This is a genomic window from Methylobacterium sp. UNCCL125, assembly GCF_900116795.1.
In the GTDB taxonomy this organism is placed as follows: Bacteria; Pseudomonadota; Alphaproteobacteria; order Rhizobiales; family Beijerinckiaceae; genus Methylobacterium; species Methylobacterium fujisawaense.
The window spans coordinates 1-112611 of record NZ_FPBW01000010.1; the positions used below are offsets into that span (position 1 = coordinate 1).

Consider the following 112611-nt stretch of genomic DNA (forward strand, 5'->3'; position numbering starts at 1 on the left):
CGCGCACCAGGGTGAGCACGTCGTTGGGCCGCAGGTAGATGTTCTCCTTGGGGTTCGACACCACCGTGGTCAGCGGCACGGTCGCGGTCACCGGGCCGCGCGAGAGCCGCACGAAGGTCTCGTTGACCGGCGCGCGGTTGCCGCCGGCGGCGGCGATGACGTCGAGGATGCGGTCGCCGTGGCCCGAGAGCGGCAGGCGGGCGCCGGCGGCGCCCTCGCCGGTGACGGTCACCGCCTGGCTGATCGGCCGGGTGACCGAGACCAGCACCTGCGGCTGGATGGCCTTGCCGGCGAGCTCGTTCTCGATGAGCGCCTGGACGTCCTGGGTGCGGCGGCCGGCGACCTTGATGCGGCCGGCATAGGGCACCGAGATAGCGCCGTCGCGCCCGACGGGCTGCTCGGGGATGAGGGCGGACTTGGAGCCCGCCGAGAAGCGGTCGGCCACCAGCGGCCCGGAGAACAGGCCGCCCGACCCGGCTTCCCAGATCGAGACCGAGACCATGTCGCCGACGCCGATCACCGGCTCCGAGGAGGGACGGTGGTCGCCGAAGGAGGCGAGCAGGCTGTCCAGCGGCCGGCCGCGCAGGGCTTCGACCACCGAGGGCGTGACGTCGATGATCTCGTAGCGGGCGATCAGGCCGCCGTCGGCGGTGGCCACCTCCGCCCCCGCCTGGATCGCGCCCGCCGTCGGACCCGCCGCAGGCAGGTAGGTGCAACCCCCTGCAGATCCCGCCGCCAGAGCGGCCATCAGGGCGGTGCGCGCCGTCTTACGCAGCATCACAGAGACTTCTCCTCGCCGACCCCGCGCCATCGCTGGCCCGGGCCGGGACATCCAGTTTGACCGCCAAACGCTGCGATCGCTTTAACGGCCGCGCCGAACCGGCGGCCGCCTCGCGGACGGTCGCGCTATCCGTGGGCAATGCGTCACCAGCGTGGCACAGCCACGCTTATGGCGCGCAAGCTTAACCTTATCATGTCCCGGCAGCCATGTCCGCCGGTGCGCTCGCGAGAATCCCCCGCAGCGCCCGCCCGAGCTCGTCAGCGGCGATGTCGATCTGAGCCGGAGCGCCCTGCGGTTGGCCGAAGCGGAACAGGGCGTAGTCGGTGGTCCGGCCTCCAAAGCCCGGCTTGCAACTCGGCAGCGACGGTGCGTGGTCACCAAACACGCAGAGCGTGATGGTCTGGTGGCGCTCGCGGGCGATGACGTCGAGGCCCGCCACGATGTCCTCCACCATCTGTCCGGTATTGGCGACGTGGTGGAGATACTGGGCCTGCGGGTCGTCGATGCCCGGCAGCCGCCCCGGCTTCCAGGGGCCGTGGTTCTCCATGGTCACGCAGAACAGGAACAGCGGCGTCTGCCGGGCCCGGACCTCCGCGAGGAGGCGGTCGCCGAGGGCGATGTCTCCGACATAGGGGCCGACTCGCGGCGTGTCCGTGAAGGCTTCGCCCATCACGAGGTCGGCGAAGCCGAAGGCCTCCATCACCCGTGCCCGGCGGAAGAAGTCCCTGTGGAACGGGTGCAGGAACAACGTGCCGTAGCCCCGTCCGCGGGCGAGCCTGGCGAGGCTCGTCGGCTCGTCCCCGCTCCGGGACGTGTAGGGGTCGTACCGGCCGAAGCCGAGGCTGTCGGAGGGCCGGCCGGTGAGCACCGCGTGCTCGCTGCGCATCGTGTAGGCACCGTGCGCCGGGACCCGAAGGCGCCCGTACTGGGCGGCCCGGGTGCGGAACAGGTCCATCACCGGCAGCTTCGTGCCGCCCAGCCGCTCCGGATCGACGAAGGATTCCAGCTGGATCACCACCACGACGTCGTCGCCCGGCCCGTGCGGCAGCGCCGGCGCCTCGGGCACGGGCTCACCGCCCGCCATCGCCCGGGCGGTGTAGCCCAGAAGGCTCGCCGGCAGGCCGACCCGGGTCACGTCCGACTCCAGGTCGGGCTGGGGGAACCACCGGGCGATCAGCCCTGCGAGCGGCGGGCGCGGCGCGGCCTTGACCAGCAGCCAGAGCGCGAGCGGCAGGCCGAGCAGGGCCAGGACGCGCGGCAGCGTGGCGGCGGGCAGCACGCTCGGCTCGGTCCGGTACCAGAACACGGTCACCGCCAGGGTGAGCAGGACCGGACCCGCGATGCGCGGATCCCACAGGGGCGGGATGTAGTAGAGCTGCGGATGCCGCGGCACCTGGGGCAGCAGGGCGAAATCGCTGAACAGCAGCGGCTCGCCGATCACCGAGCGCTTGGCGCGGCTGACGACGATGAGGATCGCCACCGTGATCACGCAGGTCAGCCCGGCGAGCCAGGGGCGCCAGGAGAATGCGAACCAGAACAGCAGGATCAGCAGGTAGCCGAGCAGCCGCAGGCCGAGATCCCGCGGCGCGAGGCTCGCCCGGCTGAGCGAGTCGCCCGCCAAAACCTCCAGGGCGAGGCAGACGGCGAGCGCGAGACCGGTGGCGATGAGGAACGTCGTCAAGACTCGGACACTCGGCGTGGGGCGGGCCTGCTCTCCACCGGAATCCGGTCCGGCGGGAAACAGCGCGCGGGAGCAAGGAGTTGCGAGCCGTTCCTGATCCGGAATGATCGGGACCGGCCCCGGGGCGGGCTGCTGAGGTCTGACTCTAGCAGCGCGCGCTATCGCTTTGGTGTCACATCAGAGTCTCGTGAAACCGGATTCCGCGCGACGGCCCCGGTCTAGCGCGGGCCGCCTCCGGCCTCGCGGCCGACGCCGCGCCGGAGGCGCAGGGCCCGGACCACGGGATTGAGGAGGCCGTAGCGCGCGCGCATCACCAAATGGGCCGTCCGGCCGAGGGAGAGGGCGTTGCGCGGCGCCGCCGCCCGGGCCGCGCTCAAGCGGTCGAGGAGCTGCTCCGGGCTGCACGGCTTCATCGCCACGGGGTCGAGGTAGCGCGAATAGAGGATCATGGCGCCCGCCACCAACTCGTCGAGGCTCAGCTGGCGTCCGCGATCGGCGCCCGGCGCGAGATCCTCCGACAGGCCCCAGCCCGAGTAGAACGGCCGGCCGTGCGTCGCCACGCTGAGTCCGCGGATCAGGGCCTCGAATCCGGCCAATGACGTCATGGTCTCGACGTGATGCACCCGGTCGAGGAGGTCGACGATGCTGATGCCCGCGACGATCCGGTCGGCCAGGGTCAGGGCCTCCGCTTCCGGGATGATGCCGGGACGGAACCCGGCCTCCACGTCGGGATGCGGCTTGTAGAGCAAGAACGCGTCCGGATTCCGCCGCCGCGCCGCCTCCAGCAAGGCCCGGTTCGAGCGGACCAGCGGCGAACCGTGACGCACCGAGGCGTCGTCTTCCACCTGCCCCGGCACCAGCACGATCCGCCGTCCGACGGGCCAGTCGAGGGCCGCGGCGTCGAGGCCGACATTGTACTTGCTGAGCCGGCGCGCCACGACCTCCTCGCGCAGGCGCCGCGCCCGGGCGACGAGGTCCGGGGTGAAGTCGGCCTCGGCCAGCAGGCGCTGCAGGCGGCTCTCCCGGCGCGGGTCGTAGTAGATGCCGAGGTCGTCCACCACCACGGAGGCGCCGGGCTGAAGGCTGGCGCCGAGGCCCACCGAGCGCAGGAACCCGTCCTCCACCCGGGCGAGGGGCAGGCCGGCCCGCGCGCAGGCCTCCTCGAGCTGGCCCGGGGCCCGCGTCGCCCAGGCGAGGAGGCGGCCGTCATGGCGCCGCCCCGCCGCGATCGCGGCCTCGGTGGTCATGGTGTGGATCGGCCGGCCGGCGGGCCCGGCGCCGAGGACGTCCAAGGCGGGCCGCTTCCAGCGGGACATCCCGACATAGACCACCCGCCGGTCGTTCTCGGCGAAGCGCGCGGCGAGCCATGCCACCCGCTCGGCGCAAGTCGCGCGGTCGATCGGCAGCCGGGTCCAGGGGTCGAAGTAGTGGACGCCCCCCTCCCCGCCGACCGGCGCCCCGTCGAGGCTGATCCGCAGGGATGCGAAGCCGGTCTCCGGCGAGTCGTACGGGCTCAGGAGCGGCCCGGGGGCGACCACGAGGCGGCGCCGGCCCGTCAGCGCCAGAATCCGCGCGGCCAAGCTTCCCGCGCCCCAGACCGCGCCGATCGCGCCCGGACGCGCCGCCCCGAAGGCGAGGCCCGTCGCGGCCTCGATTTCCGCCCGCAGGCGGCGGATCGTGCGGCCGGTCGCATAGAGCGACGAGGTCGGGTCAGGGGGCATGGTCGGTGCGTCCGGCTCCGGTCGGGTGAGGTGCTGGGCCCGCCTGTAGCGCATTTTCGTCGGCCTGGGATGTGGTGCAAGGCGGGGACAACCTGAGCGCGCGTCGCCGTCGCCACGTCCTGGAAAGGATTTGGACATATCGTCGCCGCGATTGCCCGCCTAATCCGAAGGCTGAGCCGCAGGCGTGCGACCGTTGCAGACGGGCCACGCAGGCGCGGAAATGCCATGCCGCGGCATGGCTTCGGATTGCGGGCCCGCCGGGCGCCGTGCCACCTCAAGAGTCTCTCGTCGGTTCGGTTCATCCGGCCCTGGGTCAAGGACAGAAGCGCCGCGGAATGCAACAGCCCGCCCTCGACGTCCCTCGCGACCGCCCCGCGACCTTCCTCTTCCTGCAGGGCATCGCGACGCCGTTCTTCTCCGACCTCGGAAAGGCGCTGCGCGCACGGGGACACACTGTCCGGCGCATCAATCTCTGCCCCGGCGACTGGCTGTTCTGGAGCGGCGACGCCGACAATTACCGGGGTCGCCGCGAGGCCTGGGGCGAGTATCTCGAGGCCTATCTCGACCGCGAAACCGTGACCGACATCGTTCTGTTCGGCGATTGCCGGCCGTTCCACAAGGCCGCCCGCATGATCGCCGAGTATCGCGGCCTGCGGGTGCATGTGTTCGAGGAAGGCTATATCCGGCCGAACTGGATCACCTGCGAACTCGGCGGCGTGAACGGCTTCTCGTCCCTCCCCCGGACGGCCGCCGAGATCCGGGCTCTGGCGCGGCGCCTGCCGCAGCCCGGCCGGGCGATGCCCTCGACCGGCGACATGGCCCGCCGCAGCGTCTGGGACGTCGGTTACAACCTCGCCAACGTCCTGTTCCCCTACCTCTTCCCGCATTTCCGCAGCCATCGGCCGACCCATATCGCCGCCGAGTATGCCGGCTGGGTCAAGAAGTTCGCCCGCCGCGCCCATACCCGCCGCGAGGCGGCGCGCTGCGACGAGATTTACCGCGCGGTCGGCTGCGACTACTTCCTGCTGCCGCTCCAGCTCGACAGCGACTACCAGATCCGGGTCCACTCGCCGTTCCTCGGCGTCGAGGGCTTCATGGACCGGGTGATCAAGTCTTTCGCGGACGGCTCCTCGGCGCCGACCCGGCTCCTGGTGAAGCTGCACCCGCTCGACAGCGGCCTGATCAACTGGCGCAAGTTCGCCCGCGCTTCGGCCCGCCGCCACGGCGTCAGCGATCGGCTGGACTTCATCGACGGCGGCGACCTCCCGGCCCTGATCAAGAGCGCCCGCGGCGTGGTCATCGTCAATTCGACGGTGGGGATGCTGTCCCTAGAGATGGGCTGTCCGACCCACGCGGTCGGCACCGCGATCTACAACATGGCCGGCCTGACCCATCAGGGCGATCTCGACAGCTTTTGGAAGAGCCCGACGCCGCCGGAAATGGACCTGATGGCGGATTTCCGCCGCGTCGTCCTGCACCGGACCCAGGTCAATGGCGGCTTCTTTTCCAAGGAAGCGATCGACCGGGCCGTGGCCGGCTCGGTTCCGCGGATGGAATCGGCCCTGCCCGATTCGATGCTGGCGGCGGCGCGGGCGGTCGTCGAGGCGGCCGAGCGGGACGGCGAACTCGCGCCGGTCTACTGACCGGCCGGCCGCCGACCCGTCGTCATTCGGCGGCCTTTGATGCGGCTTTCGCCGCCGGTGAGTCTTTCGCGACCTTGATCTTTCCATGCGCGGCGGCGTAACCCGCCCCATGCCCCGCATTCTGATCACCGGCGCGTCGAGCGGCATCGGCGCCGCGCTGGCGCGCCACTACGCGCAACCCGGCGTGAGCCTCGTCCTCGTCGGACGCAACGCCGAACGCCTGGAGGCGGTCGCCCGCGACTGCCGTGCCAGCGGCGCCACCGCCGAGACCGCCCGCCTCGACACCCGCGACCGGGCCGCCACGGTGGCGCTCGTGCGGCAGTCGGACACGGAGGCGCCCCTCGACCTCGTCATCGCCAATGCGGCGGTGAACGGCGGCAATCAAGAGGGGCAGGTGGAGGCCGAGGACGTCGCCTTCGAGACCGCGGACATCAACTACACCGGCTCGCTCAACGTGATGCTGCCCGCTTTGACGCGGATGCTGGAGCGCGGGCGCGGTCAGATCGTGCTGCTGTCGTCGCTGGCGGCCTACGCGCCGCTTCAGGACGCGCCGGCCTATAGCGGCGCCAAGGCGGCGCTCGTCGCCCACGGCCTCGCCCTGCGCCAGAAGGTCGCGCCCCGGGGCGTGAAGGTCAACGTCGTCACGCCCGGCTACGTGAAGACGCCGATGGGCGGCGAGTTGAAGGGCTGGCGCCCCCTCGAGATCAGTGCCGAGGCGGCCGCCGTGCGCATCGCCAAGGGCATCGCGGCCAACCGCGACGTGATCGCCTTCCCCTTCATCCTCACGGCGCTCGCCCGCACCGTGCTGCTCCTGCCGGAGAACGTCCGCAAGGCCGGCCTCTACGCCTTCCGATTCCAGCGCCGGAAGCGGCGCTGATGGCGCGGCCCCGGATCGCGCTGTTCGTCCTGGAGGCGCTGCCGAACGCCCGCGTGGTGCGCCGGCTGGTCGCCGATTACCGGGCCGACATCGCGTTCGTGGGCCTCTCCAATGCCGAGCGGCCCTCGAGCGGCGGCCTCACGGGCCAGATCCGGCGACACCTCGCGCGCTCGGGCACTGGGATCCTGCCGTATCTGGCGGTCAATTTCGGCCTGCCGGACCTGCTGCGCCCTCTGGCGCCCCTGACCCAGGCGGCGTCCGGAAGCGGCGACGCGCCGGAGGCGACACCGCTCAAGACCCTGTGCCGCCGCATGGACATCCCGACCGTGACGGTCGACGACGTCAACGGTCCCGAGGTCGCGCGGACCCTGCGGGACACGGCGCCGGACCTGATCCTCACCTACCATTTCGACCAGATCCTTAAGCCCGAGACGATCGGGCTGGCGCGGCTCGGCGGCATCAACGGACATCCCGGCCTGCTGCCGCGCCACCGCGGTCCGGTGCCGACGATCCACGCCCTCGCCGAGGGCCCCGGCAGCTTCGGCATGACCCTGCACCGGCTGGCGGCCGCGATCGATACCGGGGCGATCCTCGCCCAGGAAGCCGTGCCGCTGCCTGCCGGCACCACCGCCACCCGGGCCGCCGTGGCGCTGCATGCCCACGGGCGCGGAATGCTGGACGGGCTGCTCGACACGATCGACCGGACCGGTAGCCTGCCCGAGGGGCGGACCGAGCCGGTGCTGCCCTACTGCCCATTCCCGGACCGCGCGATGCTGGCCTCCCTGCGCCGCCGCGGGCTGCGTCTGACGGATGGGCAGGATCTCCGCGAGGCGCTGAGCCTCTCCGCCCGGGCGTCTTAACCGCGGGTTAAGGCTGTTCGGCAAGGTTTCGGTCAGATCCTCGCCGTCGACAGGGCCCGCGCATGCCGGATTCCAGCGCCCTCCACTCGGCCTCCAGCGCGCTGGCCGCCGGCCGGCAGGTGCAGAGCGGGCGGATCCGCGCGATCTCCGAGAACCTCGCCAACGCCGATTCGGTCCCGACCACCCCCGGCGGCGCCCCCTATGCGCGCAAGATCGCGGTGTTCGCCCCCGTGGTCGCCGACGCCCCCGGAGACCCGGTCGGCCGGATCGTCCGCGACACCACCGGCTTCCGTAGCCGCTACGACCCGACCAATCCCGGTGCCGACCTCCAGGGCTATGTCCGCCTGCCGAACGTGAACATCGCGGTGGAATCGGCCGACCTGCAGCGGGTGATCCGGAACTACGAGCTCAGCCTCAACGCCTCGTCGTCGATCAAAACGCTCACGCAGGCCACGATCAACCTGATCGGCTGAACCCGGCGTGCCGCCGGCCGTAGCCGGCGTAGATCGCGAGGCCGATCGCAAGCCAGATCGCGAGGCGGATCCAGGTGTCGGCCGGAAGGGCGGCCATCAGCGTCACGCAGGACAGGATCCCGAGCCCCGCCGTGAGCGTCACCGCCGGCACGCGGAACGGACGCGCCCGGTCCGGGGCGGTGCGGCGCAGGATCAGCACCGTGGCGCAGACGAGGCAGAAGGCCAGGAGCGTGCCGATGCTGACGATCTCGCCGAGCACGTCGATGGGCACGAGCCCCGCGACACCAGCGGTGAACACGCCGATGACGAGCTGGCTCGCCACGGGCACCCGCGTGACCGGATGGACCCGGCAGAAGATCTCCGGGAGGAGTCCGTCCCGGGCGATGGCGAAGAAGATCCGGCTCTGTCCGTAGAGGGCGGTCAGCGCCGAGGTCGTCAGGCCGATCAGGGCGCCGACCTTGATCACGGTCGAGAACCCCGACAGGCCGATCACGTCCACCGCCTTGGCCACCGGGTCGGCAACGTTCAGATCGCGATAGGGCACGAGGCCGGTGAGGACGGCCGCCATGGCCACGTACAGGATCGTGGTGATCAGGAGCGATCCGATCAGGCCGACCGGCGCGTCGCGCTGCGGCGCCCGGCACTCGCCCGCGGCCGTCGCCACGGTCTCGAAGCCCACGAAGGCGAAGAACACCACCGCGGCGCCGCGGAACACGCCGCTCCAGCCATAGGCGCCGAAGGCGCCGGTATTCTCGGGCACGAAGGGGTGCCAGAGTTCGGGCCGGAGATGGGCCGCGCCGACGCCCACGAAGGCCAGGATGATCGCGACCTTGCAGGCGACCAGCAGCCCGTTGACCAGGGAAGCTTGCTTCGTCGCGCGCATCAGGAGCGCGCTGAGCAGCAGCACGATGCCGACGGCCGGCAGGTTGACGAGCCCGCCATCGCCGGGCGCCCTGGCCAAAGCCGGCGGCAGATGCAGACCGAACTCCGCCGCGAGCGATTGCGCGTAGCCGGACCAGCCGACCGCCACGGTCGCCGCCGCCACGGCGAATTCGAGGACGAGGTCCCAGCCGATGATCCAGGCGGGGAGGCGGCCGAGGCTGGCGCGGGTATAGGTGTAGGTGGATCCCGCCTCCGGGATCATGGCGGCCAATTCGGCGTAGCACAGGCCGACCAAGCCGCAGGCGATGCCGCCGATCACGAAGGAGAGGCTGAGCGCGGGACCCGCATACTGCGCCGCCGCCGTTCCGGTCAGCACGAAGATGCCGGCGCCGATCGTGGCGCCGAGGCCGATGGCGACGAGGCCCGGAGCGGTGAGGCTCCGGGCGAGCTCACGCCCCTCCCCGGCATCCGCACGCTCATTCTTGGTCATCGCGGGATCCGCCATCGCGTCCCTTCTCCCTCGCCCGGATGGTCATCTGGCACAGTCCATGCCGGGATGCCGGCCTCCCCGGAGGCGTGACCAAATCCGGTCCGGTCCAAGTCCTGTCGTTGGCGGACCAGCCTATCGCGGCACCACGCCCGCGGACCCGTCGGGCGCTCCCGGATCGCGGGCGGCAGACGGGGCGGACGCTGCGGCGTCGATCATCCGGGTGTCGGTCCGGAATGCCCGGGCCACGAGGCCGCAGAAGCGGATGAAGGCGCGGCCCTGGGGGGTGATGACGTAGCCGTCGGCCGTCTGCGCGACGTTGCCCGAGGCCTGCTGCTCGGACAGGCGCCGCTCCATCTGCCGGAAGGCGCCGAGATAGACCGTCTCGAACACCGTCCGCGCCCGCTCCGGGGTGAAGCGCTCCTCGGGATGGGCTGCCATCTGGCCGAGCAGGAACACGCTGATCGAGCGGTCGACCGTCACCGGCAGGATCACGAAGGCGCTCAGGTTGAGGGCCAGCGACAGGACGCAGGCGCCGAGGGCGTCCCGGCGGCGCAGCCCCCAGGCCCGGCCGAGGCCGGCCAGCGCCGCCGTCGCCGCCAGGGTCAGCAGGAAGGCCACGCCCAGCAGGATCAGGCCGCGGTAGAACAGGATGGTCACGCCGGACCAGAGATCCGTCTGGAACAGCAGCACGAAGCAGCCGAGGCCGAGGGCGACGGCGCCGGCCTGAAGCAGCGCCTGGGCGCAGAGCCAGCGCACGACCTGTCCGGCGCGCCGGCCTGCGGGGGGGCTGGAGCCGGCGTCAGTCATGAAGATCCTCGACCCGCAGGATCCGGACGAGTGGATCGGCATAGACCGCTTGGTGCCGCCAGACCCAGGAATCCGGGCTGCTCCAGGGGGCATCCTGCGCGGTGACGACCAGGGCGCCGATCCCGGCCGTTTCGGCCCGGCTGCGCACCTCGCGACCGTCCAGGCGGTCGCGGAAGATCGGCGCGACATCGGCGAGCCGGGACGCCACGGCCTCGGGCGGGGCGCCGAACAGCCGCGCCTCTGCGTCGGCCACTCCCGTCGGCTGGAGCCCGTAGAGGCCGAAATCGAACACCCGCCGCGGCACGGGCGATTGCTGCAGCACCAGATCCCGGGGCAGGTGCAGGCCGGCCCAGGCATAGGCCGCACGCAGCGCCCGGTCGATGTCGGGACGGCCGGCCAAGCGGGCGAAGGCGGGCCGGTCGGAGGCGGAATAGGCGCGCATCCCGACGAAGCCGTAGAGGGTCGTCGCGTATCCGAGGATCAACAGCGTGGCGAGCAGGCCGGGGAACCGGAGTCGCCGCGCCTCGACCAGGCGGCTCAGGGCCACGACGGTCCAGACGAGGGCCGCGACCTGCGCCAGCAGGACCACGCGGGCGCCGAGGTCGTTGTTGAGGATCGCCGAGCGGAGGAAGCCGCCGAGGAGCAGGCTGGCCGCTGCGCAGAGGGTGAGCAACCGTCCCGCCTCCCGCGCATGCGCTTCACGGCGCGGGACGAGCCGCCAGAACAGCAGCGTCCCGGCGGCGAAGACGCCCAGCGCCACGTAGTAGTTCAGCGGCAGCAGGACGATCCGGAGCGCGCTCAGGGCGGGCTCGTCGACGAGTCCGTCGAGGGGCCCGAATCGCCGGATCGCGAGTCGGATCGGCGAGCCACCATCGGTCCGGTTGGCCAGGATGCTCAGCAGGCAGGGTGCGGCCAGCGCGGCGCTGAGCAGGCCGGCGACCGCCAGCCGGGCCGCGGCGCGCCCGCGGCGCTCCAGGCCCAGCAGCACCAGCCAGATCCCCGCGGCGGTCGCCGTGCCGAGACAGACCCAGACCGACAGGCCCGCGCAGGCCGCGAAGGCCAGGCCCGCGACACCGATCGCCACGGCTTCCGTATGCCGACTCGGCTGCGTGCGGTCGGCCACCTCGGCCAGCGCCAGGAGGCCGAGCCATCCGGCCAGGGCGCCGGCCACGTGGTGCGGCACCCAGACCAGGGAGGCGGGCCAGTTGAGGACCTGCTCGTTCACCCATTCCGGAACCGGTAGCCAGGTCCCGGACGCGGCCCGATCGGCGAGGACCAGCAGGATGTCGAGGCCGCCCGCCGGCAGCAACAACAGCACCGCGCGGCGGACGAGCCGGGGCGCGGCGTCTCCCAGGAGGCCGGTCGCGGCCAGGAGCCGGTCCAGCAGGCCGAGGAGCGCGAGACCGGTCCAGAAGGCCAGCCCCGCGAAGGCGGTGCGCCCGTCGACGAGGCGCCCTCCGACCCCGTCGACCAGCGCGGTCAGCGTATAGAACTCATAGTAGTAGCCCGCCCGATCGGGCCGGGCGAAGAAGGGATCCACGGGCGGAAGCCCATGCGCGACGATCGCCCGTGTGAGGGCCGCGTGCTTGACGAGGTCGATGACCGTCACGGGCTGATAGAGGGCGGTGCCGGTGTCGATGTCGATCAGCGCATAGGCCACGACGCCGAGCCAGAGTGCGGCGAGCGCCAGGACCGCCCGGTTGAGGGACGTCCGCAGGCTTCGCAGGGCCGGAAGCAGCGCGGCGAGTCCCAACACGCCATTCGCCAGTGCCGCAGCCGGGACGCCCGCTGCCTGGATCACCAGGCTGTCGAGGGCGGGCAGGAGCCCGATCCCGAGGAGCGCCCCGCACAGCAGGCGGTCGCCGGCCGCGAGCGCACGGAAGCCGAGGATGCCGGTCAGCCTGCCCAGGGCGTAGCCCGGCAGGAGGACGAGGGGGATGCCGAGCAGCGTCGCCACCACGACGCCGCACGCATCCGAGAGGGTGCCGTTCATCGCCGGGCCGCGTTTCGTGCTCCGGCTCGGCTACCATGCACGCGTTAACCGTTCCCTTGGAAAATCCGGGGCCCCTTGGTGCGGCGGCTTCGCGCCCTGTCCTTGCGCAGGATCGGGGCCGTTTCCACGAGCGTTCCGCCTGTCGGGGCCAGGGCCGCGGGGGCGTCGCGAGCCCGATGCCCGTTCCCGGACGGGTGCTGCGCCAGGGGGCCGCGGCTTGGCACGACCCGGCCCGGCCCGGCGGAGCCGGCACGCGGGTCGCCGCGAGAACCGTTCAGTCGCGACCGCTTCGCCCAGGGCTGGCATAATTGGCGATTTCGTGTATGGATCGCGCGGCCTCGACCCGGGTTACCGGGCGGGGCTTGAGCCGCTTGGCGCTGTGACCGTGCTGGACGACATCCCGGCACCGGCCGAACGCCGAGCCCGCGCGCGCCCGAACGGGGCGCCGCATCCGACCAGCACAACCCGAAAGGCATGCGATGTCGATCACGGCAGAGCGCAAGACCGCGCTCATCAAGGAACACCGCAAGGACGCCAAGGACACCGGGTCCCCCGAGGTCCAGGTGGCGATCCTCACCGAGCGGATCACCAACCTGACCGGCCACTTCAAGACCCACGGCAAGGACAACCATTCCCGCCGCGGCCTCCTGAAGCTGGTCTCGCAGCGCCGCTCGCTGCTCGACTACGTCAAGCGCAAGGACGAGGCCCGCTACCGCGCCCTCATCGAGCGTCTCGGCATCCGCCGCTAAGGCGCGTTTCGCGCGGTTCCGGGCCCGGCCCGGGGCCGCGTTTCACCATCGCGGGCTGCCGGAATGGGTCCGGCCTCCCGACAAACGGGCCGCTTCGAGGCGCCGGCATCGGGGCAGGATCGCACGACACTTCAGCGGGAAGTGTCGCGCCGTCTTGCCCCCGGGCGGCGCCGGGCCAGGCCCGTCGCAGGCAAGGAAGAGATCAAGAATGTTCGACGTTCAACGCGAAGAGCTGATGTGGGGCGACCGCAAGCTCGTCCTCGAGACCGGCAAGGTCGCCCGTCAGGCCGACGGCGCCGTGGTCGCCACCTACGGCGAGACCTCGGTGCTCGCCACCGTGGTCGCCACGAAGGAGCCCAAGCCCGGCATCGACTTCATGCCGCTCACCGTGAACTACCAGGAGCGGGCCTACGCGGCCGGCCGCATCCCCGGCGGCTACTTCAAGCGCGAGGGCCGTCCCTCCGAGAAGGAGACCCTGGTCTCCCGCCTGATCGACCGCCCGATCCGTCCGCTCTTCGTCGAGGGCTGGCGCAACGACACGCAGGTCGTCGTCACCGTCCTGACCCACGACCTCGAGAACGATCCCGACATCGTCGCCATGGTGGCGGCTTCCGCGGCCCTGACCCTGTCGGGCGTCCCGTTCATGGGCCCGATCGGCGGCGCCCGCGTCGGCTACATCAACGGCGGCTACCGGCTGAACCCGCTGGTCACCGAGACCAAGGAGGAATCCAGCCTCGATCTCGTCGTCGCCGGCACGCAGGACGCGGTGCTGATGGTCGAGTCGGAGGCTAAGGAGCTCTCCGAGGACGTGATGCTCGGCGCCGTGATGTTCGGCCACAAGCATTTCCAGCCGGTGATCGAGGCGATCATCCGCCTGGCCGAGAAGGCCGCCAAGGAGCCGCGCGACTTCAAAGCCCCCGAGAACGCCGACGTCGAGAAGGCGGTCCTGGAGATCTGCGAAACGGAGCTGCGCGCCGCCTACACCAAGACCGTCAAGCAGGAGCGCTACGCCGCCGTCGACGCCGTGAAGGCGAAGGTGATGGCCGCCCTCTGCCCCGAGGGTGCCGAGAAGTTCCCGGCCGAGAAGGTCAAGGCCGCCTTCAAGGAAGCCCAGTCGAAGGTCGTGCGCTGGAACGTGCTCGACACCGGCTCGCGCATAGACGGCCGTGACCTGAAGACGGTCCGCCCGATCGTCTCCGAAGTCGGCGTCCTGCCCCGCGCCCACGGCTCGTCGCTGTTCACCCGCGGCGAGACCCAGGCCCTCGTGGTCGCCACGCTCGGCACCGGTGAGGACGAGCAGTTCATCGACTCGCTGGAAGGCACCTACAAGGAGCGCTTCCTGCTTCACTACAACTTCCCTCCCTATTCCGTCGGCGAGACCGGCCGGATGGGCTCCCCCGGCCGTCGCGAGATCGGCCACGGCAAGCTGGCGTGGCGGGCGATCCGCCCGGTCCTGCCGCCGGCCCACGAGTTCCCCTACACGATCCGCGTCGTGTCGGAGATCACCGAGTCGAACGGCTCGTCCTCGATGGCCTCGGTCTGCGGCGGCTCGCTGTCGCTGATGGATGCGGGCGTGCCCCTGCGCCGTCCCGTGGCCGGCATCGCCATGGGCCTCATCCTCGAGGGTGAGCGCTTCGCGGTCCTGTCCGACATCCTCGGCGACGAGGATCATCTCGGCGACATGGACTTCAAGGTGGCCGGCACGGACGAGGGCGTGACCTCGCTCCAGATGGACATCAAGATCGCCGGCATCACCGAGGAGATCATGCGGGTCGCCCTCGATCAGGCGAAGGACGGGCGCGCCCACATCCTGGCCGAGATGGCCAAGGCGTTGACCGCTGCCCGTCCGGAGCTCGGCGAGTACGCGCCGCGCATCGAGACGATGCAGATCCCGACCGACAAGATCCGCGACGTGATCGGCACCGGCGGCAAGGTGATCCGCGAGATCGTCGAGAAGACCGGCGCCAAGATCAACATCGAGGATACCGGCATCGTCAAGATCGCCTCGGCCGACGGCAAGGCGATCAAGGCGGCCTACAACTGGATCCGCTCGATCGTGGCGGAGCCGGAGGTCGGCGTGATCTACGACGGCACGATCGTGAAGTGCATGGAGTTCGGTGCCTTCGTGAACTTCTTCGGCGCCAAGGACGGCCTCGTCCACATCTCGGAACTCGCCGCCCAGCGGGTCGCCAAGGTGCAGGACGTCGTCAAGGAGGGCGACAAGGTCAAGGTGAAGTTCCTCGGTCAGGACGACCGCGGCAAGATCCGCCTGTCCATGAAGGTCGTCGATCAGCAGACCGGCGAGGACATCACCGAGAAGGTGAAGGCCGAGCGCGATTCCAGCCGCGGCGAGCGGGACGGCGAGTCCCGCGAGCCCCGCGAGGGCGGCCGTCACCGCGGCGAGCGCCGCCGCGAGGCGGGCGAGTAAGCGCGCGCACGCACCCCGTGCGGGCTTCGGCCGGCGCGGGATGGTTCAGATGGGCGCGGTCCTACGGGGCCGCGCCCTTTTTCATGGCGCATCGCCCCGCCTCCGCCCGGAGCGGTGCCCCCTCCCTCATCGCGGGCGCGGCGACGCGCACCCGCACGGAGCCTGCCCGGTTCGACTGCATGGGGGCTGCGATGGGTGGCTTCGCGACGGTTCACGTCCCGGCTGCAGACGCACCGAAGCGGACGTCGCTGCCACGCCTGCGCATGGCCCGTCTTGGCGATCAGCGCCCGTCGCTCGTCATCTCGCGAGTGGGGCGACGGCCCAAGCCGTTCCGGGTTTCAGGACATCGCGCGTCTGCGCGATCCACGCGGACAAGGGCGCCAGCCGAAGGCCAAACGGCGGATACAGGCCCTGCGCCTTCGATGTGTAAGAGGCCTGATCGACGGCGACCGGTGATCCGCGAGGGCGATCACCCAGTCCGGAGGACACGCATGCGCGGCCTCCGCAAGGCGCCGCAGCACGGCCCGCGGAGTCTCCGGCCCGGCGGCGCGTCCACGGCGTCGTCGAGCACCCGCAGCCTCGCCTCGGCGGGTCACGGGCCGGCGCAGCGCTAGGGCGCCGCGCTGGAACACCGGGGGTGTAAGCGAGGACCAGGATCGCCACCGCGTCCGGCACCCTGCGCGACGGGTCCGGCGGCATCCGCGGCCGCCCCGTCCGACCGCGAAGGGAACGCAGCCGGCGCGCCCGCGTTCGACCGGCGACCTTCACAACAGGGATCCGTCCATGGCCAACGACATGATGCACGACATCTTCAGCGGGGAGCCGAACATCTCCACCACCGAGCGCGCTGTCTCGGTGGCTCTCGGGCTCGGGATCGCGGCCGTGGCCGCACAGCCGCGGCCCAACAAGCTTCTGAGCCTGCTGGCGCTCGTCGTCGGCGTCGGCCTGGCGGTGCGTGGCGCGACCGGCCACTGCGCCGTGAAGGCCGCCTCCGAGCATTTCTGAGCGCGCAGGCCGATCGGACGACAAAGAAAAAGGGGCGCCCCGCGGGGCGCCCCTCATCGTTTCCGGGTCGGCCGGAAGGATCAGTAGGTGGTGGTGCGGCGGCCGGCGATCATGCCGTAGATGAACAGAACCACCACGGCGCCCACGATGGCGCCGATGAAGCCCGCTCCCTGGTTCGGCCCGTACCAGCCCACGGCCTGGCCGAGGAACGTCGCCACGAAGGCGCCGACGATGCCGAGGATCGTCGTCAGGATGAAGCCCGCCGGCTCATTCGGTCCCGGCATGAGAAACTTGGCGATGACGCCCGCGAGGAAACCGATGATGATGGTCCAGAGGATACCCATGACAAACCCCAAAGCATGACTGTCGATGGCGGCAGAACGCTTCGAGACCCGCGACGGTTGCCCGCACCCTGCCCCGCGGTGACGATTTTCCGCGTGTTCCAGCGGTGCGTGCGTGTGTGGCCCTTTACGGCCGGGTGGGTGCGACGGCAGATACGCCGGTTCTCAAGGTTGTGGAGGCGGGTATGGACATTCAGCGGATCGAGCCGGGCAAGCGGATGTCGCAGGCCGTCGTCTTCGGCGACATGGTCTATCTCGCCGGTCAGGTCGCGTCCGACACGGTCGGCACCGGGGTGACGATCCAGACCCAGCAGATCCTGTCGGAGATCGACCGTCTCCTGGCCGCCGCCGGCAGCGACAAGGCACGCATCCTCGCGGCCACGATCTACCTCGCCGACATCGCGACCTTCGCGGAGATGAACGCCGCGTGGGATGCCTGGGTCTCCCCGGAGAACCCGCCGGCGCGCGCCACCGTCGAGGCCAAGCTCGCGGCGCCCGAGTACCTCGTGGAGATCGTGATCGTGGCCGCGAAGAGCCGATGAGCGGCCGCCGTCGCTCGGTGCTGGCGGCCGCCGCGGCCGCCCTGCTGGGAGGCGTCCTGGCGGCCCTGCCCCTCGCGCGGCCGGCCCCGGCCGCCGAGGAGCGGGTCGTCAACATCTACAATTGGTCGGATTACATCGACCCGAAGGTGCTCGAGGCCTTCACCCGCGAGACCGGCATCAAGGTCGTCTACGACACCTACGACAACAACGAGATCCTGGAGACCAAGCTGCTCGCCGGCCGGTCTGGCTACGACATCGTCGTGCCATCGGGGCCCTACCTGCAGCGGCTGATCCGGGCCGGCGCCTTCCTGCCGCTGGACAAGTCCAAGCTCAAGAACCTCGGCAATCTCTGGCCGGAGGTCACCAGCCGGCTGGCGGCCTACGACCCCGGCAACACCTATGCCGTCGACTACATGTGGGGCACGACCGGCATCGGCTACAACGTCGCCGCCGTCCGCGAGCGGCTGGGTCCCAATGCGCCGCTGAACTCTTGGAGCGTCGTCCTCAATCCCGCTTCGGCGAACAAGCTGAAGGAGTGCGGGATCATGATGCTCGACAGCCCCGAGGATCTGATCCCCAGCCTGCTCCCGGTCTTCGGCGCCAAGGCGGATTCGAAGCGCTGGGACGACCTGACCCTGGTGACCGACGCCCTCTACAAGGTGCGCGGCGCCGTGCGGAAGTTCCACTCGTCGGAATACATCCAGGCGCTGGCCAACGGCGATATCTGCCTGGCGGTGGGCTATTCCGGCGACATCATGCAGGCCAAGCGCCGGGCCGAGGAGGCCAAGAACGGGATCGACATCGCCTACGTGGTGCCGAAAGAGGGTGCGCTGATGTGGTTCGACACTTTCGCGATCCCGAAGGATGCCGCCCACCCGGCCGAGGCCCTGGCCTTCATCGACTACATGATGCGGCCCGATGTGGCGGCGGCCAACACCAACTTCGTCTCCTATGCCAGCGGCAACCTCGCGGCGAAGAAATTCGTGAAGCCCGAGATCCTGAACAATACCGGCATCTACCCGGACGAGGCGACGATGCAGCGCCTGTCGATCAACACCGCCTGGGACGACCGCACCCAGCGCTTCGTCACCCGGCTCTGGACTCGGGTCCGCACCGGGCGCTGACGGGCGAGAGCCCGGGGCAGGTTCGTGTGCCTCTCGGGCCCCCGCCGATGCGATGTCCCGCGGGGGCTTCGCGGCGGATCGGACGGATGGGGCGTGGCCGGCCCGGGCATGCCTTGGCCGTGCTGACGCGTCGGACCCTGTGGATGCCACGTCAGCGCGCCTCGTCCAGCGGGATGTCGTGATTGATCAGCCAGGTGCGGACGGCGGAGCGGGTCTGCCGCGCGGCATCGTTCAGCAGATGATCGGGCGTCGTGAAGAAATACGGCTGGAATGTCTTCTGCTGTGCATTCCGCAGCGTCGGGTCGAGGCCGGCCTGAAGCAGCCTCAGCACCCACGGGTTGGCCGCACCGACCTGCGCTGCCAGATGGAGCAGGGAATTGCCGGTGTCATCGACCCGGTTCGGATCCGCGCCGGCCTGCAGCAGCGACGCAATCTGTGCCTCCCGGCGATTCTGGACTGCACGGAACAGGGGCGTCCAGTGACGGCGCGCGCTCACGGGATCGACCGGCGCGCCGTGCCGCAGCAGGATCTCCAGATAGTGCGGATCCTCGACCATCGCGGCCATGTGCATGACGGTCTCTTGGTCGAGGCCCGGTTCGGACGGGTCGGCGCCGGCCTCGAGAAGCGCGGACAATGCGCGCGGCTGCCCGTTCCAGATCGCCCATTCGAGGAGGGTCATGTTCTGGTCGCCGCGGTCGGACAGGTTCATGCCCGGGGCCAGCGCGGCGATGCCGGCGAGATCGCCGCGGGCGACGGCGGCGGCGATGGGCGCAAGGTGCAGCCCTCGGAACGGGTCCCTGTGATGCCCCATCGGTATGGACATGACCGATCGCTCCCCGGCGCCCCGTGATTCGGCGCTGTGTGACGCGGTCCATGTGATCGGAAAGGACAGGGCCCCTGCAAGGCCTGCTGCCGGGGACAAGCGCAGGCGTTCGGCAGCCTCGCTTCTCCCGCCCGCATCGTCCGGGACAGTGCCGCGGGCTGCCGTCACAGGCCGCCCGCGGCGATGCTCAGGTAAGATGAAACGGGCGATCTAGTGCTTCAGATCGTCCGGAACCTTGCCGCCGTTCTCGGCGAGCTTCTGCATGACCTGCTTGTGCAGCCAGATGTTCATGCTGGCCGAATCGTCCTTGTCGCCGGTGTAGTGCAGCTCGTCGGCGAGCTGCTTGCGCGAGGCGAGACCGGAATCGAGGCCCAGCAGCTTCATCAGGTCGACGATCGAGTGGCGCCAGTCGAGCTTCTGCGGGTTCTTCTCGGCGAGGCCGGTGAGGACCGCCGCGACGTCCACGGGTTCGCCGCCGGCGGTGCCGGGGGCCGACGGGGTGGACGGGGCGCTCGTGCCGGTCGTGCCGCCGGAGGGGGCGGGGGCCGCGTCCGCGCTACCCCCGCCGAACGGATGGAGGATTTTGCTGACGATGCTGCCGAGAAGGCTCATGGATCCGCTCCGATGATCGAGGCCCGATCTCCGCACCGGGCGGCCATTCAACTGGCTGTGAGGCCGGGCGTTCCGAGACTCGGCGGGGGCCGGGCGATCAGATCGGCTTAAAGAGGGCGCCGACGAGCGCGGCCCGCTCCTGCGCGAGCGTGCCGTGCGGGCCCGGCTGGCCGGCGCGGCCGTACCAGTAGCGCGCATTGCCGTCATCGCCCTCGATCCTGTGGAGATGGGCGTGCACCCAGGCGGCATCGGGCCCGGCGGCGTCCTGAACGAGGCGGTGGGCCCGGTCCCAGGCGGCGGAGGCGGGTCCGGACGGATCGTGGGCGAGCCACCAGAGCGCGGCGAGCGGTGCGGGCCAGCCGGGCGGCGGCTCGGGCGCCGAGAGTGTCGCGGTGAAGGCGGCGGGCAGGCTCTCGGTCACGGCTCTCTCCCTCCCGCGCCGGTTCAGCGGCCGGCGGCGCGCTCCGGCTGCCAGCGGCCGCGGCGCTGGCGGGCGGACCACGCGTAGCGGGCATCGCCGTCGAGGCAGTCGAGATGGTCGGCGAGGCGGTTGCGTTCAAGCCAGGACAAGGCCGCCTCCAGCTCGGGCAGGGTCATGGTCGCACGCCCCTTGCCGAGGACGCGCTTGAGCACGGCGTTGTACCGGTGGGCGAGGTTGCCGCCGCGGGGCACCCGCAGGGACGTCTCGTCCTCGACCGCCTGGGCCGCCACCGCGGCGGCGAGCCGCTGGCGCAGGGTCCGCTCGGTGATCGACGGCGGTTCGGGCGCGGGTGTCGTGGGGACAGGCTCGGGCAGGCGGGGGCGCAGCAGGGCGTAGCGCAGCCCGATCGCGTTGCTCTCCAGGGGCGTGATCCCGGCCGGCTCGTCGTCGCGCCAGCGGGTCCGCTCGGGCACGATGGCGCTCGCCGGCCGCTCGCGGGGCGGCCGCACGCTGCTGCCCTGCTCGGTCTCCAGTTCCAGGCGGAACCGGGCGAAGAGCGGGTCGTCGGGGTGGAAGATCAGGGCCTGCTGCCCGTCGTAGGGGCCCGCATGCGGATCGACCCGGGTGGCCCGGGCGAGCATTTGCTCCAGCCAGGGCCGCGAGCGGATATGGGTCAGCGCTGCGACCACCGCGACCTCGGGGGCGTCGAGGCCCTCATACGCCATGGCCACCGTCACCAGCACGGCCGGTTCCGGCGTGAGCCGGAACGCGGCGAGCGCCGCGTGGGCGTCGCCCTGGCCGGAGGTCGCGAGCCGGACGTCGCGCTCGCCCTGCCCGGCCGGCATCCAGTCCCGCAGGGTGGCGAGGTAGGCCCGCGCGCTCGCCTGATCGGGCGCCACCACGAGGAGTTTGCCGAGCCCCCGGGCCGGCTCGCCGGGCGGGAGATCCCGCTCGGCCCGGCGCCGGGCACGCAGGCGCTTCGTGGCGAAGAAGGCCTCGCTCAGCAGGTCGCGGGCGAAGCCGGTCCGCAGGGCGGTGAACAGGGCCGGCCGGGTGGTGATCCGGACCGAGCCCGCACCCAGCCGGTGCGGGCCGACCCGCGGACTGTCGCCGGCGATCCGGCCGCCCTCCAGCCAGCTGGCCTCGCCGTCGATGGCGCCGAAGGTCACCGGCAGCACCGCCCGCTCCGCCAGCGCCTGCGCCCGCGAATAGCCGATCACCGCGAGGCCGGGCGCGTCGAGGTCGAGATCCGGCCCGCGGCCGGGCGCGGCGGGCTGATAGGGCAGGCCGAGGATGCGTCGCCCGTCCGCGCGCTCCAGCGTCCCGGACAGGTAGAGGCGAACGGTCGCTGCCTCCATGACGGGCAGCATCGCGCGGGACCACGCCCCCGCTTCCGCGTCCTCGGCGGCGTTCTCGTCGGCGCCGGGCCGTCCGGGCACCGGCAGGTGATGGACCTCATCGACGACCAGCAAGGTCCGGTGCGCCCGGGCTTCCGCGAGGTGGAGCGCCGGGGCGGCGGCGACCGCCTGATAGGTGGTGACGTAGCCGGCCAGACCCCGCGCCGGGTCGCGCTCGTTGTCCGCCGCCCGCACGCTGAGGGCGTGCCCGAACGCGGCGCGCCAGAGTGGGTCGGCGAAAGCCTCCTCCGCCTGCAATCGCAGGGAATCCCGCGGCACCACCCAGACCACGCGCTCGACGAGCCCGGCGGCGATCAGCCCGTGCGCGGCGATCACCGGCAGCAGCGACTTGCCGCCGCCCGGCGTCACCGCGGCCAGGATCTTCCGGACATGGGCCGCCTCGCCGCGCGCCATGGCCGCGACCAGGGCCATCAGCGTGCGCTGGTGGGACCGCAGAGACGGGGCGGGGCGGGTCAAGGACTGGCGAAGCAGGATGACATCCGCGCACCGTGGCCGATCCGGATTCCTTTGTGAATCCCTGGAGTCGCGGAACGTTCGCGTTTTCGTCCCCCTCTCCGAGGGGCGGACAGGGAGGCGCTCGCGCGGTGCGATCGATCGAAACCGCACCGCTCTCCACGGTTGCCGCACGCGCCAACGCGGATCAGCTCACCATAAGCGTTGACACCCGGCCGCCCCCTCACCATAAGGGCGCCGCGGGTGAGAAACCTGCCTTGGGGGAATGTCCCGAGCGGCAAAGGGGGCGGACTGTAAATCCGCTGCGTAAGCTTCGTAGGTTCGAGTCCTACTTCCCCCACCAAGTTCTTCCCGATCCCGTCAGCCCTGTTTCGCCAATGCGGCCTCGATGCGCGCGGCTGCGGCGGCGGAGAATCCCTTCCCTTCGAGCCCCTGTCCCGCGGCCGCCTGGCCGGTGAGCGTGCGGCGCTTGCCCTTCGGCAGATGCGCCTGCCGAAGGGCGTGGGCGTCCCGATGGCTGGCATGGGTGATCGCGATGGCCAGCGCGTCGGCGGCGTCCGCCACGCGGAACTCGGCCTTCGGCAGGAGGAAGCGCACCATCGCCTGGATCTGTACCTTCTCGGCGTGACCGGAGCCCGCCACGGTCTTCTTGATCAGGTTCGCGGCGTATTCGAACACGGGCAGGCCGGCGAGGGCCGGCACCACCAGCGCCATCGCCCGGGCGTGACCCAGCTTGAGCGTCGCCTGCGCGTCCTTGTTGACGAAGGTCTCCTCCACGGCGACCTCGTCGGGCCGCACGGTCTCGACGATGCGGCTGATCCCCTCGAACAGCTCGCGCAGGCGCAGGGCCAGCGGCAGGTCGCCGTCCGAGGTCACGACGCCGCAATCGCCGTAGGTGAGCTTCGTGCCCTGCGCGGTGATCAGGCCCCAGCCGGTGCGGCGCAGGCCGGGATCGATGCCGAGGATGCGGATGGGGGTTGTCATGGGGCTCCACGGCTCGGTGAACGGCCCGAGGCTGCCGTACGTATCGTGAACACCCGGTTTCACCAAGGCAGGGTCTTAAGCTCCCAGCAAGGATGATCCGGTCGAGTGGCACCATGAGCGCGCACGAAACCGAAGGCGATCGGCTGCTGTTTCCGGGCGATGCCCGCCTCCGCGCGGCCGTCCAGGCCTGGATCGAGGGGCTGGCCCGCGAGCGGCGAATGTCGCCCAACACCGTCGAGGCTTACGGGCGCGACCTCCGTCAGTTTCTCCACCACCTCGCGTCGCGGCAGAGCACGCCGACCATCCCGATGCTCGTCGGCTTGAAGGTGCGGGACATCCGCGCCTTCATGGCGGCGCGCCGGGCCGAGGAGGTCTCCGGGCGCTCGCTGATGCGCATGCTCGCGGGCCTGCGCTCCTTCGCACGCTTCCTCGAACGCGAGGGCTTCGGCACCGTCTCGGCCCTGGGCGGCGTGCGCTCGCCCAAGGTTCCGCGGCGGCTTCCGCGACCCCTGCCCGTCAGCGCCGCCGTGGCGTTGACCGACACGGCGATTCGCGCCGGCGAGGAACGCGCGCCCTGGGTTCTCGCCCGGGATGCCGCCGTGCTGGCGCTGCTCTACGGCGCAGGCCTGCGCATCTCCGAGGCCCTCGGACTGACTCGCCGCGACGCGCCCCTGCCCGGGGTCGACCAGGTCACCGTGCTCGGCAAGGGCGGCAAGCAGCGCATGGTGCCGATCCTGCCCGTGGTGGCGCAGGCCGTGGCCGACTACCTCGCCGCCTGCCCGCTGCCGCTGCCGCCGGAGGGGCCGCTCTTCGTCGGCGCGCGCGGGGGGGCCCTGTCGCCGCGGATCATCCAGTATACGGTGGCCCGCGCGCGGGGAGCCCTCGGCCTGCCCGACAGCGCCACGCCGCACGCCCTGCGGCACTCCTTCGCCACCCATCTGCTGGCCCGCCAGGGTGAATTGCGCGCGATCCAGGAACTCCTCGGCCACGCCTCCCTGTCCACCACTCAGCTCTACACCCAGGTCGATGCCGCCCGTCTCATGAGCGCCTACGCGGCGGCCCATCCCCGGGCGGGTCGCTGATCAAGAGTGCTGGAAGTTTCGACTTCGGGGCTGTTCAACATCATCTATAGACGCGTCATCCGATCGGCTCATTGCACAACCGCACTTTTTAAGAGCTTCGTCACGATCTTCAGCCACTATGAGCATGAACATTCGGATCGGCTTGGGCGGGCGTCATGGAGCTTGAGGACGGAGGGGCGCCGGCACGTGTCGTGATCGCGGATTGCGATCCGGGCCGGCGCCTCTCCCTGCGAGAGATCGTCCTGCGCTTCGATCCACGCGCCGTGATCGACGAGGCGACCTCCGGTCAGGCGCTCTGCGACATCCTGCTGCGTCACCGCCCGACTCTGGCCTTCGTCGGGCTTCAGCTTGACGACCTGAGCGGGCCCGAAGCCGTCGCCGTGGCGCGTCGCGCGGGTGCGGAGCCGCCCTGTCTGGTTCTGGTCGCCACCCGCGTCCTGCCGCACTGGCAGGAGATCGCCACCAGCCTCGGGGCTTACGAGGTTCTGAAGACCCCCCTCGATCCAGGCCATATCGAGCAGCTGCTCCACGCCGATGCCCGGCGCCGCGCCCCGACCCGGGCTCTGCTCGCCTGCTCGACGCCGGCGGGGCGCTCGGCCATCAGCCGTGTCGTGGCGCGCAGCGGCTTCGCCATCGACCTCGACGAGACGGATGACGGACGCCACGCCCTCAGGCAGCTGAAGTTTGCCGCCTACGACTTCGCCTTCATCGACGTGAAGCTCGTTGGCATCGACGGGCTCGAACTGGCCTGCCAGATCCAGCCCCTCAGCCTTCCGACCCGGATCACACTGTTGACGACGTCCGAGCTGGAGCCCGTCGCCCAGGCCGGCCGCTACTTCGGCGTCGATGCGGTCCTGCGAATGCCGTTCTACGCCCGCGACATCGACCTCGCCTTGCACAACGCCCTGGGCCTGCGCAGGCCCTACCTGCTCAACGCCCTGACGGCGCCGCCCGCACCGAGTGCCCTCCTGCGGATCGCCGACCTGCCGAACTCCCGGCGCAAGATCGCCTGATCCCGCCGCCGGCAGGCGGCCGCGATCTCCCAGTCTCATCCTGAGGTGCCCGCGAAGCGAGCCTCGAAGGGGGCTTCGGGGAGCGGGACGGTCTCCGGCGCCCTGCCTCATGGTCTGCGCTGCGCTTCGGCGGCTCAGGACAAGCGGCAGTTCGGAGAGCCGCCCCTTGTCCCAGCGCCCCTGCGGATGGACGCTCCTGCGTCCGCCCGCCACTCAGACGTGGATCGCGCGCTTGCTCACCGCCAGGGCGGCTTCCTTGACGGCCTCGGTCAGCGTCGGATGCGCGTGGCAGGTCCGGGCGATGTCCTCCGAGGAGGCACCGAACTCCATCGCCACCGCCGCCTCGGCGATCAGGTTGCCGGCATCCGCGCCGACGATGTGCACGCCCAGCACCCGGTCGGTCTGGGCGTCGGCCAGCACCTTCACGAAGCCGTCCGTGGTGCCGTTCGCCTTGGCCCGGCCGTTGGCCGTGAAGGGGAACTTGCCGGCATTGTAGGCGACGCCGTCCTTCTTCAACTCCTCCTCGGTCTTGCCCACCGAGGCGACCTCCGGGAACGTGTAGACCACGTTCGGGATCACGCCGTAGTTCACGTGGCCGGACTGGCCGGCCAGCATCTCGGCCACCGCGACGCCCTCGTCCTCGGCCTTGTGGGCCAGCATCGGGCCGGCAATCACGTCACCGATGGCGTAGATGCCGGTGACGTTGGTGGCGTAGTGCGAGTCCGTGAGGATCCGGCCCTTGTCGTCCCGCTGGACGCCCACCGTGTCGAGGCCCAGGCCCTCCGTGTAGGGGACCCGGCCGATGCAGACGAGGACCGCGTCCGCCTGGAGCGTTTCCGCCGCGCCGCCCGCGGCCGGCTCCACGGAGACGGTCGCGCCGCCCTTCTTGCCGACCTCGACGCCGGTCACCTTGGTGGACAGCTTGAAGGCGATGCCCTGCTTGGTCAGGATCCGCTGGAACTGCTTTCCGACCTCTCCGTCCATGCCGGGCAGCACCCGGTCGAGATACTCGACCACGGTGACCTCGGAGCCGAGCCGGCGCCAGACGGAGCCCAGCTCCAGACCGATCACGCCGGCGCCGATGACCAGGAGCTTCTTCGGCACCCGGTCGAGCTCCAGGGCGCCGGTCGAGGAAACCACCACCTTCTCGTCGATGGTGACGCCGGGCAGCCGCGCCACGTCCGAGCCGGTGGCGATGACGATGCTCTTGGTCTCGAGCATCTGGTTGCCGCCATCCTCGGACACGACCTCGACCCGGCCGGCTCCCGCGATCCGGCCGGTGCCGTGGAAGGTCTCGACCTTGTTTTTCTTGAGCAGGAACTCGACGCCCTTGGTGTTGCCCGCCACGCCCTCGGCCTTGAAGGCCATCATCTTCTTCAGGTCGAGCTTCGGCGTGCCGACATCGATGCCGAGATCGGCGAAATGCGTGTTGGCCTCCTCGAACGCCTCGGAGGCGTGCAGCAGGGCCTTCGACGGGATGCAGCCGACATTGAGGCAGGTGCCGCCATGGGTCGCGCGCTTCTCGACCACGGCGGTCCGCAGGCCGAGCTGCGCCGCGCGGATGGCGCACACGTAGCCGCCGGGACCGGTGCCGATGACGACGAGATCGTAGGACATGAGGCTTCGCTTCCGCTCGGTCGTGCCGCGTGTGAGACGGGCAGGGAATGTCAGGTCGGGCTGAGGCTCAGCGGCCGCCGCCGACGTCGAGGATGGCGCCCGTGGTGTAGGAGGCCTCCTCCGAGAGCAGCCACACGATCGGTGCGGCCACCTCCTCGGCGGTGCCGGCCCGCTTCATCGGGACGCCCGGGCCGAGGCGCTCCACCCGGTCCGGCTCGCCGCCGCTGGCATGGATCTCGGTGGCGATGATGCCGGGCGCCACCGCGTTGACCCGGATGCCTTCGGCGGCCACCTCCCGGGCGAGCCCGATCGTCAGCGCGTCGATGGCCCCCTTCGAGGCGGCGTAATCCACGAACTGACCGGGGCCGCCCAGCCGCGCCGCCACCGAGGACAGGTTGACGATGGCGCCCCCTGCCCCGCCGCGCTTGGTCGACATCCGCCGGACCGCCTCGCGGGCGCACAGGAAGCTGCCGACCACGTTGGTTGTCATCATCCGCTGGAGCCGGCCCTCGGTCATGTCGGCGACGTCGGACTTCACGTCGACGACGCCGGCATTGTTGACCAAAGCCGCGAGGCGCCCGAGCCCGTCGGCCGCCCTGAACAGCGCGATGACGTCGGCCTCGCTGCCGACATCGCCCTTCACGGCGAGCGCCTTGCCGCCCTTGGCGGTGATCGCGTCCACCACGGTCTTGGCTGCGGCGGCGTCCGACACGTAGCTCAGGCAGACCGCGTAGCCGCGCTCCGCGAGAAGCAGCGACACGGCTCGGCCGATGCCGCGGCTGCCGCCGGTGACGATCGCAACCCTGTTCTCAGCGCCCGACATGACGACCTCAGAGGTCCAGCACGAGCCGCGCCGGATCCTCCAGCGCCTCCTTCACCCGCACCAGGAAGGTCACGGCCTCCTTACCGTCGACGATGCGATGATCGTACGACAGCGCGAGGTACATCATCGGCCGGGCCTCGATCTTGCCGGCCCGGACCACCGGGCGCTCCTCGATGCGGTGCATGCCGAGGATGCCCGATTGCGGCGCGTTGAGGATCGGCGTCGACATCAGCGAGCCGTAGATGCCGCCGTTGGTGATCGTGAAGGTGCCGCCCTGCATCTCCTCGATGGAGAGCTTGCCGTCGCGGGCCTTCTTGCCGAAGCCCGCGATCTTCTTCTCGATGCCGGCGATCGACAGGTCGTCGGCGTCGCGCACCACCGGCACGACGAGCCCCTTATCGGTCCCGACCGCGATGCCGATGTGGTAGTAGTTCTTGTAGACGAGGTCCTGCCCGTCGATCTCGGCGTTGACCGCCGGCACGTCCTTGAGGGCGCCGATCACCGCCTTGGTGAAGAAGCCCATGAAGCCGAGCTTCGTGCCGTGCTTCTTCTCGAAGATATCCTTGTACTGGCTGCGCATCGCCATCACGGCCGACATGTCGACGTCGTTGAACGTCGTCAGCATCGCCGCCGTGTCCTGCGCGTCCTTGAGGCGGCGCGCGATGGTCTGGCGCAGCTTCGTCATCCGCACGCGTTCCTCGCGCGCGGCGTCGTCCGGCGCCGAGGGCGCGCGCGGCAGGGTCGGTCGGGCCTCCTTGGCGGGCGCGGCCGACGGACCCTTGGCGATGGCGCCGAGCATGTCGCCCTTGGTGACGCGGCCGTCCTTGCCGGAGCCACTGACCGCCGACGGGTCGACGCCGGATTCCCGGGCGAGCTTCGCCACCGCCGGGCCGTTGTCGCCCACCGGGCGCTGCTGGGCTGCCGCCGGAGCGGCGGCGTCGCCGTGGTTGCCGTAGCCGGCAGAGGATTCCTGGGCGGGCGCTTCGGCCTTCGCGGGGGCGGCGGCCTTCGGGGCCTCGCTCCGGCTCTCGGCTTTGATCTCGGCGGCCTCCTTCGGAGCCTCCTTGGGGGCGGCCTTCTTGCCGCTGCCGGCCGCGCCGGCCTCGACGATCGAGCCGAGCAGGGCGCCGGGCTCCACGGTCTCCCCATCCTTGACCAGGATCTCGCCGAGCTCGCCGGCCGCCGGGGCGTTGACCTCCAGGGTGACCTTGTCGGTCTCGAGCTCGACGATCGGCTCGTCGGCCGCGACCGTGTCGCCGGGCTTCTTGAACCAGCGGCCGATCGTGGCCTCGCTCACGGATTCGCCGAGGGTCGGGACGAGGATGTCGGTTGCCATGCTCTCTTCTGCCCCGCGGGGGGCCTCCTCTGGATGTCGGGCCGCGACGTCAGCGCCGCAGGATCAGGGATGGAACGGGCGAGACGGTGTACCGGAAGCCTGCCTGCGCCATCAGGACGGGATCTGCTTCGCCGAGCGCCTCGGCCTGGGCCGCGTCGTCGGCCTCGACCAGGGCCAGGCCCCAGGTGCCGCCGGACTCGAAGACGGGCCCGACCGCGATGGCGGCCCCTGCGGCCGCCTGCTCCATCCAGTAGCCGGAATGGGCCGAGAACAGCGCCTTCTCGGCCTCCGTCGCGTCGAACGGGAAGCTCGGGCGGGGCGGTTCCAGACGGAGCAGGAAATAGGCCATGGCCGGATGATCAGACCGCCAGGGCCTCGTTGAGGAAGGCCTGGAGCTGCGCTTGGTGCTTCGACATCTGGCCGACCGCCGTGGAGGCGGAGGCCGGACGGCCGACGTACCGGGCGCGCTTCACCGCGGAGCCGGCCTGGCCGAGCACCCACTCGAGGTAGGGCTCGACGAAGGACCAGGCACCCATGTTCTTGGGCTCCTCCTGGCACCAGATCACGTCGGCGTTGCGGAAGCGGGCCATCTCGTTGGCCAGGGCCTTGAGCGGGAACGGGTAGAGCTGCTCGACGCGCATCAGGTAGATGTCGTTGAGCCCGCGCTTCTCCCGCTCCTCCAGCAGGTCGTAATAGACCTTGCCGGAACACAGGACGACGCGGCGGATCTTGTCGTCGCGCACGAGCTTGTTCGGCGCGCCCTCCTCCTCGGCGTCGTCCCAGAGGACGCGGTGGAAGGTCGAGCCCTCGGCCAGCGCGTCGAGGCTGGAGACGGCACGCTTGTGGCGCAGCAGCGACTTCGGCGTCATCAGCACCAGCGGCTTGCGGAAGTCGCGTTTCAGCTGCCGGCGCAGGATGTGGAAGTAGTTCGCCGGCGTCGTGACGTTGGCGACCTGCATATTGTCCTCGGCGCAGGCCTGGAGGTAGCGCTCCAGCCGGGCGGAGGAGTGCTCCGGCCCCTGCCCCTCGTAGCCGTGCGGCAGCAGCAGCACGAGGCCGGACATGCGCAGCCACTTGCGCTCGCCGGACGCGATGAACTGGTCGATCACCACCTGGGCGCCGTTGGCGAAATCGCCGAACTGCGCCTCCCAGAGGACCAGGGCGTTCGGCTCGGCCAGGGAGTAGCCGTACTCGAAGCCGAGCACCGCCTCCTCGGAGAGCATCGAGTTGATGATCTCGATGGAGGCCTGGCCCTCGCGGATGGCGTTGAGCGGCGTGTAGCGCTGCTCGTTCTCCTGATCGATCACCACCGCGTGGCGCTGCGAGAAGGTGCCGCGCTCGACATCCTGGCCGGAGAGACGGACCCGGTTGCCGTCGAGCAGGGTCGCCCCGAAGGCCAGCGCCTCGGCGGTCGCCCAGTCGATGCCGACACCCGTCTCCACCGCCTTGGCGCGGTTGTCCATGAACCGCTGGATCGTGCGGTGCAGGTGGAAGCCGGGCGGCGCCTGGGTGATCTTGCGCCCGATCTCCTGCAGGGTCTCGGCCGGCACGGCGGTGCGACCCCGGCGCGGATCGTCCACGTCCTCGTGGACCGCCTTCACGCCGGACCAGCGGCCGTCGAGCCAGTCGGCCTTGTTGGCCTTGTAGGTGTTGGCGACGTCGAGCTCGGTGTCGAGCATCCCGCGGAACTCGGCCTTTCGGGCGTCGAGCGCCTCCTGGGTCACGGAGCTGTTCTCGACGAGCTTGCGGCCGTAATTCTCCAGCACCGAGGGATGCTTGCGGATCCGCTGGTACATCTTCGGCTGGGTGAAGGCCGGCTCATCGCCCTCGTTGTGGCCGAAGCGGCGGTAGCAGAGCATGTCGATCACGACCGGCTTGCCGAACTTCTGCCGGTACTCGACCGCCACCTTGGCCGCGAAGGTGACGGCTTCCGGATCGTCGCCGTTGCAGTGGAAGATCGGCGCCTCGACCATCTTGGCGACGTCGGACGGGTAGGGCGAGGAGCGCGAGAAGCGCGGATCGGTGGTGAAGCCGATCTGGTTGTTGATGATGAAGTGGATCGAGCCGCCGGTGCGGTGGCCCTTCAGGCCCGACAGGCCGAAGCATTCGGCCACCACGCCCTGGCCCGCGAAGGCGGCGTCGCCGTGAATCAGCAGCGGCAGCACCGTGCGGCGCTCGATGTTGGGTTTGGCCCACTGGTCCTGCTTGGCGCGGACCTTCCCGAGCACCACCGGATCGACGATCTCGAGGTGCGATGGGTTGGCGGTGAGCGACAGGTGGACGTTGTTGCCGTCGAAGGCGCGGTCCGAGGACGCGCCCAGATGGTACTTCACGTCGCCCGAGCCCTCGACCTCGGCCGGGGAAGCCGAGCCGCCCTTGAACTCGTGGAACACCGCCCGGAAGGGCTTCGCCATCACGTTGGTGAGCACGTTGAGCCGGCCGCGATGGGCCATGCCGAGCACGATCTCGCGGACGCCGAGCGCGCCGCCGCGCTTGATGATCTGCTCCAGCGCCGGGATCATCGACTCGCCGCCATCGAGGCCGAAGCGCTTCGTGCCGGTGTACTTAAGGTCCAGGAACTTCTCGAAGCCCTCGGCCTCGATCAGCTTGTTGAGGATCGCGCGGCGGCCCTCGGGCGTGAAGGAGATCTCCTTGTCCTTGCCCTCGATGCGCTCCTGGATCCACGCCTTCTCGGCGGGGTCGGAGATGTGCATGAACTCGACGCCGAGCGTCTGGCAGTAGGTCCGCTCCAGGATGTCGACGATCTCGCGGATCGTGCCGAACTGGAGGCCGAGCACGTTGTCGAGGAAGATCGGGCGGTCCCAGTCGGATTCCTCGGTGAAGCCGTAATGCTGCGGGTGCAGCTCCTCGTGGTCACCGCGGGGGGCAAGCCCGAGCGGGTCGAGCTTGGCGTGCAGGTGGCCGCGCATGCGGTAGGAGCGGATCAGCATGATCGCCCGCACCGAATCCTTCGTCGCCTGCTCCACAGACACGCCGGTGGTTGCGGTGACGCTATCCTGCGGCTTGCCGGGCTTCGCGTCCTTGGCGTCCTTGCCGTCCCGGGCGACGATGCGGTCGCCGACCGCCTTCTCCAGGGCACCCCAGTTGCCGTCGAGCGCCGAGACCAGCTCGCCGTTCAGCGGCACCGGCCAGTTGGGCTTCTCCCAGGAGGCGCCGGCGGCGTTCTTCTCGACCAGGGTCTCGTCTTCGCCGAGCCCCTTGAAGAAGGTCTGCCACTCCGGATCCACCGAGGACGGGTTGCGGGCGTAGGCCGCCTGCAATTCCTCGATGTAGGCGGCGTTCGCGCCGTAGAGGAACGAGGTTTCGAGGAGCGCTTCGTTCACGTCCTGGCGTGCCATGGTGCGTCCATCCTGTCGCGCGGGCAGGCTCCCCTGCCCTTCGGGCTCCCCGTCAGTGCGGCGGATCGCCCTCAAACCGAAACGGGGCGGGTGACCGCCCCGCTGAAATCGTCTGCACGCCCGATATGGGCGTTGCGGCCCTGCGATGGCCGCAACGCAGGCGCGCTTGCCCTCAGCCCTTCAGGACCTCGACGAGCGTCGAGCCCAGCCGGGCCGGCGACGGCGACACGCGGATGCCCGCGGCCTCCATGGCGGCGATCTTGTCCTCGGCGCCGCCCTTGCCGCCCGAGATGATCGCGCCGGCATGGCCCATGCGGCGGCCCGGAGGCGCCGTGCGGCCGGCGATGAAGCCGACCATCGGCTTCTTGCGCCCGCGCTTGGCCTCGTCCTTCAGGAACTGCGCAGCCTCCTCCTCGGCCGAGCCGCCGATCTCGCCGATCATCACGATCGACTCGGTCTTCGGATCGGCGAGGAACAGCTCCAGCACGTCGATGAACTCGGTGCCCTTCACCGGATCACCGCCGATGCCCACCGCGGTGGTCTGGCCGAGGCCGGCATTGGAGGTCTGGAACACCGCCTCGTAGGTCAGCGTGCCGGAGCGCGAGACGATACCGACCGAGCCTTGCCGGAAGATGTTGGCCGGCATGATGCCGATCTTCGATTCGCCCGCCGTGACGATGCCCGGGCAGTTCGGCCCGACCAGACGCGACTTCGAGCCGGTGAGCGCCCGCTTCACCTTGACCATGTCGAGCACCGGAATGCCCTCGGTGATGCAGACGATCAGCGGGATCTCGGCGGCGATCGCCTCGCAGATCGCGTCGGCGGCGCCGGGTGGGGGCACGTAGACCACCGAGGCATCGGCGCCCGTGGCCTCGCGGGCCTCGGCCACCGTGTCGAACACCGGCAGGCCGAGATGCGTCGAGCCGCCCTTACCGGGGCTCGTGCCGCCGACCATCTTGGTGCCGTAGGCGATGGCCTGTTCGGAGTGGAAGGTCCCGTTCTTGCCGGTGAAACCCTGGCAGATGACCTTGGTGTTGGCGTCGATCATCACCGACATGATCAGGCTCCCTTCACGGCGGCGACGATCTTCTGGGCGGCGTCGTCGAGGTCGTCCGCCGGGATCACGTTGAGACCGGAATTCCGGATGATCGCCTTGCCCTCCTCGACGTTCGTGCCCTCGAGGCGCACAACCAGCGGCACCTGCAGGCCCACCGCCTTCACGGCCGCGATGACGCCGTTGGCGATCACGTCGCACTTCATGATCCCGCCGAAGATGTTGACGAGGATCCCCTTCACGTTCGGATCGGCGGTGATGATCTTGAACGCCGCCGTGACCTTCTCCTCCGAGGCGCCGCCGCCGACATCGAGGAAGTTCGCCGGCTCCTCGCCGTAGAGCTTGATGATGTCGAGGGTCGCCATGGCGAGGCCGGCGCCGTTGACCATGCAGCCGATCGTGCCGTCGAGCGCGATGTAGGCGAGGTCGTACTTGGACGCCTCGATCTCCTTGGCGTCCTCCTCGGTCTCGTCGCGGAGCGCCACGATGTCCGGGTGCCGGTAGAGGGCGTTCGAATCGAAGGCCATCTTGGCGTCGAGGCACTTGAGATGCCCGTCCGCGGTGAGCACCAGCGGGTTGATCTCGAGGAGGCTCATGTCCTTGGCGACGAAGGCCGCGTAGAGCTTCTCGGTGAGCGCGCCGGCTTCCTTGGCCTGGGCGCCGGACAGCCCGAGCGCCTTGGCGACGGCGCGGCCGTGATGGGGCATGACGCCCGTGGCCGGATCGACCGCGATCGTGTGGATCTTCTCGGGCGTGTCGTGGGCCACCGCCTCGATGTCCATCCCGCCCTCGGTGGAGACCACGAAGGCGACGCCGCCCGTGGCGCGGTCCACCAGCATCGAGAGGTAGAATTCCTCGGCGATCTGCGCGCCTTCCTCGATGTAAAGGCGGTTGACCTGCTTGCCGGCCGGGCCGGTCTGGATCGTCACCAGCGTCTGGCCGAGCATCTCGCCCGCATACTGCTTCACCTCGTCGATCGACTTGGTGACGCGCACGCCGCCCTTGGCGCCCTCGGGTGCACCCTTGAAGGTGCCCTTGCCGCGGCCGCCCGCGTGGATCTGGCTCTTCACGACCCAGACCGGGCCGCCGAGCTCCTTGGCGGCGGCCTCAGCCTCCGACGGGTTGAAGATGGCCACGCCGCGGGAGACGGGCAGGCCGAACTCCTTCAGCACGGCCTTGGCCTGGTATTCGTGGATGTTCATCGGAGCCTCGTAGGGAGGAGCGAATAGGTGGCAACGAACAGCGCGGAGCGACTGGGATTCGAATCCCCGAACGCTTCGCGCGGCCCGGTATCCGCTTACCGGTCAGGCGAGGTTGCTGTCGACGCCCTTGCAGGCCTCGATCAGGCCCGCCACCGAGGCGACCGACTTGTCGAACATCGTCTTCTCGGCCGCGTCGAAGGTCACCTCGAGCACGCGCTCCACGCCGTTCGCGCCGATCACGATCGGCACGCCGATGAACATGCCGGAGACGCCGTACTGGCCGTCGAGATAGGCGGCGCAGGGCAGGACCCGCTTCTTGTCGCGCAGATAGCTCTCGGCCATGGCGATGGCGGAGGCGGCGGGCGCGTAGAAGGCCGAGCCGGTCTTAAGCAGGTTGACGATCTCGCCGCCGCCCTTGCGGGTGCGCTCGACCATGGCGTCGAGCTTCTCCTGGGTGGTCCAGCCGAGCTTGACGAGGTCGGTCAGCGGCACGCCCGCCACCGTCGAGTAGCGGGTCAGCGGCACCATGTCGTCGCCGTGGCCGCCGAGGACGAAGGCGGTGACGTCCTCCACCGAGACCTTGAACTCCTCGGCCAGGAAGTGGCGGAAGCGGGCCGAGTCGAGAACGCCGGCCATGCCGACGATCTTGTTGGTGGGCAGACCGGAGAACTTCTGGAGCGCCCAGACCATCGCGTCGAGCGGGTTGGTGATGCAGATCACGAAGGCGTCCGGCGCGTGGGTCTTAATGCCCTCGCCCACCGCCTGCATCACCTTGAGATTGATGCCGATCAGGTCGTCGCGGCTCATGCCGGGCTTGCGCGGCACGCCCGCGGTGACGATCACGACGTCGGCCCCCTTGATGGCGGCGTAGTCGCTCGCGCCCGCGTAGGTCGCGTCGAAGCCCTCCACCGGGGCGGCCTCGGCGATGTCGAGCGCCTTGCCCTGCGGCACGCCGTCGACGATGTCGAACAGCACCACGTCCCCGAGATCCTTGAGGCCAGCGAGAAGTGCCAGGGTGCCGCCGATCTGGCCGGCACCGATGAGCGCGATCTTGTTGCGAGCCATGTCGGATTTGTCTCCGCTGCGTTCGACTTCGGTGATGCGGTGCGCGAGGCCGGCCGTGCTCGGCCGCCAGGGTCCGAGACCGGATTCGTCACTCTGAAATCTGCGCGGCTGTGTGGCCGAAAAGCACCGTGGCTTCAACCCGATGCAGGGTGCGCGGCCGGCGCGTCCGAGGCGTCCGGCGGCCTCTCAACGAGGCGAGGGGTGTGCCGAAACGTCAACGTCGCGAAGGTTTTAGGTGCAGTGCACCCGGCTCCGCCGGCGCTCCGAAGTCTCGATGACAGATTTTGAAACCTGTCATTTCGGTCGGGGGCGGCGCTCGGATCGGCCCGCAGCGCGGAAACGACAAGGGCCCGGACAGGGAAGTCCGGGCCCGGCGAGCGGCGTTCGCGAAAGCGGTGGATCAGAGGATGCCGGAGCGGAGCACCCGCTGGATCGCGTGGATGACGGCTCCGAAACGGGCCTCGATCAGGTCGCGGGGCACTTCGGCATCGTGCTGGATCGCCAGGGGATGCGTGAAGCGGTAGCTCGCGTCGAAGATGTAGGCGATCGCCCGCTCCCGATCGCGAGCCGAGAAGATCCCGGACGTGATCCCCTCTTCGACCACCCGCTCCACGAGACTGCGCAGGCGGACGCGATGCCGCCGGGCGATCGGCCGGGCCGACACGGTGGCGTCGAGATGGACCGCGAACAGGTTCGGTTCGTCGAACAGGGCGTCCCGCTGGACCGTCGCGAGGGCTGTCAGCAGGCGCTCGATCTTGTCGTCGGCGGGATCGGGCGCGTCGGCGATGCCGGCGAGCCGGGCTTCGACCTCGCGCAGCCAGCGCCCCGCCACCGCGTCGAGGAGCGCGTCCTTCGACGGGAAGTAACGGTACACGTTGGCGTGCGTCATGCCGGCCTCGGCGGCAACGGCCACGACCGTCACGCGCTTGGGGCCGAGCCGCGACAGATGCTCGGTGGCGATGCCGAGCAGCCGGACGTCGGCCGCAACCGGCGCCCGCGGGCGCGCAGGACTGGCCGCGTCACCATTTTCGTGGAGTGCGTCGGCGACGGAAATCTTGGGCTTGGCGCTGAGCGCCTCCTCCTTGGACCCGTCGGACTCTGGCTTGAGGAAAGGCAGCGGCAGGCGGGAAGTGGACAGGTGGTAGGGCGAGACGGACCCCCATCATACCGGCTGAAGCGTCCCGGCGCTTCGCGTTGACGTTACGGCTTCCCCCCGGGAGCCCGGTTACCTGAGCGGATTAGGACCGCTTAAACATCCCTATGTGTCAGTTTGCCTTGAGAAGGCAACAAATTTTTCTCGTTATCACCTGCGTTAAAAGCGGTTCTTCCACGCTCGCAAGGCGACGAACACCGCCTCGGGATCGCTTTCCGGCGGTAGGTCGACGGACCGGGCCAGGGCCGGCTGTCCGCTGCGCAGGAACGGGTTGGTCGCCCGTTCCGCGCCCATGGTCGAGGGGATCAGGAAGCGGCCTTCCGCCTTGGCGCGCTCGGCCTCGGCGAAGCGCGCCTTCAGGTCCGGATTGTCCGGATCGGCAGCCAGGGCGAAGCGTGCGTTGGAGAGTACGTAGTCGTGGCCGCTGAACACCTGCGTCGCGTCGGGCAGATCGTCGAAGCGCCGCAGGGAGCGGTACAGGGTCTCGGGCGGGCTCTCCATCACCCGCCCGCAGCCGAGGGTGAACAGGGTGTCCCCGGCGCAGACGAGGCCGGCCTGGGCGAACCAATAGGTCACGTGGTCGGCGCAGTGGCCCGGCGTCTCCCAGACCTGGGCTTCCAGGCGGCCGATCGCGACGGTGTCGCCCTCTCGCACCGTCACGTCCACCTGAGGGACCGCGTCCCCGGCCTTGGCGGGGGCGACCACCCGGGCCCCGGTCGCCTGCTTCACCGCCGGGATGCCCTCGACATGGTCGCCGTGCCGGTGCGTGACGAGGATGTCGGTCAAGCGCCAGCCGGTCTCGTCGAGGGCCTTCAGGACCGGCCCGGCCTCCGGGACGTCGATCGCCGCGCAGGCGCCGGTCGCCGGATCGCGGATGAGCACGCCGATATTGTCGCTGCGGCAGAGGAAGGTGCGAATCTCGGTCTCGGCGGCCATCGGACGGGGTCTCCCAGGAACGCGAAGGGGCGCGAAATCTGTTGCCGTGAACAGGTGATGGTCCCGCCGGGTTCCTCGGACGCTTGCCGCGCGGCGCGCGGCTCACCATTGAGTACAACGACCGTTCCGATCGCGATCTTCTGTTCCCATGCGTCTCGACGTCAACGGCTTGCGGGCCTTCTACGCCAGCCCTCTGGGCCGCACGACGCATCGTGTGGTCGGCCGCGCGCTCCACGATTTCCTCGGCTCGGTCTCGGGGCTGCGCGTCCTCGGGATCGGCTACGCGACGCCCTATCTCGGGCCGGTCCACTATATCGCCGAGCGCACGCTCGCCTTCATGCCGGCCACGCAGGGCGTGGTGAACTGGCCGAGCACCGGGCGTTCCTGCGCGGCTTTGGCCGATCCCACCATGATGCCGCTGCCCGAGGCCGCCATCGACCGGGTCATCCTGGTCCACGCCCTCGAATCGGTGGAGAGCCCGACAGAGCTGCTGCAGGAGGTCTGGCGGACCCTCACCCCGGGCGGCCGCATGATCCTGGTGGTGCCCAACCGCCGGGGCGTCTGGGCGCGCCGGGAGGCGACGCCCTTCGGTCACGGCCAGCCCTACAGCCGCTCGCAGCTCGGACGGCTGATGCGGGATACGCTGTTCTCGCCGGTGAGCTGGGCCGAGACCCTGTACATGCCGCCGGCACGCTCGCGCCTGATGCTGCGCACCGGACCCGCCTGGGAGTGGCTCGGCACCAGCCTGTCCCTGCCCTTCGCGGGCCTGCACGTGGTCGACGCGACGAAGCAGCTGTACCGGCCCGTCGCCGTGCAGCAGGTGCGGCGCGCCCGCCGTCTCGCGCCGGCCCGTGTGCTGGTGCCGGCCCCCTCCCCGGGCTGATCCGGATGCGCGATCCCCATCCACGGCGGTCGATGGTCCAGGACAGCGTGCGATCCGGTTGGACCTGATGAGCCTCGACCTCACCACCCAGCAGTTCCTGCTCGCCCTGTCGGCCCTGTTCTCGATCGTGAACCCGATCGGGGGTGCGTTCATCTTCGCGCAGGTGACGAGCGCCTTCAGCCACGCCGAGCGCGTTCTGCTGTCGCGGCGGATCGGCGGTTACGCCGCCCTGGTGATGCTCGGCGCCCTCTGGGCGGGTACGCCGATCCTCAATTTCTTCGGCGTCACGCTGGGGGCGCTGCGCATCGCCGGCGGACTCGTGGTCATGTCGTCGGCCTGGACGCAGCTAAACCGGCCGGAGGCGCGGGAGGCGCGCAAGCAGGCCGAGGCCTCGGGCTCGGCGGGCCGCGGCGCGGTCTCGACAGAGCCGCAGGGCGATCCGGCACCGGGCCCCCTCTCCGACATCGCCTTCTTCCCCCTGACGCTGCCGTTCACCACGGGACCGGGGACGATCGCGGTTGCCATCACCCTGGGGGCGAACCGGCCGACGGCCTATGCGGAGCGGTTCAGCTTCTACATCGGCGTCACGCTGGCAGCCCTCGCGGTCGCCGCCACGGTCGCCGTGCTCTACGCCTCCGCCGACCGGGTGGTGGCGTTCATAGGCCCGGCCCGCGCCCGGGTGATGGGCCGCCTCTTCGCCTTCCTGCTGCTGTGCGTCGGCACGCAGATCCTGGTGAACGGCCTCCTGGACGTGTTCGCCCCCCTCGCTGCGGCCCGCTGACGTCCGCGCGCGCACCCGTCATTCGCGAAGTGCTGAGGGCCGCCCCGGATCGGATCGTTTCGACGGGCCTTTCCCGTCACATGCCGGATATGCGGAGGGGTCCTCTATCCGTCCGGACGAATCTGCCAAATTGACGATTAGGTCTGCCGTATATCGATAAATGTAAAATAATAACTCATATAATCGACGATTATTGCGTTGTAATAAAGTATAAATCTTTTTTAATGATCGCACGTTAGACGGAGATTTGAGAGGAAAACTGATAAGACATGGCTTGCGTCGTTTCCTGTGGCGCGCCAGATCTTTCCAGAACTCGGCTGCGGCGAAGCGAAAGCTTCCGGGTCCAACCGTCGAAGAAAGAGATCCAGGAACGGAGTGCCTACCGTGGCGACGGACGCCAATCCGAGACGCCTATCGCCGGGGGGACGCGAAGGGACGGCGCACGCGACCGCGCTCGGCCCAGGCCAGCGTCACCGGTGGGTCTCTCCGCCCCGTCGGCACCGGCATGATCGGATCCTTCCCTCACGAAGGCCCGAGAGCCCTTTGCGCGATCGCGCCGTCGGGAGCCCGCACCGCGTCCCCGGAGCGCCCGTGCGGGCTGGTCCCGTGACCCCCGAATGCCCGCAGGCCCGGTGCCGCGCGTGCCGAGGCCGTCCTGCATGAATCAGCAAGGAGACAGCGCATGACCGACACGTCCCAGAGTAAAGTTCCGGCCTGGTACAGCCCGGACGAGATCCAGGACATCCAGCGCGATCTTCTGGGCTCTGCCGCGAAGGTTCTCGTCCTCTGCCTCGGCGGCAAGGGCGGCGTCGGCAAGACCACCATCGCCCTTCAGGTGGCCGATCTCTGTGCGGAGGCGGGTCCGGTGCTGGCGATCGACACCGATCCGGCCAACCGGCATTTCCACACCGCGCTCATGCAGGAGACCAATCCCGGCAGCGACAATTTCGTGGCGCGCAGGTCCGGAATCACCGGCTTCCGGCAGCGCCTGCGTGCCGAAGACAGCACGGGGCGCGTCGACCCGACCCTGTGCCAAGACCTGATCGAACGGGTCATCGAGACCCCCGAACGCTTCATCGTGGTCGACTTCCCGGCCGGCGATACCGAGACGACGCGCCGCTGTGCCGAGATCATCGTGGAGAGCTGCCGGGAGGCGAATATCCGCCTCGCTGTGGTCGTCGCGGCCGGCGCGGTCGATCCCACCGCCCTGGAGGTCCTCAGGGAACTCCGGCCCATGCTGATCGAGTGCGATCGGGCGATCCTGGCCAAGAACACCGCCCAGGCGACGAATTTCGATTATCTCGAATCGTCCGATCTCGTGCGCTCCCTGCGCAAGCAGTCGAACTTCCGCGTCATCGAGGTGGAGCGGATCGGCGAGCGGCTGATCGAGGCCCTGCGGGTCCAGCACATGACCTGGCAGGCCCTGGCGAACAGCGCGCCGATGCGCCTTCGGGTCGAGGGCCGCCGCCTGCGGCGCAACTTCCACACGGCGTGGCGGGATGCCCTTCGGCCGTGACCAACCTCGAGCGGTTCTACCGGTCGGTCCATGGCCGCGATCTGCAGCCCTGGGAGCGCCAGCTCGCCGTGCGGATCGCGGCCGCCCTCAACACCACGACGGACGACGACTTCGTCGTCCACCTGCTGCTCGTGTACATGTCCACCAACGCCATCACCAACATGTACAACGAGCTGGTGGCGGCGCGGAATCGTCTGGCCGAAGACAACCAGGATCTGATCCGGGCGCTGACGGGCGACCTGCGCCGCAACAGATTGATGAGCTACGTGCTGCTCGGTGTGGCAGCCCTCGGCGTCCTCGTGAGCGCCGGGATCCTCGGCACCGTCCTCAGCCTGTCGCACGGGTCCGCGGCCAGCGCGACGCGGATCGCCGCCGCGCTGGAGGCCTGCGGGCAGCGCGGCGCCGCCGACACACCGCGCGGGTTCGGGATCGGCCGCTGATCCAGACGCATCCGGATTCCACTGCGGCGCCCGGTGCTGCGCCGGCAGCCAGGATTGCGTAAGCCTATTCGAGCCGGACAGACACGCTGTCGCTGGCGCCGGTCGCATCCAGGACCGAGATCCGGGCGAAGCCTGCGCCCCCCGGCACCCATTCTGCCCGCCGTCGCGGCGTCTGAATGACCGGCTGACCATCGACCAGCCAGGTGAGCGGTGGCACCCCGCCCAGGGCCTTCAAGGCGAGGCCCGGACCGCCATCCGCCGCGCCGTGGGCGTCCGCGCCGAGGCCGAGATCGATCCGCGCCCCGTCCGGCGGATACGCGATCCGCAGCGCCGGGCCCGCCGTCTCGGCCGCCTCGCGGCGCAGGTGCTGCAGCGGCGGCGGCAGGCGCCCCGTCCCCACGACCAGCGCATCCCGCGGCTGCGGGACCGGCTCGGGCTCGATCCCGAGGCGCGCGAAGGCGTCGAACAGGAGCGGCGCCGCGACCGTCCGGCCCACGAGCCCCGGCACCGCGGCGCCGTCCGGCCGACCGGCCCAGACGACGACCGTGACGTGACGGTCGAAGCCCGCCGCCCAGGCGTCGCGGTACCCGTAGGAGGTGCCGGTCTTGTAGGCGATGCGATTGGGCAGGGCGTTCTCCGGCGGTGGTGTCCCGCGCAGGATGTCGGCGACGTACCAGGCGGCCACGGGCTCCGCGACGCGGTGCCGGGCTTCGGCCGCGACCCCGTCGGCGCGGCGCAGCAGGTCTGGAACGGCGCCGCCGCGGGCGAGGCCGGCATAGAGACGGGCGAGATCGGTGAGCGTGATTCCGAGCCCGCCCAGTGCGACCGGCAACCCCGGCGCGGCCTCTCGGGGGAGCTGGATCCCGGCCCCGGCGGCGCGCAGCCGGGCGATGAAGCGGGCGGGCCCCACCGCGTCCATCAATTCGACCGCCGGCACGTTGAGCGAGAGCTGCAGGGCCCGGCGGGCCGTCACCGTGCCCTGGAAGGTCAGGTCGAAATTCTCCGGGGCGTAGCTTGCCGAGAAGCGGGCGGGCCGGTCTTCCAGCAGCGTCTCGGGATGTGCGAGGCCGTCCGCGAAGGCCATGGCGTAGACGAACGGCTTCAGCGCCGAGCCGGGGGAGCGCACCGCCAGGGTCATATCGATGGCGCCGCGCCGGGACGGGTCGAGGTAGCCGGCGCTGCCCACCTGGGCGAGCACCCGCCCGTCACGATTGTCGAGGACGAGGATCGCGGCCGAGAGGTCCGGCCCGGCGGCGGCTGCGCGCTCGGCCGCCAGCGCTTCCAGTCTCGCCTGCAGGCGGCCGTCGATGGCAAGGCGGATCGTTGCAGCCTCCGGGTCGGCCGCGACCGCCTCCTCGGCGGCATGCGCCGCGAGCATCGGGAACGGCCGGCGCGCCGTCGGCACCGGCTCGGCCCGGGCGGCCTCGGCCTCGGCCGCGGTGAGGATGCCGCGGGCCTGCGCGACGGCCAGGACCCGATCGCGGGCGGCGCGGGCGCGCTCCGCGAACCGGTCCGGTCGGCGGGTCTCGGGCGATTGCGGCAGGGCGACGAGGAGAGCCGCCTGCGCCGCGGTCAGCCGCACCGGCTCCCGCCCGAAATACGCGATGCTCGCCGCCCGGACGCCCTCCAGCGGACCGCCATAGGGGGCCAGCGCCAGATAGAGATCGAGGAGCCCGGACTTCCCGAGACGTCGCTCCAGCGCGACCGCGCGCACCATCTGGCGGAGCTTGGCCGCGAGGGAGCGCTCCCGCCGCGGCTCGACCAGGCGGGCCACCTGCATCGACAGGGTCGAGGCACCCGACACGATGTGGCCCCGGACAAGCCACTGGAGGGCGGCGCGCAACACCGCGGCCGGATCGATGCCGGGATGATCGGCGAACCGGCGATCTTCGAAAGCGAGCAGCATGGCCCGATAGCGTGGATCGACCGTCTCCGCGGTGACCGGCAGGCGCCAGCGCCCGTCCGCCGTCGCGAAAGGGCGCAGCAGCGTGCCGGCCCGGTCCAGCACCACCGTCGAGCGCGCCTCTGCGGGGCTGAGGTCGAGGGGGGGAAGCGCGTCGGCGAAACGCCAGAGCGCGCCGACGCCGGCCACAAGGAGGCTCAGACCGAGCGCGGCGGCTCCGAAAGCCAGCCGCGAACCGATGCGCCGCGCCCGCGGGGGCGCCGGCCTGCTCGGATCGGACCCGTCGTGCGGCACGCATCCCCCCGGTTCCGGCTCCGACGGCGCAGGATTTACCGTTCCGGCGCGGCCGACAAGTCCTCCGGCGATCCCGGGCGCCGACCGCGCGCGACCGTCCGGTCCGGGCGAGGCCCGACCCTACGCCGTGCCGACCACGCGCAGGTCCTCGAGGACGGGGCGATCCGGGCGGTTCATCCGGACCGGGAAGGGCACGACGTTGGAGGGCATCGGGGCCGCCACCGGCCCGGAGGGCGGCGGCGCCACCTTGCCGGGCTTCGTCCAGCGCCCGATCCGCTTGAAATAGGTCCGCCTCGCCAGCCAAGCGGGAATAGGCCTGCCCTTCTGCATGATCTGCCCCTCGTCGAACCGACCCGCGTCCCCCTCAGACACGCAACCCGTACGCGCCGAGCGTCTCGAATCGCGGCTGTATGCGCGATACCATCGGATCCCGGGGCACCCCGCATCCCCCGTTTGGGTGACGCGGGGCGTGAGGGCCTCCGGTCAGGCGGCCGCCGTCTCTTTCGCGCGCTCCAGGGCCAGCTTGGTGACGGCCACTTGGTCGATCTTGCCGGTGCCGAGCATCGGGATCGCCTCCAGCACCACGACCTCGGCCGGGATCGCCACGTCCGAGGCGCCACGGCTCTTGGCGAAGCTCTGATAGGCCGCCCGGGTCGCGCCCGTCTCCTGCGTGAACAGGACCAGCCGCTCGCCCTTGCGCGGGTCCGGCAGCGCCGCCACGGCGCTCGGACGATCGGGCCAGAGTTCGGCGGCCAACGCCTCGACGCCGGCGAGCGAGACCATCTCCCCCGCGACCTTGGCGAAGCGCTTCGCCCGGCCCTTGATCGTCACGAAGCCCATCGGGTCGATCGCCACGATGTCACCGGTGTCGTGCCAGCCCCCCGGAGGCGGCTCCAGGACGCCCGGCTTCTCGGCGCGCAGATAGCCCAGCATGATGTTGGGGCCGCGTAGCGACAGGCGGCCGCCCTCGTCGATCCCCGGCACCGGGTCCAGGCGGGTCTCGATACCGGGCAGGATCCGCCCGACCGTGCCGAAGCGGTTGAACATCGGCGTGTTGAGCGCCACGACCGGTCCGCATTCGGTGACGCCGTAGCCCTCCAGGATGCGCAGCCCGAACTTCTCCGCATAGGTCCTCCGGGTCGTCTCCTTCACGGCCTCGGCGCCGGCGACGACGTAGCGCAGCGAGCGCAGGTCGTAGGAATGGGCGGCCCGGGCATAGCCCGTGAGGAACGTGTCGGTCCCGAACAGAACGGTGCTGTTCGAGCCGTAGATCAGCTCCGGGACGATCCGGTAGTGCAGCGGCGACGGGTAGAGGTAGACCGGCACGCCCGAGACCAAGGGCAGGATCAGCCCGGCCGTCAGGCCGAAGGCGTGGAACACGGGCAGGACGTTGAACACCTTGTCCATCGGCCCGAAATCGATCCGGGCCGCCACCTGCGCCACGTTGGCGAGCATGCAGCGGTTGGCGAGCACCACACCCTTCGGCGTGCCCTCGCTGCCCGAGGTGAACAGCACCGCCCCCGGATCCTCGCCGCGGCGGGCCACGAGGGGGCGCCGGGGCGCGAGAAAGCCCCGGATCTTGTCCCCGGTGGTGATGCCGGCCCGCACGTCCTCCAGGTAGACGAGCTCCACCGAGTCGCGGATCGCCTCCACGAGCGGTCCGAGCCGCCCCTTCTCGATGAAGGCCCGGGAGGTGAGGATCCGGCTCACCTCGGCCGCCCGGCAGGCGGAGAGGACGTTGGCGGGGCCGGCCGAGAAATTGATCATCGCCGGGACCCGGCCCGCGGAAGCCAGCGCGAACAGCGTCACGGCGGCGCCGTTGGCGTTCGGCAGCATGACGCCGATCCGCCCGCCGAGGGGCGCGAGGGGCATCAGCTTGCGGCCGAGGATGTTGGCGCCCATCACGAGCCGGCCGTAACTGAGCTTTCCGCCGACCGGGTCCTCCAGGGCGTTGCGGCGCCAGCCGTGAAGCTCGCCCGCTTCGATCAAAGCCGCCATCAATCCGCGGTCGATGTCGGTGGTGCGGAAGACGAGGTCCGACATGATGCCGTAGAGGGCCGCACCGGCCGCCTGCCGCCGCGCCTTGCCCTTGAGGGCCGGGTCCACCGTCAGGCGCACCGGCGGCATCACCGTCACGACGACTTTGGGCCACCAGCGGCGGCTGACCTGCCGGCGGGAGAGGCGCGAGAAGGCGGTGCGCTCCAGCCCGTCGATCTTCACGGGCACCACCATCGCGTCGGACTTGTCGGCGATGAGCCCGGCGCCGTCATAGACCTTCATCAGGCTGCCGGTGACGGTGAGCCGACCCTCGGGGAAGATGATCAGGGTCTCGCCGCCCTTGACCGCATTGATCAGCGTCCGGGTGGCCAGCGGCCGGGTCGGGTCCAGGGGCATCGCCTTGGTGACGCGCAGGAACGGCCGCACCCACCAGCGCTGCGCGATTCCGCTGTCGATGGCGAAGACCGGCTCCTGCTCGAGGAGCGACAGGGCCAGCGGCGCGTCGAGAAACGAGACGTGGTTGAGCGCCACGATGGCGTTCGGCCCGGCCGCCGCGAGGTTGTCGAAGCCCCGGACTTCCAGGCGATAGAAGGCCCGGAACAGGATCGACAGGGCGTCGCGGAACGGGCTGGTCGGTAGGGTCGCGAACACGATCGCGCCGACGAGGACGTTCAGCACCGCCACCACGGCGAGAAGGCTCGCGATCGACAGGCCCGCGCCCTGCAGACCCGCGAGCGCCAGGGTGCCGGCCACCATGAAGGCCGCCGTCATGACGTTGACCGCGCCGATGATTCGCGCCCGCATCGCCTTCTCGGCCCAGGCCTGCACGGCCGCGAAGGACGGGACGATGTAGAGGCCGCCCGAGACCGCGAGTCCGAGGAAGTCGATCCCGGCGCGCAGGCCGTGGCCGGTCTGCAGGAACGCGAGGGGCCCGATCGGCTCCGCGGGGGGCGCCGGGAGATGGCCGACCGTCCAGGCGAGATCGAGGCCGAACAGCCCCATCAGAACCGCGCCCACCGGCGTCGGCAGCAGCACGATCCGGCCGCTGGCGAGCCACGAGGCGAGGCCGGAGCCCAATGCGATGCCGATGGAGAAGAGCGCCAGGAGCAGCGTGATCACCGTCTCGGTGCCGTTGAAGGCGCCGCGGACCAGGACGGGCAGCAGCGACAGCACCACCACGCCGACGAGCCAGAACCAGCTCACGGTGAGCGAGCCGCGCCACAGGCGCGTGTCGGCCCAGAGGTCGCGCAGCAGCGCGTAGGTGGAGCGGGCGACGTTCGGGTCGACGCGCAGGTCCGGTGCCCCCTCCCCGGTCGCCGGGATCATCCGGGCCGAGAGCCAGCACAGGACGGCGAAGCCCATCACCAGGGCGCCGAACACGATTCCGGACCCGCCCATCGCCGAGGCCGCGCCCGCCGCGATCGTCCCCAGCAGAATCGCCAGGAAGGTCGCCGCCTCCACCAGGGCGTTGCCGGCGGGCAGCTCCTCGCGCCGGAGATGGTCCGGAAGGATCCCGTACTTGATCGGGCCGAACAGGGCCGCGATCGTTCCGAACAGGCCGAGCGCGACGAACAGGATCGGCACGGAATGCAGCAGGAAGCCGAGCACGGCGGCGCCGGCCGCGAAGATCTCGGCGAACTTGAGCCGCCGGGCCATCAGGGCCTTGTCGTACCGGTCGGCCCATTGGCCGCCGAGCCCTGACAGGATGAAAAACGGCCCGATGAAGACGGCGCTCGCCAGGGTCACCAGGACGCCGGCATGGGCATCCGCCTGGCCGCCGATGCCGAACAGGATCAGGAAGGCCAGCGCGTTCTTGAGAAAATTGTCGTTGAACGCCGAGAAGAACTGGCACCAGAACAGCGGCGCGAACCGCCGCGCAGTCATCAGGGTACGGAACATGGCATTCTCTCGGTTCCGACCCTGACTGGCCTACGAGAGACGGTCAGGTCAAATCGGACCGATGCGAACGCACAGGGATCACGGCCGTCGCGGTGTCGGACCGTGTGAACCGGCACCGCCCGTGGCGGATCGGCCGGCAGGCCGCGTCAGGTCTTCGGGGCCAGGCGCTCCTTCCGCCCGACGTGCCGGGCGATGAGGGCGTGCAGCGAGGCGCCGAGGTCGTAGGACCAGTACATGTGGGCCGCGAGCGTCGTGATCACGAAGAGCGCGGCCCCGGCCGCACAGGCCGGCAGCAGCAGCAGGAACGTCAGCACCATCCCGACGGCGGTCCGCTCGGCCAGAGAGGCCTGCGGCCAGGGATCGATCGGCAGGGAGAAGCGTCGTCCGGTGCGCATGGCTGCGACCCTCGATGGTTCGGCATGACGCGGTACAGGCAGTCAACAGCTGTGGCCGTCGGACGTTGCGTCGCCGGAACGGAATTCGGCCGCCCCGTGACGATGCGGCCCGGTCCGACGACGCAACCGAGGGCGCCGATCCGTGTTGCCGGTTCGATCTGTCGACGGTGAGGTGGGTATGGCACGGGTTGCGGTCGTCACTGGGGGCACGGCCGGGATCGGGCTCGCCACGGCCCATGAATTCGCTGCGCGCGGCTGGTCGGTGGCGGTGATCGCACGGGATCCGGGTCGTCTCGCCGCGGTGGAGCGGGCGCTGGCCGCCTACGGCCAGCCGGTCCTGGCGATCGGGGCCGACGTGGCCGATTCGCAGGCCGTGGACGGGGCCGCGGAACGGGTGGAGCGCGAACTCGGCCCGATCCGCGCCTGGGTCAATAACGCCATGTCGACCGTGGTGAGCCCGGCTGATCGGATCACGCCGGACGAATACCGGCGGGTCACCGAGACCACCTATCTCAGCCAGGTCTACGGGACGCTCGCCGCCCTGCGCTTCATGAAGCGGCGCGATCGCGGCGCGATCATCCAGGTCTCGTCCGGTCTGGCGATCCGGGCGGCGCCGCTGCAGGCGCCCTATTGCGCGGCGAAGTTCGCGGTGTCGGGCTTCACCGACGCCCTGCGCTGCGAACTGCTGCACGACAGGGTCAATGTCAGCCTCAGCGTGATCTACCTGCCGGCGGTCAACACGCCCCAGTTCAACTGGGCGCGCAACCGCACCGGGCACCGCCAATTCGCGCCGGATCCGGTCTTCGACCCGCGGCTCTGCGCCGAGGCGATCCTGTACGCGGTCGAGCATCCGCGCCGGGAGGTCTGGGTCGGGCGCTCGTCGATGATGATGGCCGCAGCGCAGGCGCTGGCGCCGGCGCTCGCCGACCGCAAGGCTGCATCCATGTGGTCGGCGCAGCTCTCCGACGAGACCATTCCCGCCATGGCGGGCAACCTCTACGAGCCCGTGCCCGGTTCCGTCGGGATCGACGGCCGATTCTCCGACAGGACCAAGGCGAGCCGGACCGAGTTCGCCACGAGCCGCACCCGCGATCTCCTGGTCGCCGGCCTCGCCGGGCTGGCGCTGGTCGGGCTCGCCGGCACCGTCCATGCCGCCCGATCGGCGCGCCGGCTGCCTCAGAGGACCTGACGGCTGCGTCCGAGCGCGCCGCCTGTTACACGATCCGCCTCGAGGAAGGTCCACCACGATGCCCGGCTACCTGCCCTTCGCGGGCGCCCTGAAGCTGCCCGCCTATACCTGCGACAATTGCGGCTTCTGGCAGCGGCACTTCGAGACGCCGGCCGCCTGCCCGATGTGCCTCGACGCCCGCCACGTGGTGCCGCAGGATGGCTGGCGCTTCCGCACCGCCCGCGAGGCGCAGGAGGCGTTCCCCTGTCACTGGCAGGAGCTGGAGCCGGGCGTCTGGCGCTTCTGGAACGAGCCGGTCTCCGGCATCGGGCCCTCCGCCTACCTGATCCAGACCGAGCACGGGAATATGGGCTTCGAGGGCTGCCCGGTCTTCAGCGAGGCCGCCCTCGACCAGATCGCCCGGCTCGGCGGCATGGCGGCCCTCTCGGCCTCGCACCCGCATTCCTACGGGGCGCTGCCGCAGCTCCAGGACCGGTTCGACCCGGAGCTGTGCCTGCCGGCGGCCGACTTCACCTGGAGCGCCGCGCTCCAGGTGAGCTGGCCCTACGACGATTTCCTCGAGCCCCTGCCCGGCTTGGAACTGCACCGGACCGCCGGCCATTTCGATGGCCACGCGGTCCTGTACGACCGGTCGCGGAAGATCTGCTTCTGCGGCGATGCGCTGAAATTCGAACTCGACCCAGACGATTTTCGCCGCGCCACCACGATCTCGGCCCACAAGGCCTTCGTCCGCGGGGTACCGCTCACGCCGAGCGAACTGCGCCGCTACCGCGACGTGTTCGAGCGACTCGACTTCGTCCAGACCTGGACGCCGTTCGAGCCCGCACGCAATTGCGGGCGGCCCGAGGTCCTGGCCTTGCTCGACCAGCTGATGAGCGGCCGGTCTCACGCGGCTCCGGTGCCGCTCGACGGGCTCCGGCCTCAGGGCCGGTAGAGCGGATCGTTCTCCAGGCGGATCGGCTGGCCGTGGGGCGTGGCCTCCGCGGCCCGCAGGAAGGCCGCGGTCCGCGCCGCGACGGTCTCGGGTCCGGCCACGCCGCGCTCGGCCAGGAGCGCCTCCAGCGTCGCGAGCCACGCGCCGTAATCGGCCGCCTGCTCCGGCGCGCCCGCCGGGCGGATCTCCCGCCCGAGGCGCGCGGCCCATTCCGACCACGTGAACACTCCGGCTTCCCGCAGGGCGACCACCAGGGCGAAGACCTGCGCCTCCCAGGGCGCCGCGAAGGCGTTCGGCGACGGATCGGTCACGCGGGCTCCAGATAGGGTTCGAAGGCCGCCACCGTGACGATGCCGCCCGGATCGCCGCTCTCGCCCCACAACTCCTGCGCGGTGAAGGCCACCGTGTAGAGCCATGTCGGGTTCTCGCCCGCCCCGTAGGCGTTGGTGTCGGGGAAGACGAAGACACCGTCGACGCGCACGATCCGGCCGTGCCTGCCCCGGACGTAGCGCGGCAGCCGCGTATGGCCGGTTGGGTGATCATTGCGCGCCCGGATCGCGTCGCCCACCGCGAAACGGGCCGCGGCAGCGGCGGTGCGGCTGCTCGGGAAGCCGGCCCGGAAGCGCTCTTCCAGTCCCTCGCGGTGCAGGACGCGCGCGACAGGCTCGGCCGGGGCCGCGGACTTGCCGGCCTCGATCTCCGCCTGCGTCGCCAATCCGGTGGCGGTGACCTGCTTCTCCAGGGCCTTCAGCCAGATCTCGTAGTAGCTCGCCGCAAGGTACTCCGCGGGCGGCAAGGATTCCCGATTGGCGCGGCTGCCGTCGAGGTTCCACGCACCCGTGTAGCCCATGGCCATCGCCATCGCGAAGACGCGGCGCTCCCAAGGGGCGTGGAAGACCGGCTCGTCCGGCTCCGGCGTCACCGGCCCGAAGCCGTGGCAGCCGCCGAGATCCTGGGCGCCGTTCATACCGGCATCTCCACGGGCGAGGCCGGTATGCCCTTGGGCAGGCCCGTGCCGATCATGGAATCGCGGGTCACGAGGGCGGCCAGCGACTCCTCGGAAAAGCCCTCCGTCTCGGCAGGCCGCATGGGCAGGACCATGTAGCGGGTCTCGGCCGTCGAGTCCCAGACGGTGATGCGGGTGGTTTCCGGCAGCGTCACCCCGAACTCGGCGAGAACGCCGCGCGGGTCGATCACCGCCCGGGCCCGATAGGGCGGCGCCTTGTACCAGACCGGGGGCAGGCCGAGCACCGGCCACGGGTAGCAGGAGCACAGGGTGCAGACGACGAGGTTGTGCGTCTCCGGCGTGTTCTCGACCACCACCATGTGTTCGCCGCCGCGGCCGCCGATCCCCAGTTCGGCGATGGCCGGCGTGGCGTCGGCCAGGAGCCGCGCCCGGTATGCGGGATCGGTCCAGGCCCGTGCCACGACCCGGGCGCCCGCATGTGGGCCGACCTTGGTCTCGTAGAGTTCGACCAGGGCATCGAGGGCCGCCGGGTCGACATAGCCTTTCTCGGTGAGCAGGGATTCGAGGGCGCGCACCCGGGCCTCCACCGGCGACAAGGCGCTGCCATGGTGATGATCGTGCTGATGATCGTGGTGATCATGCTCATGATCGGCGTGATCGTGGCTCATCCCGCTCTCCTGGCTGCGCGCAGTGTGCATCCCCCGAGGGGGCGGCGCCAGTCCGGCTGCGCGGATCCGATCCGTCCGTCTTGCCGGGCGCTCTGCCTAAATTCCCTGTCACGTTCGGGAGCGTTTGGCATCGGTTCAGAATTTTACCGCTACCGACGTTAGAGCGATTCCAGTAAATCGGTGTTGGAGGCGGAAAGATTCATGACTGATGCTGCTGCGGACCTGCCCGACGCCGTCGTACGTGCCCGGGATGACAGCTACGCCGCAGCCATCGGCCAGCACCTCGTCCTGCCGATCCGCGAGTATTTCCGGGTCGTCGAGCAGGAGCCGCTGCCGGCGCAGCTCGCCGCCTTGGTTACCCGGTTCGAGGTAGCGATCAAGGCGCATGGCGACACGGTGCCCTTCGACTTCCGCGGCGACATCATCAAGGCCTTGCCGGCTCTGCGCACCTTCGCGCTGTCGCTCGTCGGCGATGTGAGCCGCGCCGACGATCTGGTGCAGGAGACCTTCGTGAAGGCCTGGGCGAACCAGCAGAAGTTCCGGCCGGGCACGAACTTCACCGCTTGGCTGTTCACCATCCTGCGCAACCAGTTCTACACGGACCTGCGCAAGACGCGGCGGGAGGTGGAGGATGTGGACGGGACGCATGCGGGTCAGATGAGCAGCCCCTCGGACCAAGAGGATGCCAGCACCCTCAAGGTCGTCTGGGAACGTCTCGGCGACCTGCCCTCGGCGCAGCGGCAGGCGCTGCTGCTGGTGGGAGCGGAGGGTCACACCTACGAGGAGGCCGCCCTGAAGCTCGGCTGTCAGGTCGGGACCGTCAAGAGCCGGGTGAGCCGGGCCCGGTCGTCGCTGCTCGATACCCTCGGCGTCGTGGTCTCGGGCCAGGCACCGGCTGTCTGAGCCGGCGGCTCGGCGGCATGCCGGTCCGGCTGATTGGTCTTCGGCGCTAAGGCGATCGTAAACCGTGGCCGCGTAGGCTCCTGGTGATCTCCGCGACGGGCCGCGCGCATGGACGCTTCGTCTCAAGACGGCGCAAGCGCCGCGCACCGGGGGCTGGCGCACCCGGTGGTCATCGCCTTCGGTCTTTGCCTCCTCGGACTCGCTTTCTCCTGGGCCATCTGGCGGCTCGGTCTCGTCACCGAGGATTCCGCCTGGATGAGCGCGTTCCTCTGTGCCGTCGTCTTTCTCAGCTTTCTGTCGGTCTGGTTCAGAGCGCTGATCTGGAACCTGAAGGCGTTCTGGGCGCTCGTCGTCTGGATCTGGACTCTCTTCGCCCGCTGATGCCCGGTGCAGGGCGGCGCGGCGGACGTGTTCCTTTCGCCGCGCCGTCCCGTGAGCCGGTGATGGAGCCGGCGGGACGCGACCGAACGCCCCTCACATCGGCGGCCGGCGCAGGTGCCAGTCGGTCGCCCGCTGATAGGCCTGTCCGATCCGCAGAGCCGTTGCCTCTTCGTATCCTCGGCAGACGATCTGCAGCGAGAGCGGCAGGCCGGAGCCGGTGAAGCCGTTCGGCAGAGCCAGGGCACAGAGGTCGAGCAGGTTGCCGAAGCGGGTGAAGCGCGACGGCAGGTGCGCCTCGTCGACGGCGGCGAGGGCCACGGCTGCGCTCTCGGTGGTCGGCGTCAGCAGGGCGTCGATCCCCTCGAGGGCGGCAGCGTATTGCTCTTTCATCGCGGCCCGCCGGTGAAGCGTGCCGAGGTACGCCTGGGCCGAGACCGTCGCGCCGGCCAGGATCCGCCCCCGCACGGCGTCGCCGAGTTGCGCGGACGGATCCTCCGCCAGGCTCCCATTGACGAAGTAGGCCTCCGCGTTGGTGATCTCGGTCAGCGCCATGCAGTCGCTGAACCGGAACGGCAGATCGACATCCACGATCTCCGCCCCCTGCCCGGCCAGGAGGTCCAGGGCCGCGTCGTAGGCGGCCAGCATGTCGGGGGCGACCCCGTCCCGTTCCGAGGCCGGCATCCGGCCGAGGCGCAGACCGCGGACGCCGCGGTTGAGCGTGGACCAGGGGGCCTCCGGCTGGATCCCGCGGGTGGTCGGATCGCGGGGATCGGGGCCGGAGATCGCCTCGTAGAGAAGCGCGGCATCCTCCACGGTGCGGGCCAGCGGTCCGGGCGTATCGAGGGTCATAGACAGCGGCACGATCCCCCAGGTCGAGACGCGCCCGACCGTCACCTTGAGCCCCGTCAGCCCGCAGAAGGCGGCTGGCAGGCGCACCGATCCGCCGGTGTCGGTGCCGATGCCCCAGGGGGCCATCCGGGCCGCCACCGAAACGCCGGTGCCGCTGCTCGAGCCGCCGGGGGTGCGCGGCGTCTCGGTGTCCCAGGGATTCCACGGTGTGCCGAGATGCTGGTTCGTGCCCCAGCCGCCATAGGCGAACTCCACCGTGTGGGTCTTGCCGAGCACGATCATGCCCTGGCCGATGAGGCGCTTGGCGATCGTCGCGGTGCGCTCCGCCCGCCGGGCCCGGTGGGCGGCCGAGCCGCCCATGGTGATCCGGCCCTCCAGGTCGATCAGGTCCTTGAGCACGACGGGGACGCCATGGAGCGGCCCCACGGCATGGCCCGACCGGATCGCCCGGTCGGCGCCCTCGGCGGCGAGTCGGGCATCGGCGGCGAAGACCTCCGTGAAGGCCTGGAGCTTGGGCTCCAGTCGGTCGATCCGCCCGAGAAGGGCATCGACGGCCTCGACCGGCGAGAGCGTCCGCCCCTGGATCGCCCGGGCGAGTTCGGCCGCGGAGGCGTGTACGGGATCGATGTCGGACATGGGTTCTACTGCACGCTGACGAGGGTGAGATCGACGAACCAGGATTGCGGCGAGACGAAACCGTGGATCTTCTTGGACATCCCGCGGGGATTGAGGTCGTGGACGACGAACAGCCAGGGCGGGTTGTCCACCAGGCGCTCGTGGGCGGTCTTGGTCTGCGCGTCGATCACCTTGGCGTCGGTGGTCTCGGCAAGCGCCTTCAGGGCCGCGTCGAACGGGTCATCCTTCCAGTTGGGGAAGTTGAAGCCGTTGGGCGGGAACCGGTCGCCCGCGAAGTAGCGGGCCATGACGGCGGGATCCGACGAGGGCGAGGAGACATTGAGCGCCATCGCCCCCTGAAGGTTCGGCGCGTCGGGGAGCGCCCGGGCGGCGTTCAGCAGAACCTGCCATTCGACGACGTTGAAGGTCAGATCGACGTTGCAGGCCTGCTTCAGGTTCTCCTGCAGGTACTCGTTCATCGGCATCGGCAGCATCTGGCCCGAGCCGGAGGAGGAGATCATCACCTTGAGGCTGAGCGGCTTCTTGTCGGTGAAGCCGGCCTCGGCCAGCAGCGCCTTCCCTTTGGCGGCGTCGAAGGTGTAGCGGTTCTTCGGGTTGCCGAAATTCGGGTCCTTGTCGTTCAGCCACCCCGTCGCCGGCTCGGCGGTCCCGTTGAGGAGTTCGACGATGCCCGCCCGGTCGATGCAGTAGTTCAGGCCCTGCCGGACGCGCACATCCTTCAGCGGGCTGTCCTTGGCGCCGATGTTGAAGAGGTAGGGCCAGACATGCGGGTAAGAGCCCGTGGTGATCGTGAAGCCCGCCTGTTTCAGCGACGGGATCGCGTCGGGCGCCGGTACCTCGATCCAGTCGACCTGGCCGGCCCGCAGGGCCGCGACCCGGGCATTCGCCTCCGGGATCGGCAGCAGCCGGACCTTGTCGACCTTGGCCATCCGGTCCGGGTCCCAGTAGCCGTCGAACTTGGCGAGATCGACCGCCTCCCGCGGGGCCACGCGGGTGATCCTGAACGGGCCCGTGCCGGCTGCCGGCAGCGCCGCGACCTTGCTCCAGTCGCGCCCCGCCTTCTCGAAGGAGGTGGGCGAGGTGAAGAGCACGTAGACCACCATGTAGGGGAAGTACGAGGCGACCTGCGTGGTGGTGATCTGCACGGTCGAATCGTCGATCTTCCTGTAGCTCCCGACGAGCGGCGCCCGCGCCCGTGTGATGCCGGCGCCCTGGGCCTCGAATTGCGGGCTGTCGTTCTTGAAGTAGCGGTCGAGATTCCAGATCACCGCGTCGGCGTTGAACGGCGTCCCGTCATGGAACTTCACGCCCTGGCGCAGGTGGAAGGTCCAGACCGCCTTGTCGTTCGGATCCTGCTCCCAGCGCTCGGCCAAAGCCGGGATGAGCCCGGCGAGCTTGGTGGTGCTCTTGAGATCCCACTGCACCAGCCCCTCGAAGATCGGGTAGCCGAGGAAGCGCATCCCCTCGAAGCCGTTGTTGGGCATGCCCGTCGTGGTAGGGATGTCGCTCGCCGTCATGGCGATGCGCAGGACGCTCTCGGCGCTGGCCGATCCCGTCAGGGCCACGGAACCCGCCAGGGCGGCGGCAATCAGGCGGCGAAATGTCATCCGGATCCCAATCGTCGTAGTTGCGGCGCGCCAAGCGCAATTCCCGCGCCACGCTCAAGTTTAGGTCCTGCGTTCGGCGAACAGAAGATGCCGGACTTCGCCTCTTGCGCGTGGCGTCAGCCGCGTCACGATAATAAAAAATGCGATTCGCCGGCCAACTCGGCGGCACCGCGAGGGAGATACCCGTGACCGACGAGACGCCGCGCGCCATCAACGGGGCCGAGAGCTTGGTCCGGACCCTTGTCGAGGGCGGGGTCGAGGTGTGCTTCACCAATCCCGGCACGTCCGAGATGCATTTCGTCGCCGCCCTCGATCGGGTCGAGGGGATGCGCTGCGTCCTGTTCCTGTTCGAGGGCGGGGCGACGGGTGCCGCCGACGGCTACGCCCGCATGGCCGACAAGCCGGCCTCGACCCTGCTCCATCTCGGGCCGGGCCTCGCCAACGGATTGGCCAACCTCCACAACGCCAAGAAGGCACGCACCCCCGTCGTCAACATCGTCGGCGAGCACGCGACCTACCATCGGGAATATAACGCCCCGCTCACCTCCGACATCGAGGGGCTGGCCCATCCGATGTCGTCCTGGGTGCGGACCGGGATGAGCGCGACCGAGATCGGCTCCGACGGCGCCGCCGCCATCGCGGCCGCCCGTACCGCCCCGGGTCAGGTCGCGACGCTGATCCTGCCGGCCAACACCGCCTGGGATCCCGGCACCGGACCCGCGCCCGTGCCGCCGATCCCCGAGCGTGCGCGGGCGAGCGACGACGCGATCGCGGCGGCCGTGGAGGCGCTCCGGAGCGGCGAGCCGGTGCTCCTGCATCTCGGCGACCGGGCAGTCCGGAACGAGGGCCGGGTGATCGCCGACCGGATCGCCCGCAAGACCGGCGCGCAGCTGATGGCCATGACGTCGAATGCCCGGATCGACCGCGGCGCCGGCACCGTGCCGATCGAGCGCCTGCCCTACCCGATCGACCAGGGCATCGCGGCCCTGAAGGACTTCCGCCACATCATCCTGATCGGCGCGACCCCGCCGGTGGGCTTCTTCGCCTACCCGGGCAAGCCGAGCCTGCTGGCGCCGGAGGGCAGCACCACGATCACGCTGGCGACGCCCGAGGAGGACCAGATCGACGCCCTCGAGCGGCTCGCCGAGGCCGTCGCGGCCCCGCCCGCCGAACCGGTCGCCGTCGGCCCGCGGCCGAAGCTCCCGACCTCAGGTCCGCTGGACCAGGACACGATCGGGCAGGTGCTCGGCGCGCTGATCCCCGAGGGCGCGGTGATCTGCGACGAGTCGATCACGACGGGGCGCAACTTCTTCGCCCTGACCCGGGATGCCGCGCCCCATACCTGGCTCCAGCTCAGCGGCGGGTCGATCGGCCTCGGCATCCCGATGGCGACCGGCGCCGCCGTGGCCTGCCCCGACCGCAAGGTCATCAACCTGCAGGCGGATGGCAGCGGTCTCTACACGGTGCAGGCGCTCTGGACCCAGGCCCGCGAGCGCCTCGACGTGGTGACGCTCGTCTGGTCGAACCGCTCCTACGCGATCCTGCGGGCGGAACTCGCCAATGTCGGCGCGCTCAATCCCGGCCCGAAGGCGCTCGGCATGCTGAGCCTCGACGATCCGGCGGTGGATTGGGTGAGCCTCGCCCGAGGATTCGGGGTCGCGGGGCGGCGGGTCGAGACCCTGCCCGACTTCATCGCGGCGTTCGAGCACGCGCTGGCCAATGCAGGTCCGCACCTCATCGAAGTGGCTCTGTGAGCGGCGCGACCTATCCCCTCCCCGGCCTCGACGCGCCGGTGGAGATCCGCCTCGACCGCTGGGGGCTGGCGCATATCCGCGCCGGCACGGCGCTCGACGCCTTCCGGGCGCAGGGGTTCAACGCGGCCCGGGACCGGCTCTGGCAGCTCGACCTCTGGCGCAAGCGCGGCCTCGGCCTGCTGGCGGCGGATTTCGGGCCCGGCTACCTCGCCCAGGATCGCGCGGCCCGGCTGTTCCTCTACCGCGGCGACATGGCGGCCGAGTGGGCGGCCTACGGGCCGCAGGACACGCGGGCCATCGTCACGGCGTTCGTGGCGGGGATCAACGCCTACGTGGCCCTGACCGAGGCGCGTCCCGAGCTGCGCCCGCCGGAATTCGCCGTGACGGACACGCGCCCGGCCCTGTGGCAGCCGGAGGACGTGGTGCGCATCCGCAGCCATGGGCTGATCCGCAACGTCCTGTCCGAGGTCGCCCGCGCACGGGTGCTCGCCCGTGCGGAGAGCCGGTCGGACGGGCTCGACGCGGACGACCTGCGCAAGCGGATCAGCCCGCCCCACGAACCCATCGTCCCGGACGGTTTCGACGCCGTCGACTGGCCGGACGATCTCCTCGACGACTTCCGACTGGCCACGGCGACGGTGGGGTTCAGCCCGGACCGGATGGCGGCGACCCGCGCGGAGGCCTGGGACTGGTCCAAGGTCGACGCGCACGGAGCCGTCACGCGCGGCCCCCGCAGCGTGCCGAAGGAGCCGGCCGAGGGCTCGAACAACTGGGCGGTGGCGCCGTCCCGCACCGCCACCGGACGGCCGATCCTGGCGAGCGATCCGCACCGGGTCTACCTGCAGCCCTCGCTGCGCTACGCCGTGCACCTGACCGCCCCGGGGCTCGACGTGATCGGGGCCGGCGAGCCGGCCCTGCCCGGCATCTCCATCGGCCATAACGGCCATGCCGCCTTCAGCCTCACCATCGCGCCGATGGACCAGGAGGATCTCTTCGTCTGCGAGACCGACCCGGCCGATCCCGATCGCTACCGCTCCGGCGACGGTTGGGCGCCGATCATGCGCATCACGGAGCGGATCCCGGTGCGCGGCGGACCGGACGAGACCGTCATCCTCGGCTTCACCCGGCACGGGCCGGTGCTTCGCGAGGACCAGGGCCGCGCCTTCGCGCTGCGGACCGTCTGGTCGGAGCCCGGCGCTGCCGCCTATCTCGGCAGCCTCGCCTATCTCGGCGCCACGACGCCCGAGGCCTTCGGCGAGGCCCTGCGCCATTGGTCGGCGCCCTCGGTGAACCAGCTCTACGCCGACACCGCGGGGCACATCGCGTGGTTCATGGCCGGCAAGGCGCCGGTCCGCCCCGGCCATGACGGATTGCTGCCGGTGCCGGGCGACGGCCGCTACGATTGGGCCGGCTTCCACGATCCCGGCGCCCTGCCCCGGAGCGTCGATCCGGCCTCGGGCTGGCTCGCCACCGCCAACGAGATGAACCTGCCGCCGGATTATCCCGCGGAGGATCGGAAGGTCGGGTTCGAATGGGCCGAGCCCTGGCGCGCCGGCCGTATCCGGGCGGTGCTCGGCGGGCCGGACCGGCACAGCCTCGCCGACTCGCAGGCGCTCCAGGGGGATGTCGTCTCCGAGCCGGCCCGGCGGCTGGCCGATCTGGTGCGGGCCCTGCCGGCGGCGGGCGATCCCGATGTCGCCGCGGCCCAGGCCGTGCTGGCGTCGTTCGACGGCGCGCTGCACCACGGCTCCGCGGGCGCGGCCCTGATCGAGGTGGTCTGGGTCCGGCACCTGCGCCCGGCCCTGCTCGCGGCGCTGGTGCCCGATGCCGGGACGCGGCGCCTGCTGCCGCCCGGCGATACGCAGAGCCTGATCGAGCGGCTGGAGACCGGTCTCGACCCGGCGGCGTGCGCGGCGCTGCTCACCGACGCCCTCGCCGCCGCCTACCGCACCTGCCGGGAGCGGATGGGCGCCGATCCGGCGGGTTGGTCCTGGGGCCGCCTGCACCACGCGCTGTTCGCGCATCCGCTGACCGCCCTGAGGCCCGATTCCCGCTGGGATATCGGTCCGCTGCCCGTGGGCGGAGCCGCGGCATCGGTCATGCACGCGGAGTACCGGACCGACACGTTCCGGCTCACCCACGGCGCCTCGTTCCGCATGGTCGTGGATGTGGGGGACTGGGACCGTTCGGTCTTCATCAACGTGCCGGGCCAGTCGGGGGACCCGGCAAGCCCGCACTACGCCGATCTGGCCCCGGTCTGGGGGCGCCAGGACTATGTGCCGATGCTCTACGGCCGCGCGGCCGTGGACGCGGCCACCGAGACGGTGATCACGCTGACCCCGAGCCCCGCCTGACCCGGCGGCCGGGACGGATTGGGACAGGACCTTGAAGATCTTCATCGCGGGTCTCGCCACAGAGACCAACACCTTCGCGCCCTTGCCCACCGGACAAGCGGCGTTTCACGCCGACTACGCCCGCCGCGACGGCAGCCGGAATTCGCCGAGCCTCAGCAATATCGGCCTCAAGGCCTGGCGCACGCTGGCCGAGGCGGACGGGCATACGGTGGTCGAGAGCCTCTCGACCTTCGCGCAGCCCGGCGGCATCACCCTGCGGGCCGTCTACGAGGCGCTGCGCGACACCCTGCTGGAGGACCTGAAGGCGGCGATGCCGGTCGACGCGGTGCTGCTGTTCATGCACGGCGCCATGGTGGCGGAGGGCTATGACGACTGCGAGGGCGACATCCTGGAGCGGGTCCGCGCCATCGTCGGGCCGGACGCCACGATCGGCGTCGAGCTCGACCTCCACTGCCATCTCACTGAGACGATGCGGACCAACGCCGACGTCATCGTGATCTACAAGGAATACCCGCACACCGACATCGTCGACCGCGCCCGCGACCTGTATCCGTTGGTCGTCAAGACGGTGTCGAAGGACATCCGGCCGGTGATGGCGTACGCCGACTGCCGGATCGTCAACATGTGGCGCACCAGCCGCGAGCCGGTCGCGGGCTTCGTGCGCCGGATGGAGTCCCTGGAGGGGCGCGACGGCATCCTGTCGGTCTCCTTCGGGCACGGCTTTCCCTGGGGCGACGTGGCGGATGTCGGTGCCAAGATGCTGGTCGTCGCCGACGGTGATGCCGGCAAGGCGCAGGCGCTGGCCGATGAGCTGGCCGGCGCGGTCTGGGCGATGCGGGAAGAGGCCGCGAGCCGCTGCGATACGATCGACGCGGCCATCGATTTCGCCCTCGCCTCCGCCGACCCGCGCCCGATGGTCCTCGCCGACTTCGCCGACAATGCCGGCGCGGGCGCGCCTTCGGACAACACCGCGATCCTCGCCCGCCTCGCAGAGCGGGGCGTCAAGGACGTGGCCCTCGGCCTGATCTGGGATCCCGGGGCGGTCGGCATCTGCCACGAGGCCGGGCTCGGGGCGTCTTTCACGCTGCGGATCGGCGGCAAGTGCGGCGTGACCTCCGGGAACCCGGTGGACCTGCGCGTCACGGTGCGCGGCCTGTCGGACAACCACAGCCAGACCGGCCTCAGCGGCGGCCACGCCCATCTCGGCCCCGCGGCCTGGGTCGAGGCGGACGGGATCCACGTGGTGCTGACCCACAAGCGCCAGCAGGCCTTCGCGCCCGACGCGTTCACGGGTCTCGGCCTCACCCTCGACGACAAGCGGATGGTCGTGGTGAAGTCGATGCAGCATTTCTACGCCGCCTTCGCGCCGATCGCGAGCGAGGTCCGCTACGTCGCGGCCCCCGGAGCCGTTCCGCCGGATTACGGCGCGATCCCCTACACCAAGCGGTCGGGCCTCTACTGGCCGCGGGTCGCCGATCCGTTCGCCGAGGAGAAAGCCCGATGATTCCGGATCTGCGCTTCGACGCTCAGGACATCCTCGCGACCCTGCAGCCCTGGGTCCTCTGCGAGAGTCCCACCCACGACGCGGCGGCGGTCAATCGGATGATGAGCGTCGCCGCCCGCGATCTCGCGCTCCTCGGGGCGACCGTCGAGACGATCCCGGGCCGCATGGGCCTGAGCGACTGCGTCCGCGCGCGGTTCCCGCACCGGGACCGCGACCGGCCCGGCATTCTGGTGCTCGGCCATCTCGACACGGTGCATCCGGTCGGCACCCTCGGAAGCCTGCCCTGGCGGATCGAGGGCGACCGCGCCTACGGCCCGGGCATCCTCGACATGAAGGGGGGCAACGTCATCGCCCTGGCGGCGATCCGCGCCCTGGCGGCGGCCGGGATCGAGACGCCGCTGCCGGTGACCGTCCTGTTCACCGGCGACGAGGAGGTCGGCAGCCCCTCGACCCGCGACCTGATCGAGGCTGAGGCGGCCCGCCACGCCGTCGTGCTGGTGCCCGAACCCGGGCAGCCCGACAACGGCGTGGTCACCGGTCGCTACGCCATCGCCCGCTTCGATCTCGAGGCCCTGGGCCGTCCGAGCCATGCCGGCGCCTCGCCCCACGAGGGGCGCTCGGCGATCCGCGCGATGGCGCGCAAGATCCTCGCGATCGATGGGCTCTCGGACGCCGACTGCACCGTCTCCACCGGGATCGTCTCGGGCGGGCAGTGGGTGAACTGCGTCCCGACCGTCTGCCGCGGGCAGGCGCTCAGCATGGCCAAGCGCCAGGCCGACCTCGACCGCGGCGTCGAGCGGATGCTGGCGCTGTCGGGGGAGGAGGACGGCGTCCGCTTCACAGTGACCCGGGGCGTGACCCGGCCGGTCTGGGAGCCGGATACGGGCTGCATGGCGCTCTACGAGCAGGCGCGTGCCCTGAGCGAGGCGCTCGGCCAGCCCCTGCCCCATCGCAGTGCCGGCGGCGGCTCGGACGGCAACTTCACCGGCGCCAACGGTATCCCGACCCTCGACGGGCTCGGGCCGCTGGGCCAAGGCTACCACACCCTGGAGGAGCACGTGCTGATCGAAACCCTGCCGCAGCGGGCGCGGCTGTTCGCGGCCCTGCTGGCAAATCTCGGAGCCGCAGACCGGGCCTGAGCCCGGCCGGCGTGATGTCAGACGCCGACCCGGCCGACGGTCGCGATCGCGACGGCACCCCGGCAGGCCCCCCGCCGTGCCGCCGCGGACGAAGCCCGCCAGGGCGAGGAGCGGACCTGACGGCGCGGCCGGCAGACCGGTCAGGGGGCTTCCCAGGCACCCGCCGGTGGCGCTCCGCGACCCGTCGCGACTCCTGCGGCCGATCGTCGGACCGGCGGGGCGGCCACTTTTCGGTTCCCGACAGGGGCGGCCCGGCGTCAGACCGGGTCGACCGGCATCTCCGGCACGCCTCCGGCCTCGATCGCCGCGCCGGCCGCGAGGCATAGGTCTTCCCGGTAGCGGGCGGCGACCAGTTGCACCCCGACAGGGGTCCGTCCGACGAGGCCGGTCGTCACGGTGAGCGCCGGGACCCCGATCGGTGCCAGTCCCACCTGCAGCAGGTTCGCCTCGAAGGCCCGGGCGACGCCGGCATCCCCCGTGCGGTCGAGCCCGTCGGGGAAGGGCAGCTCGCCCGAGACCGGGACCAGAAGCACAGGGTTCTCGGCAAGGAACAGCGACCATTCCCGTGCCAGCGTCGCGCGCCGGGTGAGCGCCCGGGCGATGGCGTCGGGCGCCATCGCCTCGGCCCGCGACCGGAAGCTCTCCAGGAGCCCGATGGCCGCCGGATCCCCTTCCCGCTCCGCCGCAGCCCGGACCGCCGCGTAGCCGTCACCGAGCCAGAGCTGGAGCTGGAGTTCGCTGGCTTCCCGGATCGGCGGGGTGTCGGCGATCTCCGTGACCGTCCATCCGGCCTCGGCCAGGCGGCGCGCGGCCTCCCGCAGGGCGGCTTCGACCTCCGGGGCGGTGGCGAGTCCCCCAGGCCGCACGCACAGGGCGACCTGGCGCGGCACGGACGGCCCTTCCAGCGGCGCCGGCACCCACCATGGATCGCGCGGATCCGGGGCCGCCATGACTTCGAGGCCGAGGCGAAGATCCGCGATGCTGCGGGCGAGCGGCCCCGAGACCGCCATGAGTTGGGGACCGATCCCGCGCTCGGGCGAGGACGGATTCCAGGCGGGGATCCGGCCCAGGCTCGGACGCAGCCCGTGTACGCCGCAGGCATAGGCTGGATAGCGCACCGATCCGGCAATGTCGGTGCCGTGGGCGATCGCGCCGATCCCGGCCGCCACAGCCGCGCCCGCGCCTCCGGACGAGCCGCCGGGCGTCAGAGCCGGATCGCGCGGATTCTTGGTGTCGCCGTGGAGCTGGTTGGTGGTGAACCAACGCAGCGAAAAGGCGGGCGTGTTGGTCCGACCGAGCAGCACCGCGCCGGCCCGGCGGAAATTGGCGACCACGGGATTGTCGTCCGTCGCCACGAGGTCGCGCTGGAGACGCAGCCCGTTCGTCGTCGCGAAGCCCCGCTGGTCGGCATTGATCTTGATGGTGACCGGGACACCCGCGAGCGGACCGGGCGCCTCACCCCGAGCCCGGGCGGCGTCCACCGTGTCGGCCTGCGCCAGCACATCCTCCGGGCGGTGCTCGACCACGGCGTTGATCCGCCCATTGACCGTCTCGAGCCGGTCGAGGGCGTCCCGCGCGACCTCCCGGGCCGAAACTTGGCCGGTGCGGATCAGGGCCGCGAGGTCGGTCGCCGTCAGACGCCAGAGCTGCATGGGGGTTCCTTTCGCGCGCCCGGACGGGCGGGGTCCATCCTACGATTCGCACCGCCCGAGCGGCTCCCGGCCGGCCCGCGCAGCATATTCAATATGCAAGCCGATGGCCGCTTTTTTCCGCTTCCGTGGATCGCCAACGCCGGCAAGGCTTTGCCGCAATGCAGCAGAAAAGACCTAAGCATTCCGACGTAGGCGGCTCTTGCTACCTTTGGAACGACTGATAACCTCCCCCCGTTCGCGCGTTCGACCGGCCAATTCAGCGAGAAGGAACGACTTTCTTAGACGAGGGCAGGCAACCTCCAGCAGAAGGCAGGCTTCCATGGCAGAGGTGATTCGCGTCAGGCCGACACACGACGGCACCTACACTGTGTATCGCGGGACACTCGCGTTGATCTGCGGTCTTACCCGCCTCCAGGCCGAGCGCTACGAAGCGAGCCTCAGCCGACAGCAGCGCACCGACTTGGCAGTCGTCGGCATCTGACCCGCATCCCGATCCCGGGCCGGCGCCCCCCTCACGGGCCGGCCGGCCCGGCTCGTCAGGCGAGGTTTGACGCGTCGAGGTCCGACCCGTCGAGGTCCAGGGCGCCGAGATCGCTGATGGCGCCTGACGCATCGAGGCCCCGTCGCCGGGCCGTGACCGAGACTCTCTGGTCCGACCGGTCGATCTCGAACAGCAGGTAGGAGGCCCGGCGCGACGCCATCGCCCCGTGTCCGTGCGGGCGCGCCGATGCGGAGGGGGCACCCACCACCGGGACGGCCCGGCCGTCCGGCCCCGGGATCCGGGCGGCGCTGGTGACGTGATTGTGACCGTGCAGGATCAGGTCCGCCCCGGCCCGTGCGATCATCGCGGTGAACGCTGCGGCATCCTTCAGCTCGCGGCCGGGCGAGGCGCCCCCGGGCTGCGGCGGATGGTGGATCATCACCACGCGGAACGGGCGCCCCGGCTCCGTGGCCAGGGCGCGGAGCAGGGCTTCGGCCGCGGCCAGCTGCGGCGCACCGAGGCGGCCCGTCGCCACGAAGGGTTTGGTCGGAATCGCGCTGGACAGGCCGACCAGCGCCAGGGGCCCACGCCGCCGCAGGTAGGGAAAGCGGCCCCACGAGCCGGAATCGTCGCCCGTGTAACGGCCGCAGGCGGCGAGCAGGCCTTCGAGGGAGCCGCGGACATAGGCATCGTGGTTGCCCGGCACGAAGCTGACCGCTTCGGGCGAGCCCAGTGCCTCCAGGAAGGTGCGGGCCGTCTCCCATTCGCTCGGCAGGCCGATGTTGCACAGGTCGCCCGTACAGGCGATGTGTCCGGCGCCCTGCGCCTTCAGATCGGTGACCAGCGCCTCCAGCACCGTCATGTCATGGCTGCGCGAGCGCCCGCGCCGCCAATTGGCGTAGCCGGTGGCGCGCTTGCCGATGAGCTGGTGGAGACGCACCCGGCCGAGGGGGCCGACATGCGGATCGCTGAGATGGGCGAGGCGGAAGGTCAACGCCGGTGGTCACCCTCGACACGGGGACGGAAGGCGCCCCGCATCGCGGGCGCGGCGCCTCGCGTCAAGCGCTTCCGATCAGCATCCCGACCACCAGCACCAGCGCCCCGCCGAGCATGACCTGCAGGGCCGCGCGCCAGAAGGGCGTCGCCATGAAGCGCGTGCGGATCGCCGCGATGACCGCGAGTTCCACCACCACGACCAGGACGGCGAGGCTCGTGGCGAGCACGAACGGGTTCGGCCAGCCGGGCGGGAGCGTGTCGGGAATCGCGTAGGGCAGCGTGTGGCCGAGGCCGCCCAGCGTGGTCATGGCCCCGCACACCAGACCGCGCAGCCAGGGGTCGCCGCGGCCCGTGACCTGGCCGTCGTCCGAGAGCGCCTCGGTGAAGCCCATGCTGATGCCGGCCCCGACCGACGCCGCGAGCCCCACCAGGAAGGTCGCGCCGTTATGCCCCGTGGCGAAAGCCGCCGCGAAGATCGGCGCGAGGGTCGAGACCGAGCCGTCGATCAGGCCCGCAAGGCCGGGCTGCACGTAGCGCAAGACGAAGGCGCGGCGCGCTTCCGCGTCCAATGCGACGGCACTTTCGAGGGCGGCGGCCATGCGAATCTCCTTGTTTGGATCAATTCCAATCTACAGTCTGGAATTGATCCAAACAAGGGTGCTTGCCGTGTTTTCGCCGCTCCGCGGGAGCATCCGCGACGCCGGCAGGCCGGTCGACACCGGTGGCTCAAACGTGTGGTTGTGGGCGGGGCCGATTGTCTCGTCTCGGGGGCGGGGGCTAGACCATGCCCGGTCGAATTCGATCCGGAACTGATCGGGCGGCCGTCCAGCCGCCCCACGCGTGACATGAACCTCGGCAAGCGTCTTATCCGCCATCCGTCCGTGCAGGGCCTCCTCGGCCGTTTCGCGGCCGGCTATCTGCGGCTAGTGCGACTCACCAACCGCTTCGAGATCCATGCGGGCGATGCGTCCCCGGGGGTCGCGGACGGCTGGATCGACGCGCGCAAGCCGCTGATCATCGGCATGTGGCACGGCCAGCACATCATGATGCCGCTCATGCGTCGCTCGGGCGACCGCGTGGCCACGATCATCTCGCGGAATCCCGATGGGAACATCAACACCATCGCGCTGGAACGCTTCGGCGTCCGTGTGATGCGGGCCTCCGGCGCCCGCGGCCGCAGCCGCGCCACCGATCTGCGCGCCAAGGGCGGAGCCGAAGGATTGCGGGCCATGCTGCGGGCCCTGAAGGGCGGCGAATCGGTAGCCTTCAGCGCCGACGTTCCCAAGGTCTCGCGCCGGTGCGATGCCGGGATCCTGACCCTGGCGCGCTTCTCCGGGCGGCCGATCGTCCCCGCCGCCGTGGTGACGAGCCGGCATCTGCGCTTCAACTCGTGGGACCGGGCCTGCCTGGGCCTGCCCTTCGGCCGCGGCGCGATCGTGCTGGGCGACCCGATCTATGTTCCGCGGGACAGCGACGGCGAGGCGTTCGAGACGCTGCGCCGCTTCGTCGAGGCCGAGATGAATCGGGTGCATGCCCGCGCCTACGCGCTCGTCGGGCGCGCCGACCGGGCGGCGCTCTACCGCGACCCGCTTCCCGAGCTCCGAGACGCGCCGGTGGGAGACCTCGCGTGAGGCGTCCCTCCGTCACCCTGCCGCTGCAGGCCTACCGGGCCGGCCTGCGCATCGGCGAGCCGGCGCTGACCGGCCTGCTTGCGTGGCGTGCGCAGCGCGGCAAGGAGGATCCGCGTCGGCTTCCGGAGCGGCGCGGTCTGCCGGGGCGGGCCCGGCCGGTCGGGCCGCTGGCCTGGATGCACGGCGCGAGCGTCGGCGAAGCCCTGTCGCTGATCGGGCTCGTCGAGGGCATGATCGCCCGCGGCTTCTCGGTGCTCGTGACCACGGGCACACGCGCGGCGGCCGAACTCGTCGGCGTGCGGCTGCCGCCCGGCGCGGTGCATCAGTACATGCCGCTCGACGCGCCCCGCTGGATTGGACGGTTCCTGGAGCATTGGCAGCCGGACCTCGCGGTCATTGCCGAATCGGAGATCTGGCCGAACACGATCCTGGCGCTGGATGAGCGCGAGATCCCGCTGATCCTGGTCAACGGCCGCATGTCGGAGCGCTCGTTCCGAGGCTGGGAGCGCTGCCCGCGCACCGCCAAGGCTCTGCTGACGCGGATCGCGATCTGCCTCGCGCAGACCCAGGAGGACGGCGAGCGCTTCGCCAAGCTCGGGGCGCCGCGGGTGAGCATCGCGGGGAATCTGAAGTTCGACGCGTCGGTGCCCCCGGCCGACGCGCAGCAGCTTGCCTATCTCGGGGCCATGATGGCCGGCCGGCCGGTTTGGGTCGCCGCGAGCACGCATGCCGGCGAGGAGACCATGGTCGCCTATGCGCACGCGATGCTGAAGGTGCAGTTCCCCCAGCTCCTGACCATCATCGCCCCGCGGCATCCGGCCCGGGGGGGCGAGGTGGTGGCGTGCGCCGACGCCGTCGGCCTGCGCAGCGCCCGGCGCTCCACCGGCGGGCGGCCTCACCCGTCCATCGAGGTCTACGTCGCGGATACGATCGGTGAGCTGGGCCTGTTCTACCGCCTGAGTCCCCTGGTGTTTCTCGGCGGTTCCCTGGTGCCGCGGGGCGGACAGAACCCGATCGAGCCGCTGCGCCTCGGCTCTGCGGTGCTGCACGGGCCCCACATCGAGAATTTCAGCGTGGTCTATCAGGCCCTCGATCGGGCCGGGGGCGCCCTGCCCGTGCGCGACGGCGTCGAACTGGCGGCAATCGCCGCGGAGCTCCTCGGCGATCGGAGCCGGCTCGCCGACATGGCCCGTGAGGGGCAGCGTGCCCTGGAGCCCTTCGAGGGGGCGGTGGCGCGCACGCTCGCCGTGCTCGATCCCTTCGTGGCGCAGATGAAGCTCCAGCGCCTCGACCGGGGTAGCCGCGCGCGACCGCTCGTGCGGGCCTGATGCGGCCCCCGGCCTTCTGGGCGGCGGGGCCGGATCACCCGGCCGCGCGCGGCCTCGCCCCGTTCGCGGCGCTCTACGGGGCATTGGTGGCCCGGCGCATGGATCGTCCCGGCGCCCCGGCCGGCTGCCCGGTCCTGTGCCTGGGCAATTTCACCCTCGGCGGTGCCGGCAAGACGCCGGCCGCCCTCGCGGTCGCGGCCCTCCTCGCCGAGCTCGGCCGCAGGCCGGCCTTCCTGTCCCGCGGCTACGGGGGCCGGAACGCGGGCCCGGTACGGGTCGATCCCGACCGCCACGCCGCCGCGGAGGTCGGCGACGAGCCGCTGCTCCTCGCCCGCAGGGCGCCCGCGATCGTCTCTCGGGACCGGCCGGCGGGCGCCGCCCTCTGCCGGCAGCTTGGCGCCGACGTCATCGTCATGGATGACGGCCTGCAGAATCCGAGCCTCGTCAAGGATCTCAGTTTCGCGGTGGTCGACGGCCCCGCCGGCCTCGGCAACGGATTGCCGTTCCCGGCGGGGCCGCTGCGCGCGCCCCTCGCCCGGCAATGGCCGCATGTCGGCGGGCTGATCGTGATCGGTGACGGCGCCGGGGGCGACGCGGTCGCCCGGACGGCCGAGCGGCGCGGCCTGCCCGTCCACCGGGCGCGACTCGTGCGGGAGACGGATGATCTGGCGGGCCGGCGCTGCCTCGCCTTCGCGGGCATCGGCCGCCCTGAAAAGTTCTTCGCGACCCTGGCGACGGCGGGCGCGGTGATCGCCGGGACGCGTCCGTTCCCGGATCATCATCCCTACCGGCCGGGAGAACTGGCTGCCCTGGCCGAGTCGGCCCGGCGCCTCGGTGCAGACCTCGTCACCACCGAGAAGGACGCCGTGCGCCTGCCGCCGGCCTTCTCGGCAGACGTGCGCGTCCTGCGCGTCCGCCTCGTGCTCGACGACGTGGACGCCCTGCGCCGGCAGATCCGCGACGCGCTCCGCGCGCCGTGACCCTCAGGGACGGCCGGTTTCCTTGAGCCGCTGCAGAATCGCCTCGGGGGAGGCGTAGGCCTCCTGGCGGGCGGCGCTCCAGTAGCGCAGCCCGTCGAGCGGGATCGGCTCGCCGGTCACCGCGCAGCGCACGAAGCTGCCGGGCTTGACCACCCGCATGGTGCCGTCGCCGTACTCGACGACCGCTTCGCCGTTGTTCGCGCGCTCGTAACGACCCAGCACGTCCGCCTCCTGCTCGATGGCGCCTTCTACACGATCTGCACGCCCCGCGATGCCCGCGAGGTTCAGGTCAGCATCGACGGGGTTTCATCGCGCGCCAGCAGGGCCCGCGCCATCGCCGCATCGACATGCATGCGTTCGACCAGCGCGTCGGCGCTGGCGAACCGCTCCTCGCCGCGAATGTGTCCGACGAACTCCACGGCGATGTCCTGCCCGTAGAGATCGTCGGAGAAATCGAAGAGATAGGTCTCCAGCAGCGGCGCGCCGTCATCGAAGGTCGGACGGCGCCCATAGCTCGCCACGCCGTCGCGGAAGTCCCCCGACGTCAGGCGGACCCGCACCGCGTAGATGCCGTGTGCCAGCCCGCAATCGGGCAGCATCATGTTGGCGGTGGGAAAGCCGAGCTGCCGCCCGCGCTTGTCGCCGTGGCGCACCGCGCCGAGGACGAACCAGCGATAGCCGAGAAGCGCGTTGGCGCGGACGATGTCGCCGGCCGCGAGGGCGGCGCGGATCGCGCTCGACGAGACCGGCTCGGTCTCGCCGCCGAGGGCGACCGGCGCCACGATCCGGCAGCGCATCCCGGCTTCACGGCAGAGTTCGGCGAGGATCGCGGGGGTACCCTCGCGGCCGCGGCCGAAATGGAAATCGTGCCCGACGACAACGCCGGACAGGCCGAGCGCCCCCTTCAGGAAGTCGAGCACGAAGGCACGGGCGCCCGTGGCAGCCAGAGCCCCGTCGAAGCGGCGCACGATCAGGCCGTCGAGGCCCAGATGCGCGAACACGATCTCCTTGGCGGCGAGGCCGGTCAGCCGGAACATCGGCGCGTCGGGCGTGAAATAGGCCCGCGGGTGCGGCTCGAAGGTCAGGATCACGGCCGGTCGGCCCGCCGCACGGGCCTCGGCGCGCACGCCCTCGACGAGCACCCGATGACCGAGATGGACGCCGTCGAAATTGCCGATCGCCGCCACGGCCCCGGCCAGGGCGGGTGGGACGGGCGCATCGGCGCGGCAGATCGTGAAGGGCCGCGCGGCCGTGTCGTCGCCTGGGGCCATCGGTTCGGGGTCGAATGCTCGGAAGGGTCGGATGGGATCGCCTGACATGTCCGCGAGGGGCCCGACGCGGCCGGACCCTGCCCAAAGGCGCCCGGAGGGTCAAGCGAGGCATTCCGAGGGCGCCGGGCTGCCCTCGGGGCGCGCGGCCTCGCCCCGGCCGTCCCGATTAACCGCTTCGCAATGCGCGTGCCCTATTTTCAATGCTGTGCAGCGCAGCTAAAACGCAGCGTTAGCGAAGCGTTAATCTATCCGGGAGCCGCCGCGGCTTCCCGCCGGGCAATACGGAGCAGTTGTTCGATGGCTCTCGACCTGAGCATGCCGATCCTCGTTGTCGACGATTACCAGACGATGGTCCGCATTATTCGCAATCTACTGAAGCAGCTCGGCTTCGAAGAGGTTGATGACGCGTCCGATGGGACCGAGGCGCTGGCGCGACTGAAGGGCCGCAAGTACGGGCTCGTCATCTCCGATTGGAACATGGAGCCGATGACGGGCTACGAGCTGCTGCGGCACGTGCGCGCCGACGAAAATCTTCGGACGACGCCGTTCATCATGGTGACGGCCGAATCGAAGACCGAGAACGTGATCGCGGCCAAGAAGGCCGGCGTGAACAATTACATCGTCAAGCCCTTCAACGCGGCCACGCTGAAGTCGAAGATCGAGGCGGTCTGCGGAAGCTGACCGGCTCCCCTTCTTCGTCCCCTCGCCGTCCGGGCGGTTCGCTCCTGCGCCGCCGGGCGCCGAGACGTGGCGTGGCCGGTCAGGACGGCCACAGATCCGAGGAGAAGAGCATGTCGTCAGCCGCCTCACGGCAGGCCGATCTGCGGTTTCGTGAACCGCAGACCGTGATCGCCGAGCTGATCGAGATCGCGGATTACATCGCCCATCTCCGTGAGGAGATCGGGGCGCTGCGCGCGAACGAGATGAGCCGTGACCGCATCCCCATGGCGCACGAGGAACTCGGCAGCGTTGTCGCGGCGACGGCAGGCGCCACCAACACGATCATGGAGGCCGCCGAGGCGATGCTCGGCCTGCCCGACGGACCGGGTTACCGCGAGGCCGTCGAGGAGCGCATCAACACGATCTTCGAAGCCTGCGCGTTCCAGGACATCACCGGCCAGCGGATCGCCAAGGTGGTCGAATCGCTGCGCCTGTTCGAGCAGCGCCTGGCGCGGTTCGTGGGGGCCGTGAAGGCCCGCGACGCGTCCTCCATGGATCCCGCCGAGCGCGCGCGGCGGGCCCGGGCGGAGGATCTCTTGCTGAACGGTCCGCAGGCTGTGGACGCCACGCCTTCCCAGGACGACATCGACGCGCTGTTCGCCTGAGGCGAACCCTGCCGGCGAGGCGTCGACCGCCGACCCGATAGTCGACTCGGCGGCGGCCTGCCGGTTAGATCGCCTCCCGAACCCGCTGCCGCCCGGCGGCGCCGGATGGAGGCCTCGGCAGGAATGACGGCGCGGTTCTGGTCTGAATTGACCACCGAAGACTTGGCGCGTCGCGATATGAAGCGGGCGATCGCGGTGCTGCCGGTGGCCGCCATCGAGCAACACGGCCCGCACCTGCCGCTCGCCACCGACACCCTCATCGCCGAGGGCTACCTCGCCCGGGTGCGCGACCACGCGCCGCCCGATCTCGACGTGCTGCTGCTGCCAGTCCAGCCGGTGGGGAAGTCGGACGAGCACGATTCCTTCCCGGGTACGCTCTCCCTGGACACCGGGACGGCGCTCGCCGCCTGGACGGGAATCGGCGCGGCCGTCCACCGCGCCGGCTGCCGAAAGCTGGTGCTCGTCACGAGTCACGGCGGCAACAGCGGGCTCATCGATCTCGTGGCGGGCGAGTTGCGCGCTCGGTTCCGCATGGTGGCGGTCACGACGTCCTGGGCGCGACTCGGCTATCCCGAGGGCCTGTTCCCCGCCGACGAGATCGCCCACGGCATCCATGCCGGCGGGATCGAGACGGCGCTGATGCTGGCCCTGCGGCCTGACCTCGTCCGGGCCGACCGGATCGCCGACTTCCCGCCGCGGACGCGGGTGATGGTCCGCGACTTCACTCACCTGCGTGCCGGCCGCCCCGCCGCCTTCGCGTGGAAGGCCGGCGACCTCCATCCTTCGGGCGCCATGGGCGATGCGCGTCTCGGAACCGCCGAGGCGGGCCGTGCGGCGCTGGATTACGGTGCCCGGGCCTTCCTCGCCCTCCTGCGCGACGTCGACGCCTTCGAACTCGACCCGGACGTGTAACCGCCGCCGCGGCAGCGCCGAAGGAGCCGGTACGCCGGGTCCGAACCGCCGGCGTGCGGGAGTTCCGGCCATGCGCCCTGCCCTCTTGATCGCCGCCGTCCTGTCGTGTGCCGTCCTCCCTTCGGCCGAGGCGGCGGCGCGCCCCGTCGTCGTCGAATTGTTCACCTCGCAGAGCTGCTCCTCCTGCCCGCCCGCGGAGGCGCTGATCGGCCGCCTCGCCCATGAGCCGGCGGGTGCGCAGGGTGACGTCCTGCCGCTCGCGTTCCACGTCACCTATTGGAACCACCTGAACTGGCGCGACCCCTACGCCCTGCCGGCCGCCACCGCCCGCCAGGAATCCTACGCGACCCGCCTCGGCGGACCCGCCTACACGCCGCAGGCCGTGATCGACGGGCAGACCGGGCTGGTCGGCTCCGACGAGGTCGGGCTGCGCGCTGCCATCGCCCGCGCCCGGGAGGCCGGCCCCGGCATCCCGGCGACCCTGGCCCGCGACGGCGGGCGCGTCGTCGCGCAGATCGGGCCCGCGCCCGACGCCGGAGGGGCCTCCGGCCGCGTCCTGCTGATCGGGTACGATCCGAGCCACACCACGCGGGTGCTGCGCGGCGAGAATGCCGGGCGGACCCTCGAGCAGGCCAACGTCGTCCGCTCGCTGCAGGATCTCGGGCGCTGGTCCGGTGCCGCCGCGACCTTCACGGCGACCCGCCCCGAGGGCGAGACGGCGGCCCTGCTGCTTCAGGCCGATGACGGGCGCATCCTCGGCGCGGCGCGACTCGCCGTGGCCCCCGCCGGGACGGGACGGGAGGCCGTACGATGATGCTCGCCGTTTCGGGCGGGATGCCCGCGCGCGCTTGGGCGCTGGCGTCGGGATCCCACCGCGGGGTAGACACGACGCGGGCCGGGGGGCGGAACGACGGCGGAGCCCGGATGGCGCTCGAAGAGGAACTGGCGACCCTGATGGCGGCGGCGCAGGGCGGCGACGCGGCCGCCTACCGCTCGCTGCTGAAGGCGTGTCTGCCCGTGGTCTCGGCGATCGCCCGGGCACAGGGCGTGCGCGGCGAGGCGGTGGACGATGTCGTGCAGGACGCGCTGATGACCGTCCACCGGGCCCGGGCGAGCTACGATCCGGCCCGTCCCTTCCTGCCCTGGTTGCGCGCCATCACCCAGCGGCGGGCGATCGACCGGCTGCGCCGCGCCGGGCGGCGCCCGCGGGAGGTCAACGACCCCCTGGCCTACGAGGCCGAGGTCGATCCGGGCCCGATCCCCGGCCATGGGCTGGAGGCGCGGGATCGGGCGGCCGCCCTGGCCAGGGCGGTGGCGGCCCTGCCCGACGGCCAGCGGCAGGCCGTGGAGCACCTGGGCCTGCGCGAGCTGTCGCTCGACGAGACCGCGGCCCTCACCGGTCGCAGCAAGGGAGCCCTCAAGGTGAACCTGCACCGGGCGCTGAAGGCGCTCCGGGCCAGTCTGACGCAGGAGCGGGAGTGATGCCCGGAGAGGGGAGCAACCGGGCCGGCGGGGACCTGTCCCGTTACGACCGACTCGTCGAGGAACTCGCAGGGGGCCTCGAACCCGTGCGGCCGCTGCCGACCCCGGAGGCCCGCGCGGCGCTCTGGCTCGGCGTGACGCTGGTGGTCGGCGTCGTCCTCGCGGCCTGGATCGGAACCGGCGGCTTCATGCTGCGCATGCATGTGCCGGATCTGGCCCTCGCGGCGGTCGGCGCCGTGCTGACGGCGATCACGGCCGCCTTCGCGGCCTTCGCCACGAGCGTGCCGGGACGGTCCAGCCGCTGGGCGCTTTTGCCGCTTCCGCCCCTGGCCCTCTGGGTCGGCGCGAGCGGGCTGGGCTGCCTGCGCGACTGGATCGCGCCGGGGGCCGACGTGCCCGGCGAGCACACGATCGCGGGCTGCTTCAGCTTCCTGATCTGCGTCTCGGTGCCCTTGTCGGTGCTGATCGTCGTGATGCTGCGGCGCGCCTGCCCGCTGCGGCCGAACCTCACCGCCGCCCTCGGGGGGCTGGCGGTGGCGGCGGCGGCGGCGGCGCTGCTCATGCCCGTCCACCCCCACGACGCCACCGCCACGGATCTCCTGTTCCACGCGGCGGCGGTGACCATCGTCATCGCGGCGAACGGCCTGGCGGGCGGCCGGCTGCTCGGCCGGCACTCCGGGACCGGCTAGGGCGTACCGGTCGAGGCGCCGGGCCGCGACCACGCGGCGTGAGCCGGTCTGCGGGCCCCGGCGTCCGGCGCGCTCGCCTCAGGCGGCGCTGGGATCGAGGCCCGGCCAGTCCACGATCCGATCCGGCAGCTCGTCCTCGGAGAATTCCTCCTCGTTGCCGGCGAGCCGGCCGCGGACCGAGATGCCCGCCTCGTGCACGCTCGCGGCCCGGCCGGAGATCAGGGGATGCCACGGGTAGAGCGGCTGCCCGTCGCGCACGAGCCGGTACGCGCAGGTCGGCGGCAGCCAGGCGATCGACCGCACCGCTTCCGGCGTCAGGCGCACGCAGTCGGGCACCCGCTTCTGGCGCCGCGCGTAGTCGCGGCACCGGCAGGTGAGGCCGTCGAGCAACGTGCAGCCGATATCGGTGTGATGGACCTCGCCGGTATCCTCGTCCTCGAGCTTCATCAGGCAGCACCGGCCGCAGCCGTCGCACAGGCTCTCCCACTCGGACGGGGTCATGGCTTCGAGCGTCTTGGTCCGCCAGAACGGCTCGACCGCCCCGCGGCGCGGCGCCTCGGGCTTGGGCATCGGGAAAGTCTCTCGGATGGGAAGCCGCCTCTCTGCCCGAGCCCGGGCACCGCTGCAAGCGTGGCCGCCGACGACCTCCATGCGACCGGATCGCACCGTCGTGCGTTACGCCCAAGCTCGTCCGCGGCGATTCGCGAGACTGCGCAGAGCCTCGCCGACGGTTCCGGATCCTGCTATGGACCTCGGATGCCGTGCGGTGGCGCAGGCGCAGGGTTCGTGTCCGCGGCGCGGGCCCTCGACCATCCGCCGCCAGGATCCGCCGCAGAGGCGCTCGACAAGCCGGGTTCGACATCGTGCGCCTGCCGACGCTCACCGAGATCAAGGTCCGCCTCGAACGCGCCGCGCTCGCCTTCGACGCCTGGGTCAATGCCAGCCTGTACGATGGCGGCCAGTCCACGGGCGAAGCCTACGAGCGCTTCCAGCGCGTCATGAGCCGGTTCGCCGTGCGCGGCTGGAAGCGCGTCGCCCTCGACCTGACGAGCGAGGGCGTCACCATCGGGACCGGGGGCGCTGTCCTGATGCTCGCCCTGGCTCAGCCCGCCTTCCAGCTGACGAGCGAGAACTGGCTCAAGCAGCAGGACCTCGCCGTTACCTTCCTCGACCGCTACGGCACCGAGGTCGGCCGCCGCGGCATCAAGCATGACGATTCGCTCAAGCTCGATGACTTTCCCGACATCATGATCAAGGCGCTGGTCTCCACGGAGGACCGGCGCTTCTACGAGCATTGGGGCATCGACCCGATCGGCACCCTCCGGGCGCTGGTCAACAACTCGCGCGGCGGCGGCGGCACGCAGGGCGGCTCCTCGATCACCCAGCAGCTCGCCAAGAACCTGTTCCTGACGAACGAGCGCTCCCTGGAGCGCAAGATCAACGAGGCGTTCCTGGCCCTGTGGCTGGAGAGCCACCTCACCAAGAACGAGATCCTGAAGCTCTACCTCGATCGCGCCTATATGGGCGGCGGCACCTTCGGCGCCGTGGCGGCGGCGGACTATTATTTCGGAAAGCCGCTCAAGGACATCAGCCTCGCCGAGGCCGCCATGCTGGCGGGCCTGTTCAAGGCGCCCACCAAGTACGCCCCGCACGTCAACCTGCCGGCGGCGCGCGCCCGGGCGGCGGACGTGCTGCACAATATGGTGGAGGCGGGGTTCGTCACCGAGGGCCAGATCCAGACGGCGCTCCGCAACCCGGCGACCCCGGTGACCCGCACCCGCGACATCACCGCCGACTATTACCTCGATTGGGCCTTCGGCGAGATCAAGGCCATGGCCGACGCGGGCAAGCTGCGCAGCGATCGTGTGCTGACCGTGAAGACGCCCCTCGACCTTGCCATCCAGAAGCGGGCCGACGAGGTCGTGGCCGACATCCTGCGCAAGTCCGGCGACGCCTACGACGTCGACGAGGCCGCGATGGTGATCCTCGACCCGGACGGGGCGCTGCGCGCCATGGTGGGGGGCGCCGATTACGGCGAGAGCCAGTTCAACCGCGCCACCGACGCCCTGCGCCAGCCCGGCTCGTCGTTCAAGCCCTACGTCTATTCGGCCGCGCTCGCCTCCGGCCTGTTCAAGCCCGACACGACGGTGGTCGACAGTCCCGTCTGCATCGGCAACTGGTGCCCGCAGAATTACGGCCGCTCCTATGCCGGCCGGGTGCCGATGTGGCTCGCGGTGGCGAAGTCGATCAACACGATCCCGATCAAGATCTCGATTTCCCTCGGCAAGGCCATGGGCATCAGTCACGAGGCCCGGGCCGCCAAGGCGGGCCGCGCAAAGATCACCGAACTTGCCCACAAGATGGGCATCACCTCGAACCTGATCGACACGGTGTCGATGCCGATCGGCTCGGACGAGGTGACGGTGATCGACCAGGCGGCGGGCTATGCGGTCTTCGCCAACGGCGGCTTCCGCGCCAAGCCCTACGCGGCCATCGAGGTGAAGAACTCGTCCGGCGAGGTGATCTACCGCCACGCCGACGAGGCGCCCGAGCGGGTGCTCTCGCCGCAGGTCGTGGCCGACATGAACTTCATGCTGAACAAGGTGGTCGAGGAGGGCACTGGCAAGCGGGCGCAGCTCGAGGGCGTGAAGGTGGCCGGCAAGTCGGGCACCACGAACGCCTACCGGGACGCGTGGTTCGTCGGCTACACGGGCAATTACGTCGGCGCCGTCTGGTTCGGGAACGACGATCACACCTCCACCAACAAGCTGACCGGCGGCTCGCTTCCGGCCCAGACCTGGCACGACATCATGGAGCCGGCCCATCAGGGCATCGAGATCAAGGGTCTGCCCGGCCTGAAGGACAGCCCGCGCGCCGCCCAGCAGCAGGCTTCCGGGGGCCCGACCGCCCCGATCGACCCCAATGCCAGCGCCTACGGCAAGCTCTCGCGCCGCTCCTTCGAGGTGATCAGCGGCCTGAACGGCCTGTTCCGCACGGTCGAGCGCGCCCCCGCAGAACCGGCTCCGGACGCACCCTCCGGAACCGGAGAGCCGCGCAAGACCGGCAGGAAGCCCGGCGACCGGGCCGCGGTGCCGCCGTCCGGCCAGCTGCGCGAACTTGCCGAGGGCAGCCGCCCGGTCGGCGGTTTCACCGAGGTTCGGTGAGCGCATGAAGCTCACGATTCCCGACGCGTTCGGCCGCGTCTCCATGTCCGCCGGCGCCCCGCGCAGCCGCGCGGTCCGGTTCGTCCGACGGCTGTGGCGCAAGACTTCGATCGCCGGCCTTGCCGTCTACGCCCTGGCGCTGGGCGCCCTCCTGGGCCTCGCCAGCGCCGACTGGGCGACGAGCGGCGGCTATCCGTTCGGGGGCGTTCAGGTCGGTGCCTGGACCGCTTGGCCGCGGGCCGGCGCGGCGAATGCGGATCCTTACACCCGCGCCGTCAATGCCCGCCGGGGAGAGATCCCTCTGGCGGTCGGTGAGGGCCTGCTCCTGACGGCGGCGGTCGACGATGCCGGGCAGGCGCTCGACGCCACCTGCACCTACCGGATCGGCGGCGCGACGCCGCCCGCCCGCGCCTGGACGATCACGGTGGCCGGCCGCGGCCCGCGCGATCCCGGCCGTGCGCCCCTGCGCGAGGGCTTCACCTCCACCGAAGTGCTGCGCGCGCCCGACGGGTGGTTCTCGATCGTGCTCGCGCCGGATGTGCAGCCCGGGAACTGGCTCCCGAGCCCGCGGGCGACCGGTCCGGTCCGGCTGGCGCTGCGCCTCTACGATACGCCGGTGGCCGCCAGCGTCGGGTCCCTCGACCGGAGTTCCGTGCCGGCCGTCACTCGCCTCGGATGCGCCTCGTGAGCCTGCGCTTCGTCTACGCCACGCTGATCGGCCTCGTGCTCGCCGGGATCGTCCACATCGCGGCGGTCCTGGCGATCCCTGCCCTCTCGGAAGCCGACGCCGTCTCGCGCGCCCGCACCAGCGAGAACCTGGACCATCCGCAGTCGATCTACACGGTCGCCACCGGTGACGACCCCTCCCCGCCCGAGGCATGGCTGCCGATCCCGGATCCGGCGGTGGCGGTGGGCGTCTGCGCCTACAACCTCGCGGACGGGCCCATGCGCGTCTCCGCCCGCACCGGTCCCCTGTCCCTGTCGCTCGCCGCGCATGCCCGCCGCGGGGCCTTCTACGCGGTGACCGACCAGGCCGCGGTCCGTGGCGCCCTCGACCTCGTCATCCTGACCCGCGCTCAGTACGACGAGGCGCTTGCGGACGACGACGAGAACGATCCGAGCCGCGACGTGCGCATCGTCGCGCCCGACACGCGCGGCTTCGTGGTGGTGCGGGTGATCGCCGGTCTCCCGAGTCAGCGTCCCGCCGCGAATGCCGCGGTCCAGGCCGTCTCCTGCACCACCGACACGTCGACGGACGATGCGCCGACGGGCAAGGACGCGCCCGGCAAGGACGCGCCCGGCAAGGATGGGCCCGGCAAGGGGACGGGGCGCTAGCGGGGCCGTCGAACGGGCTGGCTGCGTCGATCGACGTGCGGCGGGCCTCAGCCACCTTCGTCCGTTCGGGGATCCGCGGATCGTCCGCGTCTCCAGCACTGGGCGATCGGCCGGATGGACCTGCCCCTCTCCCTGACCCACGATCCGGACACGCGCGGGCCTGCAGGTCGGCCACGCGGCCGATGTCGCGGCGGCACGGGCGCTGTCGTCGTCAGGATGGGGCGCGACCGCAGTCTCGGTCGTTCAATACTTGACCACCAGCGGCTCCGCCTGCGCGACCGGCACCGGGGGCGGCAGCGGAGCCGGTCCGAGGCCGCAGCGGGCCGCGGCATCCGGCGGGAGGAGCGGGTCGAGCAAGTTGCGGCGGGCGGCCAGCATCATGATGGACCGCTCGGCCGAGACCGATTCCGGTGCCGGCGCCGCGGCGAACAGGTGTTCCAGGGCGAAGCGGTAGCGCGCGAGCCGTAGGCCGGCCTCGAAGCGCACCCAGGCGATCAGGCAGCGATTCTCGGCGACCCGCTGGGCGGCCTCCAGCACGTCGGCGTTGTCGAGGGTCTTGGCGAAGGGCAGGCTGCGCAGACGCGCGGCATCGGCGTCGATGACGCGGGCGGCCAGCGCCACGAAGATCGGGATCAGCCGGGCATCGGCCGTGGCGTCGTCGCCGAGCTTCCGGTAGCGGGAGACCGGGGAGCGGGACGGCTCCGCCGTGAGGGCCTCGTAATAGGAACCGACTTCCTCGTAGCGCCAGGTCGGCGGGAGCACGTGGGCGCTGGCGAGGCCGAGCACCGCGTCCTGAAAGGCGGTGAAGCTGCTGGCGGGCTGGACGAATCGCCATGCGCGGTCGCGCAGGGCCTGCTCGTCGTCGGTGAGGCCGGATTCGAGCAGCAGGCGCCCGCGGTCTCGGGTGCTGAAGCTGCCTGTCGTATCGATGAGCCCGTTCCAGACCCCCGTACGCGGTCGGCCGAAATCGCCGCTCTGGGTGCAGGCTGCGAGCACGGCCAGTGCAGCGCCGACGGGGCCGAGGCGCATCGCTCGGCGGGCGCGGCCGAACGGCCGGCGATCCGGGGCTGACATGGGAGAACCGTCTGTGGCGGCGTGCGGCCGATGTGACATGGACCGCGACGTCCTCAGGACGCGAGGCGCTCGTAGCGCACGCCGAGGAACAGGAGGATCTCGCCGCGCCGCTCGCCGGAGCGCGGAATGCGGGAACTCCGACGCGCCTCTGCGCCCGGAAAGGGAATCAGGTCCGCGGACGCGGCCGGCGCAACTCTGCGGGACAGATCGGCGGCCGACTTCGACGAGCGGATTTCGCCGGTCTCCTGCGGCTTGAAAAGGGTCATGGTCTCCGGCTCCTGTCGGCGGTCCGAGCATCTGGCCCGGGCCCTTCGGAGGGCGTCGGCAAGGGCTACCGAAACAATCCAGCACGACGTGGTTAACGGAGTCTTTCCAGGCATCGGCGCCCGAAGAGCGCTCTGATGGGAGTTGGCGCGCGACTTGCGTGGCCTTCCGTGCCCATGGCGGGCGTTTCCTCCCTTCGACTTGAGGCCCCGTCCGATCCCGGACGGGGCCTTCTTATGTGGAGCGTCGTGTCTTGTCGGACGCCGCCGCCGTGCGACCCGCGAGCCACACCGCGGCGAAGCGTGGTCGCGACGTTCCTGCGCGGAACCCCTCGGGACCTCCAACGCTTGCCTACCGCCCGGCCCGACCGATATGCCGGACGCGGGCGATTGCGGGACCGCCGCGTCGGTTCTCCGCCCGAGCGAGATTGAGGACACCGCTGAATGCGACTGGTTCCGGAACGATCCCTGCGCGCCGCCCGCCGCCGCGGGTTGGCTACTGCGGCGCTGGCGCTGTTCGCGCTGACGGCTGGCCCCGCCTATGCCCAGCGCGAGGACCAAGGCCTGCAGCTTGGCTGCGCGAACGACTATTTCCGCCTCTGCGCGGGCGTCGACCCGAACAGCCAGGACGCGGATCGCTGCATGATGCGCAACCGCAAGCGCCTGTCTCCCGAATGCCGGTCGGCGATCGGCGACTACGACAAGCGCACGGGCAGCAAGTCTCTGTCCGACGATTGAGATTGCCGCATCCGGTTGTGATGTCCGCCGTTGGCGAGGGGCGTTTGGTATGAGCCTGACCGTCGCGGTTCAGATGGACCCGATCCAGAATATCCGGATCGCGGGTGACACGACCTTTGCCCTGCTGCTGGAGGCCCAGCGGCGGGGGCATACGCTCGTCTACTACACGCCGGACCGGCTCTCGATGCAGGGCCGGCGCGTCACCGCGCGGGTCGAACGCCTGAGCGTGCAGGACGTCGAAGGCGCGCATTACACTCTGGCGCCACCGGAGCGGCTCGACCTGGCCGAGGCGGACGTGGTGCTGATGCGCCAGGATCCGCCCTTCGACATGGCCTACATCACGGCCACCCACATGCTCGAGCGGATCCATCCGGAGACCCTCGTGGTCAACGATCCCTTCGAGGTGCGCAACGCGCCCGAGAAGCTGTTCGTCCTCGATTTTCCCGAGTTGATGCCGCCGACCCTGATCAGCCGCGACAAGGCGGAGATCGAGGCCTTCCGGCTGGAGCACGGGACGGTAGCGATGAAGCCGCTGCACGGGCATGGCGGCGCGGCCGTGTTCAAGGTCACCGAGAAGGATCCGAATTTCGGCTCGATGTTCGACCTGTTCGCCACGACCTTCCGGGAGGCCTGGGTGGTGCAGCGTTACCTCGACCGGGTCACGGAGGGTGACAAGCGCATCATCCTGGTCGACGGCGTCCCCATGGGCGCGGTCAACCGCGTCCCGGCGGCGAACGACATCCGCTCCAACATGGTCCGCGGCGGGGCCGCCTCCGCCTCGGAGCTGACCGACCGCGAGCGCGAGATCTGCGCCACGATCGGGCCCGAGCTGGCGCGGCGGGGCCTGATCCTGGTGGGGATCGACGTGATCGACGGGCACCTCACCGAGATCAACGTCACCTCGCCCACTGGCATCCGGGCGATCCAGCGGCTCGGGGGCCCCGACCTGTCCGTCGCCGTCTGGGATGCGATCGAGGCCCGGATCGCGGCACGCAAGGGCGTGTGACGGCGCGCGGCCTCAGGTCTCCGCGCGCGGCGTCGCGCTGAGTTCGGCCCAGTCGAACTCCTCCTCCAGCAGGAAATAGGCGTCGTCGCCGATCCGGCCCTGGCGGCGCAGGGCGAGCACCGTGTCGCGGGCGGCCTCGACGGCTTGGCGCCGGGCGGCGTCCGCCGGCAGGCTCTCCGGCGCCAGGCCCTCGTCGTGCGCCTCCGCCTCCGCGAGGGCTGCGCGGAACTCGGCGCGCAGCGCGTCGGTCGCCGGCGCGTCCTCCGCATCCGCGAGGCTGTCGAGGGCGGCCTTGTAGGCCGCCGCCCGGGCCCGGCCCGTCTCACGCCCCACGGGGTCGTCGTCCTCGAGCCGCAGATGGGCGAGCAGCGGCCGCAGGGTCAGGCCCTGAACGATCAGGGTTCCGAGTACCGTGACGAAGGCGGCGACGACCACGAGATCCCGGTGCGGGAACTGTGCAGGCAGCGCCAGGGCGGCGGCCACGGTGACGATCCCGCGCATGCCCGCCCAGGACAGGGCGATGCCCGGCCCCAGCCGCGCCGGAACTCCGGCTTGGCGGAGGCCGAATTCGCGGATCCCGGTGGTCGGCAGGACCCAGGCGAGGCGGGTCACCACCACGGTGGCGAAGGTCGCGCCCGCGAGGATCAGGGCCTGCCACGCATCCGCGCCGCTCAGCCGCTCCCGGATCGGGTCGATCTGGATGCCGATCAGCACGAAGGCCAGGACGTTGAGCACGAACACCGCCGTGTCCCAGACGGCGTAGGAGATCACCCGGGCCCGGGGCGCGGTGACGCCGGGGGCCCGGCGGGCGACCGTCACCGCGAAGGTCACGATGGTCAGGACCCCCGACAGCTCGAGCCGCTCCGCGGCAAGCCAGATCCCGAAGGCGGCGACGAACTGCATCACGATCGCGCTCGCCGGGTCGGTCACGCGCCGGGTCACGGCCACGAACAGCAGGCCGAGGCAGGGGCCGACGACGAGGCTCGCGACGACGCCCAGGAGGAACGCCGGCGCCACCTCCGCCGGGTGGAAGGTGCCAGCCATCGCGGCCGTCACGCCGAGCCGGTAGATCAGCAGCGAGGCCGCGTCGTTGAGCAGGCTCTCGCCGCGCAGGATCGTGGCGAGCCGGTGCGGCATCGGCGCGTGCTTGAGCACCGCCAGTGCCGCCACGGCGTCGGGCGGCGCGACCACGGCACCGAGCACGATGCAGGCGGAGAGCGGCATGTCCGGGACCACGAGCCGCGCCACGACCGCGACGGCGAGCGTGGTCACCGCCACCGCCCCGACCGCGAGCCCGGCCACCGCGCGCCAGTCCTCCTTCAGATCCCGCACGGAGGCGTCGAAGCCGGCATCGAGCAGGACCGGAGCCAGGAACAGCGCGAGCGCCAGTTCGGGATCGAGCCGCAGGTTCGGGACGCCGGGGACGAAGGCGAGGCCGACACCGCCCAGCGCCAGGAAGGCCGGATATGGCGCCCCGAGCCGACGTGCGACACCGGCCAGTAGGACGGCGCCGAACAGGACGCCGACGACCCACTCGAAGACTAACATGCTGCTGAAAGAGGCGGAGCCCCGGGACCGTTCCGGGGCCCACGGTCGCAGGCCGGCTCAGTACTGCACGGTGGCGCGTACCCCAAGCACCGCCGCGTTGCGCAGCCGGCGGCCGTCCGGACCGGCGATGCCGGCGCCCGGCCGGATGACGTATTGCGCGTCGGGCTGAACCGTGAAGCCCGGCACGACCACGGCCTGATAGGTCGCCTCGATCACCGCCTCGGCGCGGCGGCGGGGCATCGGCATGCCCGAGTAGAGGATCGTGTCCCGGTCGGCCCGCTGGGCCTCGTCGCTGATGCGCGCGTAGGCGACGCTGAGGCCGATCGTGTCGTCGTCGCGCCCGTCGAACAGGCCCTTATAGGCCAGCCCGGTATCCAGGTAGGCGTCGATCAGGCTGGAGCGGGTGGGCGACCACGCGGCGCGCACGAAGAAGCCGAGGCCCTCGTCGTCCTTGCCGGATTCCCGGTAAAGGGTCTGGTCGTAGATCGCGTAGAGGCCGGCATTGCCGCGCACCGGCCGGCCGATCCCGGTGGCGTTCGGGTCGGCGAGCGGCACGCCGGTGATGTCGAAGCGCAGGCTGTCGAACCGGCCGAAATGCTGCCAGCCGCCCAGGGTGATGTCGCCGGGCAGGCCCCGGGAACCGGGCGCGATGTTGTACGCGTAGGTGGCCTCGGCGATGATCAGGGCCGGATCGCGCAGGCGGAAATTGGTGCCCGTCCGGTCGAGGCGCTGTGCCTCCGGATCGTCACCCGGACGATTCGCACCGGCCGGATCACCGTCGTAGAGCCCGACCTGCAGGGAGAAGCCGTTGCCCGGCACGTATTTGGCCCGGATCGCCGGGGCTGCGAGCGGGTAGGCCGGCCCGCCGCTCGGCAGGTCGAGCCCGGTGATGACCGGCCAGCCGAAGGTCGAGTTCACGAACAGCGTCGCGGTCTGGCTGACGAAGAACTCGGTGTCGGCAGCCTGCTGCCCGATCCGGATCCCGAGCTGGCCGTCCATCAGGCTCTGGTCGAACCAGAGCACGTAGAGCCGCGTGGACGGCAGCGCCTCGATGACGCTCGTGGTCAGCAGGTTGCCGACATAGTAGCGCGACAGGCCGGTGCCGTGGATGAAGTAGGCGTTGGCATGGACCGTGGCGCCTTGCCAGCCCGCCAGCCGGTCGAGGTCGAGGTTGAGGCGCAGGTTGAGGCGATCCTCGACGATCGCACCCTGTCGAAGGCCGCCGACCGGATTGCCGAGCACGTCGGCGATGTAGGTCAGGCTGTACGCGATGCCCCGTTCCTTCAGGACCGGGCGGATCCCGAGCGGGTCGCCGAGCGGGCCGAGAGAGGGCTCCACCGAGCGGACATAGCCGCCCGAGGCCTGGCTGGTGGTCTCCGGCTGCGAGACCGAGATGCGCGGATCGGCGCCCGCGCCCTCGTACACGGTCCGCGTCTGGGCCGCAGCGGGAAGGGTCGACAGGCCGAGGGCCAGCCAGGAAATGAGTTTGCAGGACATCGGCCGCTTCTGGGCGACAGCACACGCGCAGCATAGCATGGCCCGCCGCCCGTATGCGCTTGGTCTTTGCAGGAGGCGTCGCCTCGCCTAACCCTGCGGCCGGTACACCACAGGACCGTCGATGCCCGAGACCCCCGTCTTCACGTCCGCCGCCGTCGCCGCACCCCACAGCCTCGCCGCCCAGGCCGGCCAGACCGTCCTCGCCCAGGGGGGCAACGCCATCGAGGCGATGGTGGCGATGGCCGCCTCTATCGCGGTGGTCTATCCGCACATGAACGGCATCGGCGGCGACGGGTTCTGGCTGGTGCGCGAGCGGGGCGGCCGGGTGCGGGGCATCGAGGCCTGTGGCCCGGCCGGGCGTCTCGCCACGATCCCCCGCTACCGCGAGAAGGGCTACGACGCGATCCCCGCGCGGGGACCCGACGCCATGGTCACGGTGGCGGGCGCGGTGGGCGGCTGGCGCCTCGCCCTGGAGCTGGCGCGGGCGCTCGGCGGCCGCCTGCCCCTGGAGACGCTCTTCGCCGACGCGATCGGTCAGGCCCGAGCCGGCGTCGCGGTCTCGCCCTCGGAGGCACGCTACGTGCCCCAGGAACTCGACACGCTCCACGACGCGCCAAACTTTGCGGCAACCTTCTTGAAGGACGGCAAGCCCTATCCCGCCGGAGAGACCCGCGCGCTGCCCCGCCTCGCCGATACCCTGGAGCAGCTCGCTCATGCGGGGCTCGGCGACTTCTATCGCGGCGATATCGGCCGGGAGATCGCCGCCGACCTGGAGCGCCTCGGTGCGCCGGTCACCCGGGCGGATCTGGAGGCCTTCGCGGCGGTGGAGCGGGCGCCCCTGTCGATCCGGCGCCGCGACGCGACGCTCTACAACTTCCCGCCGCCGACCCAGGGGCTCGCCGCCCTGCTGATCTTCGGGATCTTCGACCGGCTGAACGTCTCCGAGCCCGAACGCACGGCCCATTATCACGGGCTGATCGAGGCGACGAAGCGGGCCTTCGCGATCCGCGACCGGGTGGTCACCGATTTCGCCCGCCTGCGGCACGACCCCGCCGCCTTCCTGACCCCGGAACGGCTGGCCCGCGAGGCCGCGCTGATCGACATGGGTCGCGCAGCCCGGGTGCCCCTGCCCGATCCGGGTCACGGCGACACGGTCTGGATGGGCGCGATCGACAAGGACGGGCTTGCCGTCTCCTACATCCAGTCGGTCTACTGGGAGTACGGCTCCGGCACGGTGCTGCCCGCCACCGGCATCTGCTGGCAGAACCGGGGCATGTCGTTCTCCCTCGACCCGAAGGCCGTGAATCCCCTGGAGCCGGGGCGGCGCCCCTTCCACACGCTGATCCCGGCGCTCGCCGCCTTCGACGACGGCCGTGTGATGAGCTACGGCAGCATGGGCGGCGACGGGCAGCCGCAATTCCAGGCCCAGATCTTCACCCGCTACGCCGATTACGGGATGTCGGTGGCCGATGCCGTCGACGCGCCGCGCCTGCTCTACGGGCGCACCTGGGGGGCGCCCTCGCTCAGCGTGAAGGTGGAGGACCGGTTCGATCCGGCCTGCATCGCGGCCCTCGGCCGACTCGGCCACGAGATCGAGGAACTGGGCGGACCCTACATCGACTCGCTCGGGCACGCGGGCATGCTGGTCCGCCATCCCCGGAACGGTCGGATCGAGGCGACCCACGACCCGCGCTCGGACGGCGGCGCCCTGGGACTCTGAGAGAACGCGCCGCCCGCCCGGCGGCGCGGGATGCCGGCTCAGCCCGCCTGAACGAGCCAGCAGGCGGCGCGCAGGCGCACGGCGCCCTCCGCCGCGTGCCGCGCGAGGGCCGCCGCCACGGCCGCTTCGGCGCGCGCCCGGAGATCCGGTGCGGCCTCGCGGACGAGGTGGGAGCTGGGGCCGAGGTTCAGGGAGACGTGGGTGGCCGCCGCGGTCGCCGCCGCGTCGGTCTCGCCCTGACCGACGACGATGTCCCGGTCGAGCGCGTCGCAGGTCACGCCGGCGAACCCGGCGGCGCGCAGGAGCGCGACCAGCGGGTCGGGGTCGGCGAAGCGGAAGGGTCCCGGCGTGTCGGGCTGCGGCGAAGGCGGGGGCTCCGGCAGGAGCGGCAGAACCGCCTCGCGCGGCACGCTCACCCAGTGATTCTCGGGCAAGGTCCGCCAGCACAGGAAGGTCAGCCGGCCGCCCGGCTTGAGCATCCGGCGAATGTTGGCGAAAGCGCCGGCGGAATCCGGGAAGAACATCACGCCGAAGCGCGACAGGATCCCGTCGAAAGGACCGAGATCGGCCGTCCCGACATCCGCCTCCACGAACCGGATCGGGGCGGTGCGTGCAACCTCCGCGGCGGCGCGGTCCCGCGCCACGGCGAGCAGCGGCGCCGAGATGTCGGCCCCCGTGACGCCGCCGCCGGGCCCGACCCTGCGGGCGGCCTCCAGGGTCGTGGCCCCCGCGCCGCAGCCGATATCGAGCACCGTGTCGCCGGGAGCGAGGGGCGTGCGGGCGAACAGCGCCTCCGTCAGCGGGAGGAACATCGCGTCGAGGACGACCTGATTGCGCGCCCAGCGCGTGCCGACCTCGCCGTTCCAGTATTCGGTCTGGGTGATGCCGCCCGCCATGCTCCCTCCGTCAGACCGTGGTCGTGGCCACGGACAGCTCGGGCTTGTGGTTCAGGGTCTGGAACACCACGCAGTAGCGCTCGGTCAGCTTCAGGAGCTGCGCCAGCTTGTCCTCCGGCGCGTCGGTATCGAGTTCGAAGAACAGGCGGATGCTGCGGAAGCCCACCGGCGCCTCCTTGTCGACCCCGAGGGTGCCGCGGAAATCGAGGTCGCCCTCGGCGCTGACCGTGCCGGCGCGCAGCGGGATCTCCAGGGCTGTGGCCACCGCCTTGAGCGTCACCCCCGCGCAGGCGACCAGCGCCTCCAGCAGCATGTCGCCCGAGCACAGCTCCGCCCCCGAACCGCCCGTCGCCGGATGGAGCCCGGCCTCCGCGATGGCGCGGCCCGTCTCGACCTTGCAGGCGATCTTGGTGTCGTCCAGCGTGCCCCTGGCCTTCAGGGTGATGACCGCCGCGTCCGGTGCGGTGCGGTACTTGTCCTTGATCGGAGCCTGGAGGGCTCGCAGCGTGGTGGCGTCCATGGCGTCGTCCTCTCGATTCCGGATCTGACCCGCTTCTCGGCGGCGGGCCGGCCGGAGCGTTCCGGCTCCGTCAGGCGCCCGGTATAGGTGTGCGCTACGCGAACGGGAAGCGGTTCTCAGGCGCGCCCGGTGAGGACGGCCACCGCTTCCGCGAGGGCGTCGACCTGGGCCTCGTCGTGGGCGGCCGAGAAGGCCACCCGCAGCCGCGCGGTCCCGGCCGGCACGGTCGGCGGGCGGATCGCCACCACCAGGAATCCCGAGGCCTCTAGCGCGGCCGAGATGTCGAGCGCCGCCTGCGCCTCGCCGACCAGGACCGGCACGACGGCGCTCTCGGCCTCTGGCAGGCCCAGACGGGCGGTGAAGCGCCGGGCGAGGGTCAGCGGTCGGGCACGCCGGTCGGGCTCCGCCTCCAGGATCGTCAGCGCCTCCAGGGCGGCGGCGGCCGAGGCCGGAGGCAGGCCGGTGGTGTAGACGAAGCTGCGGGCGCGGCTCGTCATCAGGTCGATGACCGGGCGCGAGGCGCAGAGATAGCCGCCATACGAGCCGAGCGCCTTCGACAGGGTGCCCATTTCCAGCGGCGCCCGCGGCCCGTCCTCGACCACGCCGACGCCGTGGGCGTCGTCCACCAGCGTCCAGGCGTCGAAGGTCTCCGCGATGCCCAGGATGTCGCCGAGCGGCGCCCGGTCGCCATCCATGCTGAAGACCCGCTCGGTGAGCACCAGGGCGCGCCCGTAATGGGGGCGGTGCTCCGCGAGCTGGGCCGCGAGGTCGCCGGGATCGTTGTGGCGGAACGTCAGGACCCGCGCGCCCGACAGCCGCGCGCCGGCCCACATGCAGGCATGGGACAGCGCGTCCAGCAGGACGAGGTCGCCCCGCCCGGCCAGCGCCGGGGTAATGCCGAGATTGGCGAGGTAGCCGCTGCCGAAGACCAGGGCGGCCTCCGTGCCCTTGTGGCGCGCGAGGCCGTCCTCCAGCGCGCCGAGATACGGATGGTCGCCGGTCACGAGCCGCGACCCGCCCGACCCCGCGCCGTGGCTCGCGACGGCCGCCTGAGCCGCCGCGATCACCCGCGGGTGATGCGAGAGGCCGAGGTAATCGTTGCAGGAAAAGGAGACGAGCGTCCGGCCCCGTCGTGCCGCCGCGGCGCCGGAGCCGCGCTCCGTCGGCACCAGCGTGCGGCGCAGGCGACCGGCCTCGAGGGCTTCGAGTTTCCCGGTGGCGAAGGCGTCGAGGCTGTCCATGGGGATGGGGATGGGCGATGCCGCGGCGGCAAAGTCAAGCGGCGGGTGCCGGACTCTTGACCCCCGTCCGAGGGGCTTCCATGCCGGACGCATGACCCTCGAAACGCCCGCAGGCCATCTCTGGCGGCCCTACACGCAGATGCGCCTCGCCCCGCCGCCGCTGGAGGCGGTCGCGACGCATGGCACCCGCATCCGCCTCGCCGACGGCCGCGAACTCGTGGACGGCATCGCCTCCTGGTGGACCGCGGTGCACGGCTACAATCACCCGCACATAGCGGGCGCTGTCGCCGACCAGCTCGCGCGCATGCCCCACGTGATGTTCGGCGGCCTCACCCATGCGCCGGCGGAGACGCTGGCGCGCCGGCTCGCCGCCCTGCTGCCGGGCGATCTCGACCACGTCTTCCTGAGCGATTCGGGCTCGGTCGCCGTGGAGGTCGCGCTCAAGATGGCGGCGCAGATGTGGATCAACCGCGGGGTGGGCGGCCGGACGAAGGTCCTGGCGTTCCGGGGCGGCTATCACGGCGACACGATGGGGGCGATGTCGGTTTGCGACCCCGAGGAGGGCATGCATCGCCGCTTCGGTGCCTACCTGCCGAGCCAGATCTTCTGCGACCTGCCGCGAAGCGCGGCCGAGACCGCGGCGCTCGACGCGGCCCTCGCGTCTCATCGCGACACCCTGGCGGCGGTGATTGTCGAGCCGCTGGTCCAGGGTGCGGGCGGGATGCGGACGCACCCGCCTGAGGTGCTCGCGGCGATCGCCGGGCTGGCGCGCCGGCACGGACTGCCGCTCATCGCCGACGAGATCTTCACCGGCTTCGGGCGCACCGGCAGCCTGTTCGCCTGCGAGCAGGCGGGAATCGTGCCCGACATCGTCTGCCTGTCGAAGGCCCTTACGGGCGGAACGATGGCGCTCGCCGCCACGGTCGCCCGCACGGAGGTGTTCGCGGCGTTCTGGTCCGAAGACCCCGCGGCCGCGCTGATGCACGGCCCGACCTTCATGGCCAATCCCCTGGCCTGCGCAGCGGCCAATGCCAGCCTCGATCTGTTTGAGGCGGAGCCACGGCTGATCCAGGCCCGCGCCATCGCGGCCCGTCTTGCCGAGGGGCTGGAACCCCTGCGGCGGGTGCGGGGCGTGGCGGATGTCCGGGTACTCGGTGCCATCGGAGCGGTGCAGTTCGCCCGTGCGCCCGACTTGGCCGTCCTCAAGGCGCGATTGCTCGCCCGCGGCGTCTGGGTCCGGCCGTTCGGCGACATCGTCTATCTCACCCCCGCCCTCACGATCGATGCAGCGGATCTCGACCGGCTGATCGAGGCGGTCGCCGCCGTGGTGACCGAGCTGGCGCCCGGATCGGCATGACGACCGGGCGTTCCACATTCCCGTGATCCGTCTCCGCGGGCGCCTGCAACCCGTGACCGTTTCTGCCGTTGGGCCTACGGCTGGAGATGCGTGCGGCGGCCCGCGCGGCCGGACGCTGCCAAAGGGAGTACACAGTGGCGAGCGAGCAGACGGGTTCGAGCGGCGATCGGCCGGTAATCCTCCTCGTCGAGGACGAGGCGCTGACGATCATGGACCTCGGGGACGTGCTGGAGGAAGGCGGCTACGACACCGTTCAGTGCGCCTCGGCCGAGCGCGCGCTGAGCATCCTGCAGGCGCGCCCGGACATCTGCGGCCTGGTCACGGACGTGCAGCTGTCGGGAAAGACCGACGGGTTCGATCTGGCGAGTTCCGTGGCCGAGGCGCGGCCGCAACTGCCGATCCTGATCGTCTCCGGGCGCGCGGCCCCGGATCCGGCCCGCATGCCCGAGCATGCCGAGTTCATCGCCCGGCCCTGCACCGGCGAGGATATCCTGGACCGTCTTCAGCGCCTCATGCACTGCTGATCCGACCTTCACGTCGGCCCCGTCATCGCACCGTCACCGGCCAGCGCCACACGGACCGGAGCGGCCGCGTGACGGGGGTGGACGGTGCAGTTTCAGGATCGTCCGGCGGCCGCCGGCATTAATTCGGGCGCTCCGGTGGGCGACAAGCAGAAGCGCGATCATCAGGACGAAGCTGCGGCCGTGCTCGGCCACACGTCCAAGAAGATGCGGCCGCCCGGCGTCCGCAGCGTCGGTTGGGCGCTGGTGCAGGCGGCGCGCCTGCACCGCGCCCGCACCGGCGACCGGCTGGCCAAGCTGGGGCTTTTCGCCGGCCAGGAGCAGGTGGTGCAGGCGTTGGCTGCGGCCGGCACCATGACCATGGGTGATCTCGCGGCGCTGCTGCGGGTGCGGCCGCCCACCGCGTCCAAGACCGTGACGCGGCTCGCGGCCCTCGGCATCGTCGAGCGCCGGGCCGAGTCGGGCGATGGCCGCGTGGTCCGGGTTCAGCTCACGGAAGCCGGCATGGCCAAGGCCGAGGCGATCGAGCGGATCCAGGAAGAGGTCGAGGCCGAGTTGCTCGACCACCTCGACAAGACCGACCGCCGACGCCTGCGCAAGCTCCTGCGCAAGGCCGCCCGCGGCCTCGCCGAGGCAGCCGGTGCCTCCGGTCAGGTGGCGGAGGCCGATGCCGAGATCGAGGCCGAGGACGAGACGGAGGGCCTGCCGGCCTGACCGGCGGGGCTCAGGCCGCGGCCCGGCGCCAGGCCGGGAACGGATCCGGCAGTTCGCGGTAGGGCGCGGGATCGAAAGGTGCGCGATCCGGTCCGGTGTCCACGAGGCAGGCATCGAGCGCGGCGATGAGCGCGGCGCGGTCCATCCCGGATCCGATGAAGACCAGTTCCTGGCGCCGGTCGCCCCAGACCTCGCTCCAGACCGTATGCAGGCGCTCCCGGAACTCGGGCGCCTCCGGCCAGCGCCGCCGCGGCACCGCCGACCACCAGAACCCCATCGCGGAGACCCTGGCCACGGCCCCCGCCAGGGAGAACTCGCCGACCCAATCCGGCCGCGTCGCCAGCCAGAAATGGCCCTTCGCCCGGATCAGGCCCGGCCAGGTGGCGTTGACGAAGGCGTTGAAGCGCTCGGGGTCGAAGGGGCGCCGGGCCCGGTAGACGAAGGAGGCGATGCCGTATTCCTCGGTCTCCGGTACGTGCGTGTGGGCGCCGTAGAGTTCCTTGAACCAGAGCGGGTGCTGCTGCGCCTTCTCCTCGTCGAACAGGCCGGTGTCGAGGATTTCCGCGAGCGGCGCACGTCCGTGATCGGTCTCGAGGATGCGGGCGTCGGCGTTCAGGCCGCGCACCACCGAGCGGACCAGCGCGAGATGCTCGGGTGAGACGTCATGCGCCTTGTTGATCACCACCACGTCGGCGAACTCGATCTGCTCCACGAGCAGGTCCACGAGCGTGCGCGTATCCTCGGCGCCCGCGGTCTCCCCGCGCTCACGCAGGAACGCGGCCGAGCCGTAATCCTTCAGCAGGTTCACCGCGTCGACCACGGTCACCATCGTGTCGAGCCGGGCCAGATCCGACAGGGAGCGGCCCGCCTCGTCCCGGAACGAGAAGGTCGACGCGATCGGGAGCGGTTCGGCGATGCCGGTGCCCTCGATCAGCAGGTAATCGAACCGCCCGGTCTCCGACAGGCGGCGGACCTCGGCGAGCAGATCGTCGCGCAGGGTGCAGCAGATGCAGCCGTTGGTCATCTCGACGAGGGTCTCGTCCGTCCGGGACAGGTCGGCTCCGCCCGCGCGGACGAGGTCGGCATCGATGTTGACCTCGCTCATGTCGTTCACGATCACCGCCACCCGGCGGCCGTCGCGGTTGTTCAGAACATGATTGAGCAGCGTCGTTTTGCCGGCTCCTAGAAAGCCGGACAGAACGGTGACGGGCAGGCGGCGATCGGGCTGTGTCATGCCGCAATCAAAATGTTATAACATTTCAAAGTCAAGGCAGTGAAACGCGCCGCAGCGGCGGGACCCGGCGAAGCTGTTGCAACGATGTAACGTTTCTCAAGCGTGTCGGGGTGGCGCGGGATTACACCTTGCACCTGACCCGATGTCCGCGACACTGAAACAGTATAACACTATGTGAGTCTCCATGTCCCGCCTGCGTCGCCTCCGCTTCCTTGCCGGCACAATGCTGTCCTCGACCGTCTGCACCGGCATGTTGGCTCCGTCGGTTGCCCGGGCCCAGCAGGCCGTCACCCTCGACGAGATCAGCGTCACCAGTCCGAGCCCGATCCAGGCCCCGCGCACCGCGCCGATCGCCGACGCGGCGGTCCCGATCGGCGTTCTGCCGGTGGCGACCAACACCTTCTCCCCCGTCACCGTGGTCACCCAGGAGCAGATCGCGCGCGATCAGCCCCGGACCTTGGGCGACGCCCTGTTCGACAGGCCTGGCATCTCCGGCACGTCCTACGCCCCGGGCGCGGCCTCACGGCCGATCATCCGCGGTCTCGACAACGCCCGGGTGCGCATCCAGGAGAATGGCATCGTCAACGGCGGCGTGTCCGACCTCGGCGAGGACCATGCCGTGCCGGTGAATCCGCTGGTGGCCGACCGGATCGAGGTGATCCGCGGCCCCGCGACCTTGCGCTACGGCTCCGGCGCCATCGGCGGCGTGGTCTCGGCGGACAACAACCGGGTGCCGACCTTCATTCCGGCGAACGGGGTGCAGGGGCAGGTGACCACCGGCTTCTCCAGCGTGGACAACGGCCGGCTCGGGGCCGCCACGGTGGATGCCGGCGGCGATGGCATCGCGGTCCACGCCGACGGCTTCAAGACGGCCAACGACAGCTACGCGATCCCCGGCGGGATCCAGCGCAACTCCTACAACGAGTCGCAGGGCGGCGCGGTCGGCATCTCGGCGATCGGCGACCGCGGCTTCGTCGGCATCTCCTTCAGCCACTACGACGCCATCTATGCGATCCCCGGCGGCGTGGCGGAGCAGGACCGGACCCGGCTGACCCCGAACCAGGATCGGGTGCTGTCGCGGGGCGAGTACCGGCCCCTCGACGGCCCCTTCGAGGTGATCCGCTACTGGGCGGGCTACTCGGTCTATCGCCACAACGAGGTCGGCATCGGCGAGGACGGGATCGAGGGCGTCCAGGCGATCTTCAAGAACCGGGAGGCCGAAGGGCGCCTGGAACTCCAGCACGTCCCGGTCTTCACGGATCTCGGCAAGCTCACCGGCGCGCTCGGCTTCCAGTCGGACCGGCGTGTGATCAACACGCAGCTCGAATCGTTCCTGCCCAAGACCGAGTCCCGTGCCAACGCGGTCTACCTGTTCGAGGAGCTGGAGCTGCGTCCGGGCACGCGTCTGCAGGCGGCCGGGCGCTACGAGGTCGATCGGCTGTCGAGTACGGCCGCGCAGTTCCCCAGCGATTACGTGCCGGTCGACGGGCAGGAGCCGTTCCAGTACGCCCGGACCCGCCGCTTCGCGCCGAAGAGCGCCAGCATCGGCGCCCTGCAGGATCTGCCCTACGGCTTCGTGGCGAGCCTCACCGGCTCCTATGTCGAGCGCGGACCCACCGGCTACGAGCTGTTCTCGCAGGGGCCCCACGATGCCACCGCGACCTTCGAGATCGGCAACCCGAATCTCAAGAAGGAGCGCGCCCGGACCGTCGAGGCCAGCATCCGGCGGGCCGAGGGACCCTTCCGCCTCGACGCCACCGGCTACTTCACGCGCTATACCGGCTTCATCTACCGCAACTACACGGGGCTGACCTGCGACGACGACTTCGCCTCCTGCGGTGTCGGCACCGACAACCGGCAGATCGTCTATCAGCAGCAGAACGCGACCTTCTACGGCGCCGAGATCATCGGCCAGTACGACCTCCTGCCGGTGGGCAACGGCTTCGCCGGCATCGAGGGGCAGTTCGATTTCGTTCGCGCCCAGTTCGACAACGGCACCAACGTGCCGCGCATCCCACCCTACCGGCTCGGCGGCGGCGTCTACCTGCGGGCCGACGGATGGTTCGCGCGGGTGAACCTCATCCACGCCTTCAGCCACGACGCCACGGCGGTCTACGAGACGCCCACGCCCGGCTACGACGACCTGCGGGCCGAGCTGAGCTACACCAAGGCGGTCGATCCCGCGGTCTACGGGGCGAGCGCGATCACCCTCGGCGTCCAGGGCCGCAACCTCCTGAACGACGACATCCGCAACTCGACCTCGTTCAAGAAGGACGAGATCCTGCTGCCGGGGCGGAACGTGCGGCTGTTCCTGACGGCGCGGTTCTGAACGCTCCGGCCGCCACGGCGCCGTCCTTGCGCGAGCGGCGAAGCCATCCATGGCTGCGCCGGACGTCGCGCTGTCGGCGGGCACCGGGTCACTGCGCTTTCGGCGTGACGACCAAGCGGGCGTGATCGGCGGCGTCGGGCACCGGGAGCCTCGGCCGGCCCCCTAGGCCGACAGAACGCGGCGCAGGCGGCGCCAGCCCGCGACCAGACCGGTGACCGCGATCCCCGCCGCCAGGAGGTTCAGGACCCATTGGGCGGCATCGTGGAGCGAGCGGTTGCCGCTGAGCCCCGGCAGATCGAGGCGGTGCGCGGCGTCGAACAGCCAGCGGTTGATGCGGCCGGAGCGATCCAGGCGCTGGAGGATGGTCCCGTCCCGGGGATCGACGTGGAGCCACGTGGCGTCCGGATCAGCGAAGCGCAGGCGCAGCACCGGAAGCGGCCGTGGGTCGATCCCGTGCGGATACCAGTACAGGTCGTAGGCGGTCAGGGGCTCTGCCGCCCGTAATCCGACGGGCAGGGCCGGACCGGCGGCCCGTGCGATCGCGGCGGCATCGAGGAGCGTGCCGTCATCCGCCCTGCGGGTCCGGGCTCCCGCCGGTGTGTCGGCGACGATCCACCAAGACCCGCCGATGGCGGCGAAGCGCAGCGCGCGGGTTCCGGCCTCTGCGAAGCCCCGCAGGGCTCCGGCGTCGAGGCCGAGGGCGGCGGGCTGTCCGGCATAGGCGGCGCGGATCTCGGCGGGCAAAGCGTTCGACGAGAACCAGCGGTTCGGGTTCATCGAAATCCAGCCGCTGAGGATGAAGGTGCTGAGTCCGATTCCGCCCGCGAGGCCGAACAGGTGGTGCCAGCGGGCGAGACCGCGATAGGGCGTGACGGCCCCGCCCGCGTAGCGGCGGCGGAGGCGCAGGCGCCAGATCCCGATCGCGAGGCCGCTCAGCGCCCCGAGGGCGGCGAAGCCGGACAGCCACAGCAGGACCGTCCGCCACAGATCGGCCCGGGCGCGCAGCGGCGTCAGGTAGATCCAGTGCGCCACGGCGCCGGCCCAGTTCCAGCCACGCTCGAAGCGGGTCGTGTCGAGGGCGACCTCGCCGGTGACCTGAGACACGTAGAGCTCGGTCCCGGCCGCATCGTCGAGGACGACCTTCAGGAACGGCCGGAGCGGATCGTACCGGGCCGTGACGGTCCACTGGTCCCGCTCGACCGGATCGACATGTGCGCCCGGAATCCCCTCGGCCGCGAGACGCAACGCATCCTCGGGCGTCAGCGGGCCGAGCCGCTCCCCGGTCCGCGCCGAGACCGTGGCCCGGCGCCCGTCGCGGTCGGCGATCCGGTAGACCGGTTCCGCACCGCGCATCTCCAGGGCGAAGGCCGCCGGCACGCCGGCAAGACCGCCGGCCCGCAGCGCGTCGTCGGGCGCCACCGCGACGCGCTCCCAGGCGATCGGTGCGAGTCGGTCCAGGCGCTCGGCCCCGGTGAGCGCCGGGAACGGCACGTAGAGCATCACCAGTCCGGAGCCGATCCACAGGGCGAAGAACAGCCCCGCGGCGATCCCGGCCCAGCGGTGGAACAGCAGCAGCCAGCGCCGTCCCGCCTTGCCGAGCCGCCGCGGCAGGCTCACCACGTCACCGTGTAGGCGACCTCGACCGAGCGCGGCCGCCCGAGCAGCCAGTTGGTCCCGACCCCGTTCACGGCATTGCCGCTGATCGCGTAGACCTTGTCGAAGAGGTTGTAGACCCGCACGGACAGGCGCGACTCCGCCGTGACCTGATGGTCGAGGACCACGTTGACGAGGTTGTAGGCCGGACGCCGCGCCGTATTGCCGAAGTCGCTGTAGACCTGCCCGACGTTCTGAAGCCCGACCCGCGCGGTCCAGTCGCGGTAGACGTCCCAGGTCAGCCAGAGGTTGGCCACGCGCTCGGGCACGTCGATGGGCTGATTGCCGGCGTACGAGACCGTGGCGCCGTTCACCGTCTGGTCGAACCGGTCGTACTGCGCGTGCAGCAGCGCGAGGTTGCCGTCCAGCCGCCAGCCCGGAGCGAAGCGCCAGCCCAAGGCCAGCTCGAATCCCTGCGAGGACTGGCTCCCCACCTGCGTGGACAGCGTCGGCTGGCCGGGAATTGCCGAGATCAGGTTGTCCTTGACGATCCGGTAGCCCGCGATGGTCCATTCCACGGCACCGTCGAAGGCAAGACCCTTGGCGCCGATCTCGACTTGATCGCCTGTGGCGAGCTTGAAGCCCGCCAGCGACTGGTTCAGCGTGATCAGGCTGTTCACCGGGTCGGTGGCGAAGCTGTACTGGGCGTAGAGCGCGCTGTCCGGCGTCGGGTTGTAGACGAGGCCGAACCGGTAGCCCAGCGCCCGGTAGGTCTTCTCGAACCGCGATCCCGTCTGCAGGTCCTCCCGATTCAGCGTCGGCACGTCGAGGCGCACGCCGGTGAGGAACGAGAGCTTGTCCGACAGGATCAGACGGTCCTCCGCGAAGACCGAGGCTTGGCTCGTCTGCGTGGCGTAGGCCGGACGGGCTCGCCCGTTCTGCGGGAAGAGGCCCGGATCGTAGCCGACGAGCGGCACGCTGGTGGTCTGGTCGAAGTAGAAGTTGTTGGTGTGCCGGAAGTCGATGTGGTTCACGTCGAACCCGGCCACGAACTGGTTGGGCAAGCCGAACAGGCTGCCCCGGAACGTCGCGTCGAGCCGATCCCCGACCTGCTCCTGGCTGTGGTAGATTTCCAGATAATCGCCCCGGTCCACCAGCCCGGTGCCGCAGTTGTAGGAATATTGCTCGACGTCGAGCCAGTGGCGCCGGCTGGTGAGCCGGTAGGCGGTGTTGCGGATCGTGATGTCGGCCGAGGGCGACCATTCGGTCTTGAGCTGGGTCCAATTGTCGGCCCAGGTGATCTTCGCGTCCCGGACGTTGTAGTTGTTGAACCGGATGAGGTCCGGGATCCGTCCCTCGACGAGCGGCGTGCCCCAGTAGCGGGCGGGCTCCTGGTAGCCGAGATCGTGGCTCAGGGTGAACGCCAGATCGGCGCTCGGTCGGAACAGCAGGGCGGCCGAGACCGCGAGGTTGCGGAAATCGCCCTCCGGCCGGATCCAGCCGTCGGCGCGATTGCCGCTGACGTTGAGGCGATACGCGAAGGTGTCGCCGAACTCCGCTTGACCGATTCCACCGCCCGAATCGAACGCAAGGCGCGCAACGCCATCCGTGCCGACAACGGCGCGGGCGGCGTTGATCGGCACGAAGACCGGCTTCTTCGGCACCACGTTGATCACGCCGCCGATGGCGCCGTCGCCGTAGAGCACCGAAGACGGGCCGCGGAGCACCTCGATGCGCTCGACGTTCCACGTGTCGAACGGGAAGGTCACCGTGTTGGCGCCGACGTAGAAGCGCGTGCCGTCGTAGAGCTGCTGGATCGAGTTCGGGCCGGCGAAGCCCCGCGACGTGAAGGCGCCGTTGCCGTTGCCGGGTGCCGCGATGGTGGTGATGCCGGTGGCGTCCTGGGTCACGGCTTCGGCGATCGTATCCTGGCCGCGCAGCCGCGCGGTCTCACCCGACACGATGTCGAGGCTGGCCGGCGTCTCCAGCGGCGTCAGACCGAGGCGGCTCGCGGTCCGGTCCGGGGTGCGCAGATTGAGGCCGTTCGGCGCAGCGCGGTTCGGGTCTCCGCCCGCGCCGGCCACGGAGAGTTCATCCAGGGTGACGGCCTCCTGGGCGGCGGTCGGACTGGCGAGGAGCGCGAGGAGAACGCCACAGAGGGGAGCCGGCCCGCCGGAGCGGGCGCGATGGATCGAGCGAAGCATGGGGGAAGCGGTCCGTGCACGGCGCGCGCCGGCCCCTTCGTCCTATAAGCATTGTAATAACATTACAATGCCTCGACCATCTGGAAACCTGAGCCTGAACGGGTGCGCGGAGGCCTCCCGGAACAGGGATCGCAGGTCGCGAAACGGTGGAGACGGACATGGGAACGGCGTCGCGGGCGCGCTTGCTGTGGCACGTCACCGCGAACGAGGCCTCGGCGGCCGCCTCCCCTCGGGATTGACGGCGCCTCGACACCCGCCAGGACACCCCGCCCGGCGCGTTTCGCGTGTGACCACGGCTGACGGCAGGTCTCCTGGCTCGCGGGTCGCCGCCCTCGCACCGTCTTCCCGGGGTGACCCAGTGACGTGGTGGTGAAGGGCTCGCCGCTTACAGTTGCGGGGGCAGCCGCGGCTTCGGGGCGGACCCCTCATCGCGTTCCCTTTTGATCCCCGAGGGGAACCGTCGAGGAACAGCTTGGCCGTCGTGTGTCCGGGCGTCAACCGCACGTCCGGGAGTTGTCGTGGATCGATGCGGCGGTCCGCCGGTTCGTTGCGGCGCCGTCGGGAACGATCTAGCCGGTTCGGCATGACGGTCTGGCGTCCCCCTGCGGAGATCCGCGTGAAGGCCTTGGGGCTCCCCCGGCGCGGCGATAGCCTGCTGGTGGCGGAGATCCATGCGGATGACGGGCGGCTGACAGGTGTCCGGCCCCTCGGTGGCAGCGTCGCGTTCGGTGAGAGGGCCGAGGACGCGCTGATCCGGGAGTTCGAAGAGGAGCTCGGCGTCACCGTCACGGTGCTCGGCGGCCCGCGCGTCGTGGAGAACATCTTCCTGCACGAGGGGCAGGTCGGGCACGAGGTGCTGTTCCTGTTCCCGGTCGCCCTGCCGCCCGGCCGGTTCGACGGACAGGAGCGCTTCGTCTTTCACGAGGATTGCGGCACCGCCTGCGTGGCGCGGTGGTGCGATCTCGACGGGCTCGACGTCCCGGGCGGGCCGGAACTCTTCCCGACCGGCCTGAAGGCCTGGCTCCGCGCGGCGTGGGACGCGGAGCCCTGACGGGCGCGATCGCGCTGCCGCCTTTGCCGCTGCGCGCGGGCGATGCTACAGCCGTGCAATCCCATCGGTCCGGACGTCCGCGACGCCGCGGCCCATGCGCCCGGACGCTCCGTCCGAAGCGGAGACGGGTGCCGGCGGAAGCATGACGACACGACCTCCCAAAAGCGGCGGGCCGAAGGGGCGCAAGCCTCAGGCCGGCAAGTTCGATGCGGGCAAGTTCAAGCCCGGCAAGTTCCAGGCCGATGGCCGTGCCCGTACGGGCCCGCGCACCAGCGCCCGCGACGCTGCAGAGCGCGCGGCCCGCAATCGCGGCGACGATGCGGGTGCGCGCGATCCCTGGGGTGCGCAGGGCGCCGCAGCCGCAGCCGCAGCCCCGGCCCGGCCCGCGAAGCCGCGGCGCGACGCCGCCGCGCCGCGCGGTCCGCTGGCGGCGAAGCCCGGCAGCCGGCCCGTTTCCAAGCGCTCGGAGGCCCCTGCGCCTGCCCCGGCCCCTGCCCCCGCGCCGACACCCGGTCCGACCCGCCGCGAGCAGCGCGCGGCCGCCTCCGCGACCCTCGCCTCCGGGGTGCAGACCCTGATGGTCGAGCCGGACGAGGCCGGCATGCGGATCGACCGCTTCCTCACCGCGCGTTTCCCGCTCCTGCCCTTCACCCGCGTGCAGACCATCGTCCGTAAGGGCGAACTGCGCGTCGACGGCAAGCGCGCCAAGCCGAACGACCGGCTGGAGCCGGGCATGAGCGTGCGCGTGCCGCCGCTGCGCCTCGACCAGCCCTCCGAGCGCCCGCGCAACGCCGCCCGCGAGCAGGACGATGCCGAATTCATCCGGTCGCTCATCCTCTACGAGGATGCCGACATGATGATCCTCAACAAGCCCTTCGGCCTCGCGGTCCAGGGTGGTTCGGGGACGGTCCGGCACGTGGACGGCCTGCTCGCCGCCCTCACCGGCCCGGATGGCCAGAAGCCGCGCCTCGTCCACCGGCTCGACAAGGATACGGCCGGCTGCCTGATCGTCGCCAAGACCCGGCTCGCCGCCGCGACGCTCGCCAAGAGCTTCCGCTCCCGGGCCGCGCGGAAGATCTACTGGGCGCTGACCGCGGGCGTGCCGCGGGTCCGGCAGGGGCGTGTCTCGACCTACCTGGCCAAGGAGGAGCCCACCGACGCCGACGCGCGGATGCGCGTCGCCAAGCACGGCGACGAGGGGGCGAGCCACGCGCTGACCTACTACGCGATGGTCGATCAGGCCGCCCAGAAGCTGTCCTGGCTGTCGTTCAAGCCGGTGACCGGACGGACGCACCAGCTGCGCGCCCACGCGGCCCATATCGGCCACCCGATCGTCGGCGACCCGAAATACTTCTCCGTGGAGAATTGGGAGCTGCCGGGGGGCATCCAGAACCGTCTGCACCTGCTCGCCCGCCGGATCGTCATCCCGCATCCGCGCACCGGCAAGCCCGTGGACGTGAGCGCGCCGCTACCGCCCCACATGGCGCAGAGCTGGAACCTGCTGGGCTTCGACGCCACCCGCTACGACCCGATCGTCGAGGCCCCGGAAGCCTGAGCGGGCAGCCAGGGCACGGCCGGGTTCGTCAGGGCGTCCGGGACTTCCGGCCGCCGCCCTGCCACGCGACCCTCGATCGCCGTCGGGGCCGCGCCTGGTCGAGTCCGCGCCGGACCTCCTGGGCTGCCGCCACGACCTGGGTCGGGCAGGAGAACCGCTTCGCCGTGCCCGTCGCGCATCGGCCGAATGCGCGTCCCGAGGGCGGCATCTTCACCTCGGCCCGGATGCACGACGAGAGGAGCGCCCGTCCTGTCGAGGCTCCTGCAAGCTTCGCTGGCGGAGAGGGATGATGGCTCCGGCGGTCCGTCGCGCCTGCGCCGCCGTGCCGGCACGCAGGGTGCAACGAAGACGGGCGCCTGCGCTCGGTTCAAACGATCGCCCAGGTGCCACTGCGGCGACGCGACGCGCCGGATGGCGGGATCCCCGCTCAGAGGACCGCGCCGTGAGGCGGTCTCGGTCTCCGGTGAGAGGTCGGTTTCGCGCATCAAAGCGGGCAGCCGCAGGAGCCCCATCGCCGGATCCCCCTTCCATCCCCAAATCATTGTCGCGGGAGATGTGCGCTGCGGTATCCCCGGTGAAAGTGGACCGTCATCGGGGCGGGCCGTGCCGCGCATGCCTTGGCAATCGGCCGTGCCGCCTCATATGCTGCCCGCGCCCCGCCGATCCGCTGCGGGGCCAGTTTCCGGCGGTTCGAGACCCTGACATATGAAGCTCGCGATGCTGGCCTGCCTCGCCGCCCTGTGCCTCACCGGGCCGATCGCGCACGCCGCACCGGGCGAGGCAGCCAAGGCGGCGCCGACCGCGAACGGCGCCCATCCGGCCGAGGCGGCGTCGCCGCATCCGCCCGCCGCTCCCGCCGCGAATGCGGCGCCCACGCAGGCCGCGCAGCGCCCGGCCGCGAGTTCCCGCGCGGAGCGCCGCCGGCGTTCCTATGCGGCCTGCAATCGCGCCTCGCACCAGCGCGGCCTGCGCGGCGGCAAGCGCCGGCGTTTCCTGATCCGCTGCCGGCTCGGCTACGAGCGGACCCGGGTTCCCGGCGGTCAGCCCGCCGCGGCCGCGCCGGCACAGCCGGGCCGGAAGCCGTGACCGAGTCCGACATCCGCCCATCCGCGCCGTCGCGGCGGCCTTTGGCGCGTCGTCGGCGATGAGGCTCGTCGTCTTCGACGTCGACGGCACCCTCGTGGACAGCCAGCACCTGATCGTGGCGGCCCAGGAGGTGGCCTTCGCGGAGAATGGCCTGCCGGCCCCGGGGCGGCGCGAGGCGTTGTCCGTGGTGGGCCTGTCACTGCCGCAGGCCTTCCGGCGTCTGGTTGGCGAGGACGGCCCCGTTGCGGAACTCTCGGAGAGCTACAAGCAGGCCTACAACCGCCTGCGGCTCGATCCGGCCCATGAGGAACCCCTGTTCCCCGGGATGGCCGACCTGCTGACCCGGCTCCATGACCGTGGGGACGTGCTGATCGGCCTCGCGACGGGGAAGTCGCGGCGCGGCGTCGACCGGCTGATCGCGCATCACGGCTGGGCGGAGTGGTTCGCCACGACCCAGAGCGCCGACGACGCGCCGTCCAAGCCGGACCCGACCATGCTGCGGCAGGCGATCAGCGAGGCCGGTTGCGCGCCGGAGGCGACCGTGATGGTGGGCGACACGACCTTCGACATCGCCATGGGCGTGGCGGCCGGTGCCACGGCCATCGGGGTCGCCTGGGGGTATCATCCGCCGGACGCGCTCTACGGGGCCGGGGCCGTGACGGTCGTCCCGACGGCCGCTGCGCTGGAGGTGCTGCTTCTCGAGGGCCTCGCGACGGGCGGCTGATGGCGAAAGGCTCGCGCGCCGGGCCGGAAACGCCTATCTCGCGTCCATGAGCGATCAGACGACAGACTGGCTCGGCGAACCGGGCGACGGCGCGCGGCCCGACCCGATCCGTGCGGCCCGGGGCCATTCCAAGCCCGCCCTGCCCCGGCGGTTCTACACGGAGGCCGGCTTCTCCGAGGAGGGCGAGGGATTCCGGCTGACCCTGGACGGACGTCCGGCCAACACGCCGGCCCGCAACCCGCTGCGGCTCCCGAGCCGCGCCCTGGCCGAGCGGGTCGCGGCGGAATGGGCGGCCCAGGACACTGCGATCGACCCGGCACAGATGCCGCTGACGCGGCTCGCCAACACGGCGATCGACGGCGTCACGCCCCGCTTGGCTGCGGTGGCGGCCGATCTCTGCGCCTATGCCGGCACCGATCTCGTGGCCTACCGCGCTGGTGACCCGGAGCGCCTCGTGGCGGCGCAGGCGGCGGCCTGGGACCCGATCCTCGCCTGGGCGCGGGACGAGTTCGGTGCGCGGGTGATCCTGAGCGAGGGCGTCATGCATGTCGAGCAGCCCGCCGACACGATCCAGGCCCTCTCCACGGCGGTGAATGCGGTGACGGATCCGTTCCGGTTGGCCGGACTGCACACCCTGACCACCCTGACCGGCTCCCTTCTGATCGCGCTGGCGGTGCTGCGTGGCCGCCTGGCCCCGGCGGAAGCCTGGGACGCCGCTCACGTCGACGAGACCTACCAGGCTGCCGTCTGGGGGCGCGACGCGGAGGCGGAAGCACGCCTCGCGGCGCGCCGGATCGAGTTCGAGGCGGCGGCCGCGTTCGTCGGCGTCGAAGGCTGAGCCGAGACCGGAAATCCGGTCGGTCGCGCAGATGCAATTGGGCAACAATCCGCCATTCGCGGCGCCCGGTCGGCTTCAGCGGCTGACAAGCCGCGAACACTGTTTTACGGTCGGCGCACATTGTGTTCGAGACGACAATGCGTTCCAATCAGCCTGTCCGATGCAGATTTGAAGGCGAACTGGCTACGCTGATTGCCTCGAAGCAATCGTCCCGGGATCTGCCCGCGCGATACGCGCTCTTCGACGCTCTTTCGGACCTCGAACGCAGGGCAAAGAGCGCCGGTGCCCCCGACCTGACCTTGCGCAAGATCGCCGAGATCCGCTTCCTGACGGGCATCCTGCGCGAGTCGGTGCGCCCCTTCCCGGTCGCGTCCCTGCGGACGGTGCTGCGGGCTCGCGAGCGGGTCGACCGACGCCGCGTTCCCGCCTCCGAGGCGGCGGATCTCGACGCGGTCTGACGCCAAGGTCACGCCGACGCGGCTCAGGCTGGCGCGGCCAGGGCCGCCTGGATCTTCGCCTCCAGGGCCGCGGGCTTCGTCCCGGGCGCGAAACGGGCGATGACCCGGCCGTCACGACCCACCAGAAACTTGGTGAAGTTCCACTTGACCATCCGCGTGCCGAACAGCCCCGGTCGGGCCTGGGTAAGATGGGCGTAGAGCGGATCGGCATCCGGCCCGTTCACCGCGATCTTGGCGAGGACCGGGAAACTCACGTCGTAGCGCAGCGAGCAGAATTGCGCGATTTCGGTGGCGTCGCCCGGCTCCTGGGCGCCGAACTGGTTGCAGGGGAAGCCCAGGATCGTCAGACCTTCCTCCCGGTATCGGCGCCACAGCGCCTCCAGGCCCTCATATTGCGGGGTGAAGCCGCAGCGGGAGGCCGTGTTGACGATGAGCAGCACCTGTCCGCGATGCTGCGCGAGCGGGTAAGGCGTGCCGTCGGCCGCGGACACGCTGAGATCGTGAACTGTCGTCATGCCCGATCACTTGAGCAAACCGGCCGGTTCCGCAAGACGCGCGCATCATCTCATCGCGACCGCGCCGCGGCGGCGCCGGCGGCGCGTGGAGCCCGCCTCCCCTCCGCGCCCGACCGGGATGTGGGGATGCCGCGCTGTCGCTTCCTCGTCCGGGGCGCATCCACGGTGCCGGAGGCGCCGGGCACCGGATTGCGGGACAGGCAATCCGCCCGGCTGACGGGCGTCCGACCCGGAGTGCTGAAACGGAGCGGTTACGTGTTCATGAGCCCCTGAGAGTGGGCTCCTCCGGTCCGGGCCGATGGGCTCAGGCCGGGACTTTCCGGACGTCGAAGCTCGGGCCCTGCGGGGTCATGCGGTCGGTGGTGACGATGCGTTCGTCGGCGCCGACCACTCCGAGACTGACATCGCGGTCCGGCAGGACGACGGTGGTGCTCTTGTTGACGTGGACCAGCACGTGCCGCCGCAGCGGCACCGAGGCGACGGCCCAGCGTTTAAGCTGCCCGTAATAGGGTTCGCGCCGCCACGCGCCCGCTTGGCCGGGATCGACCTGGACGTTCATGTTGCGGGTGAGCGGGTCGAGGCTCAGCACCATCTTGGCGCGATCCGGCTTCCATTCCGGTCCGAGCCAGCCTTCCGTCATCCAGAGGCAGTGGAATGCCCGGCAATGGTCGGGCCGGGTGGCGTGAATGGCGCAGCCCTGGCCGGCCCTGGTGTGCCGGCACCATTGTCCGGCCACGCTCTCCACCGCGGGCACGTCGTAGACCTTGCAGCAGAGCGTGCAGGCGCCGCAGGCGCGGCCGGGGGCGGGTTGTGCGACGAACGTTTCCGGATTGAGCATCGGTCGGGCGTCAACAGAGGCGGTCGCGGGCGGCATGCGTCCGGTAACGGCCGGCCGCGGGTCCTTCGGGCTACCTGCCGGGGCATCGGGTCGGTAGTGTGGCGGCGGTGACCCTCGCACGAGGACCTTGCGAACCATGCTCTCGAATCTCGCGACCCGCGACGTCGAAACCGTTCTCCACCCCTACACCAACCTGTCGACGCACCGACAGATCGGTCCGCTGGTTCTGGAGCGCGGCGAGGGTGTGCACGTCTACGACACCGAGGGGCGTCCCTATATCGAGGGCATGTCCGGCCTGTGGTGCACGGCCTTGGGCTATTCCAACGCCGAGCTGGTGGAGGCGGCCCGGGCGCAGATGGCGCGCCTGCCCTTCACGCACCTGTTCTCCGGCCGCAGCCACGATCCGGGTATCGAACTCGCCGAGACGCTCAAGGAGCTGATGCCGGTTCCGACCTCGAAGATCTTTTTCACGTCTTCGGGATCCGAGGCCAACGACACGCAGGTCAAGCTCACGTGGTATTACAACAACGCCCTCGGGCGCCGGAATAAAAAGAAGATCATCGCCCGGCAGAAGGGCTACCACGGCGTGACGGTCGCCAGTGCGTCGATGACCGGGCTCGCCGCGAATCACGCCGACTGGGACCTGCCGCTTCCGGGCTTCCTGCACGTCTCCGCCGCCCACCATTACCGGGGCGCCGAGCCGGGCGAGAGCGAGGAGGCCTATTCCGCCCGCCTCGCCGCCGAACTGGAGGAGACCATCCTGCGGGAGGGGCCGGACACGGTGGCGGCCTTCATCGCCGAGCCGGTCATGGGCGCGGGCGGCGCGATCGTGCCGCCGCGGGGCTATTTTTCCGCGATCCAGGCGGTGCTGGCGAAATACGAGGTCCGCTTCATCGCCGATGAGGTGATCTGCGGCTTCGGACGGCTCGGCACGTGGTTCGGCAGCGAGGCGCTGGGTGCCCGGCCCGATTCGATCTCCTTCGCCAAGGCCCTGACCTCGGCCTACATGCCGCTCGGCGGCGTGAGCATCGACGAACCGCTCTACGAAGCGCTTGTCGGCCAGAGCGAGAAGATCGGCACCTTCGGCCACGGCACCACCTATTCCGGACACCCGGTGGCTGCGGCCGTGGCGCTGAAGGCCATCGAGATCTATCGCCGCGACCGCATCATCGAGGGGGCGGCCGAGAAGGCACCCCAGTTCCAGCGTCGCCTCTCGGCGCTGGCCGGGCACGACCTCGTGGGCGAGGCCGGGGGCATCGGGCTGATCGGCGGCCTGGAGATCGTCGCCGACAAGGCCACCAAGCGGCAATACGACCCCAAGGCCGGCGTCGCTGCGCGCTGCGTCGCCTTCGCGCAGGGCGAAGGTCTGATCGTGCGGGCGCTTGCCGGCGACCGCGTCGCGGTCTGCCCGCCGCTGATCATCGCGCCGGATGAGATCGATGCCCTGTTCGACCGGCTCGGCCGGGCGCTCGACCGCACCCGGGACTGGATCCGCGCCGAGGGGCTGGAGGCGATGCCGGGCTGAGGCGCGCGGCCGGTCGCGGATGGACCTCAGACGGACGGCGGGAAAACCGTCGTCGGGACCCGGTGCCGCACCCGCATTCCGGTCGAAGACGCGCGCTCCGTCATTCCGCGTGGCGCGACGTGACCCGGCACGCCGCGAGGTCCATCAGCATCGCGCCCCCGGACGGCTTCGCTGTGCGCGCGGACGCGGCGCCGTCGAAGCCGCCGCCCGGACGCGGCATCACACCGCGTCGCGCTGCGCGTCCGGCTGAGCGGTGGCCTGGAGCCCGGTCGCCGTCAGCGGCGTGATGCGCAGCGTGGTGATCCGGTTCTTGGCCTTCCGTAGCACCTGGAAGCGGAAGCCGTGGAAGTTGAAGGCCGTCCCCTGATCCGGGATGGTCCGGGCCTCGTGGATGACGAGGCCCGCGATCGTGGTCGCCTCCTCGTCGGGGAGTTTCCAGTCCATCGCGCGGTTCAGGTCGCGGATCGGCACGCCGCCATCGACGTTCACCGACCCGTCCCCCTGCGGGCGCACCCCCGAGACCGTGACGTCGTGCTCGTCGGCGATGTCGCCGACGATCTCCTCCAGAATGTCTTCCAGAGTCACGAGGCCCATCACCTCGCCGTACTCGTCGACCACCAGGGCGAAGTGGGTCTTCTTGGTGAGGAAGGCCTTGAGCTGGGCGCGCAGGGACGTGGTGCCCGGCACGAACCACGTCTCCAGGGCGAGCGCCTCGACCTTGAGGCCCGAGGCGTCGCCCCCCGCCGCGTCGAGCGCCCGCAGCAGGTCCTTGGCGTGGAGCACGCCCACGATGTTCTCCGGCGTGCCGCGCCACAGGGGCATCCGCGTGTAGGGCGAGGACAGGACCGCGCGGACGATGTCCTCGGAGGGCTGGTCGGCGTCGATCGCCCGCATCTTGGTGCGGTGGACCATGACGTCGGACACCGACAGGTCCGAGAGGTCGAGGAGGCCGCCCAGCATGTCGCGCTCGGCCTTTGCGACGCCCCCCTCCCGGTGCATCAGCGCCACCTGCCCGCGCAGCTCCTCGGCGGCGGTGAGGATCGACTGGTGCTCGCCGATGGTGACGCCGAACGGCTTCAGCATCAGCCGCACGAGATGCTCGATGGCGATGGCCAGCGGGCCCATCAGCGCCACCGCGAAGGCCACCGGCCGGGCGGTGAGCAGCGCCGCCTTGTCGGGCTTGGAGATGGCGAGGGTCTTCGGCAGCACCTCGGCGAACACGATGACCAGCACCGACATGCCGACCGTGGCGTAGATCACGCCGCTCTTGCCGAACAGCGCGGTGAGCACGCTGGTGGTGAAGGCCGAGGCGCCGATCGCCACGATGTTGTAGCCGATCAGCATGGCGCCGATGAAGCGCTCGCGGATCGCCAGGATGCGGTTGACGATCGCGGCCCGCGGATCGCCCGCCTGTTCGAGGGCGTGCATCCGCGCCCGCGACGCGGCCGTGAAGGCCGTCTCCGCGCCCGCGAAGAAAGCCGAGAGGAGCAACGAGATCGCCACGATGCTCGCGGCGAACCACAGGTCGATATGGGTTTCCATCGGGTCCGTCAGGCACGCCGCGCGCGGCTTGTCGGCCGCCCATATAGCGCCTCCCGCGACTTATTGCGCGCCGATCTGGCGCACCGTCCACGTCGCCCAGTAGACGGGCCTTCCGTAGAGGCTCGACGTGTCGCGGCCGGAGGCGGTCGGAGCGAGCCGGTCGAGCCAAGTCAGGAACCCGGCCTTGTTCGGATAGATCGCCGGCGTGTCGAGGTTGCCTTCCGCGTCCGTCATCCAGAAATGCGCGCTCCGATCGTACCGGCCGCTGCCGTCGCCCCCCGAGCGCAGTCCGAGATAGGCCGGCGAGCGGCCGGCTTCGACCGGATCGGCGTAGAGCTTGAGGGCGCCGATGCCATCGAGGTTCATGTCGGCGGTGTACTGGAGGCAGATGTCCGCCACGGGGCCGCCCGGCGCGTTGGCGGGCCGCTGGCACGTGTAGGAGACCGCCCAGCGCTGCAAGCCCTTGGCCCGGGCCACCCGCACGAGGGACCCGGGCGGCAGCGGCCCGGCGAGCTTGCGGGCCGTCGACCAGACCTTCGCACCGGACAGGTCCTGCGCGGTGCGCAGGAAGAGCCCGGTGCGGCGCTTCTCGGGGGCGAGGCCGCAATCCTCGGGCAGCACGTCGGTATAGACGTAGTGATAGGTGCGATCCACGACGCTGATCGAACCGGCGAGCCCGTGGGTCTCGAAGGCCGGGGCCGTGCAGGCCGAGGTCACCGGCTTGCCCGCCTCGTCGATCACCGCGGCGGGGGCGGGCGGGTCGCTGCGCCGCCCGCGGCCCGCGCCGGCCTCGAACGGCGTCCAGGCCAGGCCGTACCCGTCCGCGGTGCGGGTGCGGATCTCGAAGGTCTGGAAATCGAGGGTCCGGGCCTCGATCTGCACGCGGCGGCGGACATCGGCCGGGCCGGACGCCGGCGCGTCCTGCTCCGCTCGCCGGCGCCGACGGCGGCCCCGGCGCTCGGTCTCGGCATCGTCCCCGCCGGTGACGCCCACGCGCTCCTGCCCGAGCAGGAAGACGTAGCTGTAGGCCTCCCCGGCCCAGGTGCGGCCCGTCACCGCGATCGGGTCGCGCGGGCCGATCCCCTCGGCCGTCGGTGTCGGTTCGGACCAGCCGCGCGCCCGCGTGCTCTGCTCTGGCAGGTCGACCCAGAACCGGTCGGCCGCGGGCGGCAGCGTCGTGACCAAGGCCTCGAAGGTCCGCCCGGTGCGCAGGGCGCCGCCATCCCGGCTGTCCGTGGCGCGGCGCTCCGGGCAGGGCTCGTCCCGTCGGGATGCCACAGGGGTCTGCCCCTGGAACAGGGCCTGGATCGGGCCCGGTGCCTCGGAACGGGCAAGCCGCAGGAGCTGAACGCCGCGTACGAACGCGCAGGGCGCCGGCGCGATCAGGACGCCCTCGGCCTCCGAGCCATCCCGGCAGATCTCGAGGGCGCCGCCGCCCGTGAGGAAGCAGCTCGGCGCGCTGCCCTCGTAGCTCGCGGGCCTGGCCTCGGCGGGGTCCGGTCCAAGCAGCACGGATCCGGCCACTCCCCAGAGCCCCGCGAGGGCGCCGACGTGCCAGCGGCGCCCGGCCGAGCGCCGAGACCTTGAGTCGCGTACGCAGGAGACGGTGGTATCGGCGAAGGATGTTCCAGCAGACTCTATAGAAACCACGTCTATCGCCGATGTTGACCCGGTTATCGAAATAGTCTCGCAGGCTCTATCCTACGGTGGTCGAACCGGGAAGTGGCGCCGACCACGCACCGCGCCTTCGATGGGGATTGGGCGAACCCCGGGCCCGCTCGTCCGTTGTCGCGGCTTGAGGGCCCCGCTTGGCCGCTCCTGTCAGCGTTCGGAGATCAGCGCATGGATATCGCCGTCGAAACCGTCACCGACATCGTCATGCGGCTGCGCGCCATCGAGGTGAAGGAGGGCAACACCGATCCGGATTCGGGCTCGAACCCGATCGACGACGGGTCCACCGACGTCCTGACCTCCGGCACCGACGACGCCACAGAATCCGAGGTCCGGGGCCTGATCGCCGGGCTCGACGACGATTC

The 112611-nt window shown here is 71.0% G+C and carries 100 protein-coding genes, 1 tRNA gene, 1 pseudogene and 1 riboswitch (1 of these 103 only partly in view); of the genes and pseudogenes, 51 read left to right on the forward strand and 51 right to left on the reverse strand.

Annotated elements, in window-relative coordinates; all coding sequences use genetic code 11:
* From BM396_RS11540 to BM396_RS11550, 3 genes are all read right to left on the reverse strand, one after another.
* Positions 1 to 778: polysaccharide biosynthesis/export family protein (locus tag BM396_RS11540; RefSeq protein ID WP_091994811.1), on the reverse strand; the 778-nt coding region annotated here is incomplete at its 3' end.
* A 193-nt stretch (positions 779 to 971) separates the two neighbouring features.
* On the reverse strand, positions 972 to 2462 hold the full coding sequence (locus tag BM396_RS11545) for an LTA synthase family protein (RefSeq protein ID WP_043388890.1): 1491 nt from the start codon (positions 2460 to 2462) through the stop codon (positions 972 to 974).
* Between the two features lie 218 nt (positions 2463 to 2680).
* Positions 2681 to 4183, reverse strand: a complete 1503-nt coding sequence (locus BM396_RS11550; protein ID WP_043388917.1) for a capsular polysaccharide export protein, LipB/KpsS family — start codon at positions 4181 to 4183, stop codon at positions 2681 to 2683.
* Between the two features lie 335 nt (positions 4184 to 4518).
* On the opposite strand from BM396_RS11550, the gene BM396_RS11555 reads away from it, so the two are divergent.
* The 4 genes from BM396_RS11555 (at position 4519) to BM396_RS11570 (ending at position 8036) form a co-directional block, all read left to right on the forward strand.
* On the forward strand, positions 4519 to 5826 hold the full coding sequence (locus BM396_RS11555) for a capsule biosynthesis protein (RefSeq protein ID WP_043348864.1): 1308 nt from the start codon (positions 4519 to 4521) through the stop codon (positions 5824 to 5826).
* Positions 5827 to 5935: 109 nt separating this feature from the next.
* On the forward strand, positions 5936 to 6703 hold the full coding sequence (locus tag BM396_RS11560) for an SDR family NAD(P)-dependent oxidoreductase (RefSeq protein ID WP_043348866.1): 768 nt from the start codon (positions 5936 to 5938) through the stop codon (positions 6701 to 6703).
* Positions 6703 to 7563, forward strand: coding sequence for a formyl transferase (locus BM396_RS11565; RefSeq protein ID WP_043388887.1), 861 nt, complete (start codon positions 6703 to 6705; stop codon positions 7561 to 7563). Before BM396_RS11560 ends, BM396_RS11565 begins: the two co-directional genes overlap by 1 nt.
* A gap of 62 nt (positions 7564 to 7625) precedes the next feature.
* Positions 7626 to 8036, forward strand: coding sequence for a flagellar basal body rod protein FlgC (locus BM396_RS11570; RefSeq protein WP_043348870.1), 411 nt, complete (start codon positions 7626 to 7628; stop codon positions 8034 to 8036).
* Here BM396_RS11570 and BM396_RS11575 read toward each other — a convergent pair.
* The 3 genes from BM396_RS11575 to BM396_RS11585 all read right to left on the reverse strand — a co-directional run bounded on the left by BM396_RS11575 (position 8020) and on the right by BM396_RS11585 (position 12208).
* Positions 8020 to 9423, reverse strand: a complete 1404-nt coding sequence (locus tag BM396_RS11575; protein WP_043388884.1) for an amino acid permease — start codon at positions 9421 to 9423, stop codon at positions 8020 to 8022. The genes BM396_RS11570 and BM396_RS11575 overlap by 17 nt on opposite strands.
* Positions 9424 to 9540: 117 nt before the next feature.
* The gene (locus tag BM396_RS11580) at positions 9541 to 10215 is read right to left on the reverse strand and encodes a hypothetical protein (protein ID WP_051976354.1); all 675 of its coding nucleotides are present in this window, start codon (positions 10213 to 10215) and stop codon (positions 9541 to 9543) included.
* Positions 10208 to 12208, reverse strand: a complete 2001-nt coding sequence (locus BM396_RS11585; protein ID WP_043388880.1) for a hypothetical protein — start codon at positions 12206 to 12208, stop codon at positions 10208 to 10210. Before BM396_RS11585 ends, BM396_RS11580 begins: the two co-directional genes overlap by 8 nt.
* 479 nt (positions 12209 to 12687) lie before the next feature.
* Between BM396_RS11585 and rpsO the strand changes: the two genes are divergently transcribed.
* The 3 genes from rpsO to BM396_RS11600 all read left to right on the forward strand — a co-directional run bounded on the left by rpsO (position 12688) and on the right by BM396_RS11600 (position 16390).
* Positions 12688 to 12957 carry a 30S ribosomal protein S15 gene (gene rpsO / locus BM396_RS11590; RefSeq protein ID WP_012317943.1) on the forward strand — a complete coding sequence of 90 codons (270 nt, stop codon included), beginning with the start codon at positions 12688 to 12690 and terminating at the stop codon, positions 12955 to 12957.
* Between the two features lie 208 nt (positions 12958 to 13165).
* Positions 13166 to 15385: a polyribonucleotide nucleotidyltransferase gene (gene pnp / locus BM396_RS11595; protein WP_043388877.1), complete on the forward strand. Its 2220-nt coding sequence runs from the start codon at positions 13166 to 13168 to the stop codon at positions 15383 to 15385.
* 783 nt (positions 15386 to 16168) lie between these two features.
* On the forward strand, positions 16169 to 16390 hold the full coding sequence (locus tag BM396_RS11600; protein ID WP_043354986.1) for a YgaP family membrane protein: 222 nt from the start codon (positions 16169 to 16171) through the stop codon (positions 16388 to 16390).
* Between the two features lie 80 nt (positions 16391 to 16470).
* Here BM396_RS11600 and BM396_RS11605 read toward each other — a convergent pair whose 3' ends face one another.
* On the reverse strand, positions 16471 to 16734 hold the full coding sequence (locus tag BM396_RS11605) for a GlsB/YeaQ/YmgE family stress response membrane protein (protein WP_043354988.1): 264 nt from the start codon (positions 16732 to 16734) through the stop codon (positions 16471 to 16473).
* Positions 16735 to 16916: 182 nt separating this feature from the next.
* On the opposite strand from BM396_RS11605, the gene BM396_RS11610 reads away from it, so the two are divergent.
* Together BM396_RS11610 and BM396_RS11615 are read left to right on the forward strand one after the other, a co-directional pair.
* Positions 16917 to 17273: a RidA family protein gene (locus BM396_RS11610; RefSeq protein WP_043354990.1), complete on the forward strand. Its 357-nt coding sequence runs from the start codon at positions 16917 to 16919 to the stop codon at positions 17271 to 17273.
* On the forward strand, positions 17270 to 18397 hold the full coding sequence (locus BM396_RS11615; protein ID WP_051976353.1) for a polyamine ABC transporter substrate-binding protein: 1128 nt from the start codon (positions 17270 to 17272) through the stop codon (positions 18395 to 18397). Before BM396_RS11610 ends, BM396_RS11615 begins: the two co-directional genes overlap by 4 nt.
* Positions 18398 to 18548: 151 nt before the next feature.
* On the opposite strand, the gene BM396_RS11620 is transcribed toward BM396_RS11615, so the two are convergent.
* From BM396_RS11620 to BM396_RS11635, 4 genes are all read right to left on the reverse strand, one after another.
* On the reverse strand, positions 18549 to 19220 hold the full coding sequence (locus BM396_RS11620; RefSeq protein WP_081948906.1) for an ankyrin repeat domain-containing protein: 672 nt from the start codon (positions 19218 to 19220) through the stop codon (positions 18549 to 18551).
* 210 nt (positions 19221 to 19430) lie between these two features.
* Positions 19431 to 19832 (reverse strand): DUF3597 domain-containing protein, encoded by a 402-nt coding sequence (locus tag BM396_RS11625; RefSeq protein ID WP_043388871.1) that lies wholly within the window; start codon positions 19830 to 19832, stop codon positions 19431 to 19433.
* 97 nt (positions 19833 to 19929) lie between these two features.
* A complete protein-coding gene (locus BM396_RS11630) occupies positions 19930 to 20253 on the reverse strand; it encodes a hypothetical protein (RefSeq protein ID WP_043388869.1) in 324 nt (107 codons plus the stop codon).
* Between the two features lie 23 nt (positions 20254 to 20276).
* Entirely contained in the window at positions 20277 to 22082 is a 1806-nt protein-coding gene (locus BM396_RS11635) for a DEAD/DEAH box helicase (RefSeq protein WP_043388867.1), read from the reverse strand.
* A gap of 301 nt (positions 22083 to 22383) precedes the next feature.
* On the opposite strand from BM396_RS11635, the gene BM396_RS11640 reads away from it, so the two are divergent.
* Positions 22384 to 22467, forward strand: a tRNA-Tyr gene (locus BM396_RS11640).
* 17 nt (positions 22468 to 22484) lie between these two features.
* On the opposite strand, the gene ruvC is transcribed toward BM396_RS11640, so the two are convergent.
* Positions 22485 to 23108, reverse strand: coding sequence for a crossover junction endodeoxyribonuclease RuvC (gene ruvC, locus BM396_RS11645; protein WP_043388865.1), 624 nt, complete (start codon positions 23106 to 23108; stop codon positions 22485 to 22487).
* A 113-nt stretch (positions 23109 to 23221) separates the two neighbouring features.
* Here ruvC and BM396_RS11650 point away from each other — a divergent pair, with 113 nt between their 5' ends.
* On the forward strand, positions 23222 to 24190 hold the full coding sequence (locus BM396_RS11650) for a tyrosine recombinase XerC (RefSeq protein ID WP_043388863.1): 969 nt from the start codon (positions 23222 to 23224) through the stop codon (positions 24188 to 24190).
* 155 nt (positions 24191 to 24345) lie between these two features.
* The gene (locus BM396_RS11655) at positions 24346 to 25203 is read left to right on the forward strand and encodes a response regulator (protein ID WP_043388859.1); all 858 of its coding nucleotides are present in this window, start codon (positions 24346 to 24348) and stop codon (positions 25201 to 25203) included.
* A gap of 213 nt (positions 25204 to 25416) precedes the next feature.
* Here BM396_RS11655 and lpdA read toward each other — a convergent pair whose 3' ends face one another.
* From lpdA to gloB, 10 genes are all read right to left on the reverse strand, one after another.
* Positions 25417 to 26820: a dihydrolipoyl dehydrogenase gene (gene lpdA, locus BM396_RS11660; protein WP_043388856.1), complete on the reverse strand. Its 1404-nt coding sequence runs from the start codon at positions 26818 to 26820 to the stop codon at positions 25417 to 25419.
* 67 nt (positions 26821 to 26887) lie between these two features.
* The gene (locus BM396_RS11665) at positions 26888 to 27643 is read right to left on the reverse strand and encodes an SDR family oxidoreductase (RefSeq protein ID WP_043354942.1); all 756 of its coding nucleotides are present in this window, start codon (positions 27641 to 27643) and stop codon (positions 26888 to 26890) included.
* Between the two features lie 7 nt (positions 27644 to 27650).
* The gene (odhB, locus tag BM396_RS11670) at positions 27651 to 28979 is read right to left on the reverse strand and encodes a 2-oxoglutarate dehydrogenase complex dihydrolipoyllysine-residue succinyltransferase (RefSeq protein WP_043354944.1); all 1329 of its coding nucleotides are present in this window, start codon (positions 28977 to 28979) and stop codon (positions 27651 to 27653) included.
* Between the two features lie 49 nt (positions 28980 to 29028).
* A complete protein-coding gene (locus BM396_RS11675; RefSeq protein ID WP_043388853.1) occupies positions 29029 to 29328 on the reverse strand; it encodes a YciI family protein in 300 nt (99 codons plus the stop codon).
* Positions 29329 to 29338: 10 nt separating this feature from the next.
* Positions 29339 to 32338, reverse strand: coding sequence for a 2-oxoglutarate dehydrogenase E1 component (locus tag BM396_RS11680; protein WP_043388850.1), 3000 nt, complete (start codon positions 32336 to 32338; stop codon positions 29339 to 29341).
* Positions 32339 to 32510: 172 nt separating this feature from the next.
* The gene (gene sucD / locus BM396_RS11685) at positions 32511 to 33395 is read right to left on the reverse strand and encodes a succinate--CoA ligase subunit alpha (protein ID WP_043354951.1); all 885 of its coding nucleotides are present in this window, start codon (positions 33393 to 33395) and stop codon (positions 32511 to 32513) included.
* A gap of 2 nt (positions 33396 to 33397) precedes the next feature.
* Positions 33398 to 34594 carry an ADP-forming succinate--CoA ligase subunit beta gene (gene sucC / locus BM396_RS11690; RefSeq protein WP_043354953.1) on the reverse strand — a complete coding sequence of 399 codons (1197 nt, stop codon included), beginning with the start codon at positions 34592 to 34594 and terminating at the stop codon, positions 33398 to 33400.
* A 102-nt stretch (positions 34595 to 34696) separates the two neighbouring features.
* Positions 34697 to 35659, reverse strand: a complete 963-nt coding sequence (gene mdh / locus BM396_RS11695; RefSeq protein ID WP_043354955.1) for a malate dehydrogenase — start codon at positions 35657 to 35659, stop codon at positions 34697 to 34699.
* Between the two features lie 400 nt (positions 35660 to 36059).
* On the reverse strand, positions 36060 to 36629 hold the full coding sequence (locus BM396_RS11700; protein WP_007560094.1) for a TetR family transcriptional regulator: 570 nt from the start codon (positions 36627 to 36629) through the stop codon (positions 36060 to 36062).
* 342 nt (positions 36630 to 36971) lie between these two features.
* Positions 36972 to 37748, reverse strand: coding sequence for a hydroxyacylglutathione hydrolase (gene gloB, locus BM396_RS11705; RefSeq protein ID WP_043354964.1), 777 nt, complete (start codon positions 37746 to 37748; stop codon positions 36972 to 36974).
* 148 nt (positions 37749 to 37896) lie between these two features.
* Between gloB and BM396_RS11710 the strand changes: the two genes are divergently transcribed.
* The 4 genes from BM396_RS11710 to BM396_RS11725 all read left to right on the forward strand — a co-directional run bounded on the left by BM396_RS11710 (position 37897) and on the right by BM396_RS11725 (position 41368).
* Entirely contained in the window at positions 37897 to 38631 is a 735-nt protein-coding gene (locus BM396_RS11710) for a methyltransferase domain-containing protein (protein ID WP_043354966.1), read from the forward strand.
* Positions 38632 to 38698: 67 nt separating this feature from the next.
* A complete protein-coding gene (locus BM396_RS11715; protein ID WP_043354982.1) occupies positions 38699 to 39412 on the forward strand; it encodes a MarC family protein in 714 nt (237 codons plus the stop codon).
* A gap of 682 nt (positions 39413 to 40094) precedes the next feature.
* Positions 40095 to 40928, forward strand: a complete 834-nt coding sequence (locus tag BM396_RS11720; RefSeq protein WP_043354968.1) for a nucleotide-binding protein — start codon at positions 40095 to 40097, stop codon at positions 40926 to 40928.
* Complete coding sequence (locus BM396_RS11725) at positions 40925 to 41368, forward strand: hypothetical protein (RefSeq protein ID WP_043388845.1); 444 nt, start codon at positions 40925 to 40927, stop codon at positions 41366 to 41368. Before BM396_RS11720 ends, BM396_RS11725 begins: the two co-directional genes overlap by 4 nt.
* Before the next feature lie 64 nt (positions 41369 to 41432).
* Here the strand turns inward: BM396_RS11725 and pbpC are convergent, their stop codons facing one another.
* The 4 genes from pbpC to BM396_RS11745 form a co-directional block, all read right to left on the reverse strand.
* On the reverse strand, positions 41433 to 43460 hold the full coding sequence (gene pbpC / locus BM396_RS11730) for a penicillin-binding protein 1C (RefSeq protein WP_244538861.1): 2028 nt from the start codon (positions 43458 to 43460) through the stop codon (positions 41433 to 41435).
* Between the two features lie 225 nt (positions 43461 to 43685).
* Positions 43686 to 43937 carry a hypothetical protein gene (locus BM396_RS11735; RefSeq protein ID WP_244538862.1) on the reverse strand — a complete coding sequence of 84 codons (252 nt, stop codon included), beginning with the start codon at positions 43935 to 43937 and terminating at the stop codon, positions 43686 to 43688.
* 111 nt (positions 43938 to 44048) lie between these two features.
* Positions 44049 to 47462 (reverse strand): acyl-[ACP]--phospholipid O-acyltransferase, encoded by a 3414-nt coding sequence (locus tag BM396_RS11740; RefSeq protein WP_043388838.1) that lies wholly within the window; start codon positions 47460 to 47462, stop codon positions 44049 to 44051.
* Between the two features lie 146 nt (positions 47463 to 47608).
* Positions 47609 to 47857: a hypothetical protein gene (locus BM396_RS11745; protein ID WP_043354976.1), complete on the reverse strand. Its 249-nt coding sequence runs from the start codon at positions 47855 to 47857 to the stop codon at positions 47609 to 47611.
* A gap of 178 nt (positions 47858 to 48035) precedes the next feature.
* On the opposite strand from BM396_RS11745, the gene BM396_RS11750 reads away from it, so the two are divergent.
* Both BM396_RS11750 and BM396_RS11755 read left to right on the forward strand, forming a co-directional pair.
* Entirely contained in the window at positions 48036 to 49046 is a 1011-nt protein-coding gene (locus tag BM396_RS11750; RefSeq protein WP_043388837.1) for an SDR family oxidoreductase, read from the forward strand.
* A gap of 58 nt (positions 49047 to 49104) precedes the next feature.
* Positions 49105 to 49980: an MBL fold metallo-hydrolase gene (locus BM396_RS11755; protein WP_043388835.1), complete on the forward strand. Its 876-nt coding sequence runs from the start codon at positions 49105 to 49107 to the stop codon at positions 49978 to 49980.
* Here BM396_RS11755 and BM396_RS11760 read toward each other — a convergent pair.
* From BM396_RS11760 to nthA, 3 genes are read right to left on the reverse strand one after another with little or no spacing between them, the layout of a single operon-like run.
* Positions 49968 to 50291: a nitrile hydratase accessory protein gene (locus tag BM396_RS11760; protein WP_043388833.1), complete on the reverse strand. Its 324-nt coding sequence runs from the start codon at positions 50289 to 50291 to the stop codon at positions 49968 to 49970. The two genes, BM396_RS11755 and BM396_RS11760, sit on opposite strands and share 13 nt — an antisense overlap.
* Positions 50288 to 50947 carry a nitrile hydratase subunit beta gene (gene nthB, locus BM396_RS11765; RefSeq protein WP_043388831.1) on the reverse strand — a complete coding sequence of 220 codons (660 nt, stop codon included), beginning with the start codon at positions 50945 to 50947 and terminating at the stop codon, positions 50288 to 50290. Before nthB ends, BM396_RS11760 begins: the two co-directional genes overlap by 4 nt.
* The gene (gene nthA / locus BM396_RS11770) at positions 50944 to 51615 is read right to left on the reverse strand and encodes a nitrile hydratase subunit alpha (protein ID WP_043388828.1); all 672 of its coding nucleotides are present in this window, start codon (positions 51613 to 51615) and stop codon (positions 50944 to 50946) included. Before nthA ends, nthB begins: the two co-directional genes overlap by 4 nt.
* Positions 51616 to 51816: 201 nt before the next feature.
* On the opposite strand from nthA, the gene BM396_RS11775 reads away from it, so the two are divergent.
* Both BM396_RS11775 and BM396_RS11780 read left to right on the forward strand, forming a co-directional pair.
* A complete protein-coding gene (locus BM396_RS11775) occupies positions 51817 to 52518 on the forward strand; it encodes a sigma-70 family RNA polymerase sigma factor (protein WP_043358038.1) in 702 nt (233 codons plus the stop codon).
* 108 nt (positions 52519 to 52626) lie between these two features.
* Complete coding sequence (locus tag BM396_RS11780; protein ID WP_043388826.1) at positions 52627 to 52899, forward strand: hypothetical protein; 273 nt, start codon at positions 52627 to 52629, stop codon at positions 52897 to 52899.
* A gap of 93 nt (positions 52900 to 52992) precedes the next feature.
* On the opposite strand, the gene BM396_RS11785 is transcribed toward BM396_RS11780, so the two are convergent.
* Both BM396_RS11785 and BM396_RS11790 read right to left on the reverse strand, forming a co-directional pair.
* Positions 52993 to 54384, reverse strand: coding sequence for an amidase (locus BM396_RS11785; protein ID WP_043388823.1), 1392 nt, complete (start codon positions 54382 to 54384; stop codon positions 52993 to 52995).
* A 5-nt stretch (positions 54385 to 54389) separates the two neighbouring features.
* Positions 54390 to 55991 carry an ABC transporter substrate-binding protein gene (locus BM396_RS11790; protein WP_051976351.1) on the reverse strand — a complete coding sequence of 534 codons (1602 nt, stop codon included), beginning with the start codon at positions 55989 to 55991 and terminating at the stop codon, positions 54390 to 54392.
* 209 nt (positions 55992 to 56200) lie between these two features.
* On the opposite strand from BM396_RS11790, the gene BM396_RS11795 reads away from it, so the two are divergent.
* The 4 genes from BM396_RS11795 to BM396_RS11810 are packed head-to-tail and all read left to right on the forward strand — an operon-like array spanning position 56201 to position 62742.
* Complete coding sequence (locus BM396_RS11795; protein WP_043388912.1) at positions 56201 to 57745, forward strand: acetolactate synthase large subunit; 1545 nt, start codon at positions 56201 to 56203, stop codon at positions 57743 to 57745.
* The gene (locus BM396_RS11800; protein ID WP_043388819.1) at positions 57742 to 60099 is read left to right on the forward strand and encodes a penicillin acylase family protein; all 2358 of its coding nucleotides are present in this window, start codon (positions 57742 to 57744) and stop codon (positions 60097 to 60099) included. Before BM396_RS11795 ends, BM396_RS11800 begins: the two co-directional genes overlap by 4 nt.
* Positions 60100 to 60130: 31 nt before the next feature.
* Positions 60131 to 61603: a M81 family metallopeptidase gene (locus BM396_RS11805; RefSeq protein WP_043388817.1), complete on the forward strand. Its 1473-nt coding sequence runs from the start codon at positions 60131 to 60133 to the stop codon at positions 61601 to 61603.
* A complete protein-coding gene (locus tag BM396_RS11810) occupies positions 61600 to 62742 on the forward strand; it encodes a M20/M25/M40 family metallo-hydrolase (protein WP_043388814.1) in 1143 nt (380 codons plus the stop codon). Before BM396_RS11805 ends, BM396_RS11810 begins: the two co-directional genes overlap by 4 nt.
* A 257-nt stretch (positions 62743 to 62999) precedes the next feature.
* Here BM396_RS11810 and BM396_RS11815 read toward each other — a convergent pair whose 3' ends face one another.
* The 3 genes and pseudogenes from BM396_RS11815 to BM396_RS11825 all read right to left on the reverse strand — a co-directional run.
* Positions 63000 to 64394, reverse strand: a complete 1395-nt coding sequence (locus tag BM396_RS11815) for an amidase family protein (protein WP_043388811.1) — start codon at positions 64392 to 64394, stop codon at positions 63000 to 63002.
* 536 nt (positions 64395 to 64930) lie between these two features.
* Positions 64931 to 65869 (reverse strand): metallophosphoesterase family protein, encoded by a 939-nt coding sequence (locus BM396_RS11820; RefSeq protein ID WP_043388809.1) that lies wholly within the window; start codon positions 65867 to 65869, stop codon positions 64931 to 64933.
* 64 nt (positions 65870 to 65933) lie between these two features.
* A pseudogene (locus BM396_RS11825) lies at positions 65934 to 66428 on the reverse strand (VIT1/CCC1 transporter family protein); the annotation flags it as partial.
* A 288-nt stretch (positions 66429 to 66716) separates the two neighbouring features.
* On the opposite strand from BM396_RS11825, the gene BM396_RS11830 reads away from it, so the two are divergent.
* From BM396_RS11830 to lpxK, 3 genes are read left to right on the forward strand one after another with little or no spacing between them, the layout of a single operon-like run.
* Positions 66717 to 67502 (forward strand): lysophospholipid acyltransferase family protein, encoded by a 786-nt coding sequence (locus tag BM396_RS11830; RefSeq protein ID WP_043388805.1) that lies wholly within the window; start codon positions 66717 to 66719, stop codon positions 67500 to 67502.
* The gene (locus BM396_RS11835; RefSeq protein WP_043388803.1) at positions 67499 to 68830 is read left to right on the forward strand and encodes a 3-deoxy-D-manno-octulosonic acid transferase; all 1332 of its coding nucleotides are present in this window, start codon (positions 67499 to 67501) and stop codon (positions 68828 to 68830) included. The genes BM396_RS11830 and BM396_RS11835 overlap by 4 nt, the downstream gene beginning before the upstream one ends.
* Positions 68830 to 69810, forward strand: coding sequence for a tetraacyldisaccharide 4'-kinase (gene lpxK / locus BM396_RS11840; RefSeq protein ID WP_043388801.1), 981 nt, complete (start codon positions 68830 to 68832; stop codon positions 69808 to 69810). The genes BM396_RS11835 and lpxK overlap by 1 nt, the downstream gene beginning before the upstream one ends.
* 3 nt (positions 69811 to 69813) lie before the next feature.
* Here the strand turns inward: lpxK and BM396_RS11845 are convergent, their stop codons facing one another.
* Positions 69814 to 70032 (reverse strand): DUF2093 domain-containing protein, encoded by a 219-nt coding sequence (locus BM396_RS11845; RefSeq protein ID WP_043349698.1) that lies wholly within the window; start codon positions 70030 to 70032, stop codon positions 69814 to 69816.
* Positions 70033 to 70094: 62 nt separating this feature from the next.
* Positions 70095 to 71081 (reverse strand): bifunctional riboflavin kinase/FAD synthetase, encoded by a 987-nt coding sequence (locus BM396_RS11850; RefSeq protein WP_043388800.1) that lies wholly within the window; start codon positions 71079 to 71081, stop codon positions 70095 to 70097.
* A 297-nt stretch (positions 71082 to 71378) separates the two neighbouring features.
* On the opposite strand from BM396_RS11850, the gene BM396_RS11855 reads away from it, so the two are divergent.
* The 6 genes from BM396_RS11855 (at position 71379) to BM396_RS11880 (ending at position 75489) form a co-directional block, all read left to right on the forward strand.
* Positions 71379 to 71762 carry a response regulator gene (locus BM396_RS11855; protein ID WP_012317888.1) on the forward strand — a complete coding sequence of 128 codons (384 nt, stop codon included), beginning with the start codon at positions 71379 to 71381 and terminating at the stop codon, positions 71760 to 71762.
* Between the two features lie 110 nt (positions 71763 to 71872).
* Entirely contained in the window at positions 71873 to 72406 is a 534-nt protein-coding gene (locus BM396_RS11860) for a protein phosphatase CheZ (protein WP_051044744.1), read from the forward strand.
* 123 nt (positions 72407 to 72529) lie between these two features.
* The gene (locus BM396_RS11865) at positions 72530 to 73318 is read left to right on the forward strand and encodes a creatininase family protein (RefSeq protein WP_043388799.1); all 789 of its coding nucleotides are present in this window, start codon (positions 72530 to 72532) and stop codon (positions 73316 to 73318) included.
* Positions 73319 to 73388: 70 nt separating this feature from the next.
* Complete coding sequence (locus tag BM396_RS11870) at positions 73389 to 74132, forward strand: DUF1223 domain-containing protein (RefSeq protein WP_043388798.1); 744 nt, start codon at positions 73389 to 73391, stop codon at positions 74130 to 74132.
* Between the two features lie 110 nt (positions 74133 to 74242).
* Positions 74243 to 74800 carry a sigma-70 family RNA polymerase sigma factor gene (locus BM396_RS11875; RefSeq protein ID WP_043349707.1) on the forward strand — a complete coding sequence of 186 codons (558 nt, stop codon included), beginning with the start codon at positions 74243 to 74245 and terminating at the stop codon, positions 74798 to 74800.
* A complete protein-coding gene (locus BM396_RS11880) occupies positions 74800 to 75489 on the forward strand; it encodes an NrsF family protein (protein ID WP_051976350.1) in 690 nt (229 codons plus the stop codon). Before BM396_RS11875 ends, BM396_RS11880 begins: the two co-directional genes overlap by 1 nt.
* Positions 75490 to 75567: 78 nt before the next feature.
* On the opposite strand, the gene BM396_RS11885 is transcribed toward BM396_RS11880, so the two are convergent.
* Positions 75568 to 76059, reverse strand: a complete 492-nt coding sequence (locus tag BM396_RS11885) for a YcgN family cysteine cluster protein (RefSeq protein ID WP_043388797.1) — start codon at positions 76057 to 76059, stop codon at positions 75568 to 75570.
* A gap of 293 nt (positions 76060 to 76352) precedes the next feature.
* On the opposite strand from BM396_RS11885, the gene BM396_RS11890 reads away from it, so the two are divergent.
* Genes BM396_RS11890 through BM396_RS11900 form a run of 3 tightly spaced genes read left to right on the forward strand, consistent with a single transcriptional unit; the run spans position 76353 to position 79988 of the window.
* Positions 76353 to 78653 carry a transglycosylase domain-containing protein gene (locus tag BM396_RS11890; RefSeq protein ID WP_043388795.1) on the forward strand — a complete coding sequence of 767 codons (2301 nt, stop codon included), beginning with the start codon at positions 76353 to 76355 and terminating at the stop codon, positions 78651 to 78653.
* A 4-nt stretch (positions 78654 to 78657) separates the two neighbouring features.
* Positions 78658 to 79341 (forward strand): DUF1214 domain-containing protein, encoded by a 684-nt coding sequence (locus tag BM396_RS11895; RefSeq protein ID WP_043388792.1) that lies wholly within the window; start codon positions 78658 to 78660, stop codon positions 79339 to 79341.
* Complete coding sequence (locus BM396_RS11900) at positions 79329 to 79988, forward strand: DUF1254 domain-containing protein (protein ID WP_043388791.1); 660 nt, start codon at positions 79329 to 79331, stop codon at positions 79986 to 79988. Before BM396_RS11895 ends, BM396_RS11900 begins: the two co-directional genes overlap by 13 nt.
* A 243-nt stretch (positions 79989 to 80231) precedes the next feature.
* Here BM396_RS11900 and BM396_RS11905 read toward each other — a convergent pair whose 3' ends face one another.
* Positions 80232 to 81062, reverse strand: coding sequence for a hypothetical protein (locus tag BM396_RS11905; RefSeq protein ID WP_236961549.1), 831 nt, complete (start codon positions 81060 to 81062; stop codon positions 80232 to 80234).
* 53 nt (positions 81063 to 81115) lie between these two features.
* Entirely contained in the window at positions 81116 to 81328 is a 213-nt protein-coding gene (locus BM396_RS11910) for a hypothetical protein (protein WP_043349728.1), read from the reverse strand.
* A gap of 441 nt (positions 81329 to 81769) precedes the next feature.
* Here BM396_RS11910 and BM396_RS11915 point away from each other — a divergent pair, with 441 nt between their 5' ends.
* Both BM396_RS11915 and gshB read left to right on the forward strand, forming a co-directional pair.
* On the forward strand, positions 81770 to 82063 hold the full coding sequence (locus tag BM396_RS11915; RefSeq protein ID WP_043349730.1) for a hypothetical protein: 294 nt from the start codon (positions 81770 to 81772) through the stop codon (positions 82061 to 82063).
* 49 nt (positions 82064 to 82112) lie between these two features.
* Complete coding sequence (gene gshB / locus BM396_RS11920; protein WP_043388789.1) at positions 82113 to 83069, forward strand: glutathione synthase; 957 nt, start codon at positions 82113 to 82115, stop codon at positions 83067 to 83069.
* A 12-nt stretch (positions 83070 to 83081) separates the two neighbouring features.
* On the opposite strand, the gene BM396_RS11925 is transcribed toward gshB, so the two are convergent.
* Complete coding sequence (locus BM396_RS11925; RefSeq protein ID WP_043388787.1) at positions 83082 to 84617, reverse strand: cation:proton antiporter; 1536 nt, start codon at positions 84615 to 84617, stop codon at positions 83082 to 83084.
* Positions 84618 to 84674: 57 nt separating this feature from the next.
* On the reverse strand, positions 84675 to 86114 hold the full coding sequence (locus BM396_RS11930; protein ID WP_043388785.1) for a carbohydrate porin: 1440 nt from the start codon (positions 86112 to 86114) through the stop codon (positions 84675 to 84677).
* A 121-nt stretch (positions 86115 to 86235) separates the two neighbouring features.
* Between BM396_RS11930 and BM396_RS11935 the strand changes: the two genes are divergently transcribed.
* Complete coding sequence (locus BM396_RS11935; RefSeq protein WP_043388783.1) at positions 86236 to 87834, forward strand: gamma-glutamyltransferase family protein; 1599 nt, start codon at positions 86236 to 86238, stop codon at positions 87832 to 87834.
* 38 nt (positions 87835 to 87872) lie between these two features.
* On the opposite strand, the gene BM396_RS11940 is transcribed toward BM396_RS11935, so the two are convergent.
* The 3 genes from BM396_RS11940 to BM396_RS11950 all read right to left on the reverse strand — a co-directional run bounded on the left by BM396_RS11940 (position 87873) and on the right by BM396_RS11950 (position 90491).
* Positions 87873 to 88730: a class I SAM-dependent methyltransferase gene (locus BM396_RS11940; protein ID WP_043388781.1), complete on the reverse strand. Its 858-nt coding sequence runs from the start codon at positions 88728 to 88730 to the stop codon at positions 87873 to 87875.
* Positions 88731 to 88740: 10 nt separating this feature from the next.
* Positions 88741 to 89250: an OsmC family protein gene (locus BM396_RS11945; RefSeq protein WP_043349744.1), complete on the reverse strand. Its 510-nt coding sequence runs from the start codon at positions 89248 to 89250 to the stop codon at positions 88741 to 88743.
* A 116-nt stretch (positions 89251 to 89366) separates the two neighbouring features.
* The gene (locus BM396_RS11950; RefSeq protein WP_043388779.1) at positions 89367 to 90491 is read right to left on the reverse strand and encodes an aminotransferase class I/II-fold pyridoxal phosphate-dependent enzyme; all 1125 of its coding nucleotides are present in this window, start codon (positions 90489 to 90491) and stop codon (positions 89367 to 89369) included.
* A 91-nt stretch (positions 90492 to 90582) separates the two neighbouring features.
* On the opposite strand from BM396_RS11950, the gene BM396_RS11955 reads away from it, so the two are divergent.
* From BM396_RS11955 to BM396_RS11965, 3 genes are all read left to right on the forward strand, one after another.
* Positions 90583 to 91848, forward strand: a complete 1266-nt coding sequence (locus BM396_RS11955) for an adenosylmethionine--8-amino-7-oxononanoate transaminase (RefSeq protein WP_043348472.1) — start codon at positions 90583 to 90585, stop codon at positions 91846 to 91848.
* 134 nt (positions 91849 to 91982) lie between these two features.
* Positions 91983 to 92372: a response regulator gene (locus BM396_RS11960; RefSeq protein WP_020093672.1), complete on the forward strand. Its 390-nt coding sequence runs from the start codon at positions 91983 to 91985 to the stop codon at positions 92370 to 92372.
* 135 nt (positions 92373 to 92507) lie between these two features.
* Positions 92508 to 93083: a MarR family winged helix-turn-helix transcriptional regulator gene (locus BM396_RS11965; RefSeq protein ID WP_051976358.1), complete on the forward strand. Its 576-nt coding sequence runs from the start codon at positions 92508 to 92510 to the stop codon at positions 93081 to 93083.
* A gap of 10 nt (positions 93084 to 93093) precedes the next feature.
* Here the strand turns inward: BM396_RS11965 and zigA are convergent, their stop codons facing one another.
* Complete coding sequence (zigA, locus tag BM396_RS11970; RefSeq protein WP_043388774.1) at positions 93094 to 94317, reverse strand: zinc metallochaperone GTPase ZigA; 1224 nt, start codon at positions 94315 to 94317, stop codon at positions 93094 to 93096.
* Positions 94318 to 94540: 223 nt separating this feature from the next.
* Between zigA and BM396_RS11975 the strand changes: the two genes are divergently transcribed.
* Entirely contained in the window at positions 94541 to 96646 is a 2106-nt protein-coding gene (locus BM396_RS11975) for a TonB-dependent receptor (RefSeq protein WP_051976357.1), read from the forward strand.
* Positions 96647 to 96808: 162 nt separating this feature from the next.
* Here BM396_RS11975 and BM396_RS11980 read toward each other — a convergent pair whose 3' ends face one another.
* Both BM396_RS11980 and BM396_RS11985 read right to left on the reverse strand, forming a co-directional pair.
* Positions 96809 to 98266, reverse strand: coding sequence for a PepSY domain-containing protein (locus BM396_RS11980; protein WP_051976349.1), 1458 nt, complete (start codon positions 98264 to 98266; stop codon positions 96809 to 96811).
* On the reverse strand, positions 98260 to 100443 hold the full coding sequence (locus BM396_RS11985; RefSeq protein WP_043388768.1) for a TonB-dependent receptor: 2184 nt from the start codon (positions 100441 to 100443) through the stop codon (positions 98260 to 98262). The genes BM396_RS11980 and BM396_RS11985 overlap by 7 nt, the downstream gene beginning before the upstream one ends.
* Before the next feature lie 283 nt (positions 100444 to 100726).
* Positions 100727 to 100920: riboswitch (cobalamin riboswitch) on the reverse strand.
* A 106-nt stretch (positions 100921 to 101026) separates the two neighbouring features.
* Between BM396_RS11985 and BM396_RS11990 the strand changes: the two genes are divergently transcribed.
* The 6 genes from BM396_RS11990 (at position 101027) to BM396_RS32760 (ending at position 106155) form a co-directional block, all read left to right on the forward strand.
* Complete coding sequence (locus BM396_RS11990; RefSeq protein ID WP_043388765.1) at positions 101027 to 101494, forward strand: NUDIX hydrolase; 468 nt, start codon at positions 101027 to 101029, stop codon at positions 101492 to 101494.
* A 142-nt stretch (positions 101495 to 101636) separates the two neighbouring features.
* Positions 101637 to 103049, forward strand: a complete 1413-nt coding sequence (locus BM396_RS11995; protein ID WP_043388762.1) for an RluA family pseudouridine synthase — start codon at positions 101637 to 101639, stop codon at positions 103047 to 103049.
* A gap of 705 nt (positions 103050 to 103754) precedes the next feature.
* Positions 103755 to 104135 (forward strand): hypothetical protein, encoded by a 381-nt coding sequence (locus BM396_RS12005; RefSeq protein ID WP_043352069.1) that lies wholly within the window; start codon positions 103755 to 103757, stop codon positions 104133 to 104135.
* A 58-nt stretch (positions 104136 to 104193) separates the two neighbouring features.
* Positions 104194 to 104859: an HAD-IA family hydrolase gene (locus BM396_RS12010; RefSeq protein WP_043352067.1), complete on the forward strand. Its 666-nt coding sequence runs from the start codon at positions 104194 to 104196 to the stop codon at positions 104857 to 104859.
* A 46-nt stretch (positions 104860 to 104905) separates the two neighbouring features.
* Complete coding sequence (locus BM396_RS12015; RefSeq protein ID WP_043388759.1) at positions 104906 to 105697, forward strand: ATP12 family chaperone protein; 792 nt, start codon at positions 104906 to 104908, stop codon at positions 105695 to 105697.
* A gap of 299 nt (positions 105698 to 105996) precedes the next feature.
* On the forward strand, positions 105997 to 106155 hold the full coding sequence (locus tag BM396_RS32760; RefSeq protein ID WP_162494518.1) for a hypothetical protein: 159 nt from the start codon (positions 105997 to 105999) through the stop codon (positions 106153 to 106155).
* Between the two features lie 23 nt (positions 106156 to 106178).
* Here the strand turns inward: BM396_RS32760 and BM396_RS12025 are convergent, their stop codons facing one another.
* Together BM396_RS12025 and BM396_RS12030 are read right to left on the reverse strand one after the other, a co-directional pair.
* Entirely contained in the window at positions 106179 to 106670 is a 492-nt protein-coding gene (locus tag BM396_RS12025; protein ID WP_043352061.1) for a glutathione peroxidase, read from the reverse strand.
* Between the two features lie 304 nt (positions 106671 to 106974).
* Positions 106975 to 107508, reverse strand: coding sequence for a hypothetical protein (locus tag BM396_RS12030; RefSeq protein WP_043352059.1), 534 nt, complete (start codon positions 107506 to 107508; stop codon positions 106975 to 106977).
* Positions 107509 to 107644: 136 nt separating this feature from the next.
* Between BM396_RS12030 and BM396_RS12035 the strand changes: the two genes are divergently transcribed.
* Positions 107645 to 109033: an aminotransferase gene (locus BM396_RS12035; RefSeq protein ID WP_043388754.1), complete on the forward strand. Its 1389-nt coding sequence runs from the start codon at positions 107645 to 107647 to the stop codon at positions 109031 to 109033.
* Between the two features lie 219 nt (positions 109034 to 109252).
* Here BM396_RS12035 and BM396_RS12040 read toward each other — a convergent pair whose 3' ends face one another.
* Positions 109253 to 110575 (reverse strand): HlyC/CorC family transporter, encoded by a 1323-nt coding sequence (locus BM396_RS12040; RefSeq protein WP_043388750.1) that lies wholly within the window; start codon positions 110573 to 110575, stop codon positions 109253 to 109255.
* 60 nt (positions 110576 to 110635) lie between these two features.
* Complete coding sequence (locus tag BM396_RS12045; RefSeq protein ID WP_244538863.1) at positions 110636 to 112087, reverse strand: hypothetical protein; 1452 nt, start codon at positions 112085 to 112087, stop codon at positions 110636 to 110638.
* Between the two features lie 330 nt (positions 112088 to 112417).
* Between BM396_RS12045 and BM396_RS12050 the strand changes: the two genes are divergently transcribed.
* Positions 112418 to 112611, forward strand: the beginning of a protein-coding gene (locus BM396_RS12050) for a DUF3775 domain-containing protein (RefSeq protein WP_043352051.1). It continues 205 nt past the right edge of the window; the window shows 194 of its 399 coding nt (coding positions 1-194); the start codon lies at positions 112418 to 112420; its stop codon lies off the right edge, out of view.

Bases quoted from the DNA above. Each gene is read 5' to 3' on its own strand.
- BM396_RS11550 (WP_043388917.1), bottom strand. From the start codon at position 4,183: ATGCCCCCTGACCCGACCTCGTCGCTCTATGCGACCGGCCGCACGATC.
- BM396_RS11555 (WP_043348864.1), top strand. From the start codon at position 4,519: ATGCAACAGCCCGCCCTCGACGTCCCTCGCGACCGCCCCGCGACCTTC.
- BM396_RS11560 (WP_043348866.1), top strand. From the start codon at position 5,936: ATGCCCCGCATTCTGATCACCGGCGCGTCGAGCGGCATCGGCGCCGCG.
- BM396_RS11565 (WP_043388887.1), top strand. From the start codon at position 6,703: ATGGCGCGGCCCCGGATCGCGCTGTTCGTCCTGGAGGCGCTGCCGAAC.
- BM396_RS11570 (WP_043348870.1), top strand. From the start codon at position 7,626: ATGCCGGATTCCAGCGCCCTCCACTCGGCCTCCAGCGCGCTGGCCGCC.
- BM396_RS11575 (WP_043388884.1), bottom strand. From the start codon at position 9,423: ATGGCGGATCCCGCGATGACCAAGAATGAGCGTGCGGATGCCGGGGAG.
- BM396_RS11580 (WP_051976354.1), bottom strand. From the start codon at position 10,215: ATGACTGACGCCGGCTCCAGCCCCCCCGCAGGCCGGCGCGCCGGACAG.
- BM396_RS11585 (WP_043388880.1), bottom strand. From the start codon at position 12,208: ATGAACGGCACCCTCTCGGATGCGTGCGGCGTCGTGGTGGCGACGCTG.
- rpsO (WP_012317943.1), top strand. From the start codon at position 12,688: ATGTCGATCACGGCAGAGCGCAAGACCGCGCTCATCAAGGAACACCGC.
- pnp (WP_043388877.1), top strand. From the start codon at position 13,166: ATGTTCGACGTTCAACGCGAAGAGCTGATGTGGGGCGACCGCAAGCTC.
- BM396_RS11600 (WP_043354986.1), top strand. From the start codon at position 16,169: ATGGCCAACGACATGATGCACGACATCTTCAGCGGGGAGCCGAACATC.
- BM396_RS11605 (WP_043354988.1), bottom strand. From the start codon at position 16,734: ATGGGTATCCTCTGGACCATCATCATCGGTTTCCTCGCGGGCGTCATC.
- BM396_RS11610 (WP_043354990.1), top strand. From the start codon at position 16,917: ATGGACATTCAGCGGATCGAGCCGGGCAAGCGGATGTCGCAGGCCGTC.
- BM396_RS11615 (WP_051976353.1), top strand. From the start codon at position 17,270: ATGAGCGGCCGCCGTCGCTCGGTGCTGGCGGCCGCCGCGGCCGCCCTG.
- BM396_RS11620 (WP_081948906.1), bottom strand. From the start codon at position 19,220: ATGTCCATACCGATGGGGCATCACAGGGACCCGTTCCGAGGGCTGCAC.
- BM396_RS11625 (WP_043388871.1), bottom strand. From the start codon at position 19,832: ATGAGCCTTCTCGGCAGCATCGTCAGCAAAATCCTCCATCCGTTCGGC.
- BM396_RS11635 (WP_043388867.1), bottom strand. From the start codon at position 22,082: ATGGCCCTGGTCGCGGCCATGGCGCGCGGCGAGGCGGCCCATGTCCGG.
- ruvC (WP_043388865.1), bottom strand. From the start codon at position 23,108: ATGACAACCCCCATCCGCATCCTCGGCATCGATCCCGGCCTGCGCCGC.
- BM396_RS11650 (WP_043388863.1), top strand. From the start codon at position 23,222: ATGAGCGCGCACGAAACCGAAGGCGATCGGCTGCTGTTTCCGGGCGAT.
- BM396_RS11655 (WP_043388859.1), top strand. From the start codon at position 24,346: ATGGAGCTTGAGGACGGAGGGGCGCCGGCACGTGTCGTGATCGCGGAT.
- lpdA (WP_043388856.1), bottom strand. From the start codon at position 26,820: ATGTCCTACGATCTCGTCGTCATCGGCACCGGTCCCGGCGGCTACGTG.
- BM396_RS11665 (WP_043354942.1), bottom strand. From the start codon at position 27,643: ATGTCGGGCGCTGAGAACAGGGTTGCGATCGTCACCGGCGGCAGCCGC.
- odhB (WP_043354944.1), bottom strand. From the start codon at position 28,979: ATGGCAACCGACATCCTCGTCCCGACCCTCGGCGAATCCGTGAGCGAG.
- BM396_RS11675 (WP_043388853.1), bottom strand. From the start codon at position 29,328: ATGGCCTATTTCCTGCTCCGTCTGGAACCGCCCCGCCCGAGCTTCCCG.
- BM396_RS11680 (WP_043388850.1), bottom strand. From the start codon at position 32,338: ATGGCACGCCAGGACGTGAACGAAGCGCTCCTCGAAACCTCGTTCCTC.
- sucD (WP_043354951.1), bottom strand. From the start codon at position 33,395: ATGTCGGTGATGATCGACGCCAACACCAAGGTCATCTGCCAGGGTTTC.
- sucC (WP_043354953.1), bottom strand. From the start codon at position 34,594: ATGAACATCCACGAATACCAGGCCAAGGCCGTGCTGAAGGAGTTCGGC.
- mdh (WP_043354955.1), bottom strand. From the start codon at position 35,659: ATGGCTCGCAACAAGATCGCGCTCATCGGTGCCGGCCAGATCGGCGGC.
- gloB (WP_043354964.1), bottom strand. From the start codon at position 37,748: ATGGCCGCCGAGACCGAGATTCGCACCTTCCTCTGCCGCAGCGACAAT.
- BM396_RS11710 (WP_043354966.1), top strand. From the start codon at position 37,897: ATGCGTCTCGACGTCAACGGCTTGCGGGCCTTCTACGCCAGCCCTCTG.
- BM396_RS11715 (WP_043354982.1), top strand. From the start codon at position 38,699: ATGAGCCTCGACCTCACCACCCAGCAGTTCCTGCTCGCCCTGTCGGCC.
- BM396_RS11720 (WP_043354968.1), top strand. From the start codon at position 40,095: ATGACCGACACGTCCCAGAGTAAAGTTCCGGCCTGGTACAGCCCGGAC.
- BM396_RS11740 (WP_043388838.1), bottom strand. From the start codon at position 47,462: ATGTTCCGTACCCTGATGACTGCGCGGCGGTTCGCGCCGCTGTTCTGG.
- BM396_RS11745 (WP_043354976.1), bottom strand. From the start codon at position 47,857: ATGCGCACCGGACGACGCTTCTCCCTGCCGATCGATCCCTGGCCGCAG.
- BM396_RS11750 (WP_043388837.1), top strand. From the start codon at position 48,036: ATGGCACGGGTTGCGGTCGTCACTGGGGGCACGGCCGGGATCGGGCTC.
- BM396_RS11755 (WP_043388835.1), top strand. From the start codon at position 49,105: ATGCCCGGCTACCTGCCCTTCGCGGGCGCCCTGAAGCTGCCCGCCTAT.
- nthB (WP_043388831.1), bottom strand. From the start codon at position 50,947: ATGAACGGCGCCCAGGATCTCGGCGGCTGCCACGGCTTCGGGCCGGTG.
- nthA (WP_043388828.1), bottom strand. From the start codon at position 51,615: ATGAGCCACGATCACGCCGATCATGAGCATGATCACCACGATCATCAG.
- BM396_RS11775 (WP_043358038.1), top strand. From the start codon at position 51,817: ATGACTGATGCTGCTGCGGACCTGCCCGACGCCGTCGTACGTGCCCGG.
- BM396_RS11780 (WP_043388826.1), top strand. From the start codon at position 52,627: ATGGACGCTTCGTCTCAAGACGGCGCAAGCGCCGCGCACCGGGGGCTG.
- BM396_RS11785 (WP_043388823.1), bottom strand. From the start codon at position 54,384: ATGTCCGACATCGATCCCGTACACGCCTCCGCGGCCGAACTCGCCCGG.
- BM396_RS11790 (WP_051976351.1), bottom strand. From the start codon at position 55,991: ATGACATTTCGCCGCCTGATTGCCGCCGCCCTGGCGGGTTCCGTGGCC.
- BM396_RS11810 (WP_043388814.1), top strand. From the start codon at position 61,600: ATGATTCCGGATCTGCGCTTCGACGCTCAGGACATCCTCGCGACCCTG.
- BM396_RS11815 (WP_043388811.1), bottom strand. From the start codon at position 64,394: ATGCAGCTCTGGCGTCTGACGGCGACCGACCTCGCGGCCCTGATCCGC.
- BM396_RS11830 (WP_043388805.1), top strand. From the start codon at position 66,717: ATGAACCTCGGCAAGCGTCTTATCCGCCATCCGTCCGTGCAGGGCCTC.
- lpxK (WP_043388801.1), top strand. From the start codon at position 68,830: ATGCGGCCCCCGGCCTTCTGGGCGGCGGGGCCGGATCACCCGGCCGCG.
- BM396_RS11850 (WP_043388800.1), bottom strand. From the start codon at position 71,081: ATGGCCCCAGGCGACGACACGGCCGCGCGGCCCTTCACGATCTGCCGC.
- BM396_RS11855 (WP_012317888.1), top strand. From the start codon at position 71,379: ATGGCTCTCGACCTGAGCATGCCGATCCTCGTTGTCGACGATTACCAG.
- BM396_RS11860 (WP_051044744.1), top strand. From the start codon at position 71,873: ATGTCGTCAGCCGCCTCACGGCAGGCCGATCTGCGGTTTCGTGAACCG.
- BM396_RS11865 (WP_043388799.1), top strand. From the start codon at position 72,530: ATGACGGCGCGGTTCTGGTCTGAATTGACCACCGAAGACTTGGCGCGT.
- BM396_RS11870 (WP_043388798.1), top strand. From the start codon at position 73,389: ATGCGCCCTGCCCTCTTGATCGCCGCCGTCCTGTCGTGTGCCGTCCTC.
- BM396_RS11875 (WP_043349707.1), top strand. From the start codon at position 74,243: ATGGCGCTCGAAGAGGAACTGGCGACCCTGATGGCGGCGGCGCAGGGC.
- BM396_RS11880 (WP_051976350.1), top strand. From the start codon at position 74,800: ATGCCCGGAGAGGGGAGCAACCGGGCCGGCGGGGACCTGTCCCGTTAC.
- BM396_RS11885 (WP_043388797.1), bottom strand. From the start codon at position 76,059: ATGCCCAAGCCCGAGGCGCCGCGCCGCGGGGCGGTCGAGCCGTTCTGG.
- BM396_RS11895 (WP_043388792.1), top strand. From the start codon at position 78,658: ATGAAGCTCACGATTCCCGACGCGTTCGGCCGCGTCTCCATGTCCGCC.
- BM396_RS11900 (WP_043388791.1), top strand. From the start codon at position 79,329: ATGCGCCTCGTGAGCCTGCGCTTCGTCTACGCCACGCTGATCGGCCTC.
- BM396_RS11905 (WP_236961549.1), bottom strand. From the start codon at position 81,062: ATGTCAGCCCCGGATCGCCGGCCGTTCGGCCGCGCCCGCCGAGCGATG.
- BM396_RS11910 (WP_043349728.1), bottom strand. From the start codon at position 81,328: ATGACCCTTTTCAAGCCGCAGGAGACCGGCGAAATCCGCTCGTCGAAG.
- BM396_RS11915 (WP_043349730.1), top strand. From the start codon at position 81,770: ATGCGACTGGTTCCGGAACGATCCCTGCGCGCCGCCCGCCGCCGCGGG.
- gshB (WP_043388789.1), top strand. From the start codon at position 82,113: ATGAGCCTGACCGTCGCGGTTCAGATGGACCCGATCCAGAATATCCGG.
- BM396_RS11925 (WP_043388787.1), bottom strand. From the start codon at position 84,617: ATGTTAGTCTTCGAGTGGGTCGTCGGCGTCCTGTTCGGCGCCGTCCTA.
- BM396_RS11930 (WP_043388785.1), bottom strand. From the start codon at position 86,114: ATGTCCTGCAAACTCATTTCCTGGCTGGCCCTCGGCCTGTCGACCCTT.
- BM396_RS11935 (WP_043388783.1), top strand. From the start codon at position 86,236: ATGCCCGAGACCCCCGTCTTCACGTCCGCCGCCGTCGCCGCACCCCAC.
- BM396_RS11940 (WP_043388781.1), bottom strand. From the start codon at position 88,730: ATGGCGGGCGGCATCACCCAGACCGAATACTGGAACGGCGAGGTCGGC.
- BM396_RS11945 (WP_043349744.1), bottom strand. From the start codon at position 89,250: ATGGACGCCACCACGCTGCGAGCCCTCCAGGCTCCGATCAAGGACAAG.
- BM396_RS11950 (WP_043388779.1), bottom strand. From the start codon at position 90,491: ATGGACAGCCTCGACGCCTTCGCCACCGGGAAACTCGAAGCCCTCGAG.
- BM396_RS11955 (WP_043348472.1), top strand. From the start codon at position 90,583: ATGACCCTCGAAACGCCCGCAGGCCATCTCTGGCGGCCCTACACGCAG.
- zigA (WP_043388774.1), bottom strand. From the start codon at position 94,317: ATGACACAGCCCGATCGCCGCCTGCCCGTCACCGTTCTGTCCGGCTTT.
- BM396_RS11975 (WP_051976357.1), top strand. From the start codon at position 94,541: ATGCTGTCCTCGACCGTCTGCACCGGCATGTTGGCTCCGTCGGTTGCC.
- BM396_RS11985 (WP_043388768.1), bottom strand. From the start codon at position 100,443: ATGCTTCGCTCGATCCATCGCGCCCGCTCCGGCGGGCCGGCTCCCCTC.
- BM396_RS11990 (WP_043388765.1), top strand. From the start codon at position 101,027: ATGACGGTCTGGCGTCCCCCTGCGGAGATCCGCGTGAAGGCCTTGGGG.
- BM396_RS11995 (WP_043388762.1), top strand. From the start codon at position 101,637: ATGACGACACGACCTCCCAAAAGCGGCGGGCCGAAGGGGCGCAAGCCT.
- BM396_RS12005 (WP_043352069.1), top strand. From the start codon at position 103,755: ATGAAGCTCGCGATGCTGGCCTGCCTCGCCGCCCTGTGCCTCACCGGG.
- BM396_RS12010 (WP_043352067.1), top strand. From the start codon at position 104,194: ATGAGGCTCGTCGTCTTCGACGTCGACGGCACCCTCGTGGACAGCCAG.
- BM396_RS12015 (WP_043388759.1), top strand. From the start codon at position 104,906: ATGAGCGATCAGACGACAGACTGGCTCGGCGAACCGGGCGACGGCGCG.
- BM396_RS12025 (WP_043352061.1), bottom strand. From the start codon at position 106,670: ATGACGACAGTTCACGATCTCAGCGTGTCCGCGGCCGACGGCACGCCT.
- BM396_RS12030 (WP_043352059.1), bottom strand. From the start codon at position 107,508: ATGCTCAATCCGGAAACGTTCGTCGCACAACCCGCCCCCGGCCGCGCC.
- BM396_RS12035 (WP_043388754.1), top strand. From the start codon at position 107,645: ATGCTCTCGAATCTCGCGACCCGCGACGTCGAAACCGTTCTCCACCCC.
- BM396_RS12040 (WP_043388750.1), bottom strand. From the start codon at position 110,575: ATGGAAACCCATATCGACCTGTGGTTCGCCGCGAGCATCGTGGCGATC.